Below are 112,337 nucleotides of genomic sequence, written 5' to 3'. Positions count from 1 at the left end.
CCCCCGCACACCCGGCCAGCGCAATTACTGCACCGCCGACCAAAAAACTGCGGCTCTTGAACATCAGCCTACTCCCTCTTGCTTTGTCGCGTCGCTGCCGGCACGGCTGCGATCAGATCAATCCCTGCGCGCGCCACTCCTCCAGCAACTCACGACTTACTTCAAAATGCATGCTGTCCTCGCGCGAGAACCCCGCGCCCCAGATCCAGCCTTCCTCGCGGAAAAAATCGGCCAAAATGGTCAGGCCCAGCTGCGTGCGGCCATCGGCAAAATTGTCGAGACGTCCATCAATGTTGAGATCGAGCGCCAGTCCAAACGCATGCGAGGAATACGTGCTTTGCGTTCCCCGGATACGCCGCACACACAAAGACCCTGAGGTATTGATGCGATCATACAGGTCCTGATCGGTTTCTCGCACGCGTTCGAATACACGGGTCAACGACTCCACCGCAGGCTGCAACATGCGCACCTTGATCGGTCCGACATCGCCCTGAAACACGCGGGCGGCAAAGGCGGGATTGGTCACGCTCTGGCACTCATCCGACAACTCGTCCCGGGGCCGTCCGAGGGTTTCTATGAGGTAGCTGCGGCTGGGCACGTTCAGACCGCGGTTGACGTTGCGCCTGTCCGCGATCAGCACGACCTGAGCGTAAGCGTCAATGATACTGTTGTCGCCATCATCATAAAGCGCGTTGTTGTCATCGAACACAGCATCGCCGGTTCCGGCGCCGCGCCCTTGCGCAACAACCGCCGCTATCTGGTCGGACAAGGCTGCGATATCCGCTCGCATCTGTTCGTTTTCCGCCCGCAGCGCAGCCAGCTCGCCGCGCATCAACTCGATATCGATACGCGCCCCGCTGTCCACCGCGCTCGTGCCCGGCGCGACGCTCGTATCAACCAGAAAAGAGCGGGAGAGATGCCACACAACCGGTGCGAGCAGGATCGCTACGGCAAGAATGATCGCGGGCAGCCAACGCATGAAATTCCTTTCAACGTGCGCTTCATCGACCCTCACGCCCGATCAGCACTTGGGCAGGACGATACTGCCTCGCGGCATCAAGGCAACCTATTTCGTACCGGATTGAAGCGTGAAACCATTTGCCAGAAATGCATTCAATACATTCGCCCAGACATCATCCCACGCCCCCAGCTTGGGCTTGTCGCCGAGTTTCGCCCCCTTGCGCTCGGCCTCCTGTTGCAAGTCATCCACCTCGGTCTGGGTGGCCCCGGCGATGTAGATGTGGCCATCCATCCGGCGGCATCCGAGGTCTTCCGCCCGTGAGCGGAATTGCAGATATGGCGCGATCAGAACCGTGCCCGGGCGCACCGAGCTTGCGATGCGCTGCTCCAGCTTGATCAACAACTCGGTGTCGCGCATCGGCTGAAAGAAATACACAACGTCGTAGTTCGCATAGCCTTCGAACTCCAACGCGTTGCCTTCGAGAATATCCCCGTTCTCCACCTCGGTCGCTTCCAACAGCCGTCGGGCCGATTGCGCGTAACCGGGGTCGAATTCCAGGCCATCGGCGTGTTGGAACACCTGACTGGCGATCAGAACCTTGCCTCCGCCCCCACATCCGACATCAAGGAACCGCGCGCGGCGGAACAGGCCTTGCGCCAGCGTTACCCGATAGGCCGCAAGCGCATGCGCGGAGAATTCGCTGGGTTTAAGCCGAATATCCGGAAAGCAGCCCAACGTTTGCGCGTCCTCGTGCTGGTCCAGAGGGTTGGCCGCATAGTCGAGGGCCACCTGCGCACGATCCATCAGGAAAAGAACCGTTTCGATCGGGTCATCCGGCTCGGGCTCCGGTCCGTAAAGAGGGACCGAATGTCCTTCTATCTGGTTTACGAAACACCTCGTCACCGGATCAATCCGCGCCCGCCAACTCATGGCGCGGCTGCTGATGTCCTGCGTGGCATGACCAATCTGGTTGATGCGAAGCCGTTCGGGGCCATCATCCGGTGCGTTCCGCATAGCGACTGCTCTCGCATGCGTGGCCCCGTGCACCAACATCGTCACTGTCTGTTTCAATGCCAGCGCGCGGCGTGTGAAGCTCTCGGCCACATCGGGGGCGCGTTCGGAAAACGGCTTCTCCAGTTCCGTGGCCATGTCATCGGCAAAGGACTGAACCTGCTGGCGGACCGCTTGGAAATCCCGGTCCACCTCTTCTATCGTTGCCAGCATACATGTGTCCTTGGTCTTGAAGATTTGCGTCGATCCGAAAGTCAGTTCCCCGCAACGGATTCGACAAAGAAATACACCCACTCTGCGCGGTCCGGCGCCACCGCCGCAACCTGACTCTTCAGAAACTCCAGATACTCGGCAGCGGGTTCCTCAAAAGGTCGCAACCCATCATAGAGCGGAGTGTCACTGGCAATCGCAACCGCAATGTCCTGCCCCAATGGCGGCTGGACGATCAGTTCCAAGCCACTTCCGGCCGCGCCAATGCTGAACGACTCCTCCGGCGCGAAACGGCGCAACCCGATCACATCGTTGGGTATCAGGTGCAGGACGTTGCCGTCTGCATCGTAGTAGTCGAGGTAGATATACGCGGGATAGTCTGCGCCTTCGAGGTCGATCACCATTCGGTCGCCATCGCGAAAGACATACTCCCGTGCGAAAAGGTTTGCGCCGACAAGATAGGGATCCGTGAACTGCTCTTCCGATTGCGGCAGTCCGAGCGCGTCCAGCTTGCCAAGCGTTCCGCATTGTGGCTCCGGCAGGAGTTGCAGGCTGTCCTCCACGGCAAGCGTGTCACCAATCTGGGCGCGCAAAGCCGCCGTCAACTCCGACCGCAACCCCGCATCGGGCAAGTGCCCCCGCAATTCCAACGCCCCGGTTTCTGCGTTGAACGCCGTTTGCAACCGTGCACAGGGAACCGACGACAACACCTCGAAAACACTGTCCCGCAGGTCTTCGCCTTTCTGCCCCGCCTGCTGTGGCGCGACGAAAGCGGTTAGTGCCAGCAATCCGGCGGAGTCCAGAGCAAGCTGCCCCGCCCCGCTCCAGGCCATCGCAGAGGCGACCCGGGCATCGGGCAGAGCACCTTGGCGCGCCCCCGGGGCCGACACGCCGGTTGCGCTGGCCGAACCGACGTCCGGTGCGAGTTGCGGCAGCACGGCAGCCGCCACTTCGATGCCCTTGGACGCGGGCGCTGATTGTCGGATCGCCAGCACTGACTTTTCTGGTGCTGATACACGCGCGACCGCAGGAGCCGACTGCGTTGCAACCTCTGCCGCCACATTGCCGGAGGGCGGGCGCGCCGCACTCAGGGACGCGCCATCTGGCGTTGCGGATCGGGCCTCGCGCTTCGGAATGAGATCGCCCACGGCCACCCCGGCCGCCGGCGTCGTTTCCGGTGCAGCATCACTTTCGGCGTCTCGCACGACTGCCTGCGTCTGCGGAACCTGCGCCGTCTGCAATATCATTTCCAGAGCGGGCATTTCCTGCTGTGGAATGGCTCGTGGCAAAACGGCCCAATAAAGTGCGATACCCGCTATCCCGTGCGCGATCAAAGACAGCACTAGACCAGTTGCAAGGCGCGGCGCGGTTCCCATGCCGTTACTGCGCCGCCGGGGTGACAACGATGACGGTATCTCCCAGTTGCGCGCGTTCCAGTGCGGTCATGATGGGCATCACAAAGCGCACCTGTGCGCCCGCATGGGCATTGATCCGTATCAGTCCGGTTCCTTCAGACCGGGCGATTTCGGCCACGTCTGCAAACCATTCCTCTGTCGAGACGGTGCGTCCGTCCACCGCCAAAGCGCCTGTTTCCGAAACCGATATGGTGATGCCGCCACCTGGCATGTCACGCCCCGAGGCCGCGACGGGCGGCGACACCTCGAACGGGGCCGTTGCATCCAGCCGACTGACCAACATGAAAAAGCACAAAAGGAAAAACACGACATCGACCAGAACGATCACCGGTTCGGTCATGCGGGCGTGGTGGCGGCGCGCGAGTTTCATTCCGACCTTGCTTCTAGTTGCAGGATCCGCGACTCCGTCACGCCTGCGCTTGCCACCGCATCGAGCGCTGAGGCCAGCGCCTGCACGGGCGCATAGGGGCTGGGCAGAATGGATACGGACAAGTCCGGATTTGCAGCACGCTGCGTTGCAAGCAGGGTGGCCAACTGGTCGGGCCCGATGATCCGACCGCGCAGACGGAGATCGCCACCGCGATCAATGCGCACCAACACGGTCGCGCCGGTTGTCCCCTGCGCAGAGGGCACGGCAGACTGCTCTGACTGGGCGCCAGTTTCGCTGACGGGGATCATGTCCAGATCAAGGTAGACAGACGTCACCATGAAATAGATCAGCAGAATGAACAGAATGTCGATCAGCGGGACCAGCGACACCGACCGCGCCTTGCGCCACCGCTGACTGAGCACGATCATTCGGCGGCACGACGGCTATCAGTGCGGCGCGCGGTGGCAACGCTTGCCCGCTGGATGACCCGTTCGATGCGCAGGGTACCCGCCTCGACACGACCGGACAGGTAGCTCGCACCAACCAGCGCCGGAATGGCCACGACCAGTCCGGCGGCCGTGGTCAGCAAGGCCTGCCAGATCCCGCCCGCCAGGATCGATGCATTGGCTGACCCTGCGGCGAGCTCCAGCGACCTGAACGACTGGATCATGCCCAGAACTGTTCCCAAAAGCCCCAAGAGCGGTGCGATCATCCCGATCAGGTCAAGCGGGCGAAGGCCACGGGCCATTCTGGCAACCTCTGCATTGCCCAGCCCCGTCAGGTCTGAGGTCACAAGGTCGGACGACGCCCTCAGGTCAAACAGCTCGGCAGCGCGAAGGGCGACGCGGTCGGCCGGGGTGGCAGCCTGAAACCCGGGCTGTGCAATGTCTCCGCGCTCCAGCGACGCCAAGAGCGCCTCGCGCGCCGCGTTTTCAGCGGCCACCCCGCGCAAAGCGATCGCTCTGGCGAAGATGATTGCGACGCTGGCGACGGACAGACCCAGCAACACCAGAAGGATCGGTGCGACAGTGCCCATATCCGAGATGTTCAGCCCGCCCACGTTATTGCACCAGGGCCGCAGAGGCCTTGCTTTGAAGTTCCATGAACTCGAAGCAGTCCAACTCCTCCCCGTTCTGGGGACGACAGGCACCGATCTCATGCAGCAGGAGCTCTGCGATATCACCGCAGGCGACATCGGGGAACTCAAACAGCTTGAGCGTCGTCCGTGCGACCGGCAAGGGCGCCGCATCCACTGTCAGCAATTGGTCGATCACGCCGCCCTGGTCCAGCAATGCAAAGGAAACCTCGAACCCTTCGAATGCGCGCCCGGTTCCATTTCGGAACAGAAAGAAGGCGCGGCACACGTCCCCCTCCCCCTGCTCGAGCTTGTTCAACTCGACAACCAGAGGCCCGTCGATCGCGCTCTCCTGACCCAGTGCCGGGGCCGCCAGGCATGCGGACACCGCAAAAACCATTCCAATTCGAAACATATCTCCCCCCGGCCCAGCCACACTGTTGACCCCGGCCCAATCAGACCTGCCTTGAAGAAACATCAAGGCCCATCCCGCGGTATGCTGCCCGCGCGGGTCGGCGCGATCAAGTTTTAAACCGCTCCACCCCGGTCAGGGTCTGGATTCAATGGTTCTGGCCGACATCCCGAGGATGAGATCCTCGCGCAGCGCCAGGCGGCTCGACAGGGCTTCGGCAACCGACACGATGTTTTCGTCCCGCGGACGCCTGAGTTGGAACAGCGGTTCGCGGGAGAGAATGGCAATCACTTCGCTCTTGCCATACTCGCCTTCGATCACCTCGACCGCGAGCCGGTTTGCATTTTCCCCAACCTCCTCGAGAGACCACAAAACCCGGATGCGCCGCATGTCGCCTTCGACCGCCCCCAGCAGAGACAGCTCTTGCTGGTTGTCGTAGGCATTGGGCAGGACGTGAAACACCTTTCCGGTGTTGTCGACCACCATGACCCACAGGTATCCCTCTTCGAGCGCGACCGGCAATTCGACATCGACAACGGGATTTTCGCCGGTCCGAAAGACGCCATCCTCTGAAACGACCCCGGTTTCCCCATTGATCAGGCTGATCTCGAAGTCCGTGGACATCGGCGGCAATACGGCGCGGATGGCGCAGACATCTTCGTTGAGAACCGTGGTGTCGAGGGTCAGATCCCGATCTCCGACAATGTCTGCGAGGGTCAGTCGCAAGACTTCGGCATCTCGTGCCTGAGCCAGATAGCCACGAACGGTCACGCGGTCGCCCAGTTGATACACCGCACCCGGACCGGCGTCCTGACGCAGAGCTCCGCAGGTTCCAAGCTGGTCCAAGTCCGCTTGCAGGGTTTCCGACGGCAACTCCCTCGGCCCGGCCAGCACGTCATAGGACATGCGCGCACCCGACGCGCTGGCCCAGTCTTCGACCCGGGCGATCACCTCGTCCCGCAGCAGTGCGTCGGGCGCAAGACCGGTCAGACGACCGCTAGTGTCCTGAAACTCCAGCGACCATGTCTCCAGCCTTGCGATCATCTGCGCGAGCATCGCGAGCCGGTCGGGCCATGCGTCCGAAGGGGCCCCACGGGCGATCGTCAGGTTGTCCGGCGGCACGGCTTCGCCTGTGGCCCGCGCAAAGGCCGAAGCCAGCGTCACGGAAGCCTCTTCGCTGGGGACATTTCCGGAAACCGACGCACCGGCGTCATCCAGACTGGCTGCAAACACATAGGGCGAGGCAAGCGGCGGCCCGGGCACAAGCACGCCCGACACCCAGAGACCGCCCCCAATTGCCGCGATCAGCGCCGCCCCACCGAGCACCGGGAGGAGCCTGCCGCCGCCACCTTTCCCGGCCTCGGTCGTGCCAGAGCCGACCTGCGCACCCTTGCCCGAATTAACCTTTGACGGGTTTACGATCACCGTCGCTGCGTCAGACGCCGAAACACTATCCGTTGACGTCGCACCGCTCAGCAGGGAAAGCGCCTCCTGCGCCGTTTGCGGTCGGTCCGCCGGATCCGGTGCCGTCAGGTGACTGAGCAGCCCGTACAGTTCGGGCGGAACATCCGACAGGTCCAGCGGCTCCTGCTTGGTGCGGTAAATCTCGCCCAGCGATGAGCCGACATTCGGGATGCTACGCCGCAACGCCGCCAACAAAGACGTGCCCAGCGCATAAAGGTCGGATCGGACCGTTGCGTCACCCTCAAGTTGCTCGGGTGCGGCATACTCGTATTTTCCGGCAAACTCGTTGCCAACGATTGTCCTGGCATCGGCGGCCGTGTCCTTCGCGATACCAAAGTCAATGATCGTGGCCTTCTCAGGACGCGCCTGCCGAAGGATGATGTTGTCCGGCGACAGATCACGGTGGACGATTCCCTGACCGTGGGTTGCCACCAGCCCTTCGAGCACATGACGTGCAACCACAAGCAGTTCGTCTGAAGACAGCGCGCGCTCCAGCATGACGTCATGCAGCGACGGGCCTTCGATATAGTCCATCACCAGATACACGTGCCCGTCATCGGTCCGAGAGCATTCATTGTACCGCACAACCGCGTCGTGCACAATCATGCGCATCTGCTCCTCGCGCTTCATCAGAGCGAGGTAATCCTCGTTGCCCGAGAACACCGAGTTGAGCACCTTGACCGCCATTTCACGGTCCACGATCTGGTGATGCGCCAGATAGACTTCGCCTGTGCCTCCGCGCCCCAGAAGCCCTTTGATTTCATAGGTGTTGTTGAGGATCGTTCCCACTTGGAAAACATCGTCGGGGCGCGGTTCTTTCAACGAGGTCATTTCAGGTTCTCCAATCGTGCAGGCCAGACGTGGCCCTCAGCCCCTGACGTTCGATGTGTCTTGCAAGACCGCACGCCCTGATTGCAGCGACTATTTCACCCCGTCCCCTCTCCGGCAATAGAAGATACCGCGCAACCGCTCGGATACTGAATAGACTTCAATGATTTGCAGAACGTTATGCTCCTGAAGCGCGACGCGCACATGAGGTCTCAGACGATCGTCATCAAACGTCAAAACCTGCGCAGCGGTTTCGGGCGCACGCCGGTTAAATCCGTTCTCCCGGCCCCATGCGCCTGTCAGACCCCAACAAGCAAACGGCATGGATGAGGCGTCAGAGCTTCGAGTGTCGGGTTTTCTCAAGGCTTTTGGACGCATGGCTCCCGGTCATTTCCTGAAGACTGAGCGCGCGATCTCATCTGCAAGTATGCTGATGCCGGGGGCAATCCGGTCTGCATCGATGGAGGAATAGGCCAGCCGATAGAAATGCCGAGGAGCGGTCGCCGGATCATAGAACGCCTCACCCGGCTCAATTACCACGCTACGCGCATAAAGCCGTTGCGCCAGATCGCGTGTGTCTATCCCTTCGGGCGCCCGCATCCAGAAACATGAACCGCCGGTCTCCGCAGGCCCTGCCGGGGTCAGCTCGTGCTCCTCTATGGCTGCGATCATTGCCTTGCGGCGGCGCTGATAGGCCTTCTGCATTCTGTTGATCTGCGCATCATAGTGACCAAGCGACAAGAAATACGCCGCGGTGCGCTGGATGTGGCCCGGCGGATGGCGCAAGACGGTCGTGCGCAGTTTGCGGGCTTCTTGCGCGAAGACGGTCGGCGCGACGAGGAACCCGAGCCGCAACCCGGGGAAGAGAGATTTTGAGAAGGATCCCACATAGATGACGTTGCCTGCGTCATCCATCGATTTCAGGGCGGGCGACGGCGCGGTTTGAAAGGCCAGTTCGAACTCGTAGTCGTCCTCGACAATGATGAACTCTCGTTCTTGTGCCAGACGCAGAAGCTCTTTGCGACGGGACATCGGCATCGTCGCGTTGGTCGGACATTGGTGGCTGACCGTGGTGAACAGCACATCAATGTCCTCCGGCAGGCGATCCGGCGGCAACCCCTGATCATCGACGTCAATCCTGACCGTCTTGCAGCGCGTCTGGTCAAGAATCTGGCGCAGCCCCGGATACCCCGGCGTTTCTATCGCGGCGCGCCTGCGCTGGGTCAGAAGAAGCTGCGCACAAAGCCAGATCGCATTCTGTGCACCCATCGTGATAAGGATGTTCTCGGGGGCTGCGGAAATGCCCCGGCGCGGCAGGATGTTGCGGCGGATATACTCGATCAGTTGAGGATCATCGCGCTCGTAGTGATCCATCGTCAGGGAGTCGAAGTCCCTTTGCCCAAGCGCCTGAAGCGCGCATTGCCGCCAATTCCGGTGATCGAAAAGCGTTGGGTCGGCCTGTCCGTACACAAAGGGGTACTTGTAGTTCTGCCAGTGTCTCGGCCTGTCAATTCCGGCGTGATCCTGCACGCGGCGCGCAAGATGGCGCGTCCAGTCTACGCGGTTGGCATCCGTAGGTGGCTTCAGGTCGAAACTCGGGGCGACGGGTGCGGTTTGCGAGATGAAATACCCTGATCGGCCCCGCGCCACGAGGTAGTCGTCCGCCACCAGATCAGTGTAGGCGAAGGTGACGGTTATCCGGCTGACACCGAGGTGCCGGGCCAACGCGCGGCTCGATGGCATCCTCTCCCCGCGTTGGAACTCACCAGACAGAATGCCATCGACCACGCGGCGTTTGATCCGGTGCTGAAGCGTTCCGCCGGGCGTGGTATCGAGATGAATGCTTTGGGCGTGTATGGTCATATCTGGACCTACCGTGCCCCAGAAATCATGGCGCATCTAGGTCCAGAACGATCGAGACGTGCGAAATGGCCGGCGCTGTGTCGGGTGTCTGGCCTTCGGAGTCGTCCGCGGCGGCGGGCCTCGCCCAATCTGGCCTTATCCGACGCGCCTGTCTGGCCCTATTGCGCCCTGCCCGGCTAAGGCACAGCTTGTTCGGGGATACTTGGTTCTTGACGGACCGGACACACACAGGAGCGCACCGATGAACACGCAGCTTACTTCGAATGATCTTTCGCGCGTAATCGAAGCGGATCGCGCGCATCTGTGGCATCATCTGCTTCAGCACAAACCGTTCGAGAAAAGCGACCCGCGCATTATTGTCGAGGGCAAGGGCATGCGTGTCTGGGACCAGAAAGGCAAGGAGCACCTCGATGCGGTCTCCGGCGGGGTCTGGACGGTCAATGTCGGCTATGGACGCGAGCGGATCGCCGATGCGGTTCGCGATCAACTGGTCAAGATGAACTACTTTGCCCAGACCGCCGGGTCCGTCCCCGGCGCGCGGTTTGCGGAGATGCTGATCGACAAGATGCCCGGAATGAGCCGCGTGTATTTCGTGAACTCGGGCACCGAAGCCAACGAAAAGGCCTTCAAGATGATCCGTCAGATCGCGCACAAGCGTTTTGGCGGCAAGAAGCACAAGATCCTCTACCGCGAGCGGGATTACCACGGCTCCAGCATCGCGGCGATGTCAGCCGGCGGTCAGCAAGAGCGCAACGCGCAATACGGCCCTTATACACCCGGTTTCGTCTCGGTCCCGCACTGCCTCGAGTACCGTGCGCAGGTCGAAACGGAGAATTACGGCGAATGGGCCGCAGACCAGATCGAGCAGGTGATCCTGCGCGAAGGGCCGGACACCGTGGGCGGGCTCTGCCTGGAGCCGGTGACCGCAGGCGGCGGCGTGATCCCGCCCCCGCGAGGCTACTGGGAGCGTGTCCAGCAGATCTGCGAAAAATACGATGTGCTGCTCCATATCGACGAGGTTGTCTGCGGCGTAGGAAGAACGGGCACATGGTTCGGGTATCAGAACTACGGGATCAAACCGGATTTCGTGACAATGGCCAAAGGGGTCGCCTCCGGCTATGCGGCCATCGCCTGTTTGGTGACGACCGAAGAGGTGTTCGAGGCCTTCAAGGAAGCGCCCGAAGACCCGATGGATTACTTCCGCGATATCTCGACTTTCGGGGGGTGTACCGCCGGTCCCGCAGCCGCGATCGAGAATATGAAGATCGTTGAGGAGGAGGATCTGTTGGCAAACACCGCCGAGATGGGGGCACGCCTGCGCGCCAACTTGGAGGCCCTGTCCGAAAAGCACGCTGCTATTGGCGACGTGCGCGGCGTGGGGCTGTTCTGCGGCGCTGAACTGGTTGCAGATCGCAACACGCGTGAGCCTGCCCCCGAGGCGCTCGTTCAGGCGGTCGTTGCAGATTGCATGGCGCAAGGCGTGATCATCGGCGCCACCAACCGCTCGATCCCCGGCTTCAACAATACCTTGTGTTTCAGTCCCGCGCTGATCGCTCGGGAAGCCGATATCGACGCGATCACGGACGCAGTAGATGACGCCTTGGCCCGTGTGTTCACCGCATGAGCGCGCTGCCGTCCACCGCGCGTGTCGTCATCATCGGCGGAGGTGCAGTTGGTGCCTCTTGCCTCTATCATCTGGCAAAGGCTGGCTGGACCGACTGCCTGCTTCTGGAGAAGAACGAACTGACCGCCGGGTCCACATGGCACGCGGCCGGCAATGTGCCCACCTTTTCGCCCTCCTGGGGCGTCATGAACATCCAGCGCTACTCGACCGAGCTATACCGCGGTCTCGCGCAGGAGGTGGACTATCCGCTGAACTATCATGTCTCGGGCTCCCTTCGATTGGCTCACACCAAGGAACGGATGCAGGAATTCAAACGCGCCTGCGGGATGGCGAAGGCGCAGGGCATGGCCTACGACCTGCTTTCCCCGGAGGAGTTGAAAGACCACTACCCGTTTCTGGAAACCCATGATCTGGCAGGCGGGCTTTACGATCAGTTCGACGGCGATATCGATCCGGCGCAACTTACACAGGCGCTGGCCAAAGGGGCGCGGAACCTTGGTGCGAAAGTCGCGCGGTTCTGTCCCGCCACCGGGATCACCCGTGACAAAGGCGAGTGGGTGATCGAGACGCCCAAGGGTACGGTGCGCGCCGAGTTTGTCGTGAATGCCGCCGGATACTATGCGCAACGTCTGGGTGAGATGTTCAAACCTTTCGGCGGGCGCACTGTTCCAATGATGGTGATGAGCCATCAGTACATGCTGTTCGAAGAGGTCCCAGAGGTCAAAGCCTGGACAGAGGAACATGGCGGCAAGCTGCCCATCGTGCGTGACGTCGACAGCTCGTATTACCTGCGACAGGAAATCAACGGCTTCAACCTCGGGCCCTATGAGCTGAACTGCAAAGGCCATTGGATGGACCCGTCCGACCCGATGCCGGACGATTTCAGCTTCCAGCTTTATCCAGACGATCTGGAGCGGCTGGAATGGTACATTGAGGATGCGATGGCGCGCGTTCCACTTCTCGGGGAGGCGGGGCTTTTCAAGGTGATCAACGGCCCGATCCCCTACACGCCTGATGGCCTGCCCCTGATCGGTCCCATGCCGGGCGTGCCCAACGCATTCGAGGCATGCGTTTTCACCTTCGGCATCGCGCAAGCGGGCGGGGCTGGGAAAGTGCTGGCCGAATGGATCACCCAAGGTGAAACCGAGTGGGATATGTGGTCCTGCGATCCGCGTCGGTTCACCGGGTATGCAGATCAGGCCTATTGCGATGCCAAGGGCATGGAAGTGTACGGCCACGAATACGCCATGGACTTCCCCCACCACGTCTGGCCTGCGGCGCGCGACAAGCGGCAATCGAGCCTCCATACGCGCCTGCAAGAGGCCGGCGCCGTGTTCGGCGTGTTCAACGGCTGGGAACGCGCAAACTGGTTTGCCAAAGCCGGTGACGACACGTCCGAAGCCGCCACCCTGACATGGGAGCGCAACGGCCCGTGGCATGCCCGCGTGGCTGAAGAGGTCGCCGCCGTCCGCGACGCCTGCGGGATGCTGCCAATCACCGGCTTCACACGGTTCAAACTGACCGGCAGCGGCGCACGCGCGTTTGTCGACGGGCTGACCGTGTCGCGGCTTCCCAAACCCGGACGCGTCGGGCTAGCCTATTTCGCCGACACGCGCGGACGCATCGTGACAGAGATGACCGTCGTCGTGCGCTCTGAAGAAGAGGTGGACCTGATCACAGCCGCCGCGGCGCAATGGCATGACGGTGCGCTTCTGGCAAACAACCTGCCCGACGGGATCACCATGACCGACCTGTCCGACCAGATGGACTGTTTGCTGGTCACGGGCCCCAAGGCGCGCGAAGTCCTTGCGCCCCTGACCGAGGGACATGACCTGTGCAGGTCGTGGTTGAGCGCCAGCTTCGACGGAACCGTCGCGGGGCAACCATGCAGCTTGTTGCGGGTCAGCTTTGCCGGGGAACTGGGATGGGAGGTGCACTGCCCAAGCGCTTCGGCCCCGGCTATCTGGGACGCGCTAAGCGAAGCGGGCGTCCGCCCCTTTGGCATGTTCGCGCTGGACAGCATGCGCATTGAGAAGGGCTATCGCGGGTGGAAACAGGACCTCTCCACCGACTACACCCTGTTCGAGGCCGGGTTGGAACAGTTCGTCGATCTGGACAAGAACACGGACTTTCCGGGGCGTGACGCGCTGCTGGAGGAACGTGCGACCGGTTCCACCAAGCACGCGGTTGGGCTCGTCATCGATGCGAACGGGCTGGACGCGCCTTATATGGCGTCTCTCTGGAAAGATGGCGAACTCGTTGGCGAAACAACGAGTGGCGGCTGGGGGCACCGGGTCGGCGCCTCGCTCGCGATCGGGATGCTGCGCGCGGATCTGACGACGCCCGGCACGGTTGTCGACATCGATATCTTTGGCGATCTGCATCAGGCCACCGTGCGGGAAATGCCCTTCTGGGATCCGAAAAACGAAAGGCTCCGTGCATGAAGGTTCCTCCGTCGCGGGCCCGCGCGGTCATCATCGGAGGCGGTGTCTCAGGCTGTTCCGTCGCCTACCATCTGGCGAAACTGGGTTGGACGGATGTGGTCCTGCTGGAACGCAAGCAGCTGACCTGCGGCACCACGTGGCACGCGGCCGGTCTGATCGGGCAACTGCGCCCGTCGCAGAACATGACACGCCTCGCGAAATACTCGACCGAACTTTACACCACGCTGGAGGCGGAGACCGGCGTCGCCACCGGCATGCGACAGAACGGCTCGATCACCGTCGCCCTGACCGACCACCGGTGGGAGGAAATTCGACGTCAGGCGACGCTCGCCAAGACCTTTGGGGTCGAGGCCGAAGTGGTCACACCCGATGAGGTCAAGGCACTCTACCCGCACCTCACAACGGATGATTTGCTGGGCGGGGTGTTCCTGCCCAAGGACGGGCAATGCGACCCGGCCAACATCGCCATGGCGCTGGCCAAGGGCGCGCGCATGAACGGCGCCAGCATCTGCGAGGGCATCAAGGTCACGGCGGTGGAGGACGACGGCAAACGCGTCACCGGGGTGCACTGGTCGTCCGACGAAGCGGAAGGTCACATCGCAACCGACATCATCGTAAACTGTGGCGGGATGTGGGGTCGAGACCTTGCCGCGGCCTCCGGCGTGACACTCCCCTTGCACGCCTGCGAACACTTCTATCTGCTGACTGAGCCTGTAGCCGGGTTGCGGTCTGTCCCGGTCCTGCGGGTGCCGGACGAGTGCGCCTATTACAAGGAAGACGCTGGCAAAATGCTGCTCGGCGCGTTCGAGCCGCGCGCAAAGCCCTGGGGCATGTCGGGCATTCCGGAGGATTTCGAGTTCGACAGCCTGCCCGAGGATTTCGAGCATTTCGAGCCGATCCTCGAAAAGGCGATGCACCGCATGCCGATGTTTGAAACGGCCGGAATCCACACGTTTTTCAACGGCCCCGAAAGCTTCACACCCGATGATCGCTATTACCTCGGGCAGGCCCCGGAAGTGGCGGGGTATTGGGTCGCGGCGGGGTATAATTCCATCGGGATCGTGTCCTCCGGCGGGGCGGGTATGGCGCTTGCGCAGTGGATGAACGATGGCGAGCCGCCGTTCGATCTGTGGGATGTGGACATCCGGCGTGCACAACCGTTCCAGCGCAACAGGCGCTACCTCAAGGAACGGGTCACCGAGTCCCTCGGGTTGCTCTTTGCCGATCACTACCCTTACCGCCAGCCGGAAACCGCGCGCGGCATCCGGCGCAGCCCGATCCACGAGCACCTCAAGGCAAACGGCGCGGTTTTTGGCGAGTTCGCCGGGTGGGAGCGCGCGAACTGGTTCGCTGCCCCGGATCAGGAACGCGATTACCGCTATGACTGGAAAGGCCAGAACTGGTTCGAAAACCAGCGCGCCGAACATATGGCCGTGCGCGAAAACGTCGGACTGTTCGACATGTCCTCCTTCGGGAAAATCCGTGTCGAAGGACCTGACGCCTGCGCGTTTCTGCAACGCATGTGCGGGAACAACGTCGATGTGGCCGCAGGCAGCCTGATCTACACGCAGATGCTCAACGCGCGCGGCGGGATCGAAAGCGATCTGACCGTGACGCGCCTGTCGGAGACCGCCTTCGTCATGGTGGTGCCTGCTGCGACAGTGGTGCGTGACCTGAGTTGGTTACGTCGCCACCTGCGCGACGAGCAGGTGGTGATTTACGACGCTACCGCACAAGAGGCCGTGTTCTGCGTCATGGGCCCTTCCTCGCGCGCCTTGCTGAACAAGGTGAGCCCGAACGACTTTTCGAACGACGCGCATCCCTTTGGTACCGCGCGGGAGATCGAGATCGGCATGAGCCTCGCCCGCGCGCACCGGGTCAGCTACGTGGGCGAGCTTGGCTGGGAAGTGTATGTCTCCGCCGATCAGGCCGCCCATGTCTTCGAAACCCTGCATGAGGCCGGGCAGGATGTGGGTCTGAAGCTCTGCGGGCTGCACGCGATGGACAGTTGCCGGATCGAGAAAGCCTTTCGGCATTTCGGCCACGACATCACCGACGAGGATCATGTGCTGGAAGCAGGCCTCGGGTTTGCCGTCAAACCCGACAAGGGAGAGTTCATCGGGCGTGACGCAGTGCTGCGCCGCAAGGAAAGCGGTCTGACCCGCCGCATGCTGCAGTTCCGTCTGACCGAGCCGGACGCAATGGTGTTCCATAACGAAGCGCTGGTGCGCGACGGCAAGATCGTTTCCATCGTGACCTCAGGCAATTACGGCCACGCGTTGGGTGGCGGGATCGCAATGGCCTATGTGCCCTCCGAGGGTGAGAGCATGGCCGATGTGATGGGGTCGACCTACGAGATCGATATCGGCGGGGAGCGCATTCCTGCCGAGCCTTCGAAATCACCACTCTATGATCCCAAGCACGCGCGCATGCGCGCCTGACCAGACCACCTTGGTCAATTGAGACCCAAGGTCTCCAGCCGGTCGGCGGCTTCGCGCAGTTGCGGGATCATCTTGCTGAGACTGGCAAGGTCATGGCGCTGCCGCGGGGCGTGCATCGACAAGGTGGTCAGCAACCGCCCCTCGCTGTCGCGCAGCGGCACGGCGACGGCGACCATGTCGTCCATGAATTCTTCATCGTCTGTGGCATATCCCCGTGCGCGTGTGCTCCCCAGTTCTTCGACCAACACATCCTTGTCGGAAATCGTCCGCTTCGTGACGGGCTTCAGGTCCATCCAAGACAGGAACCGGTTCAGCTTGTCCGTGCGCAGCGATGACAGATACATCTTGCCGCTTGCGGTGCAATGAAATGGCACCTGCGTGCCCACCGGCAACTGAATACGCAGTGGCCAGAGCGTCTCCACCCGGTCCAGATAGACCATTCCGAAGCGCCCGGGTGCTGCGAGATTGCAGGTTTCCCCGACCTCTCGCGCCAGTGCCTGCATGATCAGAAGCCGTTCTGTTCTCAGCCGCTGCGACGAGAGCGTGTTGCCCGCCAGACGCCGGAGCCTGCGGCCCGGCCCATAGGAGCGGCCATCAATGTCACGCTGCAGAAACTCTTGCTCTTCTGCGGTCGTCAGCAGCCGGTGGATCGTTGGTTTGGGCAGACCCAACGCCTCTGACAACGCAGCAGGAGAGACCGGCACACCCGCTCTGGACACCTCTTCGAGGATCAACAGCAGGCGCAGATTTGTCGGTATCTGCCCTTTGGTGTCAGAGGCGGAATCATCGGGCATGCATCGGTCTCACCTGTTTGGCAGCAGGAACAGCGCCAGTTCGGGGGTCAGAGAAACCAATACCCAAACGCTGATCAGTGCAACCAGATAGGGCACCGTGTACCTCAGCAGCCGGAAATACGGCACCCCCGTCACCCCTGAGGCCACATAGAGGTTCAACCCATATGGCGGCGTGATGAACCCGATGGAGGCGCCGACAAGGAAGATGACCGAGAAATGGATGGGATCAATCCCGACGCTTGCCGCGATGGGGGCAAGGATCGGCGCAAGAATGATTGTCACCGGCAGGGACTCGAGCACCATGCCCGAAAAGAACACGATCACCATCGCCGTGAACAGCACCGCATAGTACCCCCCCATGGACGTGACGAAATCCCCGATCACCTGCTGCGCGCCCAGTAGCGACAGGATCTGTTGCATGACCACGGAAATCGCGATCAGCGGCGCAAGGATGCCCGTGATCTCTGCTGACCGCATTGTAATGCCCGGCACCTGCCAGAGCGTGAAACCCTCGACCACAAGCATTTCGCCATAGCTCTTGTCTTCCCAGGTGCGGTTTGGATCGCGGTTCATGAACCGGCTGACCACCCAGGACAGAAGCCCTGCGATGATGCAGAAACCGACCGTGACGCCAGCCGCCTCGGTTGGCGAGAATTTCCCGGTGTAGATACCCCACAGCACCAGACCGATGGCGAAGAACCCAAGCCACGCGCCGAACGCGGTTTTGAGGACGCGATTGATCTGCAACGGGATCAGGTATCCCCAACCGTTGATCCGGCAGATGATCCAGCAGGCAAGCTGCATGCCGATCACCATCAAAGCACCGGGCAGAATTCCCGCCACAAACAGGTCGGAGATCGGCAGATTCATCAGGAACCCGTAGACAATGAAGATGATCGAGGGCGGGATGATGATGCCCACGGTACCACCGGCGGCCGCCGTGGCCGCAGAGAAACGCTCGTCATAGCCGCCTTTGACCATTTCGGGATGCAACATTGATCCGATCGTCGCCGTCGTGGCGGAATTTGACCCCGAGATGGCGGCAAAGAGCCCGCACGCGCCAAGCGAAGCCATGGCCAGACCGCCCCTCAACCATCCGAGACAGGCATAGGCAAAATCCGAAAGACGCCGCGCGATCCCGGACTTGTTGATCAGGTCACCGGTCAGGATGAACAGCGGCATCGCAAGCAGCGCAAAACCCTTGTTGAACACGTTCAGGATCTCGGCGCCCATGTTGTCAAGCGTAAGGCCCAGCACGAACGAACACCCGACCACCCAATAGGCAATGACCAGGAACACCGGCACACCCAGCATGAACAGGAACGTGACCCCGACGGAAATCAGCGTGACAAGTGTTCCATCGGTCATCACGTGTCCCCCCCGATCACGGCCTGCTTGATCAGCGGTTGTCCGGTGCGGAAATTCCTGATGTCGTCTTCGATGTTCTCGACCGCGCGCGCGGCCATAAGCGTGGCTGCCACGGGCGCAGATAGCAGGAACCACCACTGCATGGTGTTGTCAGTGCCCAGCACGATTTGAAAGTTCGATGCGGACAACGCAACCACGCGGAGGGTCGTAACGAGCAGGATCAGTGCAAAGCCGAACCACAATGCGAAATCGAGCCAGAGGCAGGCAAACTGCGCCTTGCGCGGCATGATCGTTCGGAACTCGGAAAAGCTCAGATGCGTGCGCATCCGGATGTTGTAGGCGCCTCCGAACAGCGCCATGATCATGAACAGAAACGGCGGGATCGTGGTTGACCAAGGCTGCTGGTTGGCAAAGACGAACCGGTCAATGACTCCCCAGAAAATGATCCCGGCCGTCAGAAGGTAACAGGCCACCATCACAGTGCGTTCGAAATACCGTTCGACGATCGGCACATGATGGTAGATCCACGCCAGCGCGAGTCCCGAAATCATCAGAAAGACTGCGCCGAAGATGTAGACCGTGTCAGGTGCAAGGGCCTGCCGGATCGTCCAGGAATCCTGACTGGCCAAGGCGCTCAGCAAAGCGCTCAGATCGGACCAGATCGCCATCTGCCCCTCCTCCCTTGAATTGAAAACGCCGGATTTGTCCGGTCTGTTTTTCGTGTGATGGACCAGCCCCGCGCAGGCGGGGCTGGTCAGGGTTTACGACTGTGCCGCCTCAGCCTTTCCACCAGCGGCGCGGCTCGACGTTTTCCGCGAGTGTGTGCGGGTTGTTGCGGACTTCGTTGTAGATGTCCTGATACGTATCGATGCCACCGGCCCAGCCGTTAATCCGCTCGCGCCACTGCTCCCACAGGGCCGGCTGATACTCGGGCGAGCACATTTCCTCGGCTTTCTTGATCTCTGCATCCGACAGTTTTGCGACCCGCACGTTGTTTTCGGCGAAGATCGTGCCCGGCATGGGCGGGTCAGTGAAGCCGACCGTGTTGACCAACGCAGCCTCGTTCGCCGCCTGGACGTGCACCTGCGTCAGGTAGGAGGCTTCCATGACCGCATCCTGCAGCTCGCCGCCAAGCCCGTCGAAGGTTTCGGTGCGCATGGCGGTGTGCTCGGTCCCGCAGAAGAAACGCAGATCCACGCACTGGCTGACCACGGGCGACATGTTGGCGTAGGCCACAGCAGACGCCCAGGTTTCCGCGCCGTCGATCAGACCTTGCTTGAGTCCATCCAGTGTTTCCTCCCATGCGACCGGGACGGGGTTGAGGTTCAGGGCGTTCATGGCAATGCGGCCAAGTTGGGTGCCTGTGACACGGTTCTTGGTCCCGGCAAGCTGCTCGATCGAGGTGACTGTCGGCTTGTCCTGCCAGCTCAGGCCAAGCTGGATGCCCCGCAGCTCCGCATGGGTGAACAGGAACTTCAACCCATGCCGCTTCTCGAACGGATCGCGCAGGATGCGCTGCGATTCCGGGCTGTACATGAAGTAGTATTGATCCGCGCGGCTGCGGAACATGTACGCGTAATCAAGCACGTTCAGGTACGGCGCACCGCCTGCGGAGTTCTGCGTGGAGGCAGCGTAGATGTCGATGATGCCTTGCTGGGCTTTTTCCACGCAGGAGAGCTGGCCACAGATCTGGTTGTTGCCGATGAACTCCACCCGGATCTCGCCATCCGTCCGCTCTTCGAGGTCGCGCGCGAACTCAAGGCACCCTGCCCTCTCGATCAGAAGGTTCTGCGGGTTGAAGCCCGCCGCGCCGAACTTGAGCGTGTGCTTCGCTTCCTTGGCAAAGCGCTTGTTGTAAGTCGATTCGGCGGCCTTCGCGAGGTTCGCCGCAGTCATGGCGCCGCCAAAAGCACCCGCCGCCATGAGCGTGGAACTCATCCCGTAAGTGCCAGCAATCCTGAAGAAATCTCTTCTCGAGACCCCCTTGATACGATCATAGACTCCCATTGCTTCCTCCCATATTAGCAATTTTTGAGACGTTTCTTTTCAAAAAAGGCTAGACTGGTATGGCCGTTTTGCATAGACGTTTTTTCAGAGTTGAGGGGAAAAGTGGCGTGGAAGCAGACTATGTCATCGTTGGCGCAGGTTCGGCGGGATGTGTTCTTGCGAACCGTCTGAGCGCTCAGCCCGATGTTACGGTCGTCCTGCTTGAGGCCGGTGGGCGCGACATCAACCCGTGGATTCACATCCCCGTCGGCTACTTCAAAACCATGCACAATCCGTCGGTCGACTGGTGCTACCGCACGGAACCTGACCCAGGCCTGAACGGGCGGCAGCTGGATTGGCCGCGCGGCAAGGTTCTGGGTGGCTCTTCCTCGCTGAACGGCCTTCTCTACGTGCGTGGACAGCCGCAGGATTATGATCGATGGGCACAAATGGGCAATCCCGGCTGGGGCTGGGATGATGTGCTGCCCCTGTTCAAAAGGTCCGAGAAGCAGGAACGCGGAGCAGATGATTTCCACGGCGACCAAGGTTCGCTGGCAGTGTCGAACATGCGCCTGCAGCGGCCCATCTGTGACGCGTGGGTCGCAGCCGCACAGGAGGCGGGTTATCCGTTCAATCCCGACTACAACGGCGCGAAACAAGAGGGGGTCGGCTACTTTCAGCTGACTGCGCAGAACGGTCGGCGCTGTTCCAGCGCCGTGGCCTTCCTAAAGCCGGTGCGGTCCCGCCCGAACCTCACGGTCGTGACGCGGGCCGCTGCGTCGAGGATTCTGTTCGACGGCAAACGGGCCACAGGCGTTGCTTACAGGGACGGCTCCGGCGCGGAGAAAACCGTAAGGGCAAGGGGCGAAGTGATCCTGTCTTCGGGGGCAATCGGGTCTCCGCAACTGCTGATGGTGTCCGGCATCGGAGAGGCGGCGCAGCTTCAAGATCAGGGCATCGAAGTGGTGACCGACCTCCACGGCGTGGGCAAGAACATGCAGGACCATCTGCAGGCGCGGTTGGTCTTCAAGTGCAACGAACCCACCCTGAATGACGAGGTGCGCAGCCTTTTCAACCAGGCCCGCATCGCCCTGAAATACGCGCTGTTTCGCGCAGGACCGATGACGATGGCAGCGAGCCTTGCCACGGGGTTCATGCGCACGGGCAATCATGTCGAGACTCCGGATGTCCAATTCCACGTACAACCGTGGTCCGCCGACAGTCCCGGCGACGGGGTACACCCGTTCTCGGCCTTCACGATGTCGGTCTGCCAACTGCGGCCCGAAAGCCGCGGAGAGATCCGCCTCGCATCCGCTGACGCGGCGGTTTACCCGAAAATCCACCCCAGATACCTGTCGACAGAAACCGATTGCCGAACCATCGTGGAAGGCATCAAGATAGCCCGGCGGATTGCACGCCACGCACCACTGAAGCACAAGATATCAGAGGAATTTCGGCCAGATGGCGCACTCGATCTGGAGGACTATGAAGGCACGCTGGACTGGGCTCGAAACAACTCCACCACGATCTATCATCCGACCGGAACCTGCAAAATGGGCTCCGGCAAAGATGCCGTTGTCGATGCGCGTTTGCGCGTCCACGGGATCGGCGGCTTACGGATCGCAGATTGCTCCATCATGCCCGAGATCGTCTCGGGAAATACCAACGCCCCGGCAATCATGATCGGAGAAAAAGCTTCCGACATGATTCTCGAGGACCGCAAGACGGGCGCTGTGAACAGCGTCGCCTGACACAGCTGATATTGCATTAGGGGAAGTACCATCATGAAAATGACGACCGAAGAGGCATTCGTCAAAACGCTGCAACGCCACGGCATCAAGCATGCGTTCGGGATTATCGGATCGGCCATGATGCCGATCTCGGACCTGTTTCCGACCGCGGGCATCACATTCTGGGATTGCGCCCACGAAGGCAGCGCCGGAATGATGGCGGATGGCTATACGCGCGCGACCGGCAAGATGTCGATGATGATCGCGCAGAATGGGCCCGGCATCACCAACTTCGTCACTGCGGTCAAAACCGCTTACTGGAACCACACGCCGCTGCTGCTGGTCACACCGCAGGCCGCGAACAAGACAATCGGTCAGGGTGGATTTCAGGAAGTCGAACAGATGGCCCTGTTCGAGGATATGGTGGGTTATCAGGAAGAGGTACGCGACCCGTCGCGCGTGGCTGAGGTTCTGGCCCGTGTGATCGCGAAAGCAAAGCACCTGTCCGCGCCGGCGCAGATCAACATACCCCGGGATTACTGGACCCAAGTCATCGACATCGACATTCCGACAGCCCTTGAATTCGAGCGCCCGGGTGGCGGCGAGAACTCTGTCTCCGAGGCAGCAAAACTTCTGTCGGAGGCACGCAATCCGGTGATCCTGAACGGCGCAGGCGTGGTCTTGTCGAAAGGCGGTATCGCTGCAAGCAAGGCGCTTGCAGAACGCCTCGATGCGCCGGTCTGTGTCGGTTACCAGCACAATGATGCGTTCCCGGGCTCGCACCGGTTGTTCGCCGGGCCGCTCGGTTACAATGGCTCGAAGGCCGGGATGCAGTTGATCAGCGAGGCTGACGTTGTTTTGTGCCTTGGCACGCGGCTGAACCCGTTCTCAACCCTGCCCGGCTATGGGCTCGAATACTGGCCTGCGGATGCCAAGATCATTCAGGTCGATATCAACCCGGACCGGATCGGCCTGACCAAGAAGGTCACCGTAGGCATTGTCGGGGACGCGGCGAAAGTGGCTGACGCCATACTCGGCAAGCTCTCGGATACCGCCGGGGACGAAGGGCGCGACGCACGGCTTGCAAAGATCGCCGAGACAAAGTCGCGTTGGGCGCAGCAGTTGTCCTCCATGGATCACGAGGATGACGACCCGGGCACAACCTGGAACGAGCGTGCCCGCGCCGCCAAACCGGACTGGATGAGCCCGCGGATGGCGTGGCGCGCCATCCAGGCAGCCTTGCCACAGGAGGCGATCATTTCCTCCGACATCGGGAACAACTGTGCGATCGGCAACGCCTACCCGAGCTTCGAAGAGGGCCGCAAGTACCTTGCCCCCGGTCTGTTCGGCCCCTGCGGCTACGGCCTGCCTGCCATTGTGGGTGCCAAGATCGGCTGCCCCGACGTCCCGGTGGTCGGGTTTGCCGGGGACGGTGCCTTTGGAATTGCGGTCAACGAACTCACAGCGATTGGACGCGGCGAATGGCCCGCCATCACCCAGATCGTGTTCCGCAACTACCAGTGGGGCGCAGAGAAACGGAATTCGACCCTCTGGTTCGATGACAATTTCGTCGGCACCGAACTGGACGAAGAGGTTTCCTATGCCGGGATCGCCAAGGCCTGCTCGCTCAAGGGCGTGGTTGCCCGCACGCAGGAGGAACTGACCGAAGCCCTCCGCCAGGCCATCACGGACCAGATGGAGAACGGCGTGACAACCCTGATCGAGGCCATGATCAATCAGGAGCTTGGCGAACCCTTCCGCCGCGACGCGATGAAAAAACCCGTGGCTGTGGCTGGGATAGACCCGGCTGATATGATGGACGAGGCCGTCTAGGCCGAAATGACATCCGATCTTCCTCGAGCGCCCGGCCAAAGACTGGCCGAGCGCGCCAAAGCCTTGTTTCCCGGCGTTCTGGTGGCCCTGATCGTGGCGCTGGCAGCGCAGTTCGTCGCCGAACACTACGGTGCCCCCGCAATGCTCATGGCGCTGCTGTTCGGGATTGCGTTGAATTTCCTGAGCGAGCCGGGCCCGACAGCAGCGGGCATCGGGTTCACGGCGCAAACCGTGCTCAGGGTCGGCGTCGCGATCCTTGGCGCGCGGGTGAGCGCCGAGATGCTGATGTCCCTCGGATGGGGAATGATCGCGTTGCTGGTGACCGGGGTCGTGGCAACGATCCTGTTCGGGGTGCTTTTGGCGCGCGTGATCGGACAGGGACCGCGCTTCGCGATTCTGACGGCAGGGGCAGTGGCCATTTGCGGAGCTTCAGCCGCGATGGCAATCGCGGCGGTGCTGCCCAAGGATGAGCGGTCGGAGCGCAACCTGCTGTTCACAGTGCTGGGCGTCACTGTCCTGTCGACCGCAGCAATGATCGTCTATCCTATCCTCACCACCGCACTGGGGTTCGATGACGTCACAGCCGGCGCGTTCATCGGTGCGACCGTGCACGATGTGGCACAGGTTGTCGGAGCGGGCTTTTCCATTTCGGAAACTGCGGGCGAAACCTCAACGCTGGTCAAGCTGATCCGGGTGTCTTTTCTCGCGCCGGTCGTGGTGCTGATTGCACTCTGGTGGCATGGTTCGGCAGAGCCGGTCGACGGCAAACGCCCGCCGATTGTGCCGACCTTCGTAGTCGGATTTCTGTGCCTTGCCATTCTCAATTCTCTGAACCTGATCCCGGCGGCTGTCGCAGGTGTCTTGGCGCAGATGTCGTCCTGGGCCTTGCTGGCGGCCATCGCAGCGGTGGGTATGAAGACCGATCTGCGCAACGTCCTGCAGGTTGGCGGTGGGGCCATTGCGCTCATCGTGGCCGAGACGCTGTTCCTGGCAGGTCTGGTTTTGCTTGGCATCTATTTTCTGGATCTTTCGCCGTGACCGACGCGCTGCTTGCCCTGAATGCCGGAAGCTCTTCGTTCAAGTTCGTGATTGCGCGGGCGGATGCCCTCGATCAGCCTGTATTGGGCGGCAGCGCGGAACGCCTCGGGTCCGAGCAGGGTGTGCTGAGCCTCAAGCCTGCTCAAGGACCCTCCTCTCGCCAGGCACTGCCTGACGCGACGCACCAGCAGGCATTGACGGTCCTCTTCGATGCGCTGGCAGAACATTGCCCCGGCCTGACTGTGCGCGGCATAGGTCATCGGATTGTGCATGGGGGCGCCATCTTCACCGATCCGGTGCGCATCACACCGGACGTGGTGGGCGATCTGACACGTCTGGTCCCGCTTGCCCCCCTGCACCAGCCACATGGCCTCGCTGCAATCGACGCTGCGCGCGCGCGGTATCCGGAGGCCATTCAGGTTGCATGTTTCGACACTGCGTTCCACGCAGGCAAGCCATGGATTCATCAGGCCATCGCCTTGCCAAAACGCTACTACACCGAGGGCGTGCGTCGCTACGGGTTCCACGGGATCGCCTGCGAGTCGATCACGTCGGCCCTGATCGCTGACGGATTTCCGCTTGAGGAGCGCGCAATCGCCATCGCACATCTCGGCAATGGATGCTCTGTTACGGCGGTCAAAAACGGACGGGCCTTAGCGACCAGCATGGGGTTCTCTGCGCTGGACGGGCTGACAATGGGCACCCGGTGCGGGCATATCGACCCCGGTGTCTTGCTGCACCTGCTCAGGAACGGGCATGATGCAGACAGCCTGGAACGACTTCTCTATCGCGAAGCGGGCTTGCTCGGCCTGTCCGGACTCTCGAACGACATGCGCGATCTGGCGGCGTCTGACTCAGACGATGCGCGGGATGCAATCGCGTTCTTCATTGCCCGCGCTGTTGAAGAGATCAGCCGGATGGCCGGTGTCATGGGCGGGCTGGATTGTGTGGTGTTCAGCGGCGGGATCGGTGAGAACGCCGCCGATATCCGGCACGCCGTCATGAAAGGGCTGTCCTTTCTGCCGGGGCGCGAAGGAACCGGAATTGAATGTAAGGTGCAGCCTGCGGATGAAGAAGATCAGTTGTTGCGTGCGGCCAAACGCTTTCTTTGACGAGGTCCAGAACACTGACACGGGGCTTTCTTCGCCGCCTTGGCTATCTGTCCGGTCACTTTGCGCGTCACAGGCGCGTGGCGTCGCGCCGGTGAACCTTGTAGAGTGCCCTTGGGCGGCGGTCGCCCCCGACCCGCGCTGACGCATCTCGCAAGGAAACATCAATTTCATGGCCGAGCCACCCGAGCCACGAAAAGTCATCGGGACCTTTCACAAAACAGGCAGCGTACTGTGGCAATTGATCTGCGAGAAGGCGGTGGCAGAGGGTGTCTTCGACTGCTGGAACCTGACCAAGGGGCCGGAGGCTCCAACCGCAGAAGTTATTCTGTCGTTGCACGCACATACCACAACCTCGTTACTTGCCGAACATGCAAGCCCATTGTCCCCGCAGGACCGTTGGGTGGTGTGCATCCGTGACCCGCGGGATCTTGTGATCAGTGCCGCGCATTATCACGCTGTTACGAAAGAGCGTTGGTGTCATGTCCCCCACAAGGAATTTGCAGGGCTGACCTACCAGGAGAAGCTCAACTCGTTCGGCACATTATCCGACAAACTACTGTTTGAAATGGACAATTCGGCAGGGCGCGCCATTCGGAACATGACCCGTATGCGCAAGGAGCTGCCGGATGACATCGCGCATTTCGTCAAGCTGGAGCACCTGCTCGAAGACACCGGTCTGCGCGCATTCGGAGATGCGTTCGCCTTTCTCGGGTTCGACCCCGGACGGATCGTGGATCTGCTTGCGATCGCGGTCGAATGCTCCTTCTTTGCCGACCCCAGCGCCCTGACCCGTAGCAAGCACGCACGTGCCGGGGCAGTGGCCGAGTTCACTGGGGTTTTTGACTATTCGACCACGCGCCGGTTCGAAGACCTTTTCCCCGACAGTCTCGCGGTGCTCGGATACCCGGAGGATGGCCTGTCCCCCCGCGTCTCATCCCAGCTGACCGGTCGAACCGATGCCAAGGGCAGGTTCTGGCCCGGTCGTCGCCCGCAGTCGGAGTATCAGGCGCGGATTGACGACCTCAACGACAGGATTGATGCGCTTTCGGATCGACTGAACAAGGAATTCAGAACCCGCCAGGATATAACCCGACAACGCAACGAAGCCCTCGAAACTCTGGATCGGCTGCAACACCGCACTGCCTCGCAATGGATCCAGACGTTGCGCGACAGGTTCCCGGGCCGCAGATGACGAAAGCGAGCGCGGGCCGGCCCGGATCAATACGGCGCGATCAGGCTGAAATCCAGAAGGCTGTTCTGCTTGAGCCATTGCTGTGCGCGCAGCTCGACGCTGTCACGCACGTCCTGAGATAGTCTCGGCTCCATCGTCTTGAGAAGTTCGGTTGCCTCCTCCATCAGCTTCACGCCTCCGGGGCGGCGCATGGCGCGGCCCGCCTCTGCAGCAACCCAGAGGTAGAACACGCCGTTCTCGATGTCAGGTTCGCCAAAATCGTTGCTGAGATAACTGCGCGCCAGTTGCCATAGCGACCAGCCGTGCCCGCGTTCGGCCGCCAGTTCCAGCAACGCACGCGCCCGCTCCGGGTCCGCAACCTCGTTGCCTTCCGGGCGCAGGAGCATCCGTGCGAGGTGGTATGGTGCAAACGCGTTTCCGACATCTATCGCCCGTTGGTAAAGGCCCGCCGCGCGTTCGCGATCCTTCGCAACGCCCAGCCCATCGCGATACATTCGCGCCACGTTGGCCAGACCATTGCCGTAATCGACGGCCGCAGCACGTTCGTAGTAGTCCAGCGCGACGGAATAATCCTGTTCGACATGAAGCCCGGTGCGGTACAGGTTGCCCAGATGATCAAGCGAATTCGGGTAGTTCTCTTCAGCCGACAATTCCAGCCAGCGCATCATCTCCGGATAGGATTGCTCGACCCCCCACCCCTGTTCGTAGAGCTTCGCCAGCGCCTTGCGCGCATCCACGACACCGTCAACACTTGCCGCAAAATAGTACTGGGCCGCCAGAGCGTCATTGGGCGCCACGCCGCGCGCGTTCCGGTAGGTAAACCCGAGGTTCCGGCTGGCGGGACCATACCCCAACTCGGCTGCCTGTGTGTAGAACAGGCGCGCATCATCGAACTGTTCGGCGATATCAAGCGCGCGCGCCAGCAGGAACATCAGCCGGGGGTTTTCCGGATCGCGGGCCAGCGCGATGGAGCAGTCGCGAATTGCATTGCGAGTGTTGACCAGCCCCCACGGAACGCCCGGCGCGATACGCTTGGGGTCAAGCGGGTCGGACACCCATTTATCGCAGGCGGTAACAACGAACGGCGCCCCGGGCGGCGTCTCTTCGGGCAGGAAGATCGGCTCAGCCTGCGTGGTCTGAAGTCGCCGCAGCGCTTCCTCTCGCTCCTGGGCCAATGACCGGGCCGGCGAATTTTCGTGCGTGACGACGAATTCGCGGAAGTCGAGTGGGTTGCGGCTTCGATAAATAGACCGCCAATGCACGGCTTCAATCGGCGCAAGGCTCGCCAGTATGGTGACCTCTGGCGTTTCTTCGAGGGCAACATCGGCATTGAGTACGATGTTGGATTCCAATGCCCCGGATACCCATGGCAATTGCAGACCATTGGTGGCCGATCGGACCTTGTAGCGCACGGTTCGGAACACATCGTAAAGCGCCAATCCCTTGATATCGAGTGCGGAAACGAGCGCGCCCGTGTAAGGGCTGTTTGGTCCATTCCCATCACTGGCAAGCTCGCCTGCCAAGGTCGCGTAGGCGATCAGTGTTTCGCCGCTACTGAAGATGCCTGACAATCCATTCCCAAGGGCCTCATCCGCTTCGCCCAATGGGTAATTGCGGCATGCGTCGAGGATGATGACCTTCTTGATGTCCTTCTTTTCATCGAGCGCTCCGATGATTTCATCGATGCCGACGGCAACGGAGTCAATCTGACCATCCGTCGGGATGCTGAAGTCTGTCGGAAGAAGCCAGTTCACGCCGTTTTTCTGCACCGCGTGCCCGGCGTAGAAAAATACGACCAACGCCCCGTCGGGTATGTCCTGCAGCGACCGATCGACGTGCTGTCGGATCTCGCTCAGGGTGCCATTCTCCATGGCGTTGACCTGAAACCCAAGCTCAAGCAACACATCCGCCATAGCGCGCACGTCATTGATGGGATTGGGCAAATCCAGAGGTTCAGGGTAATCGCCATTCCCGATCAGAATAGCATATCTTGGCGCTTCATCCCCCGAGGCCGACGCGGAATGCGGCGTTATCGCGGAAACAAGAACCAGAATGGAGTACAACAGCAACATCCGCAAAATCGGCATGCGCGAATGCTCCTCAATAGGGGTCGGATTCGTCCGAGCCACCATCGCTCCCCAGCGCAACGCCTGCCGCCGGGATGCCGCGACCAAGGCTCTGGCCATCATCAAGTTCGGACCCACGTGACTGGACAACGATCTGGGAAAAGGCATCGCTGGCCTCATCTGACAGCGGGTAGCTTTCGATGAACTCTTCAAGGGCCTCGATAGTACCGGCCTCCTGTGCGGCGCGATAGGCTTCTGCGGCACTCGCCTGCGCTTCGGAGCGATTTCCAGTTGCAGCCGTTATGGCAAGGGCCGACGCCAGCGTCGCGCTGATCAAGCTTAGGAAGCGGCTGACTTGGGGCATAATATCTTTCAAATTAACGAAACAATTTGTATGGTAAGCGAAACGTTACATTTTTTCAAAGAGAAATCAGTTTGGGGGGCGGAGTGGCTGAGCGGATTAGATTTTTTGGCCTCGCGGTCGCATCAACGGCGATCCTGTTGGCCGGTTGCGCGGATCAAACGGCAGGGCCGGATGACATTTCGAGCTCCAATTGGGATGCAATTGCAAGCTTGTCGCGCAGCGCTGGCGCGACTGCGACGCGGATCAATTCCTCGGTCGGAACCGTTCTATACAGCGGCGCACCACGCGACTACATCTCGTGTGCGTTGCGCGGCGATCCCGTCAACATCGCCGATCGATCGGCCGTTCTGGACATTCGAACGACAGTCGCGGGCGTGGAAGACGCAGTCCGGTTGAACACGCAATACGTCGTCACGGCGACAAGCAGCGATGGCGAGACCCGGTCCATCGCGTTCCGGGAAGGCTCCGCCGGGACATTTGATGACGGCGTGCGCTGTAGCTCCACGGGAGCGTTCGAAGAGACGATCACCGGGCAGCAATGAGCCTCGAAGGCCAGCCACCGCACGATGCAACTGAGGTGGACGCCGCCCCGTCGCATTGGGTGGCCGCATGGAAGACCATCAAAACTGCCTCCGGCAGGTGGAAGTCAGGTCGAAGGGTCACTGTTTCATCGCCGGACTACATCGACCCCCGCCCGTTTTGCGACGACTTGCTGGCACGGGCACTGGCAGATCGCCGGTTCCTGAACGCGGCGCATCGTGCGGAGTTCTTCGACTGGGCCGCGACCCATGGCACACGCGTAGCGCTGATGCCTCTTGTTGCCGGGCATGATCTGCTCAGCCGCGGTGACAGGGCGCGGGCGCTTGACCACCTGAGCACCGCGATGGCACTCGATCAGGACGATCTGTATGCGCAGGAGTTATGGTTTGAAGCACGCGGGGAGCCGATCAAGCCCATTGACGCGACCAAACACTTCTGCACCAACCCGTTCGAACGTATCGAAAGCGCCTCCCGCAACCGGGTGATGTTCTGTTGCCCTGCGTGGTTACCCGTTCCGGTCGGATCGCTTGGCGACGATACGGCCGAGGAGGTGTGGAACTCTCAAGCGGCGCAGGACATCCGCGCATCAATCCATGATGGCAGCTACAGATACTGCTCACGTATGCACTGCCCGTGGCTGAGCGAGAAAAAACTGCCGAAAGTGTCGGAGATACGCAATCCACAGACGCGCACCGCCATGCTTGAAAAGTCCACGGTGATCCCGCGCAAGATCAAACGCGTCGGGCTGGCGCATGACAGGTCGTGCAACCTGTCCTGCCCGTCCTGCCGCACCAAGCTTATCATCGCAGACCGGGAAGAGACCGCGCGCCTCGATGCGCTGACGAAAAAAGCGCTCCTGCCGCTGCTTCTGTCCTCGCGCCGGGTGACGATCACCGGGTCCGGCGACCCGTTCTCAAGCAAACATTACCGCAGCGTCATCCGAGAACTCACACGGCATGAAGATGCGCCGATTATCGATTTGCAAACCAACGGGCTGTTGCTTGCGCGTTCCTGGGAGCCATTGGGCCTCGAGGGTCACGTCGGAAAGGTCTTGCTGTCGATAGACGCGTCCCGCAAGGAAACCTATGAGGTCGTCCGGCGAGGCGGGATCTTCGAGGATCTCTTGGAAAACCTCGAATACCTCAGCAAGCTGCGCAAGCGCGGCGCAGTCGAGGACGTTCGCATCGATTTCGTCACGCAAGCGTTGAACTTCCGCGAAATGCCCGAGGCCGCCGACTTGATGCGGCAGTACGGGTTTGACGGGATCAAGTTTCAGATGCTGCGGTCATGGAACACCTGGAGCAGCGCAGAGTTTCGCCGCCAGCATGTCGGCCACCCCGATCACCCCGAGCATGCCGAGTTTCGCCGGATCATGAAGGATCCGCGCCTGTGGGGCGCCGATGTCCAGTATTCAGGGTTCTATTCGCTGACCTCGGGCTGATCCGGTTCAGCCACAAGGTCTGGCCCCAGCGCGGCTTGCTCGAACGGGGAGGCCCGCCACGCGGCAAGCCGGGATTTCGCAGCAGCGCCCAGGGGCACGATACGCCGGGGCTTCCACTTGAGCCGCAACAAATGCAGCCGCCTGGCAATCACAAACTCCGCGTTTCTGTCAGAAGGCAGATGCGCGCAATAGGTCTGTTCGGTTGGAACATACTCAAAGGCAATCCCGTGATGGCGCAGCAAAGGGACGTGGACGAGGTCGTCGATCACCGCGACAGGCGCGATATCACCCTTGGCTTTCTGCGTCGCGAGCAAGGCCGCGAAATCCTCCGCGCGCTGCTCGGTCTCGGGGCAAAAAAGAAAAAGCAGGCGCTCAGCGGCCCCGCGCGGCTTGGAATATGGCTGTAGCCCCCAAACCTCATCCCTTGTCGCCCTCTTGTTGGGCATCGGTTTGGTCTGAGGTTCGCTTTTGCGCTGATCCACGGGTCGCAGCACGGCTGGCCCGTACAGGCTCCAGTCCCAGCGATAGACATTTACCTCTTTCTTGGCCTCCCGGGCAAAGATCTTCGACATCCCGATCTCTGAGTCGCGCGCATCCTGAATGACAAGGTTGGGATAGATGGTGAAACACCGCTCCTTGTAGATGCGTTTGACCTCGGTCAGCGGCCCGATATCGAAGGGCAAATCCGGCTGTTTGGAGCGCGCGAGAATTGCGCGCATGGCGTCGAGGCGCAAAGCGACGGCATGGGCGGCCAGTGATGTCCCCTGGCATTTGTACAGGTGTTGCGAATGCCACTTGATCCAGCTGTCTTCCCAATGCAGCTGCATCGCCCCAAGCTGCAGGACTTGCCAATCAGCAGGCAACTCGGCCTTCACGCGGGGCCAGAGATCAATGGTGTCCCGGTGAAAAAGGATGTCATCTTCGAGAATAAGGAGGCTTTGTGCTTTCTCGGCGACCGCACGCTCGATGACCCGACGCATGGATTGAAAAAGCCCCCAGGCGCCACTGGTTGCCAGCGCCGGTTGACCGCGTTCCCGTTCGAAGAATGCCACACGCGCATCATGTGGTTTGTCGCCCAGATAGAAATCGCGCCAGTCTTCGACCTGTCTGGGGTCGGCTGAAACCGGGCGCTTCTGCCGTGCATAAGCGCGCCATTGCGCAGCAACCTCGGCGGACTGACCATCCGATGCGGGATGTCTTTCGTAGCGAATTCCGAGCTTTGCAAGCTGGCTCCGCACGGTTGACATCCGATCTGTTCTTCGGTCGAGGTTAATGACGACGACATGATCGAACATATCGCCAAAGACAGAAGAGGGCATTCGGGCGTCCGTTACAGAGTTTTCGACCCGAAGGCTCGCAGGAAAAAAGGTTTGGGTCCATGGCAGAATGTTCTTTCGATATCGTCACGGTTGTGGACCCGCGGTTCCAGGGCGGAACGAGTTCCGCAGTTTCTGCCGAAATCACTGCCGCTGTGCGCGAAGGGTACTCCGTGGCACTGGTCTGCTACGAGGCGGTCAACCTGCGCCAACCGATGCCTTTCAACCCAAGGCTTGAGAAACTGGTCAACCGCAACGAGGTTACAATCCTGTCACCCGGCGATCGCGCCACGTGTCGTCTCGCCATCCTGCACAACCCGTATACGGCGGGACTTGTCCCACTGGACCCTGTCGGTATCACGGCAGAACGTCGGCTGGTCGTCGCTCATCATCCACCCGTTGACGCCGATGGGGTGCCCGCGTTCGATTTGTCCGCGACCCGCCGCAACGCGGAAGAGATCTTGTCCGGGCCAGCGGATTGGGTGCCGGTCGGGCCGAATGCGCGTGCGGCCTTTCGGGGGCTGAGCGGCGCGCCTGACCTGATGCCGGAAGACTGGCACAACACGATCGACTTCGACGCCTGGTACAACAAACCCGAACAGCGCGCGTCCGGACCGCTCAGACTGGGCCGCCATTCTCGCGCGGACCTGCGCAAGTTCCCTGCCGACCGTGCGGCCTTTCTTGAGATCTATGGTGATGACCCGGACGTTCTCGTCGACTTGCTCGGATGTCCGGCGCAGCTGACCAACATGCTCAGTCCCGTTCCCTCCTCCTGGCAGTTGCGGCCATTCGGGTCGATGAACGTCAGGGATTATTTGGACGCTCTGGATGTCTTCGTCTACTACCACCGCAGCGACTGGGTCGAAGCATTCGGATATACGGTGATCGAGGCGATGGCCCGCGGCGTACCTTGTGTCCTGCCAGAAACGCTTGGCCCGAGCTTTTCCTCGGCAGCCCGCATCACGGCGCCGACAGACGCCTTGGCCGCGGCCCGCACTTTGGCCGAAGCGCCGGAGCAGGCCCGACAAGCCGGCTACGATCTGGTCAGGTCGCACCACAGTTTCGATGCGGCAACGCGACGACTTTCCAAACTGATCGGCCCTCCGGCAAAGACGCAGTACGCCGGTGCGATCGTGCGAAAGAGCGAGCCCGCAGTCCTGCTCCTGTCAACCAACGGGGTGGGGATGGGACATCTGACGCGGACGCTCGCAATCGCACGACGTATCCAGGAACCGCTGAAACCCGTGATCGTGACAATGTCGCATGCCGCCTCCGTTGCCCAGGATTTTGGTTTTCACGTCGAATTCATCCCGTTCCACAACTATCTCGGCGTCGAGCAGCGCGACTGGAACGCCTATCTGCGTGAGGAACTTGCCGCATTGATCGACGCCTTCGACGCGCGTGTCCTTCTGTTTGATGGCAACAGCCCATTTCAGGGGCTGATCGATGCCTGTGCGATGCGGCCTTCGGTCTGGTCGATCTGGTGTCGTCGCGGCATGTGGCAGCGCAACGCTGGAGCCCAGTTCATGGCGCGCGAAAGCCATTTCGACGCCGTGATCGCGCCCCGCGATCTGGCGGACGCTTTCGACCGCGGCCCAACCACCAAGAGCCGAAACATCATGCGCGAAGTGGATCCGATCAGGCTTTTGGACGCTTCAGAACAGTTGCCGAGGGACCTGGCGCGAACCGAACTGGGACTGGATCCGGACCGACCCGCTTTTCTGATACAACTGGGGGGCGGCAACAACTATGACATGACCGTCGTGCGTGAACTCACGGTCCGGCATCTGGCGCGGCGCGATGACATTCAAGTTGCGCATGTCGAATGGATGATCTCGTCCGGGGCGCCTCAATCGCAGATGCCCGCGCACTTTCACCGACTTTCCACCTATCCGGTTGCGCGATACCTCAAGGCCTTCGACGCCACCATTTCCGCGGTGGGCTACAATAGTTTTCACGAAAACTTCGCGGCAGCCCTGCCTGCCATCTATGTCCCAAACGAGAACCCTGCACAGGACGACCAACTCGCCCGCGCAAGTTTCGCAGCCCGGAACGGGGCTGCGCTGGTCGCCCGCAGAGACCAGCCCGAAAAGCTGATCGCAGCGATCGAAAACATCTTGGATCCTGATCGAAGGCAAGCCATGTCAGAAGCAGCTTGCCGTTTCGAACACCTGAATGGTGCGCTGGAAGCAGCAAGGATCGTGTCGCAACTTGGCATGACACGTCGCGGGGACCGCTCCGACCCTGCGGCCTAGCCGGCGGTGTGTCCAGCGCGCCAATCGAACGCCCCTGCCCGCCGGAAAACCCGCGCTCTACCGTATGATGGTCTCACGCCCGAGCTCTGCGGGACCGTGCAGTTCTGCGGCCAACTGCGACTAGAGCCAGCAAGCCGCTTACAGAAAGCAAGCCCGACGGACCAATTGGCACCAGCGACACACTCACATTGGAGAGCACGACATCGACGTAGATGTACTCAGGACTGAAATCCGACACCCAGGAGTACTGCCCCCCATCGGGTCCAATCTTGATTTCATGTCCCAGGATCGAGCCATCCGCGATCTGGCTTTTGGCCTCAAGGGAAGGCGCAAGCGAGTCGTACGCAATGCTCTTTTTCGCCCAGGACGGAAACCCGGATGCGATACCTTCGCAGTCCAGCGACCCGCCATCCCCAAGCGCAGAGCCGCTCGGATCGAGACCCAGGTCGCAGGCGAAAATGCTCTGGTTCAACGTGTCATATGTGAGAAAGCCCGACCCTGTCGTCCCTGCGGCAAGGATTGTCGGGTCCTGTCCGCACCAGTGAGGTACCGAACCTCCAAACGCGTAATCAGCGGGGTCGCAACTCCACGCGGAGTGAAAATCCCACGTCGCCTGATTGACCGTCGACGTGAACGTCCACGTGACATGCGACGCATGGGTCGCTTTGGGCGCAGCCATTGCGCCAAGGGCCAATAGCCCAATAATCCAGAAAAATTGCATGCCAAAACCTTTTACCCTCACTGTTAACGGAAGTTAATAAGCACGGCTGAAAGCGTCAATTTTGATTGGAAAAGGCCAAAAAGGCGACCTGTGCTGATTTCTCGTTAAACGAGTATTTTGCAATTCAAGATATCGCATTAGAAGAAAAACTGCCGTGCTTGCACTAGAAACTACAACCTGAACGCGTTAAGTATTTGAGAATTACCGCAAAAGACGAAATTCGTACGACCAATTGATAGGGGCCCGGTCTTTCTGCCCTTTCAGGGTTGGCAGTCTCGGCTTGAAGAAAAATCTTCGCGTAATCCTATTGTTTCCGCGAGCCGGGTTTCGCGCATGCCACGGCAATTCGGTGCACTGCGCGCCGTGGCAAGGCACGAGTTCTGATTGACCTCAAACGCCGTGTCGAAACCTTGTGGGATCAATGAACTGTCCTGTACCGGCTGCCCCTCGGAAGCAACCAAGCCGTACCCAGACACACCATGCAGCGTCTGGCCGACCGAGTGCGCATGCCATGCGGTCCGCGCGCCGGGCTTGAAGGTTACTGAAAGGATCTTTGCGGTCGATGGGTCTTCACTCGACACAACCCGATCGAAACAGTCCCTGCTTGGAGAGTCCTCACCTGACGGGAGTCGACAGGTGGTGCCAGGCTTTACTTCATTGCTTTGGCCATTAAGACGACTGCATGGCTACAATAACTTTGACTGCATTTGCGACGACGTCCTCGGTCGCCTTCGTCACAGCAGCTTCCGCGGCAACCGGTATTTCGCTCAACGGCTGGGAGATGGCAGTTGGCCTTTTCGCCGGACTGGCTTTCTTCCTGATGGGTATGGACTTGCTTGCCGATAGTCTGAAGAAGATCGCTGGCGATCAGATGCGGCAGGTTTTGGAGCGTTTTACCAGCAACCGGCTCACGGCCGCGGTGACCGGCACGGCAGTGACAGCCGTGGTACAGTCCTCTTCGGTCACGACAGTGCTCGCAGTCGGGTTTGGAGCGGCCGGCGTTATGACGCTGAGCCAAGCCGTCGGCGTAATTATGGGCGCCAATGTGGGAACGACGATGACTGCCCAGATCGTCGCCTTCAACGTCCAGGCGTGGGCGCCGGTGATGCTTGCGCTGGGATTTTTCACAAAAACGCTCGTGCGCGTCGAACGAGTGAAGCACGGCGGAAGCGCTCTGCTTGGACTGGGGCTGGTATTCCTGGGCATGGGTGTGATGAGCGACGCGATGGCGCCTCTGCGGAGCTATCAACCCTTTGTCGATCTGATGCGGCTTCTGGCAGACAAGACGCTGCTGGCAATCGCGATATCGGCGCTATTCACTGCACTTGTTCAGTCATCGTCAGCCACCACGGGGATCATCGTGGTGATGGCGAGCCAGGGCCTTGTCTCGCTCGAAGCAGGTATCGCCATGGCGCTTGGGGCCAACATCGGTACCTTTGCGACTGCGGTTCTTGCAGCTGCGGGGAAACCGGTTGAGGCACGGCGCGCGGCCGCCGTACATGTCATCTTCAACGTTGCGGGCGCCCTGATCTGGCTGCCGATCATCGACCAGCTGGCCGACATCGCGCGTGCGGTCTCGCCCAGTTTTCCCGAATTGACCGGCACCGCGCGTCTGGCTGCCGAAGCGCCGCGGCAGATCGCGAACGCCAACACCGCATTCAACCTTATCAACATGGCGCTTTTCCTGTTTATCCCTGGCCTGATTGCCCGGCTGGCAACTCGGCTGGTTCCCGAACGCGCGCCGGACCCCCGAGCGCCGGTTACACCAAAGTTCATCGACGAGGCACTTTTCGCGACACCAGCTCTTGCTCTCAACGCGGCGCGTCAGGAAATCGCCCGAATGGGCGAACACGCGCTCGAGATTCTGGATCTCATGCAAGACGGGGTGATGCAGTCTGATCCCGTCAAAATCCGGGCTGCACGAGGTTTGTATCAACGCACGCACGCGCTTTACCCGCAGGTTCTGGACTATCTCAGTCGATTGTCGACAGCCGAGATCTCGGAATCCGAAGCCAGCGAGCTTCAGGCGCTCATCCTTGCTTCCAATGAAATCAACATGCTGTCCGAGATCCTGTCAGACAGGTTGTTGTCCAAGCTTGAAGGCGATGCCCTGCCGAAACCGCAGAAAACCTACAGCGACGGGCTGCACCAGATTTACGATCTGCTGCGCGCGTCAGTGCAGGACGCAATCCTGGCGATCCGCGACAAAGATGCAGAGGCGGCGGCGCGGGTGATCAGTGCCAAACCCCTGGCAGAACGGGTCAGTTTTCAGATGGCGCAGGCCCATGCAACCAGCAACTCGCCAGAAGACCAAGAACGGCTGCGGCACGAGTTGAACCTGGGCCAGACCTTGCGCGTGCTCTTCATGACTGCGCGGCGTGCCGCCCAGGCTGCAAGGGTCGATTCATCAACGAGATGATCCGTCGCTGTTTTGGATCCACGCTTGGGTCCTTGGCCAGTGCTGCGGCAGGTTCATGATTGATGTTGCAAACTGCGTGTAATTCGAAGACCTCAAGCGCCAATCCGCCGATGATCTGGACGCGCACGGTCCCTTATGCACCGTGTCGAGTTAGCCCGTTCAACGGACAATGACCAACTGGCTCTCATCGCGGCACGGGCGCATGACCTCGGCTTTCATACCAATCTCAAGACTGTCCCGAAGGTCTTTTCCGAGCTTACTCCGCTGCCGCTTGTGGCATGTCGTTCAGGAATGCGGTGATCTTGACCCACGCCTCGCGCGTGTCCGGGGCCATTTCCTCGGTATCGCCCAGAACGAAGGTCAGAATGTCGAGCGCCGTGTCCTTGTCGGCTTTGGACTTGAGCAGCTTGGGCAGGCTTTCCAGCGCCTCATCACGGGCAAAACGCACGATCATCTGCTGTTCGTGGATGAGCTCAGCGCGCTCGATGGGCTGCATCGCATCGAACGGCGCGCGCGTAGAAAGCGCTGCGGAGGACCGCGCGAGACGGTCGAGCCGGACGGATTTTCGCGTTCCGGCAAGCAGAATGAGCAGCCGTACGATCCCGGCCGCCGCCCCGCCCTCTTCCATCTGCGCGAGCGCCGCGTCGATCACCGGCGCAAGCTCCTGCTGCGGCGTCGGGCGGCGCGTGTGATCGAGCGGTTTGCCATAGGCAATCGCCCAGGGCGCGGCCCAGATCGAAAAGAACGACAACTCGGTGGCGGCCTCTTTCCAGTCCCGCATCACATTGAAGCCGGTCTCGACCAAATCGGCCCACATCCGCTCTGCAAGCAGGAAGGGATTGTCCAGCGCGGCGGCATGGAGGTCCCCAGTTACATGTGCAGCGGCAGCAGATACCGTTTGCATGAGCGGAGTGCGGCTTGCAAAGGCCCGCCGCCCCACCCGAGCCGGGTGAAGATCGCGCATCACGCGCGCTTGCTCGGGCGTTATCATGCGAGACACCATGGGCGCGACGGTTGCATCATAGACCTCCGCCATCGCTTCTGACGCCCGTGCGGCCCCGGCAAAGGCGGCCTCATCGCGACGCAGGCCCGTCACGGCAATCACATCCTCGAAAGTGCGCTTGGCAAAACTAACCTCAATCCCGTCGCCGCTCTCGTCGATCAGCATTTCGTAAAGGCCCGGCGGGAAGGCCTCGATGGTCTTCAACGTCGAGACGAACTCGTGATGTTCCCGTTTCGCGACCGAGGACGAGACGAAAATCCCCAGATGACCGATATTCTCATGCACGGTATAAATGATCCGCTGCCCCGAGATCTCGATCTCTTCGGGGTTCGCATAGGTGTCGAGGATCCAATTAAGTGCCTGCGCGGGTGGCGTGATGTTGTCGCCGTGCGAGGCAAAACAGATAATCGGTGCTCGAATAGCCTTGAGGTCAATCGGCACGCCCGGCTCAAGCTGGGCTTCGTTCTTGGCCAGTCTGTTGCCGACGAAAAGATTCTCGACAATCCAGCGGATCTCCTCACCCGACATCAGGTAAAACGACGTCCACCAACGCTCAAACTCAAGGAAGCGCTCCGGCACGGCGTCTACATCGCGGAAGAGATCATAGTACTTGCGGAACCATGTTCGCCCCAGGTTCTGAGCCTCAAAGTTCACAACGAGGTTTGCACCGTCAAAGATACCTCCGCCAAGATCGGACGCGAGCACGGCTGGTGTTACCCCGCCCATCAGCCCACCTGCATAGCGCATCGGGTATTGCCCAAGCTTGCCAGCCCAGTACGACATGGGCGCACCGTTCAGGATGATCGGTCCGGTAAGCTCGGGATGGGTCGCCGCGAGGATTGCCGTGGCCCATCCGCCCTGACAATTACCGACAATGACGGGCGGCGGGGAGGCAGGGTGCCGCCGCTTGACCTCTCGCACGAAGGCCGCTTCAGAATGGATGACGTCCGCGATGGTCTGCATGGGCTGCGGCTCTTGCAGAAACGCAACGAAGTAAACAGGGTGACCATCCTCGAGTGCGATACCGACCTGACTTTCGGTTTTGAACCCGCCGATGCCGGGGCCGTGTCCAGCTCTGGGGTCGATGATGACATAGGGACGTTTGGTGTCGATGATGTTCTGACCTTCAAGGGGCAGAATACGTAGCAAGATGTAATTGCTGGGCCGCGGCAAAGCCGCGCCTTCCATCACGACCTCATAATCGTAGATCAATACCGGCGGCGCGCCTGCGTCCTGATGCGCGATCTGCATATCGCTCCACTGGCGCAGGGTATCCGTTGTCAACACGGCCCGTTCGGCTGCATCGCGCAGATACGCGTTCCACGCCTCAAACAGTGCCACGGGAGAGGTGAGCGTTTCGTTCGCCCGCGCGATCGCTGCCGTCTTGTCGGCGATGGAGGCCCATCTGTCTGTCGCGGAATGCATGGCATCCTCGGCCCGTTTCAGGGCTGATTTTGTCATCAACTCGGATTGCAATTCGAAGTCTCGTGTCAGGTCTTCGAGCGAGTAGTCTGCTGTGCGACGCATCAGTTGCTATCCCTAGCCTATGGTTTGATATCCGCCACCATCAGCATGCACGGCAACAGTAACGTTTTTTGTAGCGCGGTTCGCAAGAGACGCGACACGTGCGCCAGCACCCTCATTTGTCTCTGACGTGCGAGTGGGCGCTTTGGCTTCGGTGCAAAAAGTCGAGCATGGCAACGCTCGATGCACAAAGACGTGCAGCCAGAGGCTTCATGTCCGGCTCAGCCTCATCGTCTGGACAGGCAACGGAAAGCCTACAAATCATGGCGCGCAAGGCCTTTTCACCCCCAACGCGCCGAACCGGTCGTTTTCAACACCAACAACAAGGGCGCGCTGTCTTGCCATATCAAACATGGTGCAAACCGTATGAAACAAGCTTCGCTCAACTATATTGCACTCGCAGCATTTCGTCCACTGCGACGCAGCATGGCGGTCCGCTCTTTCTGCGTGACGCCTTGATCCTCCTCCCGCTTGGCTAGGCCGCCGGCATGCTTCGGAGTACGGAGGCTTCATGATCGGAGACAAGCCACACAAACCTGATCTGCGGAAAACTCCGTTCGCGGCTCAAAGTCATAACCATTGCTGTGAGATGATCGCTCAGAACGGAAAGCCGTCGAAGTGCTCATGGTCTTCGTTGTTGATACCGGGCACGGTGCCGAAATCACATTGTCGTTCAACGCAGAATGGGGCTGACGAAGCCTTCAGGCTTCACGGCAAGAACAGAACACTCGATGCTGTTGATTATGTTTTCAGCAGTGTTGCCGATGAAAACACCGCTGAGGCCGGTCCGCGCGACCGTGCCCATGACGATTGTATCTACGCCAAGCTTTCGGGCGTTCTCGCTTATGACCGCTTCCGGGGTGCCGCGGACCAGAAGCGGCACCAAGGCGGGTTCAGGACCGATGTCGTTGCGAACATCGGCGAGAAACCCATTCATGGCCTTCTTTCTGGCAAACAGGATTTCATTCACGTAGTTCTCCGCTGGCAAACGCGCCGCTTTGTCGTTCGAGAAAGCCCAGATCATTCCCTCCCCGATTGCGTCCCAAGCGTGAAGGACGATGATCTCGGCATCATGTTCACCGGCAATTGTCACTGCTGCGTCAAGCACGCGCCGGTTCAGGGCTGTCAGCGTCTCTGGTTCGGGCGCGTCCTGAACGTCGAGATCAACGGTAGCGAGAATACGTTTTGGATGCTTTGGTGCAGCTTTTCTCTGCAACCATACGGGACAGGGACACTTGCGCAGTAGGTGCTGATCGGTACTGGCAAACAGAAAACGGTTTATCCCCTGCAAGGGTTCAGCGGCCTTGAGCACAAGATCGCAGTCCTTGAGCGCCACGTGCCGGATGACTTCCAGATAGCCTTTCCCGACAGTTACTTGCAGCGTGATTTCCTGACCACTTGCAAGTTCATCCAACCTGGCGCGAAGCGCTTCACGGGTCTGCTCCACCGCATTTTCGATCAGCCGATCGGGCGGCGCACCCGCTAGACGCGAGAGTATCGACAATTCATGCGGTGGCTCGACACAGGCAATTACATCGAGTGCCGCACGATGTGCCTTGGCAAGGGTGATCGCACTTTCGAGCGCAATCCGGTCGTCGTTGTGATCGGCGACGGCGAGGATCCTTGCGGGCTTCAAGAGACCTATACTCATGCTGGAAGCTCCTTTTGACCTTCTGGGTCCTCGACTGCCTTGTCAGGGGCACGTACGCCACTCGTAATCATCCGGGCCGCTGCAAAGGCCGCGTCGCGATATGGCATTAGCACCAGGTCCGCGCGATCGGCCCGCAGCGCTTCGGCTGTCGCATCACGATGGGCCGCCACAGCGATCTTTCCGTCAAAACCAGAGTCACGTACCGCCCTTAGCAAGGCATGGCGGGGGTCGTCATGGGTCAGACCGGTGTCGTGTTCCGGTACCGCCATGACCAGCCACTCGGCTTTCTGAAGCGGGAGGTGAGCCAGGAACTCGGGATCGGTTGCATCTCCGAAGACGACGTCGAAGCCTTGAGCGCGCGCATGTCGTACCGCCTGCGGGCTGAAATCTACGCCAAGGATGCGCTTACCGCTGTCCTGAAGCGCCGATGCAATACCAAGCCCGTATCGGCCAAGTCCGAAAAGCACCACGTCATGGTGGCGCACGGCATCTGATCCGTCCTCATCTTCCGCGTGCGGATGCCGACGTTCGAAGACGCCAAGCAATGGTTCAAATACGCGGTATAGCTGGTGCGAGTACGTGATCATGTAAGTCGAGGCCGCGATCGTGACGAGACCGACCAGCGTAACCAGGCCAAGTGCCTCGTCTGCGACATGCCCGATGGTGACACCCATTGCCATGAATATCAGTGAAAATTCACTGATTTGCGCAACCGTCAGCCCCGCAAGGAAGCCAGTGCGCTTGCGGTATCCCATGGCCCCCATGATCGCGAGGACGATCAACGGATTGCCGACCAGCACGAAAAGCGAGAGCACAAGGGCTGGTCCGACACTGGCGCCGAGCACCGACAGATCCAGTGAGGCCCCCAAAGCAATGAAGAAAAACAGCAGCAAGAAGTCACGAAGGCTCGACAGCCGGGCGGCGATGGCCTCACGAAACGGGGTCGAGGCAAGCGAGACACCGGCCAGAAGACCGCCGAGTTCCTTGCCAAACCCGAGATAGTGACCCACCGCAGCCAGAAGGGCGGCCCATCCGATGGCAAAGGAAACCAACAACTCGGGCGCGCGCGACAGCCGTTCGACGAGCGGGTTGGCGACATACCGGATAAATACCACCACGAAGGCCAGCATCGCGAGCCCGTAGCCCAGCACTCGCAAGACATCCACAAGCGCCCCATCCCCGCCAGCCGCGCCGCCCACACCTATCGCCGACAATGCGATCATGGCGACCACGACAACGACGTCCTGCACGATCAGAAAGCCAAGCGCGATCCGTCCGTGAAGCGCATCGATCTCACGCTTGTCCGACAAAAGCTTCACAATGATGATCGTCGAGGAAAAGGTCAGCGCAATCGCAACGTAGATCGCTGTCAGGGCATCAAGGCCAAGGGCCAGCGCTATCATGAATCCGAATACGGTGGTGAAGATTACCTGACCGAGCCCTGTGACAAGTGCGACCGGACCCAGCGTCCTGACCAGGTTGAAGTCCAACTTGAGACCCACGAGAAAAAGAAGAACCGCGATGCCCAGTTCGGCAAGCAGGTCTATTTCTTCGTCAGACCGCGCGACATCGAGCAACGACGGGCCCGCGAGTATCCCGACTGCGATGAAACTGACGATCAATGGTTGACGTAGAATGAGGCCGAGAAAGCCAACACCGGCCGCGAGAACAAGCAGCGCAGCGATTTCGTAAAATATGTACCCTTCAATAGCTGCGGTCACAACTGGCCCTCAAGCTTGAGGCTCACCCATCCTGCAGAGCAAACTTCAGTGCTCGCGCGCACCGGCACGACACCAAGTTTTGAGGAAGCAGTGAACCACTCCAACAGACACGCTCAATAAGTTGACTGAATTACTCTGGATTGCAATCAAATCTTGATTTGTTAGCAGGATCGCACCGCTCTGATGGCTACATCCTCCGCGTGCATGTCACTCGTTCCCGTCCAGTTCAGAACCAAAACTTCAGATTTTTCTCCGCCGTGTGACCAAGTCACCGTCGGGTGGTTGAGCCCAGTGGTAGGCCCTCCACGTGGCCCGAGTTGGAACGCGATCGCGGGCGCACGGACGGAGATACAGACATGCGCCGGTCGTCGTTCGGGAACGACATCTCGGGGACCGTACTCTGGTGGAAGGCGGCCTGAATGAGGAGGATACAATGGACAGAAGACAATTCCTTGCGACGACCATAGCCGGTGGTGCGGCGGCAAGGATGCTGGCTGCCGGGAGCTCGGCGCAGGCGCAAGTCATCGGGACAAACGCGCGGATCATCATTGTTGGCGCAGGTGCTGCAGGGATGGCTTTGGCCAACCGACTGGTGCGCCGTCTCGATGGTGCCCAGATCACCTTGATCGACCCGCGCCCCAACCACCTCTATCAGCCGGGACTGACGCTGGTCGCAGCGGGGCTCAAACCGGCTGACTACGTCGTGTCCGAAAACTCCGACTGGTTGCCCACTGGCGTGGCTTTTGTGGCCGACAGAGTGGCCGCGGTCGACCCTGAGGCCAAGACCGTATCGACCGAAACCGGCGAGACACTTGGCTATGACTGGTTGGTTGTTGCACCGGGTCTGATGCTTGATCACGACGCGATTGAGGGGTTCAACCTCGACATGGTCGGCGAAAACGGGATTGGCGCGCTCTATGCTGGTCCGGACTACGCCGCCCGCACGTGGGCAGCCGCAAGCCGGTTCACCGAAGAGGGCGGCATGGGCCTGTTCACGCGGCCGACGACCGAGATGAAATGCGCCGGCGCGCCGCTTAAGCACACGTTTCTGATCGACGACATCGCGCGCCGGGCCGGAAAGGCCGGCGCCATGAACATGATCTATGCGGCACCGCAAAGCTCGCTCTTCGGAGTGCCCATCGTGGCCGAAAAGGTCAGGATGCTGTTCGGGCAGCGAGGCATCGACACCATGATGAACCGGACGCTGACCGCCATCGACGCGGGCGCGAAGCGGGCGACCTTTCAGACCGAAACCGGCACGGAACAGGTCGAATACGACTACATCCATATCGTTCCGCCACAGCGCGCTCCGAACTTCGTGGTCCAGTCGGGCTTGGCCTGGGCAGACCGCTGGAGAGATCAGGGCTGGGTGGAATGCGACATGCAGACTCTTCGGCACCTGCGGTATCCCGACATCTTTGCACTCGGCGACGTCGCCGGTGTGCCCAAGGGCAAGACTGCGGCTTCCGTCAAATGGCAGGTCCCGGTGGTTGAGGACCATCTGGTAGCCGCGCTCGAGGGCCGGGAGGGAACGGAAACCTACGACGGCTACACGTCCTGCCCGCTCATCACACGCATCGGCCGCGCCATGTTGGTGGAGTTCGACTACCACAACAACCTCGTGCCGTCCTTCCCGGGCATGATCGCACCGCTGGAGGAACTTTGGATCAGCTGGCTGATGAAGGAAGTGGCGCTCAAGGCCACCTACAACGCCATGTTGCGCGGCCGCGCCTGAGGGGAAAGACAATGGAAGAGTTAACCTTTGAAACATTGATCGCCGTTTTCAAGGAGATCTTCGGACGCGGTCTGTTCTGGATCATGGTCGGCGTCGCAGCCATCGTGACGACCGGCTATCTTTACGTCCTCGTCCGTGATCGCACCGTGAGTTGGAGAAAGTTCCTTTTTGCCCAGCTCTCCATGCCCGTAGGCGCAGTCCTCGCCGTCTGGTTCGTGATGGTAACGACCGAGTCCCACGTTTCCGATCTCGGCGGCCCGGTCGATCTCATCGTCTTTCTCGGCATCGCTGCCGCGGGCGCCATTGGCATGGCGATCCTCGTCTACACGCTCGAAGCGCTGCTCGGCACGAAGCGGACGACGGGCCAAGAGGACCTCTGAGGGGGCGTCGAACTACGTGGGGCAGAAACGATGATATTCGCGATCTATGACGCTACAACGCCTGTAGCCGTATCTCGACCGGCCGACAGTCCACTGCGTTCGTCGGCAAGAGGATGGGTATCTTCGGGTTCGGGCGAACGCCACAGGCGGCTGTATCAGATTTTATGTGGCTGCAAATCGCTAGGTGCTTCGGCCCCCCTCGTGTCCCCGCGCTGCACTAACCTCCGCCGTCTTTCAACACGGTGCCCTGACCGGGGCCGATCTTCATCGCGTTGCATGCCTCGGACGATTTGGACTGCTCGCGCTCATCCTTCTCGCGCTCGGAGCCCGCACGATTTGCGCGGTGCGGGCCGGAAATATCTGCCAACCGAAACCAAACCCAAAGGATACCCTATGAAGAACCTTCTTTTTTCCGCGATTCTCACCTTGGCTGCTGCAACCGCAGGGCAAGCACAGGAGCCAACCAAACTTGTCACCGTAGTGACATCGCCGGATCCACAAACGCAGCTGATGTCGATGGTCCTGACCATGCAAGCGGCGCAGCAGGGCGCCGAGGCGCACATCCTGCTCTGCGGCCCGGCCGGGGATCTGGCGCTTCGTGACGCCCCCGAAAGCGCTACGGCTGGTCAGCCGCCCCGTGACATGAGCCCGCAAGGTCTGATGCAGATGATCCGTGAAAACACCGGCGCCACTGTCGAGGTCTGTGCGATCTACCTTCCGGGACTGGGGGAGGATGCGTCCGTCCTGCTCGAGGGGATCGGCGTCGCCAACCCCGGCGAAATGGCCGCAAGACTCATGGCATCCGACGCACGCGTTCTGAGTTTCTAACGGGTTCAAGTCGCACCAGTGACCGCAGCTCAAGATAGGACACGATGGCGACGCGCTGGAACCGTCCTTCGCCCGGCGCCTTCTGGACAGCACAACACCTACGGGAGCGGCGTGGTCCCTAAACGAGACGCGCCTGCCCAGTGGAAGGGCATGTTCAAAGGGAAGCAATGGATGGCAAACACAGAAAAAACGGGCGTTGCGGCCCAGTAGCCACATGACGAGATCGCGCATTTCTTCCCTTCATGCGCGATGACTGGCGGACGCGGCGTGCGCGCTTCGTCCGCCCCTTTCTGGACAACACTCATGATCCATCACCTTCGACGTTTCATGCCCGTCTTCGATTGGGGCCGCAGCTATGATCGCAGGGCGTTCTCCAACGACATGATCGCGGCGATGATCGTGACCATTATGCTCATCCCGCAGTCTCTTGCGTATGCGCTCTTGGCCGGATTGCCGCCGGAGGCAGGGATCTATGCCTCGATCGCGCCGATAATCCTGTATGCGATCTTCGGGTCGAGCCGGGCGCTCGCCGTCGGCCCGGTTGCGGTCGTGTCCCTGCTCACGGCGTCCGCCTTGGGCCAAGTCGCTGAACAGGGCACAGCCGGATACGCGGTCGCGGCCCTGACGCTCGCCTTTCTCTCCGGCGGCTTCCTGCTGCTCATGGGTGTCTTCAGGCTGGGTTTCTTGGCCAACTTCCTCAGCCATCCCGTTATCGCTGGATTCATTACTGCGAGCGGGTTCCTGATCGCCGCCAGCCAGCTGAAGCATATTCTCGGTGTCAGCGCGCATGGGCACACGCTTCCCGAATTGCTCATCTCGATCTTCTCCCATCTGGGCGACATCCACTGGATCACCGTCGCACTGGGGGCTTCTGCCACCGGGTTCCTCATCTGGGTTCGCAAGAGCCTGAACCCGACGCTGCGCAAGCTGGGCGTCCCTCCTCTGTTTTCCGACATGCTGACCAAGGCCGGACCGGTCGCAGCTGTCGTCGCGACCACGGTCGCGGTCTGGGCCTTCGACCTTGCAGCGCGCGGCGTGAAAATCGTCGGCGAGGTGCCGCAAAGCCTGCCACCCCTGACGTTGCCGGGTTTCGCGCCTGACCTTCTAAATGCCCTGCTTGTGCCAGCCATCCTCATCTCGGTTATCGGCTTCGTGGAGTCGGTCTCCGTCGCCCAGACCCTTGCGGCCAAGAAGCGCCAGAGGATCGACCCGGACCAGGAATTGATCGGTCTCGGCGCGGCCAATCTCGGGGCGGCCTTTACAGGTGGCTACCCTGTGACGGGCGGATTCTCTCGTTCGGTCGTGAACTTCGACGCGGGGGCACAAACACCTGCGGCCGGAGCCTTTGCCGCGCTCGGGCTGGCCTTCGCGGCTGTTGCACTGACACCGCTGGTCTATTTCCTTTCGAAGGCGACGCTCGCTGCCACGATCATCGTGGCGGTCCTGAGCCTCGTTGACCTGTCGATCCTGAAAAAGACCTGGGGCTACAGCCGCGCCGACTTCGTGGCGGTCGCCACCACAATGCTGTTGACCCTGGGTCTTGGTGTAGAGATAGGTGTCGCCTCCGGGATCGCGATCTCGGTGCTATTGCATCTCTTCAAGACCTCGCGCCCGCACGTGGCTGAGGTTGGCCTCGTTCCCGGAACGCAGCACTTCCGCAACATTTATCGTCACAAGGTCGAAACCGATCCGACCGTGGTGTCCCTTCGCGTTGACGAAAGCCTCTACTTCGTGAACGCGCGGTTTCTAGAAGATCTCGTCCAGAAACGCGTCACAAACGGGTGCGAAATCCACCACGTAATCTTGATGTTCTCCGCGGTAAACGAGGTCGATTACTCGGCTCTTGAAAGCTTGGAGACGATCAACGTCCGCCTGAAGGACATGGGCGTGGGTTTGCACCTGTCGGAAGTAAAAGGCCCGGTCATGGATCGGTTGCAGCGGTCGCACTTCATCGAGGACCTGAATGGCGAGGTGTTCCTGTCTCAATTCGACGCGTGGAGGAAACTGGCGAACTCACCCGTTCCGACGGCTGCACAGTAGAAAGAACTGTTCCTACATCGCACAGTATTTCTGGAGGATAGGATGGCTGCTTCAGCGCCCTGAGCATGCTGGGCGTCCGGCAGAGCGCTGCGTGTGCATCAGCTCTCAAAGTGCGCAGGTCGAGCTAACGTAGATACCGGGCTGCCGCGATGCAACGACCGTAAAGTCCGCAGAGCCGCCGTTGAGGCGATATCTCTTGGGGTCAGCTTAGTCGGCTTACGGCCACTCAAAAAGTAGCGACGGAGCCGAAGTCAAATGCGGAGCGGTCAGTCGTGACAAATGACTGGCACCGAGACCTGTTTGAAAAAGTTGACGTTCTTGGCGACCGTCTGAGCTGAAAAACCCGGCGCGTACAGATGATTATGGACGGTGCGGAGGTATACTTCTCGGAAGCTCTGCGCCAACTCCGGCGTCACATCTTCTAGACATGCAGTCTTGGGATCATCGCGAAGAAAGGTGCGTAGACGTGTCATCGCTGTGTCAGAGTTGGCGACAGTGGCTGGCTCGAGGGAGAGCCACCATGCGGGATATCCAGCTCCTGCCGGGGCCGCGAGGCTGAAAGACGTTGCGCATGTCGTCTTTAACGGCTTTTCGGTGGTCCAGTCTGGACAACAAGCCGTTGGATGTCGCCCACAAGAAAATCGCCGTGAGGAAGCTTGATGTTTGATGGCGGAGACGAAGTCCGCCTGTTTAATTTTATAAAGTTTTGTTTCTATGTTTAATTAAATAAATCAGTAAAAAACATACCACATAAAATACCACATGATGTCTCACTTTATGGCGCTCGACGGTGATGGAGGTATCGAGCTCCAAACCAACATAGCAGACTTCCATGCTGACGGCGGCGAAGATCAGTTCGGAGCCCATACCCACCACGGTATTGCAGTGCAGCGAATGTCAGGCCTGTGGTTGTGACCTCATTATTCTTGCGAAGGCAATTTCATCTTTGAAGCAAAGGCTGACCCGATAGTGCATTTTCGATAACGGTGTTTTTGTGAAAAGAGACCTACAAATCGCGTAGCTTCTCTCGGAACCATCTATGCGCCGGGTCATGGTGAAACCGCTCGTGCCAAAATGCTGCAAGCGTGAAACCCTCTAGCTCGATAGGCGGTTGCAGCGCACAGATTCTTTTGCGATCGCGCACCATCCTCTCAGGTAAAACGGATATGCAATCGCTCTGTTCCAGCAAATCTGGCACAATTGCAAAACTGTTCGCTGAGTAGGCGACAAACCGCGTCTGTCCTATTGCTTGCAACGCTGTGTCGACGGCCCCCTGGAATCCCCCACCCGATGGCGAGACGACGATGTGACGCGCGTCTAGAAATGACTGTAAGGATAGAGCATTGCCAGCTTCCGGATGGCCATGGCGCACTGCGCAGACATAACTTTCAGAGTAGAGTTTTCGCATCTTGAGTGCGGGTCCCGCAGACTCTGGCAGCGATATCCAGAGGTCCAGATCCCCGCTCTCCAGGTCACTTCGAATACGATCTGGATCCGTGGGTATGATTGCAATCCGCATTTTAGGTGCTTTTGCGGCAAGTTCTTTCAGCAGTGGGGCGAAAAGTGTGTGTTCTGCATAGTCGGTCGCGGCGATCCTGAAGGTGCGCTCCGACCTCTTGGGATCGAAGACTACCGGCGCGATGGCGGCCTCAATCTCTGCAAGAGCGCGACTGATCTGAGGGGCCAGCGTCTCGGCACGGGGCGTTGGGATCATGCCGCGCTGCTGTCTTATGAACAAAGGGTCATCCAAAGACTCACGCAGTCGGCCAAGCATCCCGCTCACAGTGGGCTGTGTGAGGTGCAGCTTTTCCGCCGCGCGCGAGACGTTCTTTTCGCGCATCAAGGTGTCGAAGACACGCAGAAGGTTCAGGTCAAAACTTGAGATATCGGCCATTCAAATATCAGATAGAGAGATATACGATTGGCGCAATACCTAAAGCTCCTCCATCTTTTTAGCAACGCCGCAGGTTTTGGCGGTTACGCAACTGAAAACTCAACGATGGAGACAAGATATGAAAACCACGGCGATTATGATGCATGAGACCGGCGGCACGGATGTTCTGAAATATGAACAGGTGGACTTGCCGGAGCCAAAGGCCGACGAGCTACGAATAAAGGTCGATGCTGTGGGTTTGAGCTTTGGCGAAGTGCTCTACCGGATGGGCATCTATGTCCAGAAGACCGTCCTTCCCAGCAGCCTTGGCAACTATGCCGTCGGCGTTGTTGAGACGGCGGGGTCGAATGCTTCTGGCTGGAAGGCCGGAGACAAAGTGACGATTTTGCCGTCCTTTGAGATGAACACGCATTCTGTCTATGGGCAGCACGCGATTGTCCCGGCCTCCGCCGCAGCGCCTTACTTCGAGCAGTGGACACCAGAAGAGAACGCGGCCATCTGGATGCAGGTCATCACGGCCTATGGCGCTCTCGTGCACAACGCCAATATCCAACCGGGCGAGTTTGTCCTGATAACACCTGCCACGGGCGGAGTCGGCCAAGCGGCCGTTCAAACAGTCAAGAAATCAGGGGCGATCTCGATCACGACGACGCGCTCACGGGCAAAAGCCGCACTTCTCAAAGAGCTCGGAGCCGACCATATGATCGTCACAGACGAGGAAGACCTGGATCAACGGGTGCAGGAGATCACCAAAGGCGCGGGCGTCCGCGTGGCGTTCAATGCGATGACCGGCGATCTGACCACGACGTTGGCGGGTAGTATTGTTGCACCAGGTGGAACGATCATCATGTATGGCGGTATCGGCGGGCAGGAAACTATCTTGCCTTATCCAAGCCTGATTGGACGTGGGATCTCGATTCAGGGCTACACGCTTTATGAACTGACCTACCATGAAGAGAACCTTCCGGCGCTCATTGATTTTGTGACATCGGGAGTCGCCGACGGAACCTACACTCCGAACGTGGACAAGGTGTTCGAGTTTGAGCAGATCGCGGCAGCGCATGACTACATGACCGCTGGCAGCACCACCGGCGCTGTTATCCTGAAGACTGCAGCCTAAAACGCCTGCGTGCACCACGCTTCACCTATCTATCGAAGGCCGCTGCAAAGCGCGGCGGCCTTGAGTGCCCAACGCGGGATGGGATCGGAACAGACCTTTTAACGAACTGACCTGCCACCCCAACAAACGATTGCGGAGAGCAACATGACAACGACGTATGAACCTAGTGCTGAATCTCCAAAAACGGCGCTCTACAGCCTCGCCGCTGCCAATTTCGCGGTTGGTACAGGCGGCCTTGTGATCGCAGGCATCGTTCCGGATTTGGCCATAGGCCTTGATGTGTCTGCCCCTGCTGCGGGGCAACTGATCACAGTTTACGCGCTTGTCTACGCGCTCTCGGCACCGCTCATCAGCGTCTGGACCTCGGGGCTGGATAAGAAGTGTGTGCTTCTCTTTGGAATCGTTGGCCTTGTGCTGTCCAATCTGGCCGCAATGTGGGCACCGAGTTACGAGGTGGTCATCGCGGCGCGCATCGCCTCAGCCTTGAGCGCGGCCGCGATTACACCGGTTGCGGCGGCCATTGCGACGATGATCGTTCCGCCTGAACGGACCGGGTCGGCGCTTGGCCTTGTTTTTGGTGGGATTGCGATATCCACTGTACTGGGTGTACCTGCCGGTGCCTTCATTGGCGGGGTTTTCGACTGGCGGGCCACCTTTGGTCTTGTGTCTGTCTTGAGTGTCGCTTCACTCATGTCAGTGCTCGTGTTTGTGCCATCGCGCATCCTCAGTGCCCGTCGTGATTTCTCGTCGCTGGTGTCCGTCCTCAAGGATCGTCCAGCCATGGCCGCTGTCTCGGTTACGGCCCTCGTGATGACGGCACAGTTCATCCCCTTCAGCTATGCCGCGGTGCTCTTTGCAAATGCACTCTCGGCCACTTCTGCGCAGGTATTCTGGCTTCTGTTCGCATTTGGCGCGGCGAGCGCGGTGGGTAACTATTTTGGCGGCGTGTTGTCCGACCGCTTAACACCAAATCGCGTATTGTCGACTGTGCTGATCCTGCTGCCAGCGGCGCTTTTCGGCGTCTGGTTTCTGTCGCTCGGCTTCTGGACTGCACTCGTGATCATGGCGATATGGGGCGCAATCGGATTTAGCTTCAATGCACCCCAACAGGCGCGTCTGACAAGGATGCGTCCACCACAGGCCACAATGCTACTCGCGTTGAATGCATCGGCAATTTATGTCGGTACCATGCTCGGCAGCGCCATAGGTGGCTTAGCCTTAGCCTTCTCGACCTCTTCCAGCCTTCCGGTTATGGGCGCTCTAGCGGCTTTCGGCGCATTATTGACGTTTTGCGCCACTTTGGAGCAAGGCACCGAACCAAAAGCAGACTTTCAAAGGTGCTAGACGATTGTCCGTTATGTCCGCAGAGCGGAACGTCGAACTCGGTGTGTAGTAGGTTCACTTCGGCCCAAAGCCGCCGTCCAAATCGTTCAGACTCGCTGCGGTGCAGCTTCCATAAAGCCGACGTTGAAAGTAAGTGCAGCATCCAAGAAGGTAGATGACGGCTCAGTGGACACTGCGGACGTAGGCTGCTTGGCCACGTGAAGTGGAGTGGCCTTGATGCCATCGCGTAGAAAGAGCTAATGCAAACCAAGTTCGGCAGTTATCGGAACTGCGATTTCTCGAAAGCTGGGGGGATAGGCATATCGATGCCACGACTGTTAACTGAGTTTGGAATGGGCACCTCGTTGCGGCGCGGCGACTACACAGAAGCCGCCTTGCGCGCCACCAAGGACGCGCTTTGGCACAACTCCATCAATTTGGCGGAGCTCTTCGGCTTCGAAAAAACGGATATGAAAATCCGGGTTGACGTCGGCGTGCAGAATCCAAACGCCGTGGATGTAGCCGAGATTGAGAAGGTCTTTCCCTACGGCCAGACTGAGTTTCACGTTTACAAGGGCGGGCTGGATATTCCTCGGCCCGAGGGCACAGGCAACCCGACGATCATCGCCAATGTGGCGCTATCTGTCAGCTTTGACATGGAGCGCGCCGAATGAGCGAACAGCGTATGATTGTGGAAATGGGCATGGGCAACGACCAGTATGGTCAGAACTATACCAAAGCCGCAGCCCGAGCGATTGAAGATGCCATCCGCCATTCTGCCCTGCCCATCTTCGAGGCCACGGGCCTGACGCATGAGCAAATGCGCGTGGAGGTTACGATCGGAGTGCAGGAGCCTGATGCCGTTGATTGTGAGGCCTTGGTGCCTAACCTGCCGAGAGGCAGGGTCGCGGTGAAAGCTGTCAAAGGCGGTCTGAATGTCCCAAACCCTGAAACAGGCGGCCTGATCGTGATTGCGAGCGCCGCTGTCGAAGCTTTCCTGCCAAAGCAGAATGGATGGGTCGTGCAAAATAAATCCGTCTGAGCGGATGGGGCATAGCATTCGCAGCTCGCGATAAAGACACTTAAGTCAATCACGGCCCATACCGGACCTTGAGCAGAGTTGTCTTATGCTGCGGTCGCAGCCCGCTTTCCAGACATTCCCGGCGATAGCGAACTCTCGAGATCTGTGAACGGGCAATTTGCGGACATAGGGTGAATTCGCTGCGTTTGCGTAGGAGGCTACTTTCGCCCGCTTTCCGGACCTTCGCTTTGAGTTGCACATAAGTAGCACGCCACTGGTGGGTACGACCCTGATCCAGCGAGAATGTCTGTCCACTCCTCCAACACACACGGAACCTGCAGACGCACCAGAGAAACCGCGCGCCACATCTCGTGTCGTCGCTTAGTTGGCAGACTGATACGCAACAAATATCCAGGTGTTACGTCGCGCCCGGTGTCGGCACACTCAACCCTTTTGCACAAAAGAAACGCTAGCCTCAAAGGGCCCTGCAAAAGAATCAAGCGTTGGGTGCGGGATCGAGCAGCCAGATTGCCGCAGCAATTGGGTCCTGTAATCGTCGAATCTGCCGTCGCTTCGCACATCAAGCGTGAGCGACGGCAACAGAGGATTGATGGTCCTTCACTTGTTTGGAGCGTCGGCGGCAAGGGTCGATTTTGGCGCGTCATCATTCTCCATACGCTTTTCCGTGCGGTGCTTTGACCACATGGCAAAAACAAGAACCGCCAGAATAGTGCCCATGCTGAGGGTCACAACGAGAAACGATACGTCCATAGTGGAAACCTTTCGTTGGTTAATGAGGCTGTCGACACAACGAGCGAGGGGGCTTTTGGTTTCCCCTGGCTTTGCAGTGTTGTGCGGGTTCGTAAGCTAGGCACCGAGTAATCGCGGCGGGATTGGCGTTTCGAGCGCTTCCGCGAGGCATTTAGCGACACGGCAGTCTAAGAGTATTGGTGCATCGCCACTGGCCATTATTCCCATCTGCCAATCATGGCATTACGCTTGGGAAATGCTTCGACACGTTTTACCGGTCTCCGCGCTTCTTTTCGGGTCTGGCCTCCTTCTTTTCGCGGGCGGTATGCACGGGCTTATTCTGCCTGTGCGCGGCTCGCTTGAGGGGTTTTCCGCAAGCGCGCTCGGGCTTCTCGGCACTGGTTGGGCCATCGGCTATGTCGCGGGATGCCTTCTTGCACCGAGGCTGGTTGGAAGCGTCGGCCACATCCGAACCTTTGGCGTCATGTGCGCGATGGCGGCGGTTGCGGTTCTGGCCCAGGCGCTCATCGTCGAGACCTGGGCATGGATCCCGGTGCGTGCTGTATCGGGCTTCTGCTTTGCCGGTGCCGCCATGATCGTTGAGTCCTGGCTGAACGACCGAGCGCAGCCAAGCACGCGGGGCAGGATTTTCGGAATTTACACGATGGTGAACCTGGCCGCCGTCACGGCGGGGCAACTGGCGATCTCGTTGGGCGATGTCGGGGGCTTTGTGTTCTTCGCAATCGCGGCAATGGTGTATTGCCTCGCCCTTGTCCCGACGGCTCTGTCGACGTCGCCCTCCCCCGCGCCGCTGACTTCCGTCCGACTGGACGTTCGTGCACTGTGGCGTAACTCTCCGGTGGCGGTCGCGGCTGTGTTCCTCGTCGGCATTTCCAATGCGTCGTTTGGCACACTTGCAGCGGTTTACGCCGGCGATATCGGACTCGCTCTTACGGCCATTGCGCTTTTTACCAGCATTCCGGTGCTTGCTGGGGCCTTCACGCAAATTCCGATCGGGATCGCCAGCGACCGTATGGACCGCCGGAAGGTGTTGATCGCCGTGGCTGTGGTCGCGTTGCTTGCCGATCTGGCCTTCGTGCTGCTTATGCCCGAAGGACGCTTGTTGAACCTCGTCCTCGCCGGGGTGTTTGGCGCCGCGATCTTCGCGATGTACCCGATCATCGTCGCTCACGCGAATGACCATGCACCGGAGAGAACGTCCATTCAGGTATCGGGCGGATTGTTGATGATCTACGGTTTAGGATCGATCATCGGCCCCCTCGCGGCTGGGATCGCCATGACAGAGATCGGGCCGCGCGGGCTGTTTCTGACCACTGTCGTCGCGCATGTTCTGATGATCGGTTTTGCTCTTTGGCGACTATCCGTTCGGAACGCCGTGCCACAAGCGGAGAAAGGTGCGTTCCAGGTCACGCTGCCAGCAAGGGTTGCGACGCCGGAAACGGTTGCTCTGGCGAAGGGTGAGAGCGAAGCTCGTGATTTGGACATGGAGGACGTTGGCCCACCAAGCGAGGCTACCGCGACCGCCCCAAAGCACTCACGGGAAGACAGTGCGGCAGAGCCTAGTCGCGATGCATGAAACGCCACCCGGAGCAGTTGACACAAACCGGATGGCATTTCATTCTGAGCCCATTTTCGGTGCCTCGATCTGTTGCGCGGCGCGATCTTCCTGAATCATGGTGTTTTCAATCCGCTGCCGTGCTTCGGGTGCAAGACCCATGGCATCCGCCAAACGGTCGAGATAGGCCCGTTCTTCGGCATTGGCCGGCGTGGCCACAAGTAGGGCGGCCGCGTAGATGTGCATCACCGCGTGCTCCGGCGCATCGTCTGCCACCGATTGCGCGTCAACGGGCTCCGACAAGGCGTCGCGCAGAATGTCCCGCTCGGCGTCTTCAGCGTCTTCCAGCAAGTCGAGGAGCGCTTCGCGTTCGTCATCGTCGATCTGACCGTCAGCGCGCGCCGTCTGAACCATCGCGCGAATGATTGCCCGTGCGGTTTTTTTGTCGAGTGGCGCATCGGCACCTTGGTCGACGCGCGTAAGGCTCTCGACCTCGGTCGGCCGATCCGTATTGCCGAGCGCGGAGGCAAGCTGCCCGAGGATCGCGCCCAGCGACCCGCCCATGCCAGCCATTTGCCCGGTCACCCCGGCTTCACGACCGTTGGTGGCACCAGCAACACCGAGCGACTCGAGGAGATTGCCCAAGCCACCGGTCGCGCTAGCCCGCGTGCCGCCAATCCGACCTTGCATGCCGCCGCGCTGCGTACCAACATTCTGTTGAGACCCGGCCAGAAGGTCGCGCATTCCCTTGACGCCACCGACGTCTCGAAACATCTCGGCGCCTTTTTTGGCCGCGAAGGCGAGGGCGACTTTCGTGATCATTCTCTTGAGTGACATGAGCGGGCTCCACGTATGTTTGAGAGTACTCATGAACAACGCTCAACACATCATCGCGTTCCACCGCAGCGACGCGCGCGCCGCTACTATTCTTGAGTGACCACAGTCACGGTGGGAACCTTTGGCGGGTCAGCACGTTGGGGTGGTATCCGAAAAGGAGTGAACACAATGGAATATGGTATTCTCGGCCTGATCGTCCTGATCGCCAATGTTTATGCGATCTACCAAATCATCACCAGCGGTGCGACGACCGGCATGAAGGTTCTCTGGACGCTCGTTATCCTGATCCTTCCCGTCCTCGGCTTCATCGTCTGGTTGATTGCTGGCCCCAAGGGCGGCTCGGTAACCACCTGACGCATCTCAGTCTGTAACGAGTTAACTCTTCGAAGCACCGGTCGTCTTGGCGACCGGTGCTTTTTTCGTTCCTGCGGGATCAGAAAAACCCGCGACCGATGAACGGTCGCGGGTTTTCTGTTGAGAAGCGCGAGAGACGTCAGGCCGCTGCGTCGTTGACCTGGTTCTCGGCAATCTGCGTCATCGTCCGGTCGCCGTCATAGGACGCATCAAGACACTTCTTGAGCGCCTCGGTGTCGCCCGGCAGACCCAGTTGCGTCGCAAACGCCGCGCAGCAGCCGTAGCCGGCAATCGCGTAATGCGCCATGCGATGATACTGGGTGATGATCATGGCGTCCTGTGCATCGCTGTCGCCGAAGTCCTCTTCAAGACCGTGCGCGCGCGCTTCGTTGACCAGGCCTTCCATGCCTTTGCAGTGCTCGCCTTCGGGATCGGCATCGTGGCCCTTGATCAGCTTTTCCAACGTCTCCATGCCGTCTTCGATGCCCTTCACGCCTGCGTCCAGCGCCTCTTTCAAGCGCGCGTTCGATGCGGCGTCTTTCAGCTCTGCGGTGACGATTTTCGATTGCTCGCAGGCCGAATAGAGGTCTTGAAGCTGGTCGATATAGACGTCTTTGAGGGTGTTGATGGTCATGACAATCCTCCTCTTGGTTATGTCTGACAGATCAACTTTTCGGAGCGGGAGCGGTTCCTATGCTCACCGCCAAAGTTCGCGATTTTTCCGGGGGCTTCTCGGCCGCCTGTTGCCTGATCGGTTCATCCGCGATCGACACGACGTCATCCGAAAACTCGGCAAAGCTGCGGCCACAGAAGACGGACACGCCGATCTCACGCAGGAGCCGAATGGCGCGCTCATCGTCCGCTTCGATCCCGGGTCCGGGCGTGCGCAAGACCACCGCTGCGATGCGACCGCCATGACGCAGGATGGCTTCGCGGTAGATCACGGCGTCCTTTTTCCCCGTATCCCCCATCAGGATGGCCTGCCGGTCGGGGATGGACGCGAGGATCGTGTCAATCGCGTCTCCCTTGTGATTGCCATGGCCCTCTGTAATCAGCTTGGTTTCACTCAGGCCGAGGTCGCGCAGGAACATCGGCCCTCGCACCACGCTGGCATGCGCGAACACGTCTTGCAAAAACCCGTGAATGTTCCAGGGGGAGGAACTGAGAAAGACGACGGGCCGGTTCCCACCGTCATGCAGGCGATGCATCAAGACGGCGGCGTCCGAAAAAATCTGGCGCGTCAGCACGTTGCCGGTGAAGGACGTCCAAAGGTTTTTGACCAACGTGTAAGCGCCGGTTCGCATGACGGTATCGTCGATATCCGAAATCACCATCGTGCCCGGCCCGGATCGGGCAGAAAGCACCGGACAGATGGCGGTCGTTCCGTTTGCGGAAAGAACCACCTCGCGTTCAACCCATCCGGTCTCACTGTCGCGAGGGAGGCGCAGCTCGAAATATCCCTCCTCATCGGTCACGGCGCTGTGATCTCCACAAGTGACCTCTGCGCCGCCGACTTCCGAGGTCATGAACCGTCTGATCATTTGCCGGGTGTTCTGCAGCCGACCCTGACGTGGGTTCACCTGAATATCCGTCAGATCGCTATGCACCCTGCCCTTCAAAACCAGTTCGGATGGCGTGGCGAGGCCTACATAGGGCTCAATAACCCGAGGCTGCCGTTTCCCGCCCGAGAGATTGGAAAACGCGCGTTCGCCGGCCATGGCGACCTTGATGATTGTGCGTTCCAGCGTGCTCTTCATTTTGCTGTATCCCCTTGAGCATTGGCTTGACGGTAAGGGCACGCGGAAACCGGAGCCGGTGCCACTCCAGTGAAAAAGCCTCAGCCACAGTGGAGGTTCCGCGCATTGCGGCGCCAACCCTTCATCGCGAACGGAACCGGTATGCAAACCCGTCGTTGATGTCCCAGATCAGCCAATCCGGCTGCACCAATCGAAGGGAGACACGAGATGTCCAACGCACACCGCACCAGCCCAATCGAAGGGCTTAAGGGATCTGAACAGCACCACGATCTGAAAGACCAACCAGGCGAAAACGGCGATCCGACCCATGCCGACACAGACGGCGAGTTGCCCGAAGACATTGCAGCGGCCATTCGCGATGGCGAAGCCGACACCGAGATCGCGGCGGCCATGAAGGATGCCGTCGAAAAAGACTAATGTCGCCAGATGTCAGGACGGGGGCGAGGCATCGTCCTCGTCTCCGACAATCCAGTCATAGAGATTTAGGACGACGACATACCCCACTGACAGCGTAAGCGCCTCCAGCACAAAGCCCATACCGCAGGCGACACCAATCGCGCCGACACCCCAAATCGCCGCACCGCTGGCAACACCACGCAAACGGCCTGTCTCTGTGGTGCTGATGATGGCCCCGGCTCCTAAAAATCCGATTGCGCCGACAAGACCCTGGATCAAGCGGGTGGGGTCGACATTAAGGTCATCTTCCAAGCCATTCACCTGAAGTGAGAAATTCAGAGTGATGATGATCCACATCGCAGACGCGGCGGAGGTCAGAATGTAGGCGCGTGCACCCAGCGGCTTGCTTTTGGCTTCCCGGTCGATCCCAACCAGCAAGCCGCAGAACGCTGCCGCCCCGACGCGAACCAGAAACTCGGAATAGTCGATCATCGCCCTTTGACCCTCGCTCTCTCGTAACGACCCCCACCACACCAATAGCCAAGGTGCCTGCCCAGTTCCGTGCTCCGTCCGGGGCCGCAACGCGTGACTTGCAGCAGGCGGCTCGGAACCCACACACGTTCCAGTCGTTGAACCTGTGACGATTTCGAAACGTGAAAGAAACGACAGGAAGGTGTCGCCATGTCGGACGCAACTGACCCTCTCTCACCACCGGCGTATCGTCGCGCCAGGGACGCCAGCCCCCCGAGTGGCGAGAAATCGCGGTTGCAAAGGCTGGATGCCATGTCCCAAGCCTTGGACAGCCAATTCCGGATACCCGGTCTTGGTCTTCGCGTTGGATGGGACGCCATTCTCGGCCTCATTCCTGGCGTCGGCGCGTTGGTGACACTGGGACCTGGCGTTGCGATGATCGCAGAGGGTCGTCGATTGGGTGCACGAAAGGGTGTCTTGGCGCGGATGGCCGGAAACACCCTGCTCGACATGGGTCTGGGCACTGTGCCCGTGGTCGGTGATATCTTCGATCTGTTTTTCAAATCGCACAGAAGAAACATTGCGCTTCTGAAAGCGGAAGCGGCGCGTTTGACTGCACGTCACCAATTTGCCGATGAGATCCACGATGGCGTATGACGGCGCACCGCGCCGGGAGGCGACGTTGGTAGAGCGCCCCGAATTGCTCGTCGTGTGCGGCATCGCAGGGCTGGTCGGGTCCATCGCACCGACAATCATGAACGTGATCGCAAGCACCGTCGCGCAGCATGATTTCATTGCCGATACAATCAGCGATCTTGGCCGCGGTCCGCACAAATGGATCATGGACACCGGCTTCTACATCAGCGCTGCGGGACTTCTTGGGTTATCCATCGGCGCGGCTCATGCGCATTTGGGACGTGCGGGGTGGTCATTGGGCATCTTCGTCCTGGCTCTGACGGCGTTGTTCACGGTTCTGCTGGGGGTGTGGGACAAGTTCGGAAATGGCGACGACCTGTCAGTGCATACGAGGCTGACCTTCGCGCTCGGGCCACTGTATCTGCTCGGGCCCATCGTGATGGCAAAAGGGATCGCGACCGTTAGCAAAAGAATGGTGCCGGTCTTCTACGCCTCGGCCGTCCTATGGCTCGTCTTTGCGACAGCGTTCAAACTCGCCCCGACCGCCTATGACGGCATCCTCGAAAAAATCGCCGTTCTTGCGACAATGCTATGGACCGTCCCTTTGAGTTGGATCCTGATAGAACGTGGCTTGCAACGGGTGGATGCGCTGTCAAGGGAACTCTGGTCCGGCGACAGGTAGGCAAGGTCACTCGCTCGCGCGCGACGCATCAAGCAAATTGTTCTCGTCACCTTCTGTCGCACGCTCACGCAATGCTGCGTCCTCTGTGGCATGATCTTGCCGGGACGGGTCGGCCGCGTCAGGTAGCCCACTCGGCTGGGAAACGGTGAGCGAGCCGGTCGTGTCTTCACGTGGAAGATCGTTCAAACGCTTTGTCCCCCCGTCATCGATCCTAAGCCGGTAGATGGGTTCCGGCAATCCGAAGCCTGCCCCCTCAAGGGCGGTTTTAGCAGTCCGAATCGCCTCCCCTCTTGCCTTCAGATAATCCACGCTCCGCTGATCAACCCATGCCACAAAGGTCAAAACAACGTTGCTGTCTCCCACCTCCTTGATCCATGCGCCGACTTCGGGATCGCGCAAGATGAAGTTGAGGCCGTTCATCGCCTCCACCGCAGTTGCAAGGGCGCGGTTCAGGTCGGACTCCGCATCTACGCCCAGGTCGAACTCGAACCGCCGCTGCGGGTCGCGCGAATAGTTGACGATGCGCCCCTTGTAGACGGTCGCGTTGGGAATGCGGATGTGGTTGCCCTGCGGTGAAATCAGGATCGTCGCGCGGGAGGTTAATCGCGCCACAGTGCCCATGTCACCCTGAATGTCGACGAAGTCATTGGGACGGAAGGGCTGCCGCAAGCTCAACAAGATGGATGCGATAAAGTTCTCAACGGTATCTCTGACGGCAAAACCCACGGCCAAACCCGCAACGCCGGCGGCACCCAGCACTGCGCCGATCAAGGCAATGGCATTGAGAATGTCCAACGCCAGAACAGCGCCAAGGACGATGAAAATGATGCGGGCGATCGCGCGATAGACATCAGCGATGAACGCATTCGGGGCCAGCCAGGTCCAGATGGGAAGTCGGGTCGTCAAGAGCCAGCCGCCCAGCGCCACGATCAGAAATGCGGCAAGCGCGACCAGGAAAATTGGTGCGTTTGCCAGGATATTGCCCGCCCGCTCGACGATCCGATCGGCCGCCGGTGCAAGTCGTTCTTCGAGCGATCCGCTGACCTGCACTTCGTTGTCGATGCGTATGACGCCCTCGATGCGACCGACGAGATCTGCCAATTCGTCGCGCGCGGCGTTGTCGATCACGTCGCCGGTCAGGGTGACAACGCCTTGGCTTACGCGAAGTGATACGCCGTCAAAGCCGTCGATTTCCGACAGCAGGTTTTCCAGGCGCTGGCGGATCTCATCGTCGCTCGGTGCGCTGTCGCCTACGGCGATCGGTGCGGTATCCGAAGTGTCCGCGGCAGGTTCTTGCCCCCACGCGGCGGCCGAAAGTGCAAGGACTACTGTCAACAAAATCGGCAGCCGGAGATCACCCCCCAGCTGCCGCACGGCCAATTGGCTTATGCGCATTTTTGACGCGACTTTCGATGCCCGTCTTAGCATGAAGAAAGGACCACGCTCTGTCGTCACTCTGCGGGGGCCATACGCTCCAACACTTCGTCATTGACGCCTGGACCTGGCTCCAGTTCTTCAATCGAAGACGCCTGGGGCACAGTGTGGGTCTCGACATCGAGAAGCGGATTGGGCGATGGGTCAGAGGCGGGACGCCCCTCGATGACGTCGCCTGCTTTGGTCTCGTTTGCGAGACCTTCCTGGAGTTCGTCGGCCGTGCCATCGGGAAGCGTTCCGGCGCCAACGGGGCGCAGGTCGTTGGCTGGGTCAGTTACCCCGACGTTTCCATCTTCATTCCCTGAAAGGGAAACTGAAAAAATGAAGGCCAAAACCGCAAGAACGCCAACCGCGCCGGCGACAACGGCGACCGTTCCAGTTGAAAGCACACTGGCGGCTTCCGAGTTGGGGTAGTTTGAGTTTGAGTGGTTTGTTTGGGCCATTTGCAACTCTCACGTTCTTTGGTTTCCGAATCGAACGCATTCGGTCGGCCGCAGGTTCCCCACTTGACGCACTTTGCATAAAGCGAATGCACCAAGTTCCAGGCACAACGACGGGTCGCGACTTTAAATGACGCAAGGTCACCTTGGTGGTTTTGCTCGGGGGATCGGCTAGGCCATATGTCTTACGACAATTGTCGCGCGACCGGTTCGCCGTAAGATGATTGCATCATGATAGAATCAACGGCAGCACGAGGGACCTTGCGTATGCATCTGCGACGCGCGTTGCGCGCGCCGCATGATGTTCTAGACGACCTGTTGTCAAAGTTCGATTTGACGTCTCAGGACGGTTTGGCTTGCTTTTTGCGCGTGCATCAAGGTGGGCTCTCGACGATCGCGAGATCTGCACCATCGGAAGATCTTTGCAGAGTGGTCAATGACCTCGAAGCGCGGGCGAAGAAAGATCTGATTACACTTGGTTGCTGCCCGACAAACGACATCGTGGGCGAAGATGAAATCCTCGACGCCTTAGATCCGGTCGCACTCGACTACATTCTAGGGGGCTCCCAGATGGGAAATTCCGTGCTGAAGAAACGGTGGGAAGCAGCTACCGATCCCACGGTGCGATCTGCAAGCGCCTTTTTCTCGGCCACGTCCGCCCGTGATCTTTGGCCGAGATATCTGTCCGTTGCGGACACAATGCCAGGCACGTCAACACGCGCGGAAGGTATTACGCGGGACGCCTCGCGGATTTTCCAGATCTACGCCGACCTCGCCAAAGCAGAGCTAACGCAAAGGAGCCTGTCCCATGCCGAGTAACCCGGATGCGGCTCAAGACCTCAACGTCGACCTCACAAACTGCGACCGTGAACCGATCCAGTTTCTGGGACAGGTTCAGGATTTCGGATGCCTGATTTGTGTCTCCTCCGACTGGATGATAGCGCACGCCTCGACCAACTGCGACGTGGTACTTGGCTTGGACGCCGAAGAACTCATCGGGCAAAAATTCGTCGACTATTTTCCTGACGAGGTCGTGCATAAACTTCGCGCCCGCATGCAGATCCTCATGCAGGGCGATAGTGTCGCACGGATTTACGAGATCGATCTTTTCAACGACGGGCGGCGGTTCGACGTGGCCGTGCATCAGGCGGGCCGTTTGCTTACGCTCGAGTTTGAACCCCGCCCCACAGACGCCAAACCATCCAGCGCCGATGCAGCCACCGTTCAAGCACTGATCGCGCGATTGAAGCGACGCCAGGGCGATCTCATGGGTTTCGCCCAAGATGGCGCGCGGAGCATGGCAGCTCTGTGCGGCATGGACCGGGTCATGGTTTACAGGTTCGAAGACGACGATTCCGGCACCGTCATTGGAGAGGTCTGCGCACCCGGGCAAGAGCCCTATCTCGGGTTACGCTATCCTGCGAGTGACATTCCGAAACAGGCGCGCGCCCTTTATGAGCGCAATCGCATTCGGATCATTCAGAATGTGGATGGTAAAACACATCCAATCGTGCCCGCGAAGGGCCCCGAGGGCGACCCACCGGATCTGTCCATGGCCGCCACCCGTGCGGTCTCCCCGATCCATCTTGAGTATCTGCGGAACATGGGCGTGACATCATCTATGTCGGTGTCCATCCTCCGGCGTGGAAAGCTCTGGGGCCTCTTTGCCTGTCACCATACGCAACCACTTGAGTTGAACCACTCAACCCGAGCGGCGGTGGAGTTGTTCGGGCAACTCTTCAGCTATGAGCTCGCGCAGATGGAGACCGACCGGGAGTTCGCCGAGGCCGAGCGCGCGCGGGGCCTTCACGACCGCCTGATGACGCAGATGTCGGGCGGACAAACGCTCAACGCGGTCTTCAGCAGTTGCGAGGACGAGTTGAAGGAGGTGATCCCGTTCGACGGAATGGTCATCTATTCCAACGGCGTTTTCGAGGCGCGTGGATCAACGCCGACCGAGGAGGAGTTCCTCGGTTTGGTTCGGTTCCTGAATACCGCGCAAACGTCGGAAATACTCACGATTGACCGGCTTGAGGAACGGTATCCGGGCGCTGACAGTTTCGCCGATCGGGCGGCGGGGTTGATGGCAATCCCGATATCGCGCACGCCACGGGACTATCTGGTGTTGTTCCGGCGCGAGATCGCGCAGGCCGTGACCTGGGCCGGCAATCCCGAGAAACCGGTCGAACTGGGCCCGAACGGCATCCGGTTGACACCGCGCAAGAGTTTCGACGCTTGGAAGCAAATCGTCCGAGGAAAATCCGCACCATGGACGAGCGCGGAGCGGCGTGCGGCGGATGCGCTCCGTGTCACTCTGCTTGAGGTGGTCGTCAAACTCACTGATGAGGCGAACAGCACCCGCAAACGGGCGCAGGAACAGCAAGAGCTTCTTATTGCCGAGTTGAACCACCGCGTTCGCAACATCCTGAACCTGATCCAAGGCCTTCTGTCTCAGGGTCGTGGGTCCGCGCAGACACTGGAAGAATACAGCGAGGTCCTTGATCGGCGTGTGCATTCGTTGGCCCGCGCCCATGACCAGCTGACGCGAAAGGACTGGTCGTGGGTCCCTCTAACTGGCCTCATCAGGACGGAAATTGATGCATTCCTAGGTCAGAACGCAAAACGAGTCGCGATCTCAGGCGATACAGTTGATCTATCTCCGACCGCCTTCACCACCATGGCACTTGTCGTGCATGAGCTGGTTACCAATTCGGCCAAATACGGTGCACTAAGCGATAGCACGGGTCGGGTCGATATTGGGATCGACCTTGGGGCTGACGGGTCTGCCAGCGTGACGTGGCGCGAAAGCGGTGGTCCGCCGGTCCAGGCGCCGACGCGGAAAGGGTTCGGCACGACGATCATCGAACGGTCGGTACCCTATGAGCTGAAGGGTGACGCGAACGTGACCTACAAGGTGGGCGGGGTTGAGGCTACTTTTGTCCTGCCATCGTCTCATGTCGCACGCGCGACGGAGCAAGACGCAGAAAGCACTGCGCGCGCCCCCGACCAAATCGATGATGTTCGACTGGCCGGATCAGTTTTGCTGGTCGAAGACAACATGATCATCGCCATGGACGCGCAAGACATGCTGATGGAGATGGGTGCGGATCACGTCACGGTGTGCAGTCAGGTGAGGGATGCCTTAGCCGCCATCGAGCGTGCCGACTACAAGCTTGCCGTTCTCGACGTCAATCTTGGAGAAGAGCTTTCGCTGCCGGTCGCCCTACGGTGTGCAGAGAACGGAGTCCCCGTACTCCTCGCGACTGGCTACGGCGCAAGTCCTGAGGTCCTCGATCAGTTCCCGGCAGCCCCGGTATGCGCTAAGCCCTATACCGCGGAGCAACTCAAGTTGGCGATCGCGAAAGCACTTAGCATTTAACGTTCTAATCAACTCGCCAGTTCAGCGGCGACGATATCCTCTATCTCGGTCACGGGATGGTTCGTCAGCGTTTTGTCGATCTCTCCGACGACGCAGGCCTCAACCTCCTGGTGCAGGTTTTTGCGCAGTTCACCCAAGATTTTCGGTGCAGCAACCAGCACGATCCGTTCCATCTTGCCTGCATGGACACGCTCGTAAAGCTTGTCGGCCAGATCAGCGGCAAAACGTTCTTTCGCCAGCTCGTGCCAGTCGGTGTCATCCATCGCCGAAAACTGACCCGGGCCCGGATCTGGCATGCGCCCGGGCCTGTTGGCGGACTGATCGATGTCTTTTGGGTTGTCCTGTTCATCCTTGTCGCGAACGTCGAAATACGGGTCTTCGTCATCCGTCTTGTTGCGCAGGAACAGCGCCTTTTCGCCATCCGCGACGACGATCCACGTTCCTTGTGACAGCTCGGTCACGCGCCGTCCTCCTTTTCGTCTGATTTTTCGACGCGCGTCGCCCCGGCGGGCCGTTCGGTCGCCCGTTTGAGTTCATCGCGGGAGCCAATGTCGCGCGGCAGGCGGCCGTCGCTCCGGCCCTGTTGCGATATCGTGCCTTCGGCACCGAGCACCTGCTCGGTCTCGCGCACGCCGTCTTTCGAACGCTTTCGGTCAGCCACGTTGTCCTCCTGCTTTTTCGGATGTTCGGGCCGCAAGCGCGGTCGCAATGTAGGCAGCGCCGGAGAACAGCAACTCAGCGGCGAGGTAGAGGCCCAGAACGGCAAAGGCTGCTTCAGGCAAGGTCGCGAAGATGTAGACGCCGAGACCGACCGACAGGACGCCTGCGAGGATCATCCACCCGGTCCCCTTACGGTTTTGCATCCTGAACCCAATCCAGATACGCGCGACCCCGATGACGATCAGCAAAGATGCCACTGTCAGAGTGAGGGAAATCAGCCCTGCAAGTGGATTGGCCCAGAGCGCGACGGCGAGCGCGATCGTCAGCAATCCAGCGAACCCGCCCAACAGGCGCCCGCCGGTCGTGCCGTCTTCGTTGCGGAACGCCATCCACATGACGATCCCGCCCGAGATCAGAAACGCGGCCGCGATCAGGCTCTGTGCAATCAACGACGCGAGGAACGGATTGATAAGCGCAGCCATCGCTCCGAGAACGTAGATGATGCCGGCAGCGAGCATCCACTTCCAGTTCAGCCGCGGCGCGTCTTTTTCAACATCTTCCACATAGTCTGTCGATTGGTCTTCAAGCGCGACCGGTTCAGGCGCGCCGCTTCGGGGATCGGATGACAGATCGGTCATGATGAAACCTTTTTGCTGCACGGTGTGCGGTACCTACGCGCGAGAGGTGGCTCAGGTTCCGCGTTATCGGCCGATCAGTTCCTCCCCGAAACTGGGATGAATGCCGGTCGGGCGTTCGACGTCACACGACCCGGCGCCTGCCCCAATCAGCGCTGCGAACGGCGCGATCATTTCTGGCGCAGAATTGTCGGCGATCACGGCACCGACCAGTTTTCCCTCCGAGAAGGACAGGCGATGATAGCTTTCGGGTTCGACATCCGGGGCAAGAACGGGGTTTTTCAGTGCACTGGTTTGCTCTCCACGCGCCTTACGCGACAGATCGCCGATCTGCGCAACCGGCGGCAAGGTGAAGGCTGCGGTTGCAACCAGATCGAGGGGGATTTGTTCTGCCCCTTCCCCGAAGTGTTGGTCGGCGAAGGTCTCCCCATCGCGGGTGGCAACCGGGGTCAAGGGGAGGCGGTCGGCGACGTCCCCGATCGCGAAAATTCCGGGACGGGAGGTTTCGAACTCCCCGTCGATCCGCAGCGCGCCACTATCTGCGACGTCCAGATCCTCTGCGCCGGGCCCCAGCGTACCGATGTTCGGCGCGCGCCCGATTGCGCAGACTACGCGATCGGCGCCTTCGTCCTCGCGGTCATCGAAGCCAAGAAGGATGCGGTCACCCTGTGCGTCCACGCGATGGGGTTTTGCATCGAGAATGATCCGCACACCGCGTTTCGTCAGTGTTTCGGTCACGCAAGCGACGGCCGCCTCGTCGAAACCCGGTAGCAACCTGGACCCGGATTGCACGATCGTCACGCGCGTGCCGAGCGCGGAAAAGATCGACGCGAACTCCGCCCCGATATAGCCGCCGCCGACGATCACGAGCGTGTCCGGACAGGTGGTCCACCTAAACACATCGTCTGAGGTGCACATCAGGTCAGCGCCCGGAATATCGGGCAGCTTGGGTTTCGCGCCCGTGGCGATCAGCGTTTTTGTCGCGCGGTAGGTCTCGCCATCCGCAGAAATCGTGCGGTCGGCGTCAATGGTCGCGGCGTGTCGGACCACAGCCACCCCATTTTCTTCGAGGTCCTCCGCAAAACTGTCGCGGATGCCGCCGATATGATCGTGGATGCGTGCCATCAGCGCCTCTGGATCGAGTGAGGTCTCGGCTGCGTCAGCCACCGGTTTCAGACCCGCGCGCTCCGTCCAATGGCGCGCGACTTGCCAAAGCAGTTTCTTAGGCACGCAGCCGCGATTTACGCAGGTCCCACCAAGTTCACCTGGTTCGAACAGGACGACGAGGGCGCCGTGAGCCGCCGCGCGCTTGGCTGCCGCGAGGCCGCCTGATCCGCCGCCGATCACGGCCAAGTCATAGTGATTGTGCATCTTTGGTCTCCTTCGAGACGCAACACCGAAGCGAGATCACAGGTTCCCGCTTTATCCGGGGAACTCAGAACGTCGGCATACGTTACTTGGGCAGAGCGACACTGCGACTTCGAAAGAAAGGAGCCCCTGAAATGGACCTCGTACGCATCATTTTTTCGATCCTCCTGCCGCCGCTTGGCGTGTTTCTGCAGGTCGGACTGGGCAAGCATTTCTGGTTGAACATCCTGCTGACGATCCTCGGTTACATCCCAGGCATCGTTCACGCCGTCTGGATCATCGCCCGCACCGGTGGTGAAGTGCGCAGCTAAGCTGTGAGACACTCGATGTATTCCAAAAAGCCGGGCCCGCGCGTCATACGCGGGCCCGCTTTTGTTTACGCGGCCTTATCGACCGAGCCACCCATGACCGCGTCAATGGTGAGGTGTTCCACCGCCGCTTCAGCGCCTTCAAACGCTGTCGCATCCGCATAGGCACCCGGAAAGGCGATCGCGGGCAGGCCGGCAGCGGTCGCCGCAGAAAGGCTCGTCGGGGTATCCTCGATCGCAACGCAGTCCTGTGCCGAAAGCGCCAAGCGTGCCAGGACAAGCTTAAACACATCGGGCGACGGTTTCGCTTCGCCAACTTGGCTGCGGTCGGTGATCAGGTCGAACGACGACGCATCGAGCGTACCGTTCAGGGCCGCGAAGATGGCGTCGATATTGTCGCGGGACGTGGTGGTCGCAAACACCAGTTTTGCCCCGTTGGAGCGCGCATGCTTCACAACGTCGGAAACACCAGGGCGCAGCGTGAGTCCTTCATCCTGGATCGCGTCCGCGTAGAACTGTGTCTTGCGTCGATGCAGCTTCTCAGCATTCACGGCCTCGCCACGGGCGGTGGCGTAGTCTGCGATCCGCTGCTGTCCGCCGGATTTCTTCAGAAGCTCCGCATATTCGTCGCGCCCCCAAAACCAGTTCAACCGCGCCTCTACGCGGCGTTGAAAGCGCGCCTTTGGAGATCGGAGGTTTCAACAATCGTCCCAATGGACCCGAATACGATAGCTTTGCGCATGCTTCATCCTTTGCTGAGGACCATCTCATGTGCGCGCATGGCATGCAGTCGAGATGGACGGGGGTGCTGCGCCAAACCTGTGCGCATGCCCAACAACGCAGCTACGGAACCAAAGTTCCGGACCATCGTTAACGAAATGACGTCACGCGCAAAACGCACCATCCCGCGCGCGGCGCTTTTGCAAATCCAGCATCCGGAGTTCGACCCATGTCCACCCTGTCTTCCCAGACAATCAAACAGATCCCCACCACCAGCGACACCGTCTATGCGTTCGACATCACGGGCCACGTCTCTGACGATGACGCCGAGGCCATGGCGGAGTTCATGAACGACGTTTTTGATCGCCACGAGAAGGTCAACATGCTTCTGCGGCTCGATGGATACACCGGCAGCGACAAAGACGCGCTGTTCGACGGCGACGTGATCGAGTCGCGGTGGCGCTCGCTTTTCAAGGTGGGCAAATACGCCGTCGTCGGAGCGCCCGAAGGTGCATCGAAGATGATTGGCTTCATGGACAAGATCCTGCCGGTCGAGGCAAAGGCGTTCGAGACCGCGCAAGAAATTGCCGCGTGGGAATTTGTCGGCGCTCGACCGACAGATGCCAACCCGACGTCGCGCGCCTCCTAAATCAGCGCGACCGCAATCGACGTGTACCGACCATCTCGGTCGGTGCACGTCGCGTCCACCTCCAAGCCTTCGCCAGCATAGCGAGTCCCGATGGTTGCGAGCATGCCCCGCGCGCGCAATGATGAAGCGGCGTTATTTCAACTTCGGGGGGATCGAACCTGTCCCACTATAAAGCTCGGCTTTTAAAGCTGCTCTCCGATCTCAGGGCAGGTTACTGGTTCATTCCAGGTTGTTTGATGCTGCTGGCTGTCGGTTTGGCGCGCCTGATGATCTGGATCGACGCGACGCAGGACCCATCTAGCGTTCTGCCCCCAGACATGACCAACACCAACATCGATGGGGCGCGCACGATCCTGTCAGTAATCGCGCAATCCATGATCGGGGTCGCAGGGGTGACGTTTTCGATCACGATGGTCGCAGTGGCGCACGCTTCGGCGAATTTCGGACCTCGCCTGATTGGCAATTTCATGCGGGATCGCGGCACGCAGTGGAGCCTTGGGATCCTGATCTCCACCTTTGTCTATGCTTTGCTCGTGTTGCGCAGCGTCCAGGCGCCGATTGACGGCGAAGTGTCCCAGTTCGTTCCGCAGCTTTCCATTGTAGTGGCGATGGGTCTTGCCCTGCTCTGCGTCGCGACGGTCATCTACTACGTCCACCATGTCCCTGAGACGATCAACGTGTCGAATATCGCCGAAGCACTTGGTCGCAAACTGATACATCGGCTGGAGCGAACCGCGCATGATGAAGAGTTGGATCAAACGGTCACCGAGGAGACTGCCACATCCGAATTGACCCTTAACTACGACGGCTATGTCCAACAACTCAACGTCGAGGACCTCGCAGAAATCGCGAAAGAGGATGGGTTAAGCGTACACATCGTCGCTGCACCCGGTGTTTTCGTTATCGCCGGTACACCAATCGCGCTCATGTCAGCTGAACCGTCCGACGCGTGCGGCACGGCCCTACGCCGGTGTTTTGCTTTGGGAAAGGAACGGACCGAGGATCAGGACGTACTGTTCCTGATCGCCCAACAGGTTGAGATGCTGGCGCGCGCGTTGTCCCCTGGTGTCAACGATCCGTACACGGCGATAAATTGCCTCAACTGGCTTGCTGCGGGGCTGGCCGCAGCTGACCGCTCGGGACAGTATTTCGGCCTAGAGGGTCGCGAAACGACCTCCGTTCCGCCGTTGACATGGCAGCGCCTTCTCGATGCTTCGTTTCATGAAAGCTGGGCCTACGTGCAGGCCGATGCCTTAGCTAGGGAGCATTGGTTTGCTTTGCTCGACCGAATGTCGGTATCGGACGCCAACCGAGACGCTATCCGGAGAATGCTCGCGCAGTGTCGCGAGACAGCCGAGTAGTGACCCCCTCAGGCGGCGTTTCGGTCCTCCAGCCAGACCAGTCGATCCCTGCCCCACATAGCCAGATGCGCGGTTCCCGATGCTGTCATTCCGGTGGCAAGCGCGACCAACGGCGCCCAGTCTATCGCGGCAAACGCGGTGAGCAAAAGGACTGCCGAAAGGAGCGACACGGTACCGGCGATAACCAGGGCGAAACATCCGTCATCTGCCCTGTGCGTTATGCCACATATAATCCTGAGCCCGCCGGACGTGATCAGATACGCGGCGATGACGAAGCCAAACGATTGGATCATAGAGATGACCGGAAGCAGTAGAAGCGTCGTACCAGCGGCTAAAGCAGCCGCGTAAGCCAACGTCTCGGTTCCGACGCGATGCGATTGCCAATGAAACAGGGCAATAGACAGGCTCATCGCGCCGTATGCGAGAAGAGTGACGCCAACAACGCGCTCCGGCGGAATTGCTGCCAGCAAGGGTGTCGCAAGCGTCAATCCTGCCGCGGCAAATGCAACGGCACCCAAGAGCAGAAAGGGCCAGCTGGGGCGCCACGTATGGCTGGGTTCATCGGTGAAGTGCATGATTTATGACTCCCGTGTGTGGTCACGCTTTGATCGGGAAACGCTTGGCGGCCGCGGAGGTTCCTACATTCGATTTTGGTCCGGGAACCAGTGCGCTATCAGCGCGTTGGCATGACATGGACGAAAACGCCGACCTTCTGAACGATGCGACAAGTATCTGGCAGGACGTGGTCTTGACCTGGGGTGAGGCAGCGCTCGCGGCACTCCCACGGTTTGGATTTGCAATTGTTGTCCTTGCCGTCGCAGCGCTGCTGATTTGGGGTGTAAAAGCCACTACGCGGCGCGTTGCGCGGCGGATGAACCTCCGCCGCAACCTGACGGACGTAATCCTTCTCCTCGTTAGCGTCATCGGGTGGTTTCTTGCGCTTTTGATGGCCGTTACCATCGTCTTCCCGACCGTGACGCCGTCTAATGCTTTGACGACGCTGGGGCTCGGGTCTGTTGCGATTGGCTTTGCCTTCAAGGACACATTCGAGAACTTCCTCGCCGGCATCCTGATCCTCATGCGGGAGCCGTTCGAGATTGGCGATCACATCCATTGCGAAGAGGTCGAGGGCCAAGTCGAGCAGATCACGATCCGCGACACCCATATCCGCCAGACGGACGGCCAGCTTGTGGTCGTGCCAAACGCCCATCTCTTTCACAACCCGGTTCAGGTTCGCACGAACCGTGAATTCCGCCGCACGAGCATTATTTGTGGCGTTGCCTATGGCGAAGACGTGGACGAAGCACGCGGCGTGATTGCCGAAGCAGTGCGCCATGTAGACTCTGTGCGCGACGACGTGCGCGACATTCAGGTTTTTGCAAAGGCCTTCGGCGCATCTTCCATCGATTTCGAGATCACGTGGTGGACTGGTTCCGCGCCCGTCGACATACGCTCGAGCCGCGATCAGGTGGTCGCGGCCATTAAGCGTGCGCTTGATGATGCGGGCATTGAAATCCCGTTTCCCTATCGCACGTTGACGGTCAACGACCCGATCGAGGTGAAATCCGTGAAAGCCGAAAGTGACGCCGCGTGAATCGTCGCTCGGCCTTGCGCGATGGCGCTGACACGCTGCGTGTTCGGGCCCGCCCCCAGGTCGTGGCGGTGACACTTGCCAAGCATGCGCCCGTGTTCACCATCCTCTACGCGCCTCCAGCAATCTGGGCCGGAGTAACTGGGGCGTTTGAGCTGACGATAGCGCTTGCCGTTCCTGCGATCGCCGCCTTGTTCGCCTACATGGTGGTGCGTGCACGGTCGCTGCCAGCCGATCTTCGTGGGCTTGAGGCGATGGTTGCGGTCGCACTCGTATTCTTTCTTGGCGCGCTCGGTGCCGTACCAGCCTTTATGACCGTGGGCATGCCGTTCTTTGACGCGGTGTTCGAAGCCATGAGTGGCCTGACGACGACCGGCCTCTCCGTCGCATCCGACCCCGACAGCTGGCCATTTGCCGTGCATATCTTGCGCGCATGGCTGCAATGGGTTGGCGGTCTTGTAATGGCCACGGCGGTCTTAGCCTTGATCCTTCCCTCCGGCGTGCCAACGCGGCGGTTGGGACAGGTGGGCATCACCGATGGGGATCGCATCGCCTCGACCCGGCTAAAGGCGCGCCAGCTTCTTGGGGTCTACCTCGGGCTGACGGCCGTTGCTGTCGCGATAACCGCGCTTGTAATCCCCGATTGGCGCGAGGCGCTCGCGCTGACGCTGTCCGCGATTTCAACCGGTGGTTTTGCACCGCGCTCGGATTCCTTGGCGTCCTATAGCGACCTTGGTCAAACCGTCGTCATGGCGACCTGTGTTATCGGAGCGCTGTCGCTTGTGACATTCGTGTTCGTTCTTCGCGGCGACTGGGGTGCAGTACGAACGCTCGGCTCGCTCCGACGTTTGGCCGTCGCGGTTGCCGCGGTGCTCGCTGCGATGGTGGTGCTTTGGGCGCTTGGGGGATTGGAGAACCGCGACCTCAGTCTCGGCCTCGCGTTGGACCTGATTTCAGCCCTGACAACAGCCGGATTCTCCACCGGCGCCATGCCCATCACGGGCGCCATCTTCGCCCTGTTCATCTTGGTCATGGTTCTTGGCGGCGACACCGGATCCACCGCTGGTGGGCTGAAATTGGCGCGGCTTGGCCTTCTCGCCCGCGCCGCCCGTCACGCCATCCGGGCACCCGCCATGCCGGACAGCGCCGTCGCGCCACTCCGCCATGACGGAGAGCAGGTTGAAGATGCGGTGATCATCGGCGTTCTGGCCCTCGCCTTCATTTATGCCATTTCGGCATTGCTCTTGGTCATGCAGTTTAGCCTTCATGGCTTCTCCCTTCCCCAATCGCTGTTCGAAAGCATCTCGGCACTCTCAACCGTCGGCCTTTCGACCGGCCTTATCGGGGCCGACCTGCCAACAGACCTGAAGATCTCGCTGACCTTTGCGATGTGGCTGGGACGGTTGGAGTTCATCGCCGTGCTCGTTCTCTTCCTGCCTCGCACCTGGATGAAAGGATCCTGACATGCGTGTCACCATTCTTGGCGCCTCGCGCTTTGGGGCGGCCATCGCAGAACGTTTGATCGAGGACGGTCATGAGGTGGTGCTGATAGACAAGGACCGGGAGCGGCTGGACAAGCTTTCCGCCCGGCTCGACTGCGGTATGATCGAAGGCGACGGCACGATGCCGACAACCCTTCGGGACGCGTTTCGGGACGAAGAGGATGTCTTTATCGCCGTGACCAACGCGTCGGACGACAACATCCTTGCCTCTCTTGTGGCCCGGTCCGTCGGCTTCTCGCGCGTGATCCCACAAATCACGGCGGCAGAACTGATGGACGTCTGCCATGAGCTTGAATTGGACGACGTGATCAACCCCCACGCCACCGTCGCGGAAAGCATCTGCGCAGGGCTTGAGGATCAAACGGTGATCAACCAGGATGTTGCGCTACACAACCAGCTTGCCCTTCAGCGGGTGTCGGTCCCGCAATCGATGGACAATCAGCGTATCGGCGATCTGGATCTACCCGGCGAGGCAAAGCCTGTGGCCCTCGTCCGAGACGAGAACGAAAGCTTCGCCGATTCCGATACGATCCTCCAAGCAGGTGACTGCCTGATCTTTGCAGTAAAACGGGATGGGAGCGCGCGCCTTGGCAAAAAGTTCGACGGGTGACTATGCCATGACCATCTGGCGCACCTGCTGCGCCGGGGGCAGCAACTCCGCCCTGCGGCACAGATAGATCGCACCGACGACACCGAAGATATTTGCGATCACCGCGGCGCCCAAGATGCCCCAATACCCCACTGTCAGAACGCCGATCCACGCCAACGGCAGGTAGATCGCGAAGATCCGGGCGATGCTGAGTGACATGGAATAGACGGCCTTGGACCGCGCGTTCATGGCTGCGTTCGCGGTGACGAGGATGCCGTAGCCGAACAGGCTCACGCCCACGATGCGAAGATAGTCCGCTGTGTATCCCGCGGCCGCCTCGTTCGATGCGATGAAGAATGCGATGGGGTCGGCAAACATCATCAGACCGAGCGCCAAGAGCGCGCCATACGCAAGGCAGAATGCCCATGCTTGCACCACTGCGGCCTGCGCCCGCTCGTGTCGTTCCGCCCCCCAGTTCTGTCCGACCACCGGCCCGATCCCGGCCGATAGGGCAAGAAGCACGACAATCGCAACCGACTGAACCCGCGTTGCAGCACCGAACCCGGCGACGGCTGCGTCGCCCAAAGTGGCGACTGCGGCTGTGACAAAGGCCATGCCCGCCGGGTTGATCGCGTTCGAGAAGGCAGCAGGGGCACCAATCGGGATGATGGCACTTAGGCTTTTCTGGACACCATCCAGCATACGTCCGCATTTGCGCAAATAGCCAAAGCGGATTGCAAAATAGAGCGCGGCAGCTACCGCCAGCACGCGTCCCACCAGCGTCGCCGCCGCCGCGCCAGCCGTGCCCAACCCCTCAAAGCCAAAGGCACCAAAAATGAGCAAAGGATTCAGTGCGATGTTGATCAGCGCGGCGAGGATCATAAAGACAGACGCATTCGCCGCATCTCCGTTTGCCCGGAAAATCGCATTCGTGATCATCAGGAGCACGAGAAAAGGAAAAGAGACCGCCCAAAGCGGAACATACGCAGAAATCTCTGTCATTACGCCATTTCCTGCGCCCATCACGCCAAAAAGAGGCTGATTCATTATCCAAACGACAACTGCGATCACTGCGCTCAGCCCCAGACCAAGGCGGAGCGCATGAAACCCCATCCGGTAGATGTCGCGCGCCTCATCCTCACGACCGAGCGCCTGCGAGATCGCCGCGTTCGCTCCGGCGGATAGTCCGATCGCCAGTGAACTCAATGCCGTGGTGACGGGATAGATGAACCCTACCGCCGCCAAGGGTGTCTCACCAAGCTGTCCAAGGAAATAGGCGTCGGCGATCCCGACGGAGAGGACAGCCAAAATACCCAAAGACATGGGGGCAGACATCTGTGCGAGTGCCCGCCAAACGGGTCCTTCCGTTAGGTTTTTCTTTGCCATTCTGCCGCGCGAACCCCTCTGGTGTGTCAGTCAAAAAGAAAGCCGCGCCCACATTTCTGCAGGCGCGGCGTCGGATTGTGTGCCGAATTAGACTTCGGCCAGGATGCGATCGACGGTGTCGCGGACCTCTTCCTTGGACTTGCCCAGCTTTTGCTGAAGCTTGCCCTCAAGCTGTTCGCGGTCGCCTTTCGCTTCCTCGATTTCATCGTCGGACAGCTCGCCATAGGTTTCGCGAAGCTTGCCTTTGATCTCCGTCCACTTGCCTTCGATTTGGTCGCGGTTCATGACAGTCTCCTTTCGAGAGATTGCGGTTGGAATTCGGGTTAGCTGTCGTCAGCGGGCGGGGTCACTTCGAGGCTCGGTACCGTGACCGTTTCCTCGACAACCTCGATGTCGCCCACATCGGCGTCGAACTCAGGAAGCTGGCCGCCTTCGACAGTGACGTCGGGCAGGCGCGTTTCTTGGGTCTGATCGATGTCGATCATGTAGATGCCCGCCGCGAGGACGAGAACACCTGCGATGGCTGCGATGATTGTTCCGGTTTTCATGTCAGAACTCCTTTCGTCTGACCAATCAACGCGCCGGCCTTGGTGGAGTTCCGAGATTTCTCAGCGCTAGGCGTACAGGCCCTCATATCGCACCGGCACTGTGACGAGATGCAGTCCGCGAGACATGGCGGTGTCCTTCAACGTGTCTCGCAGCTCAGCCGCCGTGGTGCATGCCCGATGCGCCCAACCGAATGTGCGTGCCAGGCTCGCCCAATCGAGATCATGAAAAGAAAGATTAGGCCGGTCGCCCGTATCGGCCTCCTGCTTGTCCTCAATGAGGCCAAGACCACCGTCCACCCAAACAACCACCGTCAGATCAACGCCCAGACGCTTAGCTGTCTCCATTTCCTGCACATTCATCAACACGTCACCATCCCCGCATACGGCGATGACACGTCCGGATTGCCGCAACCGCGCAGCAGCAATCGCACCGGGCAGCGCGAGGCCCATCCCGGCGAGCCCGTTCGGGACAATCAGCTGCCTGGGGAACCGGCACATGAACTCGCGCGCCAAAGCCAGTTTGTGGGTCCCAACGCCGGAAAGGATCAGGTCATCTTCACCGACCGAGAGGTTCAACGCGGCGACGAGCGCGCTTGCCGATGGCGGCTGAACTTCGATAGCGTTTAACGCAGCATTTTGCTCATCCAGCATGCGCAATTGGGCTGTCTGCGCCTCATCCCATAACGCTTGACCCTCAGGCGCCAAGTTTTTCCCCAGCTCACTCAGGCTTGCTCCGATGTGCCCCACAACGTCGACCGCAACAGGTGCGCCGAGATTGCGTGGCATCGCGACGTCACTGACGTTTACGACCGGAGTGTTTCCGCCGGACAGTTTTGTGAATGGATACTCTACGGGATCAACGCCAATGGCCACCAACACGTCAGCAGATGCGATTGCCTGATCAACATGGTCTTTTCCCGGCAACCCAAATGCGCCGAGATGCAGCTCATGTTCGATTGGCACAGTGCCCTTGCCCATGAAGCTGGTGGCGACAGGGATCTGAGCGCAGGTAAGGAATTGCGTCAAATCCCCGGTCGCCCCGGCTCGGATGACACCAGCACCAACCAGAGCCAGCGCGCGATCTGCGCGTTGAATGCAGTCAACGGCAGCAGACACTGCGCCAGGATTGCAAGAAGGCGTAAAGGATCTATCGTGAATGATCGGTTCGCCCGTAGCCTCGAGTTCCGCCAGATCCTCTGGCAACGATAGATGAACCGCGCCGGGTGTTGGCGCCTGCGCGATCCGCAGCGCCTCAGCGACGACGCCCGGAATAACGTGGCAGGTATATAGAGTCTCGGAGCGTTTTGTGACTGGCTCGAAGAGTGCCGTGAGATCGATGATCTGATGGCTGTCACGGCCCCGGGCGACCCGTTCGCGCGCGCCCTGCCCTGTGATCGCAATCAGCGGAACACCGTCAAGCTGGGCGTCGGCCACTCCGGTGATAAGGTTCGTTGCGCCCGGTCCTAGCGTGGCGAGACACGCCGCAGGTCGTCCGGTCAGGCGACCATGGACCGACGCCATAAAGGCTGCGCCTTGCTCATGTCGGCACAAAATCACGTCGATCGGCGACTTTTCCAACGCGTTCATTAACGCGATCGTTTCCTCGCCCGGCATGGCGTAGACCGTGTCGATACCACCCGCTGCGAGGCTTCGCGCGAAAAGCTGGGCTACCGTTTCCATGAGGGTCATATTGCTCCCATGGAGGAGATCGCGTCTGCCACCTTGCGGAAGCCCGCGATGTTAGCGCCGCGCACGTAGTCAACGTGATTGCCCTGACGGCCATCGTCGATCACTCGCGCGTGGATATCGCGCATGATGTCCTTAAGCGCCGCATCGACTTCATCTGCCGTCGCGAACCGCCGGTGGCTGTTTTGGCTCATCTCAAGGCCCGACACGGCAACGCCCCCTGCGTTCGAGGCCTTGCCGGGCGCGTGAAGCATGCCGGCCTCTGACACGACGTCATGCGCATCGTCGGTTAGGGGCATGTTGGCCCCTTCCGCGATCAGGCGAACACCGCCGTCTATCAAAGCTCTGGCCATATCTCCGTCGAGCTCGTTCTGCGTCGCGCAGGGCAACGCAACATCGAGATCTTCATTCCACGGCATGTCGCCTTCCTTGAAGGTCGCACCGCATCCGGAAGGTGGGTCGGCAATTTCCTTGCCAGCCGCTTTCTGGGCGCGGACCCAGGCGACGGTGTCTGCGTCGAGACCGTCCTCGGCGACAAGCACGCCGCTTGTGTCGGATAAGGTGACAACCTTTGCACCGCGCGCGATGGCTTTGTCCGCGGCATAAGTCGCTACATTGCCCTTGCCGGAAATGCCGACGCGCTTGTCGGAGAGGTCATCGCCCTGTTCCCCCAGCATCGCCTCGACGAAATAGATGAGACCGTATCCAGTGGCCTCCGTGCGGATCTGGGACCCACCGAACGACAGTCCTTTACCGGTAAGCGCTCCGGTAAACTCAAGCGCATGAGCCTTGTAGACTGCGAACATCCAGCCGATCTCCCGCGAACCTACATTGATGTCGCCCGCAGGCACATCTCGGTTTGGCCCAATGAATGGAGCAAGCTCGCGCATGAAGGCCTGGCAAAAGCGCATGATCTCTGCGTCGGACCGACCCGTAGGATCGAAGTCCGAGCCGCCCTTTCCGCCACCAAGCGGAAGACTGGTCAACGCATTCTTGAACGTTTGCTCGAACCCCAGGAACTTCAGCACCGACAAAGACACTGCAGGGTGAAACCGCAAACCCCCTTTGTAAGGTCCGATCGCGTTCGAATACTGAACCCGCCAGCCTTGGTTGACCTGCGTTTCGCCCCGGTCGTCCTGCCATACAACTCGGAAGGCAATGACGCGGTCGGGGATGGACAACCGTTCCATCACCTTCGCGGCAGCGTAATCGGAATTCGCCTTCTCGATCGTGATCGTGTCATGTGCGACGTGGCGCACCGCTTGATGGAAGGCGTCCTCTCCGACTGACCGTTCCACCACACGATCCATGTAGTCGGATAGCAAGCTTTCTCTCGACATTAGTTTTCCTGAATGATGGACAAAAAAAGGTGGCGAGCCCGAGCGAAGCCCGCCACCTGGCGTTCCTAAGCGAACGCTTTAGGGTGTTCGTCCGCGTACAGCCCGTGCAACGAGTGCGATCACGAAGAGTGCGATGAACACGAAGAACAGGATTTGCGCGATCCCAGCAGAAGCGCTGGCGATACCGCCGAAGCCGAACAGCGCGGCCACGAGTGCGATAACGAGAAATGTAATTGCCCATCCAAGCATGGCGTTTCTCCTTTACGGTTACGAAGAGATAACAACCGAGTTGTGATCTGGTTCCATCAGCTCCAGGCCAAAGCCAACTGATCGAGAATGGCCTGAACGTGTTCTTCTTTGAACGGCTGTTCAATCACATGAACGCCCATACCGATTTCAGATGCACCCCTTATGCCATTTAGGACGATCACAGGCGTCCCCATGGCGATCCAGTGCCGAACGGCTGGGTCGTCCAACACCTGTTCGACCTCCCCCGCAACAATCGCCAACTCAGCGGTATGGCCGCACACCACGTCAAGCTTCCGGGCCGTACGGACGTCGGATGCGCCCCGTGCGCGCAGCAGCTCCTCCAGATCGGCTGCCACGATAGGGTTGGAATGCACAATGATGCACGGCCCCACCGGGCTGTGCCGCTCGGTATCCATAACGGACCCTCAGATTGTTTCAGGAACAAATGCTGGTCGCTCGCGTTGTGCAATATGTCACGCGACACACGCGTGTGCATTAAACTGCGACATAGCTTACGAAGGGTAACATGACGACGAACTGCAAAGACTGCCCGCTCCGAAAGCTCGAAGTCTTTGAGGACCTTAGCGGGGACGAACTGAAATATATGCAGCGGTTCAAATCCGGTGAGCTGAAGATTGACGCCAAAACGCCTGTGCTCATGGAGGGCTCGAACAGCCCACAGCTCTTTACCGCTTTGAAAGGGATGGGCGTGCGCTACAAACTGCTGCCGAACGGAAATCGCCAGGTGGTGAATTTTGTCCTGCCGGGTGATTTTATCGGTCTGCAGGCCGGTGTCATGGGAGAGATGCAGCACTCGGTCGAAGCAACCACGCCGATGGTGTTGTGCGTCTTTGACCGGACAGAGTTCTGGAGTCTGTATAAAAATCAACCTGAGCGTGCATTCGATCTGACTTGGGCTGCGGCCATCGAGGAGCACTTTCTTGGTGAGGCGCTGGCGTCAATCGGACAGATGAGTGCGATGGAACGACTGACCTGGGGTCTGCTTCGCTTCTTTGACCGTTGCGAGAACCTGGATCTGATCCATCACCAAAGATGCCCGTTTCCGTTTCGGCAGCAAGATCTTGCAGACGCTTTGGGGCTGTCTTTGGTTCATACAAACAAAACACTCAAGAAGCTGCGCGAGCGTCGGATTCTGTCACTCGAAAACGGTATGCTGCACGTTAGCGATCATGAGGCAGCCGAAGAACTCTCGGGCATGGAACCGAAAACGCCAGCAGCGCGCCCACTCATCTAGTATTTGTCAGGTGACAAAAGACGCCCGGTGGTTCACCGGGCGTCTTGTCTGCGGAAAGCTGTTTCACGCCCGTGCGCGCAGTCCAAACAGCAGCCAGATAATGAATCCGAACAAAGGGAGAATGAGGACCAGCACGATCCACAAAACCGTTGCGCCGGTGGAAGCTCCCGATGTGACGATCGAAATGAACGCCCAGACGTTCAGCACGAGGAGGATCAATCCACCTATTCCAGCAATTTCGATCATGGAGGCGCCCCCATGCTACGCGGCTTCGACCTCTGTGCAGGATTTCAACACTTGGTCACCATCGTCCTGTTCAATGAGGAACGCGGGTTCATCCGAAGATGCATTCCGCGTGACCTCGGACCCCTTGATCGTGCGGCTGACGTTCTGGGTGAACCGTTCGGTCACTTCGCCTTCGGCTTCCCCGTTACCCCATGACCATTTCACCCGGTCTCCGACCGAGATGCTCATTGCGAATCCTCCACCATGGTGGGCGCGGCCTGCCGGTCGGACGGATAGCCGTACCACACAGCGGTGCCCAGGGCCGCGAGGAGCGCTATCATCAACGCAATGGTGATGCCCCAGATCGACGGCGCGTGGCGCTTTGCTTGCTTTTCGATGTTCGTGTTTGGTGCAGACATGGTGCCCTCCTTTCCCTCACGACGCTGCACGGGTCGCGAAGTTCCGTATTACTGGCGCCCGGGAGCTGCTTCTGCCTCGACCTCCGCCTTCACTTGACCCCAGGCCAGAAGTGCAAAGACCAACGTCCCACCAACGATGTTTCCGGCGAGGACGGGCACAAAGAAACGGAAGAGGGCTGGGCCCGCACGCAAGTCTCCCTGAAGCATCAAGAACCACATTTCCACGGACCCCGCGATGATGTGGGTGAAGTCGCCCGCTGCGATCAGCCAGGTGAACAGCACGATCAGAAGAACATCGTTGCCGTTCTGGCCTGGAAGCATCCAGACTATGGACGCCACAAGGATACCAGCAGGGATTGCCCGGAAGAACGCTTCGCCGGCGGGAAACCCGGTCGCGTGTCGCGACAAGTCACCAATCACCTCCAAGAGATCGGCGGAAAATGCACCGCTGAACGCCACAAAGGCCGCGGCGACGGCGGCTCCGACGATATTTGCCAGCAAGACGATAGACCACAGGCGCGCAACAGATCTCAGACAGGTCATCGACCTTTCGGCAGCGAGAGGCAGGATCGTCGTGATGGTGTTTTCGGTGAAGAGCTGCATCCGTCCGAGGATCACCAACAGAAACCCGAAGCTGTAGCCAAGATTTTCGATCAGATAGCGGGGGCCGGTATCGGGCAGGTTTAGCCGAAGCACGGCCTCCCCAAGTACCGAAAACGAAATGAGGATGCCCGCCGCCACCCCGGACCAGATCAGCGAGTTGGTCGGGCGTTCGAGCTCTTCGTCGCCATCGCGCCGAATGATCTCGTAGATGGATTTCGAATTCAGCCGCTCAGCTTGAGCGATATTCGCGTCGGGCATCGATTTCTCCTGATTAACCCCTCCACAACGCGCGCGATCAGCATGAGTTCCGGCAAACTGGCGGTCAGGGAATGTGGAACTTCGGACCGGGCAGATCGTTGTTCTTTCGGTGCATCGGACACGACGGCGGAGCAATCGACGTCTCGTCCCGCCGCGCGTGAGATATGCAGGCGGGCTGATGCACACAAAAGTATTGGTCGGTGATCACCTTCACCATCACCGGCGGAACGCTAGAGGAGAAGAACAATGACGCTTCGCATAGGTCTTTTCATTTCGGTACTCGCGCTCGCTGCCTGCGAGACGGTGGACGGTCTGGGTCAAGACGTGGAAGCCGGCGGACAGGCGATTTCGAACGCGGCGAACGAGGTTCAGGACGAACTGTAATCGGGTCTGGCCGACGCAAACACAGACCCGACCAAATCGTTTATCCAATCATTCAAGGAGATTTTGGCACATGTCAGAAGCACTGAAAGTCATACCCACCACCGACGAAGTCCATACGGGCGTTGCAGATGTCGAGGACGTTGCCGACGCGCTTGCCGACGTTCTGGCCGATACCTACCGCCTCATTTTCAAGACCCACGCCTATCACTGGAACGTCACGGGTCCCGCCTTTTACTCGATCCATAAGCTGACCGAGGATCAGTACGAGAACATGTTTACGGCCGCCGACGAACTTGCCGAACGGATCCGTGCCCTCGGTCAACTGGCGCCGATGAGGATGGCCGATATCATGGGCCGCTCGCAGGTTGAAGATCTCGACCAGACACCGTCCGCCTTGGAAATGCTGGAAGACCTTGCAGCGGATCACGAGAGGCTCGCCAAGCGATTGCACGCTTTGATTGAGAGTGCGGGCGACAGCAAAGACCCTGTGACCGAGGACCTCGCGACGGAACGGTCTGCTTTCCACGAGGAAGCCGTGTGGATGTTGCGCGCGATCGCGGCGACCTGATGCCCACAAAAAAGGCCCGGCAGCGATGCCGGGCCTTTGATTTATGGGAGACCTTTTACGCGTTTTCGGTCATGCGCTCGGTCGTTGCGAAGAACATGGCCTGGCTGACGGCGGCGCGAACCTGCTCTTCTGCATAGGGCTTGGTGATCATGAACGCAGGCTCCGGCCGCTCGCCGGTCAGCAGCCGCTCGGGAAACGCTGTGATAAAGATCACCGGTCGTTCGCCGAGCGCTTCCAGCAGAGCATTCACTGCGTCGATGCCCGACGATTTGTCCGCCAGTTGGATATCCGCCAAGATCAGGTCGGGATTGCCAGCTTTCCCTTTGGCGATGGCGTCGTCCCGTGTCCGCGCGATCTCGATCACGTTATGGCCCATGTCGCTCACGATCGACGACAGGTCCATCGAGATAATTGCTTCGTCCTCAATGATCAGGACATCGCCGGTTACCATCTCGCCCATGTCGCTGACAGCGCGTTGATACAACTCTTGCGCCTCAGTTTCGGACACATCCATAATCGTGGCGATCTCGGAGAAGCCAAATCCTTCGATGCTCCGGAGCAGGAGAGCTTCACGCGAGTTGGGAGAGAGATGTTTTAGACGCCACTGAGCGCGCGCCTCCAAAAGGTCTGATATCTCGCCGAAGTCTTCGGTCTGCGCACCAGAGCTTGCCCATATCCCATGGAACGTCCGGAAAAGCGCGGCCTTGACGTCCATATCATCGGGGATCAGCGTCGGCTCTGCCACGATCGCTTCCAGCGTTGCGACAGCGTAGCGATCCCCACTGTCTTGGGCCCCGGTCAAGGCGCGTGCGTAGCGGCGAAGGAATGGCAGTTCCTGCAAAAGTTCTGCGCTAAGGTCCCTGCTGTCTGAGGTGGTTGTCATCCACTGTTCTCCTGTCATTTCTTTTTATGGAACCAAATTCGAGCTAGTTGGTTCCCTGTTAGGGCAGAAATATTCGAGATACGCGGAAACATGGCTTCAGACACCGAAAAATCCAGAGCGACCAGACGCAACATGAACAAGCAGATCGACGAAAACCTGAAGCGCGCTTACGACGCGACGGTCAGTGAAGAGCTGCCTGATCGGTTCAAGGATCTCATCGCCAAGCTCAAGGCAAAGGACGAGGCACCAAAAGATGACTCCTGATCCCAGGGACGAAATCATCGAACACCTGCCTGCGTTGCGCGCTTTTGCGCGGTCTCTCACGCGGAACGCAGCTACTGCCGATGACCTGGTGCAGGACACCGTCGAAAAGGCGTGGTCCAAGATCGACAAGTTCGAGGCCGGCACCAACATGCGCGCCTGGCTCTTCACGATCCTGCGCAACACGTTCTATTCCCTTCGTCGCAAACGCGCACGCGAGGTGGAAGACGGCGACGGCGTCCATGCAGGCCGCATGTCGGAAAAGCCGCTGCATGACGGCCGACTGGTCATGAAAGAGTTCGCAGAGGCCTTCGCCATGTTGCCGGACGAACAGCGTGAAGCCCTCCTCTTGGTCGGCGCGTCGGGCTTCTCCTACGAGGACGCAGCTGAGATGTGCGGCTGCGCTGTGGGAACCATCAAAAGCCGTGCGAACCGCGGTCGCAAGCGTCTTGCCGAGTTGATGCAGCTCGACGAAGGCGAGCCGCTCGAAATCACGGACCGCGTCACAATGGGGGTCGTAACCGGACGTCCAGCCGCATGACGCTCTGGCGACGCCTCCAGACAGTCTCGCGCTCACTCCGGACCAGACTGGCCGTGATGCTGAGCCTTGCCGTGCTGCCGCTCGGTTTCATCGCCGTGTTCCAAACGACCACTGTGATCTCTGACGCGCGGGCCTTGGAGGAGCGAGACCTACTGGCTGAAACGGTGCGCGCCGTGGATGCACAGCGCGCCTTGCTGAGGCGGTCTTACGGCGCCGCAGACGCGTTAGGGAAGGCGGTGCGTCGAGTTGGTCCCACATCGGATGAATGCTCGGAGATGCTCCGCGAGTTTGTCGACAGTGATAATCCATTCTCATTTGCAGGTTTCATCTCAGCCGATGGCCTTTTGACCTGCGCATCAAGCGGCGTGGGAACGGATTTCAGCGGGCGCGACGACTGGGTGGACCTGGTGGCCAACCCGCGCTCAACGCTCGTGATAAATGAACAGGGTGCCGTGACCGGTCAATCGGTGGTCATTGCGACAGAGCCGATCTTCAACGCGGACGGTACGTTTTTCGGCGCACTCTCCCTGTCCATGCCGCACGTCGTCACGGACAGGCTGATGGCGCGCGACTTGCCCGGAACGATTGTTGCTTTGTTGGATGAGCAGGGCAACGTCCTCACTGCCAGTACCGGCATCGACGACGCGGAACGCTTCAGCGCAGCGGGAGTCGTTCCGGCCGAGATGTCGATTCCGCGTGAAGGCGCGACATTGCGCTATACGCGCGAGGACGGAGAGACGAAGCTGGCAGCGCTCGTTCCACTCCGGGACTACGGCGTCTATGTGCTCGGGCTGTGGGACGAAACTGAGGTCCTCATGACACCGGCAAGCTGGGCCAATGCCGCCGCCGCCTTTCCCATCCTGATGTGGATTGCATCGCTTGCCGTGGCCGTGTTTGCTGTCGATCGCCTCGCTCTGCGGCACCTTGATCGGCTCCGGAGCGGAATGGCGAGTTTTGAACCGCAACACGGTAGTGCAGTCTTTGTCGATCTTGCCGATGCGCCGATCGAGTTCGAGAGCATTGCTGAGACATACAACGCTCTCATCGACAAGATCCTTGCGGATCGGCTTGAGCTCCAAGACACGGTACAGGAAAAGGACCTGCTGCTGCGTGAAGTGCACCACCGGGTCAAGAACAACCTACAACTCATCGCGTCCATCCTGAACATACAGCTTCGGACGGTCTCAGACCCGGGCGCGAAGCACGTCCTGCGACGCGTGCAGGATCGGGTGCTCAGCCTTTCATCAATCCACAAAGCGCTCTACTCGGGCACAACTGTCGCAACGGTGCGGGTCGATAAACTCCTGCACGAAGTTGTGCAGGCCACTTTGTCGGTCGCTGTGGCTGGCGGCAAGGCCATTCGCTCAGAAACGCTTCTCGATCCGCTAAATATGGATCCTGATCGCGCGGTGCCGCTGGCACTTCTAGCCAACGAACTGGTCACAAATGCGGTGAAGTATGTCGGTCGACCAAACGACGGTGTTCCGTTCATCGACGTCTCACTAGCGGTGGAGGGTGCCCACATTCTCTTCGAGGTCCGAAACACGATCGGCGCGCCGCTGACAGACCCTGTTGCCGAAGAAGGAACAGGGCTCGGCGCTCGCCTCATTGACGCGTTTGTGTCGCAACTCGACGGTAGCATGAAAGCTGGCGAAACCGCCAATGGTCGACACTACGCCGTGACGGTGTCGTTCACGCAACATGATGACCTGGCCGACGAGGACACTGACGAAGACGCCGCCGTCGAAATGGAACCCGCCTAAGAACAAACTTCGGAAGAAGGCTGACATGCCATGGACCCGGAAGAACGCTCAGAGATCGCGAGTACTGTAACGTCTTTCAAGCCGTTGTTTACTGCAGGGGAAGCGTATCCGGCGTTCGAACGACTGGTGCTCAACGCCAGGCAAAGCGTGGTTGGCTGCTTCCGTGTCTTCGATCCGCTTACAACGCTGCGAAGTCCGGAAGCGAAGGAACACGGCGACACCTGGTTTGACCTTATCCTTACGAAGTTGAATGACGGCGTGTCGTTCGATATCACGATCACGGATTTCGACCCTGTTGTCGCAACGGACCATCATCGCGCGAGCTGGCGGAGCGCGCGAGTCCTGGCCGCGCTAGATGTCCTATCGGAACGCGGGCTAATGTCGTTTGACATCGCGATGCATCCTGCGCGCGTGGGTCTTCTGCCCCAACTGGCGCTGCAGCCGAAGATTCAGGCCGAACTCCAGGAAAAAGAATCCGATGAACTCACACCTGGCCTCGAAGAGGCCAAGGCCTCTATTCCCGTCCCGCTCGTACCCGCCACCCATCACCAAAAACTCGCCATGGTCGATGATGAATGGCTCTATATCGGCGGTCTAGATCTTAATGACCGACGTTATGACACATCCAACCACGAGCAGCCCGCCGAGGAAACCTGGCAGGACATCAATTGCATCGTGAGTGGGCCGGTCGTCCAGTCCGCCAGTCGTCACTTGCGCAGCTTCAAAGGGATCTGCGCCGGCGATGAGGAGCCGAGCCCGCGCGAGCCAGGGTTCCTGCGCACAGTGTCCAAAGCGCGATTGCTTCCTGTTGCGCGCATTTCGCCAAAACCCGTGATCACCGAGATTGAAGCCGCACATCTCGATGCCATCGCACGGTGCGATGGGCTGATCTATCTAGAGACACAGTTTTTTCGTCACGCACCTTTGGCCGAAGCGCTCGCGAAACGCGCTGTCCAGTGCGATTCACTTGGCGGCGTCCTCGTGCTACCCGCAGCGCCGGAGGATGTAGCGTTCGAAGGCAATGATCGGGAAGATGCGCAGCTTGGTGCTCAAAAGCAACTGGAAGCGCTTGAGATCCTTCGGGAGGGTCTTGGCCCGCGTTTAGCCATTGTGGCGCCTGCACGTCCCGTCGAGACAACCGTCCCAGGACCAGGCGCACTGTTCGACGCCCCCATTATTTACGTTCATTCGAAACTCAGCCTCTTTGGCTCCGACGAAGCAATCCTGTCATCAGCCAATCTGAACGGGCGCAGCATGCGCTGGGACACGGAGGCCGGCCTTCTCCTTACCGACCGCGAGATCGTGTCGGATCTCCGCCAAAGAGCCTTCAAGCACTGGTTTGGCACGTTTGCGCCCGACTTGTCGGGTCCCGCGCCGCAGATCGTCGAGTGGGTCGCGGGCGCAGCAGCGGAGAACATGGTCACGGCCCCAGCGGAACGGAAACACTTCCTCTTACCTTACCCGTTCGGGCGGGATGCGGCACTTGCCTCCCCACTTCCGGGTGTGCCCGACGAAATGGTTTGACCAATAGAAAAGGAGGGGCCGCTCTACGCGAACCCCTCCCACCGAAGTACAATCGGTTTTGTCGCGCTAGTCAGCGCAAACGAAGATCAGCTCTCCCAGGTCGGCAGACCTTCGAGCTCTTCTTCCGTCATCGGCACCGACACGCGGAGTTCGTCACCGTCGTGTCGAGTGATGTTCAGCTGGTCCATCGGCAGCTGCACCGGCTTTTCGCCGAGGCCGAGGAAACCGCCGACATCGACGATTGCATGGGTGATCGTTCCATCCGTGTTCACGTTCAGCTGGTCGATCTCACCGATCCACTCGCCGCTTGCGTCATAGACGCGCGCGCCGGTGAGGTCTTCGGTGGTCAGCATGGCAAGCTCTTCGGCGGCCAGCATCTCGCCCATCATGTCGTCGTTTTCGGCGACCATCTCGGCGTCGTCGTCTGCGGGGTTGATCTCGCTGTCGACATCGCCGCGCATGGCGAAACCTTCGTACTCCGGTGCCTCTTCCAGTTCGGCTTGCGATGCGGGGATGACGAGGAAGAAATCACCTTCGTCTTCGGTTTCGCTGTCGGAGACGAAGCGGATCTCGTCCATGTTCATCGCGACCTGACGCTCGCCCATGCCGAGGAAACCGCCGATATCGACGAGAACGGCGCTGATTTCGCCGTCACGGGTAATGATCAGGTCATTGATCTCACCGACGTTATCCCAATCGGCCTGCATGCCGGCGACTTCGTCGATATCCCACTCGGTCTCCTGAACGGTGCCGGTGGCATAGACGGTCATGCCGATGAAATCGGATGCGTGCAGATCAGACTCGGACGCCATGTTGGGGAACATCGGCTCGTCCATGTTGGATTGCGCGGCCGCAGCACCGGCGATGGCGACGCCTGCGGTCAGTGCGGTGGTCATCAAAAGGGACTTCATAATAGCCTCCATGTTAGTTGAGTCAGAAGACATCTGGTCTTCGATCAATCAACGCGCGCGACGTGTCGTGGTTCCGCGCAATTTACTGAAACGAATAAGAAAAAGCCCGCCAGTCAGACTGGCGGGCGAGAGTGATGAAATGGCCCGGAGAACAATGGGACAGAATGGCATCCGGGCCGGGGGCAGAGACGCAAGGGGGACACCTGCGTCTCAGAACGTAAACGCTGACCGCGCCTTTAGGTTCCCAAAATCGGGCCCCTTTTTTCGATTTCGAGATCGACCGCACCGATCTGCTCACGGCTGTCTCGCGCAGCACGCGCAGCGACGACAAGCGCGGCAAAGAGTGCGCGGTGGCGCGGCTCATAGAAAATATGCTCGGGATGCCACTGCACCCCAACCGCAAATGGGTCGCTGGTACGTTCGATTGCCTGAACCATGCCCTTTTCGTCGGTTGCCGAAACGCGAAGGTTTCGACCCAGCTTAGCGACCGATTGCTTGTGGAGCGCGTTTACGCACATCGGTTCTTCGCCGATAATTTGGGAAAGTCGCGTGCCGGGTGTCACGTCGACCTCTCGCTTGGGGAGGATCGTATGAAACCGGCGGGAGCCATAGCGCGTGTACGCATCCTGGTGCAGTGTCCCGCCCAAAACCACGTTGAGCATCTGCGCACCGCGACAGATGCCGAGGATCGGCAGGTCGCTCTCGAACGCTTTCTCCAAAATCCATTTCTCCATCGCGTCCCGCACATGGTCAAGACGCACTGATAGGGAGATATCGCCACCATACAGCCGCGGTCCAATATCGTCGCCGCCGCCGATGATGATCCCGTCCACCGCATCGATATTCACGTCTGTTGCGGTCTGCCATTTCACGGCACGGCCGCCCGCCAGCCAAACGTTCAGGGCCATCAGCGGGAAGATGCGCCAGCCGCTGCGGCGCGAGACTGTCACACCAATTTTTGGTCGCCTACTCATTTAGTCGCTCCTGGGTACACTAGGAAAGAACGTCGAAAACGGTCTTGAACCAGGGCGCCCGCTGCCATGCGTTTGCAGCGATCCAGTCACGGCGTGCTTGGCAAAGATCAGCGAGAAGATCGGGGTCATCGGCAACTGCCTCGACGAGGCTCCAATCGTCCCATGCATCCAGCACCGACCATCCCTCTTCGTCCACGCGGCAATCGGGCAAGCGGAAATGAAACGCGGGTCGCGCTTTGACCTTGGTCATCCCCTCGGCATCGGAACGCACCCGTTCGGCGTCATACAGCGCCAGGATCGGTAGCAGGTCGAGACCGTGATCGCGCGATGGCGCATGGTGAAGATACAGGTCCAGCAGCTGCTCTTTCGTGCGTGGCTGATGTTCCGCCAACGCGTTTACCAGGCTGTCTGGATAGGGCGACACGAAGGGCAACACACGACGAGAGATGTCGATCGGGTGTTCCTGGCGCAAAAACTCCTCGATGAGCGCATACGCGCATAACCGCGACACAACCAGATCTACATCGTCTGTATCAACTTCGATGTTTACATGTGTGCCGAAGCCAAAAAACAATCCGTCTCGGGACCCCGAAGCCCCCTCCAACCGCAGCGCGTCGGTCACCAGGTCGAACTCAGGCAGATGCCGTATCGGAAACGGTTCAGTGACCACTTCAACCGGCACGATTTGGCGCGCGAGCGCGAGACCGTTTTCGCCTGCCACCTGGGAGATCGTATCGGCAAACTGCGTGTCGAGATACACCTCGCAGGTGCCAAATGCCTCGGTCTCGACCGCCCAGCGATGTGGCGCAGTTTCTCTTGCTACTCCGGCTGTGCTCAGCGCAACGGCTTCCGCTGCAGCCCGCTCGCTTAGGCCCGCAAACTCAAGCTCTAGTCCAACGCGCCCCTCGCGCGTGGGACCAGGCTTTCGATCATGGTCTGCAATTTTCTGTTCCATGCCGCATCAACGTTGTTGCGTGCTTCAGGTTCCCGCACGGGCGTCGAGCTCAGGAAATCAGTTCCGCGAGTTCTCGTTCGCCGGTACGGAGGTGGCTCAACGCCCGGTCGGAAGAAATTGACAACGCGCGACCCGTCTTCACAGCCTCAATGACGGCAGGGTGGATGTAACTGCTTCGCGCAATCGCCGGCGTGTTGTGAAGCCGTTCTGCGGCCGCTTCGGAAACCGCCTTTAGCGACAGCGCAGGGAGGCGGGTCGCGGTCACAAAGGCCGCGTGCGTGCCATTCCATGTCCTGATGTCCTTGGGTGAAACCGCGGCGTCGATCAACTCCTGCAACCGCTCGGTCACAACGTCACCTGACAGCCGGCGCCACCGTCCATAGTCATCCGAGAAACCGATGAGCGTGGCACCAGGGCCGTCCGACGCCTGTTGCAGCCGCGCCGCGAGGTGGCCCGGGGTCAGGCGCTTTTCAACAGCATCTCCGCCTTTGGCAATATACCGCAGAAAAAGACCATCGTCCTCTTCAACGACGTGGCGGCGTCGCAGCGTAATGGCACCGAAACTCCCGTTCTCTGCCGTGTACTTCGGATTGCCGATCCGAAGTGACAAACGATCCATCAACGCGAGTGCCGTTGCGATGGCCGTGTCTCGGTCCTGTGCCTCGCGGCTCAACTGGCGAGCAGTCCAACGTCGCATGCGCGCGAGGCCTTTGAAAAGGTCGGGCAAGCGTTCGAATTTTTGAGCTGCGTGAAACTCTACCCAATCAGGATGGTACCGATACTGCTTGCGATCCGCCCCGTCGCGACCTGTAGCTTGCAGATGCCCCGTGCGGTGCGGCGATAGCCAAACGTCGGTGTAGGCGGGTGGTACAGCCATCGCGTGTAACCGTTTTCGCATCTCAGGACAGGCCACGCGTGTTCCATCCGGCGCGGTGTAGCTGAAGCCCCTGCCCCTCCGCTCACGACGAAAGCCCGGGCGGCTATCGGGATAAAATTTCAGCCCAATCGATTTGCAGATGTCTGTGCTCATGGAATGAGAACGACAAGGCGTGCTGGCAGTTCCATGGAACCAGCAGCCTCCGAGGTTGGTTGTTCCCCCAATCCAATTGCAGAGGCAGGACATGACACATCGCGTGGCACTTCAATCGACGTTGAAAATCACACCCGACACGACCTACTACACGTTTGACCGGCCGGAGGGGTACAGCTTTGTGCCTGGTGAGGCCACAGAACTCGCGATCGACCATCCGGACTGGCGCGACGAGAAACGGCCCTTTACTTTCGTCAGCGACCCGGACGCTAACATCTTGGCTTTCGTCATCAAAAGCTATCCCGAGCGGGACGGCGTGACAGCGCACCTTCCGTCGCTTAACCCCGGCGACCATGTCCTTCTCGACGATCCGTGGGGTGCCATCCGGGACAGTGGGCCCGGTGTTTTCATCGCCGCAGGTGCGGGCATCACGCCCTTCATCGGAATTCTGAAAGCACGTGCGCGCCGCCGTGACCTCAACGGCTGTCGCCTGATTTTCGGCGCGAAGACCCGAGACGACATCATTCTGAAGCACTTCTGGTGCGGGTTGCAGAGCCTCGAGACCAATTTCGTGCTCTCCGACCCGAGAGGCGCCGAAGAGAAGGCCGAGCGGATCGACGGGGATTTCCTAGACACCTATATCGAGGATTGGGATCAACGGTTCTATGTCTGCGGCCCGCCGGAGTTCGAAGAAGACATCGTCAGCCGTCTCAAGTCTCGCGGCGTCCCAGACGAGCGCATTGTCAGGGAAGAATGATTTTCATCCGTTGTCTTCCCGCAGTGCCGAAATCAGCTCGTCTTTCGACATCTTTGACCGGCCATCGATGTCGAGCTGTTTCGCACGGTCCATAAGGTCGTCTTTGGTCCAGTCCTCATAAGGCGGCTGTTTCCCCCCTTTCGAGGACGGATCGCTGTCCGGGTCGGCCTGTGCATTCGCGATACGTGCGGCCTTGCCCTTGGACATGCCCTCGTCGCGAAGCGCGTCATATGTGTCTTCGTCTTTGATGCTTGGTCTGCCGGCCACGGCCGCTCCTCCCTGAAGCAAGTGTCGCCTGGGGCAACGCGCAACGCGTCCTGGGGTTCCAAAAAAAGATCCGGGAACATCACCGACGATCCTGCGTTCTTCCGATGTCACTGAATGGAGAAATACCATGCCGGACACGTATAGAGTAAACACCGCTGATGCGCCTATGGCGGCCATCAACAAGGTCGCAACAGACCTGGCCGATGTCATCAAAGGCTATCAGGTCATGGTGGAGCGCGCCGACGAGGATCTTCATCCATTTGTCGAACGCCTTCTTGCGCTGCACGAAACGCACGCGGCGTCCGTCTATGAAATGATCAACCGGATGGGCGGTAAGCCCGAGAATGCCGGATCGTTCATGGGCCTCGTCCATGAGGCCGTCGCCACCGCGCGCGACTGGTTTGATGGGCTGGATTCGTCCGTCCTCGGCGCAATCATCGAGGGCGAGGAGCGCATCGTGCAAACCTACAATGACGCCATCGCATGCATGGACGGGCAGAACGATTGCCGCGCCATGCTCGAGGATCAGCGCAAGACCCTGAAATCGCACGTCGAGGCGCTCAAGGGCTGACAGCGTCTTTTGCGTCCCCCAACTCTCACGACCCACCTGACACAGGAGGAAAGCACCATGTCGAATACACAAGCATCGAACACGCCCAAAGCCAAGGAAGCCACCGCGGATGTCGTGGACACCGCCATGGCGGAGCTGAACGAAAGCTCGAAAAAGGCAAAACATCATGTCGCCGATCACGCCGAGGCGCAGGCTGACAGCTTTGCCGAGGCAAGCCAGGCATTCTCCGACAATCCCTATGCCCGCCAGGCGGCGGAGCACGTGTCGGAAACCCTGACGCAGTTTGCCTATGCCGTACGCACCGCGGATCTCGGCACTCTGCAGCATGACGTGACCGATTTTGCCCGGCGCAACCCGGCGCTCTTCTTCGGCGGCGCTGCCGTGCTGGGCTTCATCGCTGCACGCGCCATGAAGGCATCCGAGCGCGCTGAGACGCCCGACTGGGAGACCCCCAGCGCGCCCGCCACGCCACGCGCCACCCACGGCAATCCGATGCATGGCGACTATGGCAGCAACCAGTGGGGCCGGGTGTAATGTCACAGCCGAACCAAACCCTGCCGGGCAGCAATGATGTTCTGGGCATTGCCCGGAACGTCCTGCGGCTTATTTCAAACGAATGGGCCCTCGCGAAGGAGGAGATGTCCGAAAATCTCCGTCGCGCGGGCGTTGCCATCGCGTTTCTGCTTGCCGGCGTTGCCCTGTCCATCCTGGCGATGGCCACCCTTCTCTGGGCCGGTGTCGCCGCCCTTGCTGCCGCTGGAATGCCGCCCTGGCTGACCGCGCTCATCCTGGCTGCTGCCCTTGGCGTCCTCGCCATCGGTCTGATTGCTTGGGCCATGCGCAACCTAAAGGCCAAAGCGATCGCGCCGAAGTGCAGTCTCAACAACGTGCAAAAGGACCTGCAGGTCCTGAAGGAGGTTTTCGATGGGTGATCTATCCCGTATCGAACACGCGTTGGAGGCTGATCGCGCCGCCCTTCGCGCTAGCCTGACCGGTGTCGGCCAGAAGCTTACGGCAAGTCACCTGGTCGACGCAGCCACGTCCGTCGCCGCCGAAAATGGCCCGGAGCTCGCTGCGCGCGCCGGTCGTGTTGCGCGCCACAACAAAGGCCCTCTGGCGCTCGCCGGGGCCGGCCTTGGCTGGATGGTGCTGAAGTCGCTTCTGAGCGGATCGGCACACCAGCCTCACGCAACGCCTGCTGGCTATGACCGGCGACAGGCCCCCACCGCAACCGGCTTTAACAATGAGCCGCACCTGACAGCCGAATTCGACACCCGTCTCGCCGCTGCAGATAGCGCGGCACCGGGTCGGTTCGGCACCGAAACCTATGAAGGAGGATCTGACATGTCTTACGACTCCAGTTATAACGCATCAAACGGCGCCACCCTGAAGGATCGCGCCTACGCAACCGCAGAGGACCAGCGTGCGCGAGTCGAACAGGGTCTCGACAATCTGCCCGAAGACGCGAAGGCACGCGTCCGCGCCGCCCGTGAAGCAGCCATCAAGGCGCAGGAAGAGGTCCAATACCGCGCGAAAGCAGCTGCGGCCTCTGCGCGTCAGACGGCGCACGAGAACCCGCTGCTGATTGGCGCACTTGCCTTTGCCGCCGGTGCCGCGATTGCTGCCGCCCTGCCGCGGACTCAGATCGAGAACCGTACGATCGGCGGCCATCGTGATCGCCTTTTCGATGAAGCTGACCGAGTGCTTCGCGAGGAAACCACAAAGCTGAAAGCGCAGGCCGAAACGGCCGTGGCTAAGGGCCAGGAGAAGGCGAAGGACGCCGTGGCGGATGCAGCTGACAAAGCCATGGAAGCTGTCGAAGCTATGAAGCCCGATGGTTCCGTTCCCGCCAAGTCGAACGCCGCCAAGGCCAGCTGACGCTTTGCGCGTCACTTTCTTCAGCGGCCCCGCCCCCACCCGGGGGTGGGGCCGTTTTCATTCGAGCAACAAGGATTTCGACATGACTGACACAAATAGCCTCTCGTCGAGCAACTCTGTTGGCCTTCGTGCGAGCCGCCCCTCAGAGATCCCTCCACGCGGATTAGGTCAGGTTGCTGGACGGATCGTCCAACGCCTTGGCGAAACGAGGCTGTCGCTGATCGCTGCCGGTATCGCGTTTTTCGGCCTTCTCGCGATCTTCCCGGCCCTCACCGCACTTGTGGCCGTTGCCGGTCTGATCCTCACGCCGGATGCGGTCGCGACCCAGCTTGGACCAATGATCGACGCCTTGCCTCCTGCCGCAGCAGAGATCGTTAGCGGTCAGATCACCGAAGTTGCCGCCGCCAATAACAGCGGCCTGAACTGGACGCTCGTGATTGGTGTGGGGCTTGCCCTGTTTTCTGCCAGCCGCGGCACGCTGCATCTGATCAACGGTCTAAACGTTGCTTATGAAGAGGACGAGGATCGCGGGTTCTTCAAGTTGCAGCTCTTGGGCATCCTGATCACACTCTGCACGGTCGTCGGAATGACATTGGCGTTGACCGTCGCGGCGGCACTGCCAATCGTGGCCGACATGTTTTTTCGCACCAGCCTGCTTGCCGATATCATGGTGCTGCTGCGCTGGCCTTTCCTGCTGCTCGTCGCGATTGCCGCATTCGCGGCGCTCTACCGCTTCGCCCCATCGCGTCGCGCCGCAAGATGGCGCTGGATTACACCTGGTGCCTTGAGTGCGGTTGCGATCTGGATCGCGGCCACCATCGGGTTCTCTTGGTATGCGCAGACATTCGGCAGCTATAGCGAGACGTTTGGTGCGCTTGCCGGCGTGGTCATCCTGATGATGTGGCTCTTCCTCACGAGCTTCGCCGTCTTGATCGGGGCGCTGATCGACGCCGAGCTGGAAGCGCAGACTGGGCGTGACAACACTGTTGGCGGCGATCAGCCGATCGGACAACGCGGTGCGGTCAAAGCGGATCAGGCGAAAGGTCTCCGATGACCTTACGCCGCGATCGAACTGCCCGGGCCGTTGCGGGCCCGGGCTCTTGTAATGGCTTTACGCGTTCCCGCAATTTGCATGCCCCATACCAGCAGTGGGATAGCGACCAGGCCGCCAATCGGTCCCCACAACCAAAGCCAGAACACCAGCGACAAAAATACCGTAAGCGGATTGAGTGACATGTTCCGCCCCACCAGCGACGGCGTGGCAAAGTTCGCCTCAATCATATTGATGAGCAAGAACGCACCCATTGGGACGAACACCATGGCGCCGTTGAATGTCACGAGACCAGCGAGTAGGAGCGCCGCTGCAAAAAGAGCCGGACCGAGATAAAGAATGTAGTTGAGAAGAAATGCTCCGAGACCCCATAGGACCGGTTGTGGTAGCCCTATGACCATCATGACGGTCGCGACAAGGACGCCCAATCCAGCGTTAATCATCGTTATGGTCACAAAATATTTGGATACCGCCCGCTCAGCACGGCACAGACGCCGTTGGCTTAGCCAGCCCGTTGTACGTTCGATCTGGGCGTAAAGATGACCGCGACCGCCGAGGAAAAAGAACAGAGTGCCGACGAAGACAAGAGTGCTTGCCAGCAGCATCGGTCCGTAAGACAGAGCATCCATCAGACTTGGGATCTCAACGGGCGTTTCCGAGCCGTTGTCCTCGGATGGGGTGTCGTCGGAGAGGGCATCTGCCACGGTCTCCTGAAGCTCCTGCACGCCCGCAACAGCATCTCGGGCAAGGCGCAGCAGGCTCTCGAGCTCGATCCAGATGAGCGGGGCCCGAGCGACCGCGAGCGACAACGATGGTTCAATGGCCAAAAAAAGCAGGCCAAAACCGCAGAGTAAGGCAATCATCGTAGCAATGGCGGCGGCCATTTCGGGAATACCGAAGCGAACCAATGCGTCGACGGCCGGTCCGGCGACAACACCAACAACCAGCGCCGCGATCACCGGTGCGAACAGCCCCTGCGCAAACTCCAGTGTTGCGAAAACAGCGATAAGTGCCAGCAACATCACTGCCAGTTGCGCGCCGCGCGAGGAAAAGGGTGTTTGCACCATAGCTGACGAACGCATGACCAGCCACGCGGTTCCCGAACACGCATAAAAGAAGGGATGCCCCGTTGGGACGGATGCTCGGTTGTGAGACGCGTCGACAGAGCGATAGGCTGCGCATTTAGTGCCGGGTGGGGTGGCACTTGCGCCTGATACCTAGGAAACATCGCTCAATCGTGCGATCTGTCATTCTCCCGAACCAATCATCGAAATGGCACCGCTCGGAGCCGCTCTGCCACCGAACACTTCTCGATTTGGCCGCCGATCGAGCAAGATCCAACAAGGCGCGGTTTACCTTTTCAGTATATTCGAACGCTTCATCGACACTCACCCGAGTGTGGCTTCCCAGTCTTCTGCCCGCGCATTTCGGCGGAAACCTTTCGAAGGTTCTCGACCGTGATAGCAAACCTTCAGTGATCTTGTTAAATGCGGCGGACCTCACAGCCAGTCTCCGGGTGTCCAGCCGAACGGTCGTGCGCTATCTGGTTGATACTTCCTCGCTCACCTTCGACGAGGTCAATGCGGACCAAGCGATCGCGTCGATCTATTCCGCCTAAATCCATGTGAAGATTTCACTGGAGCGACGCTGGATCTGATAGTTCGCTATGTCTTGGGCCTGCGTTGTTTATCGACGCCGGGGTTGGGGTAGGCAGCTTTTTTTAGTTGCCTTCAAATCAGCGAGCAAAACCCCCGGTCGGATTATTGCCTGCTGAAACCCGGCAATAATCTGGCGTTCAACTAGCCAGGCACCCCGGTGAATGTTCCCGCACCACGTCAGGGTCGGGAAAAGTCAGATGACTGAATGAAACAACCTTTCATGGTGACCCAGTTGCCCACGATACAACGCGAACTTCTACGAAGGTAAAATGAACATCTGCTGCACACGAACCTGCACAAAATACTGAATTCGCAAATAAATCGCCACCATCCATCACGGGACAAACTCACCTGTCGCTTTGAATGGCAGCTTTGCTCAGCTTCGCAGCCGTCGATGGACACTGCAGCATTCGGCAGTTTGGGCTCACAGCCGACCTCGGATGCGGCGCAGCATCTGAAGCGGTAAAGTCGTAAGCTAGGGTCCCCTCGGCCCTTAGCGGCCATGCATCATGGGCTTAGGATGCTGCATCTGCAGCTGGCATTGCTGACATTCGCACAGGTGCGAAAACTGGAAAGGTCGAACTCAAAGCCTGTGTGTCCATCGGTCACTCGTTCTTCTAGCACCGAACTGCTCTCAGAATACCCCCGCCACCTCATACATCACCGGCTCGAAGCGTGTGGCAAGCCCTGCAATCTCGCGGTTCCGTGCTCGCATTTCTTCACTACGTAGCATCGCCTGAAAGTCCTCACGTTTCGCCCATTGCGAATAGTTTGCTATCCGCGTCTGCGCGTCGTTTACGTGCAAACCCGCGGAGATGAAGCCGGGCTGTTTTGAGATGAAATCGCGATAGGCTCCCTGCAACTTGTCCAATAAATCAGCGCAGGTGCCTGGCGAGCATTCGAACGTGGTGATGACAGTCTGGCATGCGGTGGTTGTATCAATCTTGAGCATCGTGTCCTCCTCCCTTGCAATATAGCAGCTATCGCACCGTCTTGCGCTTGCATGTTTGCTTGGGGTCGATCCAACGGCTTCGAACCAACGAGTAGTTACGGATTCTTCATCAAACCGGGTTTCTTGCGGACCTAGAAGACAGCGAACCTGTCTTGATTTCGGGTTCCCGGTGTCAAAGGCAATCGCGGCCCAATCCGGACGTTTGACAGAGAAGCAAACGCTGCATTGCAGGTTCCCGATAGCGGACCTTCAAGGATTTGTTCGCGGTGGGCGTTTTCAAGCAGTCCGCAAATGCAAATTCTTAGATCGACGGATATGCTCCCTTCTTGCGAGCTCGCTCTACGAGATCTGCATAGCGTTGGCCAATTCCTACTTCGGTAAAATGCCTGCACCAAGCGGCTAGGAAAGCCTTTTCGCGTTCAACTTCTTTCTGCTTCGAAAGGATCACTGCAATTCGGTAGGAGTAGTATGGCGCAGGTGTCATGCCAGAGCGTTCCCATCCATCGAGGCCTTCGCTTACGATCGCCACCTGCTTGGCGAGATCGTTGTCGTATTGTTTGATACCGCCAGGGTCCTCTAGAACTGAAGGTGAACTGTCGGCTTCCAGTTCGGCCAACTTGCGCTGAATCGTAGCCTCGTCGTCCTCAATGAAATCGATCCGGTTCGTTTTCTGCCTCGCGGCCGCCTGCTTTATTGTGAGGGCAGGCATCGCGTTCATCCGGTCGACTAGTGCGTCGAGCTTCTCGAGCGCGTCCTCGTTCACTCTGGTGACAGGCTTCGATGGCGCTTTCTCAAATCCCTGCTCCCGTCGCTGCTTGGCCGGTGGCCATAGACCTGCGCAGTTCAATATTACGTCGACCTCCCCGATCCGGGACTTCTTCATTTCCACGGCAATTGGCATCCCCTCCGGAAAGCTCGCGACCTCGGCCGCCACATCGGCAGGCACATAGCCCAAGAAGACCCGTGACGTCGGCGCTTCGTGCGGACCAAGGATGCCGACCACCTGCATTGCGTTCGTGTCATGCTTGTTGTCCGGCTCGGGGCTAAGCAATGCCCCGAAAGGCTCGCCCCGCACGTCTGCCTGGGCTGCCAGCCGAAGAAATTCTCTTGCTGCCTCCTTGCGATTGAAGAGACCTTGGACGTCGAACCATCCGCTTCCAATCTTCCACTGTATCCAGTCGCCCGGGGGCGCATTGTCGCCAAACTTGTGGACTTCCCAACCCTTCGAGGCCGGAGCCCGCAATCCGCGTTGCTTGGCGCGGGAAGGCCCCATGGGTGTTGCGGCTTTGATTGAGGGCCGGGTCTCATCAGGATGCTGGAGTTGCCGAGCCGCCTTACTCGGTTTCCGTGCCCAGACTCCAAGAATGACAAGGACAACAACGCCAACGATAAACCAAAACGAAAAACTCACTTTTTACTCCCGTCTGGGAGGCGTCTTGCCCCACAACGATCGGTTGCCGGTGGGCTTTGAATTGAAGCCTTGAAACAGAGCATCATATGTATTTCCGGTAGTCCGAACTCACTGTTTGTCCCTCTTCCAGATACTTCAAGACCTCGCCAACCTTCCTCGCAGCCCTGATCGGGATGGGGAGCTTCTGGTTCATTTGGGTCGAGTTCCAATTGATCTTCGTAAGCGAAAATACCTCATCTGCGATTTGGGTTACGGTGCTTTCGCTGGCCTCGTGCGGACACAGCAATAGCGGGTTTGGGACGTACTGCCCTGGGTATGTCCCATAATATGGAATGCTTCCGTTGGTGTAGAGCAGCCCTTTTCCGTCGAGGTCAATAAACGTCCCTCGCAGCACGGGATAGTCACCGTCTCGAAGTACCTTTGCGGAATAGTGCTCTTGAACCCAAACAAGGTCGCGTAATTCGGCGCCGCACTCGTCTAGTGCTTCCAAGAACCCATCTGCCTCCTCGTCACGAAAGCGGGATGTCTTCATGATTATCACCCTAGCCGGATAGTGCTTATGGTGAGCGCGATACGCGCTAAGCACGTTCTTGACGAGATCATAGGCATCATCCCGGTCCATGTAGGGGTGTCTGCCACGGCTCTCGGTTTGGGCTCGGCTGCCCTTCAAAATGAACCCTTTGCCGCGCTCATCGAACATTTGCGCAGCACTTGTCCAAAGCTGCTGGCCGTCAATGTCGCGATAGAAGCTGATGCCAATGTAACAGGCTTTATATTCACCTTCATGCGGCTGTCGGCGCCATGGAACGCGGCCGCTGCCCTTGTAGTAAAGCGTTGTCAGCAAGTTCCAACTGCGACCGGCTTCATCCTGAATTTTTCGTTCAGAAGATTCTTTTATTGTTCTTGGTATCTTGGCGCTGTCATCTAGAACGTCCTCCCAGACAATCTGAATTGGGAAGCTCAGGCTCATGGCCTTAGCCTTCAGGAGGCCGCGAAAGTTGGGGGCGTCTGATCCGCCGCTGTCTTCTTTCTCGGTGGTGGATTTTGCTTCAACCTTAGCGCCCCACACCCTTCGATCAGCCGGACTGGAAGCGCCACCATGGCAACGTCAGGTCGCTCGCTACTGTCTTCCAAGACCTGCAGCCGCTCACAAATCATGTCCACGGCCAATTCAACGGCCTTCTTGTGATCAGGCTCCTTGAAGACCTGGTCCAATTGAGACTTGGATAGCGCCTCTGTGGAGTGCTCACCGATCTCAAACCCACATCTGAAAGGGTTTTGGTTCTTCAGTCCTGGAAAGTCGGGATGTAGATTTGGATGCTTCTCAGTGTTGCCTTCAAACCCGTCAGACGCAGCTTCCATGAATGCTCTGGCGTCTTCGATGGTTTTCGAACTTCCGACGACCCCAATCTTGATGACCTCGCCGACATAGGTCTGGTGTGGGCCAGCATCACTGAGACCCAGTTTCGGATCCGGGTGACTGTGTTTGTCACCGAATTCGAGTAGCGGTTCATTGAAGATCTTTCCCACAAACTTAGTCAAGCTCAAGACCCTCCAATAGATCGTTGCTGTCCTCGCCAGTCTTCTTAGCTTTGACCGAGCCCCAGGCTTTTTCAGGGACGGTTGTCGGCAAACTTACGACCGGCGGCGGATCGAATTCGAGGTACCTTTCGTCTGTTTGATGTGGCCCAAAGAGATCGTCGTCAGGGACCTCGCTACCAGAAAGGAACCGATGCCACATGATTACTTGACCGCGGAGAGAGGCATTGTTGTCGAGGCGTTTCTTACCTGCCAACAGCGCCGCTGGATACGAGTGCGGTATGAACCCGTTGGTGGTAAAATGATATGTCGGGCTCAGTATTAGGAACCATTGGTCGAGCATCAACTCAAAGCGTGCCGCAAAAGCATGATGGCGCACAAACGCGATCCGGTCCTTGTCCTTCTTGTCTTTCACCGCGTTGACGACGTCTGCTTCCGCCCGGTTCACTGCAGACTGATACTTGAAGACACGCGTCTGGTTTTCCGCTTCGGCCAGGAAATAGAAGACTTTGCGTTCTTTATCCCACCCAAGATCCCGCCCGAACTGGTGACGTAAGAGTTGCCGCAGGAGAAATGAGAAATTGTGTTGTTCGTCGATGTCCTCATGGTGTGCGATCATTGATGTGTCGATCACGTCGACCTGGTCTTCATCTACAATCTGTGCCGTGCACTCATTTCGTGGGTCGTGGAAGGACCAAAACGTTCTACCCTTTATTGCCCATTCAAAACGGGAAGGCTCATCTGCATCAAACAAGATCGCCATGGCTTGTTTTGCGGTGTAGGGCGTGGAGGCCACAAAGATTTCAGCAGGAAGCTTGATCGGAAGCATGTTTACCAGTGCCTCTTCTCCCCCACCCAAGGGGGGCACGTAGTAGCCGTGGCCTGCTTTGGGAACCGTGAGTTGTGCAATGCTGTCAGCAGCCTGGTGATTCAGAAAATCGGCCGCCTTGTCAAAGACCAGCTTTCGCTCATCGACACTGAAGGCGTTTGGAATCTCCTTCCAATAGAAGGTTTCATCTGATCGGCGATACAACACGATGATGACTGGCAAGTTCGAATTGCGCCAGTATTGAAGGTCTTCCGTTCGAAGCAGGTATGTGAAACCTTCATCCGTCTCGTTGGAATATTTTGCCTTGTCTGTGGCTTTGACTTGGACGGCGATCATCTTTGCCAATGGTGTCCCGTCGTCCATCACCTCGGCAATGCCATCTATGCCTGCCTCCAAGCGCGATCGTCCATCGAATTGAAATCCGATGTTTAGGAACCGGGTTTTGGCTGCAGACTCCCCGATTTCTCCTATTAGCTGGCTGTCTGTAATCCTCTTTGACATATCGACTTAAAAGACCTTCCATAAACAAAGCGTATTGCATTGAGTGGCAGACTACGGCGCGCGAGGCGGACAGTGACCAAGGGCTTGAGCTTTTCTGCGCTGCGCCGGCGACAAAGCCCGCCAGAAACGATGAACGCGCGGTGTTGGTAACGCCCTCAGGTCTGCAATATGCTTTTCGCGCCGCAGCTCTACTTTGAAGAACGAGGGATGGTGATCGATCTCGAAGTCTTGCAGTTTCCAAAAGACAACCGCTGCGTATTTCGGCGTGAGTTTCTTTTTTCTGCGGTAGTATTCTAAAGCACCGGACAGTATCGGGTTGTTTTCGGATGCAGCGAGCCTCTCTAAGGCGCGAAGACACGAATCCAATTGCATTTGCTGGGTCAGTTTTGCCAAATGTCGTTTGGCTTGGTCTGAAGTCAATCGGCGGCCATCTTCAACAACCGCTACATCAAACTGCAATATGCAATGGGACCCGACCCAAAGCCGTGCATTGGTGTATTGGTTCGCAATCTCAAAGTGGTATCGTAGATCTTGTTGCCCGCAGAGTTCACAAGTTTCGATTGGTTTCTCATGGTCAATAGTCTGATCAGTGAAAGCCCATTCGGAGAACGCACTAGGCAGCGTGTCCCCTATAGAATTTGGAAGTATACTGTCGCGAACCCGCTGCGTGTATCCACTCATGCCGGTCGCAGCCGACCTACACGTGCAAAGAGTTTCCGCTCCCATTCCCCGATATCCGCTGGCACATCGAGTTCATCAAACTCGACACCATTGGATGGGGAGAACGTATGCCCGCCGCTGACATCGTCGGCGGCGGCTATCCGCGAGGCATAACTGCCGAGGTTCTCACCATCATAGATGACGGCGCATCTTCCTTCCGGCTGGGGCACGATCTTTATTGTACCGCACCGTGTGTTGAACGTGTAGTAGTAGATGTTTCGATCCATCGTTGGCCTCTCACTTCGACAGGTTGTTTCTCAGACTGGTGAGGAGCTTTTCAGCTTCTTCGATCTTCGCCAGCATGTCCGGGTCGCCCTTGAGCTTCTCAAGCTCAGTCCACGGCAAGGATTGCATGGACTTGATCGCAACATCGAGATCGCTCGAGAAACCGGACTTTTTGACGGGATTTGGTTCAGCAAGCTCAAGCATGGCTGAATCAATGCTTCCCTCTTCCTGAAGAAAATGGGCTGAGGCGACCGGGTCCCGCAGAATCGTTCGAAGCTTTCTCAGCTCCTTGGAATTGGTGATCTGTTTGCGATTAACTTTTGCAACAATGGCATCAACTACGGATGGCGTAACGAGCTTCTTGCTTAAACCCATCACCTCGCGTGACCATGTGATCGCTGCACTTGGATCTCGAAGGTTTTCAAATCGTTCGGACAACTCAAACACATCAGCGAGCTTATCAAGTTCGCGCACAGTGATGCCAAGGATGTTGGCGGCACTGGCCCTACCCATGAGTTCGATAAGCCGATAGGCAACCATTTCCTTTTCACGCGTGTCCCATTCTTTGCGCTGGCGGTGGATGTATATCCACACCCGCAACCGCTCATCATCTGTGAGTGTTCGATCGGTCACCTCAATCGGGATCGTCCGGAACTGCTCTCGCCCGGCTTCGACTAGGGCTTGACTGTTGGTCCATCGTCTGTCGCCGTCTATGATCCGAAATTTTTCGGCGATGTCAGGGTGCGGTTCGACAAGCAATGGCTCGAACAATCCTTCATTGGCTTCGATCTGAAGCTGAAGTTCGTCGTCAATTTTTGGTCCAAGCCGCGGCTGCCTGTCGTTCGGTACAACGTTGTCTATGTCAGTTTGTGACCGATAGGTCCTGATCACCGTTCGCCCCAGGCGTCTTTCTTGAAGGCCAATAACCTTTGCACGCTCCGCGCTCTGTCTCTTGGCGTCAGCCATCACTCATTACCATCGATGGTTGCGCAGACGATACGGTCGATCTCCGAACTGAATTCGCTGTTGACCCGCTGAACCGATTTGATCAGTTCGCCGCGCTTTTTCCACGTTGCCGTGTGAGCTTTTTGCTCCTGGACATCGACCTCCTCCAGAGATTCGGTCAGTGATTGCACCCGTTCGAAGTGTTGTGTTCCCCGCTCAGAAGTTATGAGATCGTAGAGTTGCGCAGTTTTCTCGCTCCGGGCCTGGCCGGATAGTCGGAGACCGTGGACAGTGACCATATGCTTGCGCAGCATCTCAGCGACGACAACGGCCCGCAACGGATTGACGATCACTACGGCATCTTGGACATGAAGTTGTTTTGTGCCTGATGGGAATGCAGCACTTGAAAGAACGGCGTGGTCCGCTTTGGCAGCTAGTTGGTCCGACCGGAGTTTCGTCACATAGTCGTTGCGCCATGCGTTTCGATTTTTGGAGTCGTAAACGATCTTGCCACATACGCTTCCGTCGTTACGGACTTCGTGGATTATGTCCACACCAGCCGCACCTTTCTGGACTCGCGTAATGAGATCGCCAGGAAATGCGGCCTTAAGTTCTTCGAACAGATCAACTTCGGCACCTTCTCCAAGTTCCTCTGCTGTCTTTTGCTCTAACTGGCGTTTGAGCGAGTCGACGGTGTTCTGCAGCTTTGTCTTATCTTCGAAGTTACGGTTTCGCTCTGCGTTGACAGCGTTCTGCTTGTCTTTGTCGAGTATCTCGCGCTGTTGCGTGAGGCGTTCGCGGACATTCTCCTCGTGGCGCTCAGCCATTGTTGTGAGCTTTAGCTCTACCTCTGTTTTTGCCTTTTCAGCCTGCTCGATCTTCTCCTGCAGTGCTTCAGTCGCAGCCTTGCGGCCTGTTTCCTGAGCGTCCGCGATTTTGGCATCGGTTTCTGCGTTCAACTTTGCAATTGACTGCTTGAGCTCGTCATTGGATGACGCCGCAGCCTCAAGCTTTTCAGCAAAACTTGCCGCGACTTCCTGTCGTGCTGTCTCTACTGCCGTTTTCTGCTGCTCAGTAGATTGTACCTTGGCTTGTTCGAGTTTCTCGGTTGCCGCCCGATTGGCCTCTTTGAGATCAGCCTCAGCTTTTGCAATAAGCTGAGCCTTTTCGGCCTCTGAGCGTGCTTTGAGGGTCTGTTCGAACTCCGCGAACCTTTCGCGTTGTTTTCGCTCAATATTCTGTTTGATTTCCTCAAATTTTTCATGGGGGATGTCTTGCTCGCACCAAGGGCAAACTTCGCCTTCGATGTGAGGATGCGGTGCATGGTCAGCAGACACGATATTGGATTGGGAGTATGCCACGAATCGGCTCCTTTACTTTCCTATTTTGTCCCAATTATTCCTACTTAGCTGATTTCGTCAAGCGACGTTCGATATTCTTGCGTACAAGCCCAACTATTACCTAGTCTGCCATCATGTGCCTGTACGGCAAATTCCCGTACGCTTGACATGTACGCCTATTTACCGTACATAGCTGTAAAGCTCATGTTCCTGAGAGGTCAGGTTGGCCCTAACGCCGAAAGGAGACGATCATGTTGGCATTTGAAGATGCGACTGCTTCAGTCGACGAGCCGAAAAGTGCTCGCCTTGAGGCACGCACCCAGCCTTCCGTCAAAGACACGATTAACCGTGCCGCAACATTGAACGGAGTGGATGTTAGTTCTTTTGTCGTGAGCGCTGCCTATAACGCTGCGCAATCGACGATTGAAGCACATAAGGTGACGGTACTCGAAAGCGAGGCGGACAGAGAGGCGTTCTTTAATGCACTCGATAATCCTCCGAAGCCTACCAAGCGACTGCAGGAGGCGTTTGCACATCGCAAGAAGCTAATTGCGAATGCCGACTGACGCGGAAGAGCAAGCACCTTTCACAATTCAGCCGTTCGATCCCAAGGCACATGATCGGGCGGCTTTTTCTTGTGGCGTTCAGCAAATCGACAATTACCTCAAGTTGACGGCGAAAAAAGGCTCCAAGGCAGACGTCGTTCGAATCTGGGTTGTTATTGACAAAGAGAACAACATTGTCGGCTTCTACGGCATCAATATGCATGCAATCGACGCTAAGGAGATGCCTGCCTCTTACAAAAAGAAAGCCATGAAACATGGCCTACTACCGGCGTCATTCATCGCCATGATAGGTGTAGATGAAAAGCATCAGGGCAACGGTCTGGGAAGTGCACTGGTAGCTGACGCACTAGATAGAATTGCTCGGGCCTCCGAGGAGATCGGGACCTGCGTGATTATGTTAGACGTTTTTGACGATGGAGATGTCGACGCTGTCACCCGTCGCAAAAGCTACTACGAGAGCTTTGGCTTCGGACCCTTGCCCGATCAGCCACTTCGACTCTTCATGCCCGTCGCGACGGCGCGCGAAGCAGCAGGATGAGGCATGGCAAGCGACGAAGAATACTGTGATGGCTATCCATCGGATCAGGAGCCCTCTTTCCGATCGCACACCGACATCACACCGGACGAATTGACGTCAGCGCTCCATTCGTTGGTTCTTCTTCGCAGTGACATGTATCTCGGCCTGCAGGTGACAAACCTCACAGCGGTCGATCAGTTCATCATGAACCTCGAGCATAACACGCTTCAAGAATTCATCCGGACGGATAAAACCCCATCCACGACGATGTTCCTAAACGCTCAGTCGCAAATGTGGATTTTCGCAGCCTATGAGCTCCTAAGGACCTGGCGGGCACGAGCAAAGGACGCCGTCAAGCTGGCGAGCAATGGTGGTCTTGAGCTCAAGGCCGCAAGTCTGGAAGAGGATCAGGGCTACCTACACGCAGGTCGTGCGATGCGCGCAAGGCAGTTGCGGGAGATAGCTGCCGACCCATCGATCGTCGAGACAATCAACACGGACCTTCGACGCGCGCACATTCCTTTTTCGCGGCTCGAGCACCTCAGAGTATCCTTCGCCAAGCATGAGGTTCGAGGGCGAAACAACTCGATTGCATATGCTCCTGGCTACGGCCGGATCAGCATGATGAATGGCTCGCTTCAGTACCAACTAGAGAACGGTCCGGTAATTCTCGACACCATCAGCCGCCGAGATATCGCTGACGAGTTACGTGCACTGAACGATCAAAGCAGCGTTCCAACTGACGAGGATCTTGAGAGCTTCGATGAGTTCATGCGCGCATCAATGTCGAAAGAGGAGCTTCAAGCCATGCGCGCAGATGAAGGGGGTTTTTGATCGAAGACACGCCAATAGTCAGTCTTTAACTTCCATCGCAAAACTGAAAATTGTTCGGCTTCCCCAGTTGCTAAAGTGATCGGCTACATCGCCCGAGAAGACTAATTTTGGATCTCTATTCCACGCCAGTGACCTTCCCCCGTCGTTAGGGCCGGTTTGATCTGGAATCTTCCGGTTGGGTTTCAGTGTTGAGCGGCAGCGTGGAGACCGCAAGAGTCTCAAGCGCTGGCGCGGTGGTTTTCATCAGGAACTCCGTTGGTGATAGATATCCGAGCGCCGAATGAGGGCGCTTGGTGTTGTAGTGATTTCGCCATCTTCCAATTTCTTCGCGCGCATGACGGAGGGATCGGAACCAGTGGAGGTTCAGACATTCGTCTCTGAACTTGCCATTGAAACTTTCGACGAAGGCGTTCTGCACTGGTTTTCCTGGCTCGATGAACCGCAGACGCACGCCGGTCCGCTCTGACCAGTCAAACATGGCCTTGCTGGTCCCTTCTGGGCCGTTGTCGAGGACGATTTCTGCCGGCAGCCCGACACGCAGTGCCAAGTCGTCCAGAAAGCGCGCCATGCGCGCCCCAGGGATCGACACATCGACGATTTGGCCGGGACAGAACCGGTTGTGGTCGTCGACAATGTTAAGCACCCGAAACCGGCGGCAGTCAGCCAACTGGTCGCCGACGAAGTCCAAGGACCATCGTTGCATCGGTCTTTCTGGCACCGTGGGTGCGACACGATCCCGCCTAGGCAGCTTGCGCCGCTTCTTCGTCCGAACCTGCAAGCCAAGCTCGGTGTAAAGCCTGTACGTGCGCTTGTGGTTCACCACCAAGCCTTCGCGTCGCATCATCGCGTGCAGGCGCAGATAGCCATAGCGCCGGTTCTCAGACGCCAGTTCTTTCATGCGCTTGATCGCAGCCTCATCGTTCTTCGGCAGTGGTCGATATTGCTGCACCGACCGGGACAGCCCGACGATCCGACAGGCCCTACGTTCGCTCAGACCCAGCTCGCTGATCAGAAACCCCACGGCTTTGCGCTTAGCCATGGGCGTTACCAATTTTTTGCCAGAAGTTCCTTCATCGAGGTCATGTCCAGCATCTGGTCCGCCACGATCCGCTTAAGCTTGGCGTTCTCCACTTCCAACTCACGCAGCCGTTTGGCCTCAGATGCATCCATCCCGCCATACTTCTTACGCCAGCTGTAGAATGTCGCCGAGCTGATGCCGTGACGCCGACAGATGTCATCCGTCTTCGCACCAGCCTCGCTCTCTTTCAGCACGCCGATGATCTGTTCTTCAGAAAAGCGCTTCCGCTTCATGGGTCTTCCTCCTTCATCCATTCAAAGGTGGAAAATTCCAGTTCGCAATGGCCCGGATATCGGGGGGAAGGTCA

114 protein-coding genes (1 of these 114 running past the window's edge) are annotated in these 112,337 nt (G+C 59.3%); 50 read left to right on the top strand and 64 right to left on the bottom strand.

Going from position 1 to position 112,337, the window contains the following annotated elements; translation table 11 throughout:
- From ACP15N_RS17120 to ACP15N_RS17070, 11 genes are all read right to left on the bottom strand, one after another.
- Positions 1–64, bottom strand: the 5' end (the start) of a protein-coding gene (locus ACP15N_RS17120; protein ID WP_425093560.1) for a hypothetical protein. It extends 491 nt beyond the left edge of the window; only the first 64 of its 555 coding nucleotides appear in the window; the start codon lies at positions 62–64; the stop codon falls past the left edge of the window.
- A gap of 48 nt (positions 65–112) precedes the next feature.
- Positions 113–979, bottom strand: a complete 867-nt coding sequence (locus ACP15N_RS17115; RefSeq protein ID WP_425093559.1) for a M15 family metallopeptidase — start codon at positions 977–979, stop codon at positions 113–115.
- Positions 980–1,066: 87 nt separating this feature from the next.
- The gene (locus tag ACP15N_RS17110; RefSeq protein ID WP_425093558.1) at positions 1,067–2,185 is read right to left on the bottom strand and encodes a class I SAM-dependent methyltransferase; all 1,119 of its coding nucleotides are present in this window, start codon (positions 2,183–2,185) and stop codon (positions 1,067–1,069) included.
- A gap of 41 nt (positions 2,186–2,226) precedes the next feature.
- Positions 2,227–3,429: a DUF4384 domain-containing protein gene (locus tag ACP15N_RS17105; protein WP_425093557.1), complete on the bottom strand. Its 1,203-nt coding sequence runs from the start codon at positions 3,427–3,429 to the stop codon at positions 2,227–2,229.
- A 133-nt stretch (positions 3,430–3,562) separates the two neighbouring features.
- Complete coding sequence (locus tag ACP15N_RS17100; RefSeq protein WP_425093556.1) at positions 3,563–3,967, bottom strand: ExbD/TolR family protein; 405 nt, start codon at positions 3,965–3,967, stop codon at positions 3,563–3,565.
- Positions 3,964–4,395: an ExbD/TolR family protein gene (locus tag ACP15N_RS17095; RefSeq protein ID WP_425093555.1), complete on the bottom strand. Its 432-nt coding sequence runs from the start codon at positions 4,393–4,395 to the stop codon at positions 3,964–3,966. Before ACP15N_RS17095 ends, ACP15N_RS17100 begins: the two co-directional genes overlap by 4 nt.
- Positions 4,392–5,027 (bottom strand): MotA/TolQ/ExbB proton channel family protein, encoded by a 636-nt coding sequence (locus ACP15N_RS17090; protein ID WP_425093554.1) that lies wholly within the window; start codon positions 5,025–5,027, stop codon positions 4,392–4,394. The genes ACP15N_RS17095 and ACP15N_RS17090 overlap by 4 nt, the downstream gene beginning before the upstream one ends.
- Before the next feature lies 1 nt (position 5,028).
- On the bottom strand, positions 5,029–5,457 hold the full coding sequence (locus ACP15N_RS17085) for a hypothetical protein (RefSeq protein ID WP_425093553.1): 429 nt from the start codon (positions 5,455–5,457) through the stop codon (positions 5,029–5,031).
- 132 nt (positions 5,458–5,589) lie between these two features.
- Positions 5,590–7,749 carry a protein kinase domain-containing protein gene (locus ACP15N_RS17080; protein ID WP_425093552.1) on the bottom strand — a complete coding sequence of 720 codons (2,160 nt, stop codon included), beginning with the start codon at positions 7,747–7,749 and terminating at the stop codon, positions 5,590–5,592.
- 90 nt (positions 7,750–7,839) lie between these two features.
- On the bottom strand, positions 7,840–8,070 hold the full coding sequence (locus ACP15N_RS17075) for a hypothetical protein (RefSeq protein ID WP_425093551.1): 231 nt from the start codon (positions 8,068–8,070) through the stop codon (positions 7,840–7,842).
- Between the two features lie 63 nt (positions 8,071–8,133).
- On the bottom strand, positions 8,134–9,609 hold the full coding sequence (locus tag ACP15N_RS17070) for a PLP-dependent aminotransferase family protein (RefSeq protein ID WP_425093550.1): 1,476 nt from the start codon (positions 9,607–9,609) through the stop codon (positions 8,134–8,136).
- A gap of 241 nt (positions 9,610–9,850) precedes the next feature.
- On the opposite strand from ACP15N_RS17070, the gene ACP15N_RS17065 reads away from it, so the two are divergent.
- From ACP15N_RS17065 to ACP15N_RS17055, 3 genes are read left to right on the top strand one after another with little or no spacing between them, the layout of a single operon-like run.
- Positions 9,851–11,233, top strand: coding sequence for an aspartate aminotransferase family protein (locus tag ACP15N_RS17065; RefSeq protein WP_425093549.1), 1,383 nt, complete (start codon positions 9,851–9,853; stop codon positions 11,231–11,233).
- A complete protein-coding gene (locus ACP15N_RS17060) occupies positions 11,230–13,677 on the top strand; it encodes a GcvT family protein (RefSeq protein WP_425093548.1) in 2,448 nt (815 codons plus the stop codon). Before ACP15N_RS17065 ends, ACP15N_RS17060 begins: the two co-directional genes overlap by 4 nt.
- A complete protein-coding gene (locus ACP15N_RS17055; protein WP_425093547.1) occupies positions 13,674–16,118 on the top strand; it encodes a GcvT family protein in 2,445 nt (814 codons plus the stop codon). The genes ACP15N_RS17060 and ACP15N_RS17055 overlap by 4 nt, the downstream gene beginning before the upstream one ends.
- A 14-nt stretch (positions 16,119–16,132) precedes the next feature.
- Here ACP15N_RS17055 and ACP15N_RS17050 read toward each other — a convergent pair whose 3' ends face one another.
- The 4 genes from ACP15N_RS17050 to ACP15N_RS17035 form a co-directional block, all read right to left on the bottom strand.
- A complete protein-coding gene (locus ACP15N_RS17050) occupies positions 16,133–16,912 on the bottom strand; it encodes an IclR family transcriptional regulator (protein WP_425093546.1) in 780 nt (259 codons plus the stop codon).
- A gap of 9 nt (positions 16,913–16,921) precedes the next feature.
- Positions 16,922–18,280, bottom strand: coding sequence for a TRAP transporter large permease (locus ACP15N_RS17045; protein WP_425093545.1), 1,359 nt, complete (start codon positions 18,278–18,280; stop codon positions 16,922–16,924).
- Complete coding sequence (locus ACP15N_RS17040) at positions 18,280–18,948, bottom strand: TRAP transporter small permease (RefSeq protein ID WP_425093544.1); 669 nt, start codon at positions 18,946–18,948, stop codon at positions 18,280–18,282. Before ACP15N_RS17040 ends, ACP15N_RS17045 begins: the two co-directional genes overlap by 1 nt.
- 109 nt (positions 18,949–19,057) lie before the next feature.
- Positions 19,058–20,287 carry a TRAP transporter substrate-binding protein gene (locus ACP15N_RS17035; RefSeq protein WP_425093543.1) on the bottom strand — a complete coding sequence of 410 codons (1,230 nt, stop codon included), beginning with the start codon at positions 20,285–20,287 and terminating at the stop codon, positions 19,058–19,060.
- A 59-nt stretch (positions 20,288–20,346) separates the two neighbouring features.
- On the opposite strand from ACP15N_RS17035, the gene ACP15N_RS17030 reads away from it, so the two are divergent.
- The 5 genes from ACP15N_RS17030 to ACP15N_RS17010 all read left to right on the top strand — a co-directional run bounded on the left by ACP15N_RS17030 (position 20,347) and on the right by ACP15N_RS17010 (position 27,171).
- Positions 20,347–22,017, top strand: coding sequence for a GMC family oxidoreductase (locus ACP15N_RS17030; RefSeq protein WP_425093542.1), 1,671 nt, complete (start codon positions 20,347–20,349; stop codon positions 22,015–22,017).
- 33 nt (positions 22,018–22,050) lie between these two features.
- Positions 22,051–23,829 (top strand): sulfoacetaldehyde acetyltransferase, encoded by a 1,779-nt coding sequence (xsc, locus tag ACP15N_RS17025; RefSeq protein ID WP_425093541.1) that lies wholly within the window; start codon positions 22,051–22,053, stop codon positions 23,827–23,829.
- Positions 23,830–23,835: 6 nt separating this feature from the next.
- Positions 23,836–24,867, top strand: a complete 1,032-nt coding sequence (locus tag ACP15N_RS17020; protein ID WP_425093540.1) for a YeiH family protein — start codon at positions 23,836–23,838, stop codon at positions 24,865–24,867.
- A complete protein-coding gene (locus ACP15N_RS17015; protein ID WP_425093539.1) occupies positions 24,864–25,979 on the top strand; it encodes an acetate/propionate family kinase in 1,116 nt (371 codons plus the stop codon). The genes ACP15N_RS17020 and ACP15N_RS17015 overlap by 4 nt, the downstream gene beginning before the upstream one ends.
- A 169-nt stretch (positions 25,980–26,148) precedes the next feature.
- Complete coding sequence (locus ACP15N_RS17010; protein ID WP_425093538.1) at positions 26,149–27,171, top strand: hypothetical protein; 1,023 nt, start codon at positions 26,149–26,151, stop codon at positions 27,169–27,171.
- A gap of 26 nt (positions 27,172–27,197) precedes the next feature.
- On the opposite strand, the gene ACP15N_RS17005 is transcribed toward ACP15N_RS17010, so the two are convergent.
- Both ACP15N_RS17005 and ACP15N_RS17000 read right to left on the bottom strand, forming a co-directional pair.
- Entirely contained in the window at positions 27,198–29,258 is a 2,061-nt protein-coding gene (locus ACP15N_RS17005) for a caspase family protein (RefSeq protein WP_425093537.1), read from the bottom strand.
- A gap of 13 nt (positions 29,259–29,271) precedes the next feature.
- On the bottom strand, positions 29,272–29,601 hold the full coding sequence (locus tag ACP15N_RS17000) for a hypothetical protein (RefSeq protein WP_425093536.1): 330 nt from the start codon (positions 29,599–29,601) through the stop codon (positions 29,272–29,274).
- 209 nt (positions 29,602–29,810) lie between these two features.
- On the opposite strand from ACP15N_RS17000, the gene ACP15N_RS16995 reads away from it, so the two are divergent.
- Both ACP15N_RS16995 and ACP15N_RS16990 read left to right on the top strand, forming a co-directional pair.
- Positions 29,811–30,143 carry a hypothetical protein gene (locus tag ACP15N_RS16995; RefSeq protein ID WP_425093535.1) on the top strand — a complete coding sequence of 111 codons (333 nt, stop codon included), beginning with the start codon at positions 29,811–29,813 and terminating at the stop codon, positions 30,141–30,143.
- Positions 30,140–31,582 (top strand): radical SAM protein, encoded by a 1,443-nt coding sequence (locus tag ACP15N_RS16990; protein WP_425093534.1) that lies wholly within the window; start codon positions 30,140–30,142, stop codon positions 31,580–31,582. Before ACP15N_RS16995 ends, ACP15N_RS16990 begins: the two co-directional genes overlap by 4 nt.
- Here ACP15N_RS16990 and ACP15N_RS16985 read toward each other — a convergent pair.
- Positions 31,561–32,901, bottom strand: coding sequence for a glycosyltransferase family 25 protein (locus ACP15N_RS16985; RefSeq protein ID WP_425093533.1), 1,341 nt, complete (start codon positions 32,899–32,901; stop codon positions 31,561–31,563). The genes ACP15N_RS16990 and ACP15N_RS16985 overlap by 22 nt on opposite strands.
- A gap of 59 nt (positions 32,902–32,960) precedes the next feature.
- Here ACP15N_RS16985 and ACP15N_RS16980 point away from each other — a divergent pair, with 59 nt between their 5' ends.
- Positions 32,961–35,153 carry a glycosyltransferase gene (locus ACP15N_RS16980; protein WP_425093532.1) on the top strand — a complete coding sequence of 731 codons (2,193 nt, stop codon included), beginning with the start codon at positions 32,961–32,963 and terminating at the stop codon, positions 35,151–35,153.
- Between the two features lie 73 nt (positions 35,154–35,226).
- Here the strand turns inward: ACP15N_RS16980 and ACP15N_RS16975 are convergent, their stop codons facing one another.
- Positions 35,227–35,874, bottom strand: coding sequence for a hypothetical protein (locus tag ACP15N_RS16975; protein ID WP_425093531.1), 648 nt, complete (start codon positions 35,872–35,874; stop codon positions 35,227–35,229).
- Between the two features lie 682 nt (positions 35,875–36,556).
- Here ACP15N_RS16975 and ACP15N_RS16970 point away from each other — a divergent pair.
- Positions 36,557–38,293 carry a Na/Pi cotransporter family protein gene (locus ACP15N_RS16970; RefSeq protein WP_425093530.1) on the top strand — a complete coding sequence of 579 codons (1,737 nt, stop codon included), beginning with the start codon at positions 36,557–36,559 and terminating at the stop codon, positions 38,291–38,293.
- A 256-nt stretch (positions 38,294–38,549) separates the two neighbouring features.
- Here the strand turns inward: ACP15N_RS16970 and ACP15N_RS16965 are convergent, their stop codons facing one another.
- The 3 genes from ACP15N_RS16965 to ACP15N_RS16955 all read right to left on the bottom strand — a co-directional run bounded on the left by ACP15N_RS16965 (position 38,550) and on the right by ACP15N_RS16955 (position 44,192).
- Entirely contained in the window at positions 38,550–40,823 is a 2,274-nt protein-coding gene (locus ACP15N_RS16965; RefSeq protein ID WP_425093529.1) for a DUF3141 domain-containing protein, read from the bottom strand.
- A 670-nt stretch (positions 40,824–41,493) separates the two neighbouring features.
- Positions 41,494–42,471, bottom strand: coding sequence for a universal stress protein (locus tag ACP15N_RS16960; protein ID WP_425093528.1), 978 nt, complete (start codon positions 42,469–42,471; stop codon positions 41,494–41,496).
- On the bottom strand, positions 42,468–44,192 hold the full coding sequence (locus ACP15N_RS16955) for a cation:proton antiporter (RefSeq protein ID WP_425093527.1): 1,725 nt from the start codon (positions 44,190–44,192) through the stop codon (positions 42,468–42,470). Before ACP15N_RS16955 ends, ACP15N_RS16960 begins: the two co-directional genes overlap by 4 nt.
- 433 nt (positions 44,193–44,625) lie before the next feature.
- Here ACP15N_RS16955 and ACP15N_RS16950 point away from each other — a divergent pair, with 433 nt between their 5' ends.
- The 4 genes from ACP15N_RS16950 to ACP15N_RS16935 all read left to right on the top strand — a co-directional run bounded on the left by ACP15N_RS16950 (position 44,626) and on the right by ACP15N_RS16935 (position 49,175).
- Positions 44,626–45,927 (top strand): NAD(P)/FAD-dependent oxidoreductase, encoded by a 1,302-nt coding sequence (locus ACP15N_RS16950; RefSeq protein ID WP_425093526.1) that lies wholly within the window; start codon positions 44,626–44,628, stop codon positions 45,925–45,927.
- Between the two features lie 11 nt (positions 45,928–45,938).
- On the top strand, positions 45,939–46,307 hold the full coding sequence (locus ACP15N_RS16945; RefSeq protein WP_425093525.1) for a DUF5368 domain-containing protein: 369 nt from the start codon (positions 45,939–45,941) through the stop codon (positions 46,305–46,307).
- A 393-nt stretch (positions 46,308–46,700) separates the two neighbouring features.
- Positions 46,701–47,135 (top strand): hypothetical protein, encoded by a 435-nt coding sequence (locus ACP15N_RS16940; RefSeq protein ID WP_425093524.1) that lies wholly within the window; start codon positions 46,701–46,703, stop codon positions 47,133–47,135.
- A 303-nt stretch (positions 47,136–47,438) separates the two neighbouring features.
- Positions 47,439–49,175, top strand: coding sequence for a SulP family inorganic anion transporter (locus ACP15N_RS16935; protein ID WP_425093523.1), 1,737 nt, complete (start codon positions 47,439–47,441; stop codon positions 49,173–49,175).
- Positions 49,176–50,181: 1,006 nt separating this feature from the next.
- Here ACP15N_RS16935 and ACP15N_RS16930 read toward each other — a convergent pair.
- Positions 50,182–51,069 (bottom strand): LysR family transcriptional regulator, encoded by an 888-nt coding sequence (locus ACP15N_RS16930; protein WP_425093522.1) that lies wholly within the window; start codon positions 51,067–51,069, stop codon positions 50,182–50,184.
- A 118-nt stretch (positions 51,070–51,187) separates the two neighbouring features.
- On the opposite strand from ACP15N_RS16930, the gene ACP15N_RS16925 reads away from it, so the two are divergent.
- The 4 genes from ACP15N_RS16925 (at position 51,188) to ACP15N_RS16910 (ending at position 54,554) form a co-directional block, all read left to right on the top strand.
- On the top strand, positions 51,188–52,189 hold the full coding sequence (locus ACP15N_RS16925) for a zinc-dependent alcohol dehydrogenase family protein (RefSeq protein WP_425093521.1): 1,002 nt from the start codon (positions 51,188–51,190) through the stop codon (positions 52,187–52,189).
- A gap of 144 nt (positions 52,190–52,333) precedes the next feature.
- On the top strand, positions 52,334–53,533 hold the full coding sequence (locus tag ACP15N_RS16920) for an MFS transporter (protein ID WP_425093520.1): 1,200 nt from the start codon (positions 52,334–52,336) through the stop codon (positions 53,531–53,533).
- Between the two features lie 305 nt (positions 53,534–53,838).
- Complete coding sequence (locus tag ACP15N_RS16915; RefSeq protein ID WP_425093519.1) at positions 53,839–54,186, top strand: Lin0512 family protein; 348 nt, start codon at positions 53,839–53,841, stop codon at positions 54,184–54,186.
- On the top strand, positions 54,183–54,554 hold the full coding sequence (locus ACP15N_RS16910) for a Lin0512 family protein (RefSeq protein ID WP_425093518.1): 372 nt from the start codon (positions 54,183–54,185) through the stop codon (positions 54,552–54,554). Before ACP15N_RS16915 ends, ACP15N_RS16910 begins: the two co-directional genes overlap by 4 nt.
- 597 nt (positions 54,555–55,151) lie before the next feature.
- Here the strand turns inward: ACP15N_RS16910 and ACP15N_RS16905 are convergent.
- Positions 55,152–55,304, bottom strand: a complete 153-nt coding sequence (locus ACP15N_RS16905) for a hypothetical protein (protein WP_425093517.1) — start codon at positions 55,302–55,304, stop codon at positions 55,152–55,154.
- A gap of 235 nt (positions 55,305–55,539) precedes the next feature.
- Here ACP15N_RS16905 and ACP15N_RS16900 point away from each other — a divergent pair, with 235 nt between their 5' ends.
- Positions 55,540–56,880 (top strand): MFS transporter, encoded by a 1,341-nt coding sequence (locus ACP15N_RS16900; RefSeq protein ID WP_425093516.1) that lies wholly within the window; start codon positions 55,540–55,542, stop codon positions 56,878–56,880.
- A 39-nt stretch (positions 56,881–56,919) separates the two neighbouring features.
- Here ACP15N_RS16900 and ACP15N_RS16895 read toward each other — a convergent pair whose 3' ends face one another.
- Entirely contained in the window at positions 56,920–57,696 is a 777-nt protein-coding gene (locus ACP15N_RS16895) for a DUF533 domain-containing protein (protein ID WP_425093515.1), read from the bottom strand.
- 168 nt (positions 57,697–57,864) lie between these two features.
- Here ACP15N_RS16895 and ACP15N_RS16890 point away from each other — a divergent pair, with 168 nt between their 5' ends.
- The gene (locus ACP15N_RS16890) at positions 57,865–58,050 is read left to right on the top strand and encodes a PLD nuclease N-terminal domain-containing protein (protein WP_425093514.1); all 186 of its coding nucleotides are present in this window, start codon (positions 57,865–57,867) and stop codon (positions 58,048–58,050) included.
- A 139-nt stretch (positions 58,051–58,189) separates the two neighbouring features.
- Here ACP15N_RS16890 and ACP15N_RS16885 read toward each other — a convergent pair whose 3' ends face one another.
- A complete protein-coding gene (locus ACP15N_RS16885) occupies positions 58,190–58,684 on the bottom strand; it encodes a DUF892 family protein (RefSeq protein ID WP_425093513.1) in 495 nt (164 codons plus the stop codon).
- 31 nt (positions 58,685–58,715) lie between these two features.
- On the bottom strand, positions 58,716–59,807 hold the full coding sequence (locus tag ACP15N_RS16880) for a phosphatase domain-containing protein (RefSeq protein WP_425093512.1): 1,092 nt from the start codon (positions 59,805–59,807) through the stop codon (positions 58,716–58,718).
- A 207-nt stretch (positions 59,808–60,014) separates the two neighbouring features.
- Between ACP15N_RS16880 and ACP15N_RS16875 the strand changes: the two genes are divergently transcribed.
- Positions 60,015–60,224: a hypothetical protein gene (locus tag ACP15N_RS16875; protein ID WP_425093511.1), complete on the top strand. Its 210-nt coding sequence runs from the start codon at positions 60,015–60,017 to the stop codon at positions 60,222–60,224.
- Positions 60,225–60,236: 12 nt separating this feature from the next.
- Here ACP15N_RS16875 and ACP15N_RS16870 read toward each other — a convergent pair whose 3' ends face one another.
- A complete protein-coding gene (locus tag ACP15N_RS16870; RefSeq protein WP_425093510.1) occupies positions 60,237–60,695 on the bottom strand; it encodes an MgtC/SapB family protein in 459 nt (152 codons plus the stop codon).
- A gap of 189 nt (positions 60,696–60,884) precedes the next feature.
- On the opposite strand from ACP15N_RS16870, the gene ACP15N_RS16865 reads away from it, so the two are divergent.
- Both ACP15N_RS16865 and ACP15N_RS16860 read left to right on the top strand, forming a co-directional pair.
- On the top strand, positions 60,885–61,331 hold the full coding sequence (locus ACP15N_RS16865; protein WP_425093508.1) for a DUF4112 domain-containing protein: 447 nt from the start codon (positions 60,885–60,887) through the stop codon (positions 61,329–61,331).
- On the top strand, positions 61,321–61,992 hold the full coding sequence (locus ACP15N_RS16860; RefSeq protein ID WP_425093507.1) for a DUF998 domain-containing protein: 672 nt from the start codon (positions 61,321–61,323) through the stop codon (positions 61,990–61,992). The genes ACP15N_RS16865 and ACP15N_RS16860 overlap by 11 nt, the downstream gene beginning before the upstream one ends.
- Positions 61,993–61,998: 6 nt before the next feature.
- Here the strand turns inward: ACP15N_RS16860 and ACP15N_RS16855 are convergent, their stop codons facing one another.
- Together ACP15N_RS16855 and ACP15N_RS16850 are read right to left on the bottom strand one after the other, a co-directional pair.
- Positions 61,999–63,447, bottom strand: a complete 1,449-nt coding sequence (locus tag ACP15N_RS16855; RefSeq protein ID WP_425093506.1) for a mechanosensitive ion channel domain-containing protein — start codon at positions 63,445–63,447, stop codon at positions 61,999–62,001.
- Positions 63,444–63,869, bottom strand: coding sequence for a hypothetical protein (locus tag ACP15N_RS16850; RefSeq protein ID WP_425093505.1), 426 nt, complete (start codon positions 63,867–63,869; stop codon positions 63,444–63,446). The genes ACP15N_RS16855 and ACP15N_RS16850 overlap by 4 nt, the downstream gene beginning before the upstream one ends.
- A gap of 264 nt (positions 63,870–64,133) precedes the next feature.
- On the opposite strand from ACP15N_RS16850, the gene ACP15N_RS16845 reads away from it, so the two are divergent.
- On the top strand, positions 64,134–64,685 hold the full coding sequence (locus ACP15N_RS16845; RefSeq protein ID WP_425093504.1) for a hypothetical protein: 552 nt from the start codon (positions 64,134–64,136) through the stop codon (positions 64,683–64,685).
- The gene (locus ACP15N_RS16840; protein ID WP_425093503.1) at positions 64,675–67,245 is read left to right on the top strand and encodes an HWE histidine kinase domain-containing protein; all 2,571 of its coding nucleotides are present in this window, start codon (positions 64,675–64,677) and stop codon (positions 67,243–67,245) included. Before ACP15N_RS16845 ends, ACP15N_RS16840 begins: the two co-directional genes overlap by 11 nt.
- An 8-nt stretch (positions 67,246–67,253) precedes the next feature.
- Here ACP15N_RS16840 and ACP15N_RS16835 read toward each other — a convergent pair whose 3' ends face one another.
- From ACP15N_RS16835 to ACP15N_RS16820, 4 genes are all read right to left on the bottom strand, one after another.
- Positions 67,254–67,706 carry a host attachment family protein gene (locus tag ACP15N_RS16835; RefSeq protein ID WP_425093502.1) on the bottom strand — a complete coding sequence of 151 codons (453 nt, stop codon included), beginning with the start codon at positions 67,704–67,706 and terminating at the stop codon, positions 67,254–67,256.
- Positions 67,703–67,906, bottom strand: coding sequence for a hypothetical protein (locus tag ACP15N_RS16830; protein ID WP_425093501.1), 204 nt, complete (start codon positions 67,904–67,906; stop codon positions 67,703–67,705). The genes ACP15N_RS16835 and ACP15N_RS16830 overlap by 4 nt, the downstream gene beginning before the upstream one ends.
- On the bottom strand, positions 67,899–68,543 hold the full coding sequence (locus tag ACP15N_RS16825; protein ID WP_425093500.1) for an HdeD family acid-resistance protein: 645 nt from the start codon (positions 68,541–68,543) through the stop codon (positions 67,899–67,901). Before ACP15N_RS16825 ends, ACP15N_RS16830 begins: the two co-directional genes overlap by 8 nt.
- 63 nt (positions 68,544–68,606) lie before the next feature.
- Positions 68,607–69,911, bottom strand: coding sequence for a dihydrolipoyl dehydrogenase family protein (locus ACP15N_RS16820; RefSeq protein WP_425093499.1), 1,305 nt, complete (start codon positions 69,909–69,911; stop codon positions 68,607–68,609).
- Between the two features lie 131 nt (positions 69,912–70,042).
- On the opposite strand from ACP15N_RS16820, the gene ACP15N_RS16815 reads away from it, so the two are divergent.
- On the top strand, positions 70,043–70,219 hold the full coding sequence (locus tag ACP15N_RS16815; protein ID WP_425093498.1) for a YqaE/Pmp3 family membrane protein: 177 nt from the start codon (positions 70,043–70,045) through the stop codon (positions 70,217–70,219).
- Between the two features lie 65 nt (positions 70,220–70,284).
- Here ACP15N_RS16815 and ACP15N_RS16810 read toward each other — a convergent pair whose 3' ends face one another.
- The gene (locus tag ACP15N_RS16810) at positions 70,285–70,866 is read right to left on the bottom strand and encodes an HAD-IA family hydrolase (RefSeq protein ID WP_425093497.1); all 582 of its coding nucleotides are present in this window, start codon (positions 70,864–70,866) and stop codon (positions 70,285–70,287) included.
- A 299-nt stretch (positions 70,867–71,165) separates the two neighbouring features.
- On the opposite strand from ACP15N_RS16810, the gene ACP15N_RS16805 reads away from it, so the two are divergent.
- Both ACP15N_RS16805 and ACP15N_RS16800 read left to right on the top strand, forming a co-directional pair.
- On the top strand, positions 71,166–71,585 hold the full coding sequence (locus tag ACP15N_RS16805) for an STAS/SEC14 domain-containing protein (protein WP_425093496.1): 420 nt from the start codon (positions 71,166–71,168) through the stop codon (positions 71,583–71,585).
- 134 nt (positions 71,586–71,719) lie between these two features.
- On the top strand, positions 71,720–72,946 hold the full coding sequence (locus ACP15N_RS16800; RefSeq protein ID WP_425093640.1) for a DUF2254 domain-containing protein: 1,227 nt from the start codon (positions 71,720–71,722) through the stop codon (positions 72,944–72,946).
- An 8-nt stretch (positions 72,947–72,954) separates the two neighbouring features.
- Here ACP15N_RS16800 and ACP15N_RS16795 read toward each other — a convergent pair whose 3' ends face one another.
- Positions 72,955–73,521 (bottom strand): hypothetical protein, encoded by a 567-nt coding sequence (locus ACP15N_RS16795; RefSeq protein WP_425093495.1) that lies wholly within the window; start codon positions 73,519–73,521, stop codon positions 72,955–72,957.
- Between the two features lie 116 nt (positions 73,522–73,637).
- Here ACP15N_RS16795 and ACP15N_RS16790 point away from each other — a divergent pair, with 116 nt between their 5' ends.
- The 3 genes from ACP15N_RS16790 to ACP15N_RS16780 are packed head-to-tail and all read left to right on the top strand — an operon-like array spanning position 73,638 to position 76,649.
- The gene (locus ACP15N_RS16790; RefSeq protein ID WP_425093494.1) at positions 73,638–74,540 is read left to right on the top strand and encodes a mechanosensitive ion channel family protein; all 903 of its coding nucleotides are present in this window, start codon (positions 73,638–73,640) and stop codon (positions 74,538–74,540) included.
- Positions 74,537–76,000, top strand: coding sequence for a TrkH family potassium uptake protein (locus ACP15N_RS16785; RefSeq protein ID WP_425093493.1), 1,464 nt, complete (start codon positions 74,537–74,539; stop codon positions 75,998–76,000). Before ACP15N_RS16790 ends, ACP15N_RS16785 begins: the two co-directional genes overlap by 4 nt.
- Before the next feature lies 1 nt (position 76,001).
- Complete coding sequence (locus ACP15N_RS16780; protein WP_425093492.1) at positions 76,002–76,649, top strand: potassium channel family protein; 648 nt, start codon at positions 76,002–76,004, stop codon at positions 76,647–76,649.
- On the opposite strand, the gene ACP15N_RS16775 is transcribed toward ACP15N_RS16780, so the two are convergent.
- The 7 genes from ACP15N_RS16775 to ACP15N_RS16745 all read right to left on the bottom strand — a co-directional run bounded on the left by ACP15N_RS16775 (position 76,650) and on the right by ACP15N_RS16745 (position 82,253).
- Positions 76,650–77,951, bottom strand: a complete 1,302-nt coding sequence (locus ACP15N_RS16775) for an MATE family efflux transporter (RefSeq protein WP_425093491.1) — start codon at positions 77,949–77,951, stop codon at positions 76,650–76,652.
- 150 nt (positions 77,952–78,101) lie between these two features.
- Positions 78,102–78,299 carry a CsbD family protein gene (locus ACP15N_RS16770; protein ID WP_425093490.1) on the bottom strand — a complete coding sequence of 66 codons (198 nt, stop codon included), beginning with the start codon at positions 78,297–78,299 and terminating at the stop codon, positions 78,102–78,104.
- 38 nt (positions 78,300–78,337) lie between these two features.
- A complete protein-coding gene (locus ACP15N_RS16765) occupies positions 78,338–78,562 on the bottom strand; it encodes a hypothetical protein (RefSeq protein WP_425093489.1) in 225 nt (74 codons plus the stop codon).
- A 66-nt stretch (positions 78,563–78,628) separates the two neighbouring features.
- Entirely contained in the window at positions 78,629–80,251 is a 1,623-nt protein-coding gene (locus ACP15N_RS16760) for a thiamine pyrophosphate-binding protein (protein ID WP_425093488.1), read from the bottom strand.
- Positions 80,248–81,588 (bottom strand): NADP-specific glutamate dehydrogenase, encoded by a 1,341-nt coding sequence (gene gdhA, locus ACP15N_RS16755; protein ID WP_425093487.1) that lies wholly within the window; start codon positions 81,586–81,588, stop codon positions 80,248–80,250. The genes ACP15N_RS16760 and gdhA overlap by 4 nt, the downstream gene beginning before the upstream one ends.
- Before the next feature lie 78 nt (positions 81,589–81,666).
- Positions 81,667–81,837 (bottom strand): DUF1328 domain-containing protein, encoded by a 171-nt coding sequence (locus ACP15N_RS16750; RefSeq protein ID WP_425093486.1) that lies wholly within the window; start codon positions 81,835–81,837, stop codon positions 81,667–81,669.
- Positions 81,838–81,893: 56 nt separating this feature from the next.
- Positions 81,894–82,253 carry a hypothetical protein gene (locus ACP15N_RS16745; RefSeq protein ID WP_425093485.1) on the bottom strand — a complete coding sequence of 120 codons (360 nt, stop codon included), beginning with the start codon at positions 82,251–82,253 and terminating at the stop codon, positions 81,894–81,896.
- Between the two features lie 110 nt (positions 82,254–82,363).
- On the opposite strand from ACP15N_RS16745, the gene ACP15N_RS16740 reads away from it, so the two are divergent.
- Positions 82,364–83,092: a Crp/Fnr family transcriptional regulator gene (locus ACP15N_RS16740; protein ID WP_425093484.1), complete on the top strand. Its 729-nt coding sequence runs from the start codon at positions 82,364–82,366 to the stop codon at positions 83,090–83,092.
- Between the two features lie 63 nt (positions 83,093–83,155).
- Here ACP15N_RS16740 and ACP15N_RS16735 read toward each other — a convergent pair whose 3' ends face one another.
- From ACP15N_RS16735 to ACP15N_RS16720, 4 genes are read right to left on the bottom strand one after another with little or no spacing between them, the layout of a single operon-like run.
- Positions 83,156–83,338, bottom strand: coding sequence for a PLDc N-terminal domain-containing protein (locus tag ACP15N_RS16735; protein WP_425093483.1), 183 nt, complete (start codon positions 83,336–83,338; stop codon positions 83,156–83,158).
- A 15-nt stretch (positions 83,339–83,353) separates the two neighbouring features.
- On the bottom strand, positions 83,354–83,566 hold the full coding sequence (locus ACP15N_RS16730; protein ID WP_425093482.1) for a DUF2945 domain-containing protein: 213 nt from the start codon (positions 83,564–83,566) through the stop codon (positions 83,354–83,356).
- Positions 83,563–83,736: a hypothetical protein gene (locus tag ACP15N_RS16725; RefSeq protein WP_425093481.1), complete on the bottom strand. Its 174-nt coding sequence runs from the start codon at positions 83,734–83,736 to the stop codon at positions 83,563–83,565. The genes ACP15N_RS16730 and ACP15N_RS16725 overlap by 4 nt, the downstream gene beginning before the upstream one ends.
- A 48-nt stretch (positions 83,737–83,784) precedes the next feature.
- Positions 83,785–84,597, bottom strand: coding sequence for a formate/nitrite transporter family protein (locus ACP15N_RS16720; protein WP_425093480.1), 813 nt, complete (start codon positions 84,595–84,597; stop codon positions 83,785–83,787).
- A gap of 246 nt (positions 84,598–84,843) precedes the next feature.
- Here ACP15N_RS16720 and ACP15N_RS16715 point away from each other — a divergent pair, with 246 nt between their 5' ends.
- Positions 84,844–84,981, top strand: coding sequence for an entericidin A/B family lipoprotein (locus ACP15N_RS16715; RefSeq protein WP_425093479.1), 138 nt, complete (start codon positions 84,844–84,846; stop codon positions 84,979–84,981).
- Positions 84,982–85,051: 70 nt separating this feature from the next.
- Complete coding sequence (locus ACP15N_RS16710) at positions 85,052–85,549, top strand: Dps family protein (protein WP_425093478.1); 498 nt, start codon at positions 85,052–85,054, stop codon at positions 85,547–85,549.
- A 55-nt stretch (positions 85,550–85,604) separates the two neighbouring features.
- Here ACP15N_RS16710 and ACP15N_RS16705 read toward each other — a convergent pair whose 3' ends face one another.
- Positions 85,605–86,432, bottom strand: a complete 828-nt coding sequence (locus ACP15N_RS16705; protein ID WP_425093477.1) for a response regulator — start codon at positions 86,430–86,432, stop codon at positions 85,605–85,607.
- Between the two features lie 132 nt (positions 86,433–86,564).
- On the opposite strand from ACP15N_RS16705, the gene ACP15N_RS16700 reads away from it, so the two are divergent.
- From ACP15N_RS16700 to ACP15N_RS16685, 4 genes are read left to right on the top strand one after another with little or no spacing between them, the layout of a single operon-like run.
- Positions 86,565–86,696, top strand: a complete 132-nt coding sequence (locus ACP15N_RS16700) for a NepR family anti-sigma factor (protein WP_425093476.1) — start codon at positions 86,565–86,567, stop codon at positions 86,694–86,696.
- Positions 86,686–87,234, top strand: a complete 549-nt coding sequence (locus tag ACP15N_RS16695; protein WP_425093475.1) for an RNA polymerase sigma factor — start codon at positions 86,686–86,688, stop codon at positions 87,232–87,234. The genes ACP15N_RS16700 and ACP15N_RS16695 overlap by 11 nt, the downstream gene beginning before the upstream one ends.
- Entirely contained in the window at positions 87,231–88,997 is a 1,767-nt protein-coding gene (locus ACP15N_RS16690) for a sensor histidine kinase (protein WP_425093474.1), read from the top strand. Before ACP15N_RS16695 ends, ACP15N_RS16690 begins: the two co-directional genes overlap by 4 nt.
- A 30-nt stretch (positions 88,998–89,027) precedes the next feature.
- A complete protein-coding gene (locus ACP15N_RS16685) occupies positions 89,028–90,521 on the top strand; it encodes a hypothetical protein (RefSeq protein WP_425093473.1) in 1,494 nt (497 codons plus the stop codon).
- 86 nt (positions 90,522–90,607) lie between these two features.
- Here ACP15N_RS16685 and ACP15N_RS16680 read toward each other — a convergent pair whose 3' ends face one another.
- The 4 genes from ACP15N_RS16680 to ACP15N_RS16665 form a co-directional block, all read right to left on the bottom strand.
- The gene (locus tag ACP15N_RS16680) at positions 90,608–91,432 is read right to left on the bottom strand and encodes a PRC-barrel domain-containing protein (RefSeq protein WP_425093472.1); all 825 of its coding nucleotides are present in this window, start codon (positions 91,430–91,432) and stop codon (positions 90,608–90,610) included.
- A 236-nt stretch (positions 91,433–91,668) separates the two neighbouring features.
- Positions 91,669–92,406, bottom strand: a complete 738-nt coding sequence (locus tag ACP15N_RS16675; RefSeq protein ID WP_425093471.1) for a gamma-glutamyl-gamma-aminobutyrate hydrolase family protein — start codon at positions 92,404–92,406, stop codon at positions 91,669–91,671.
- A 19-nt stretch (positions 92,407–92,425) separates the two neighbouring features.
- The gene (locus tag ACP15N_RS16670; protein WP_425093470.1) at positions 92,426–93,361 is read right to left on the bottom strand and encodes an amidoligase family protein; all 936 of its coding nucleotides are present in this window, start codon (positions 93,359–93,361) and stop codon (positions 92,426–92,428) included.
- Positions 93,362–93,410: 49 nt separating this feature from the next.
- On the bottom strand, positions 93,411–94,391 hold the full coding sequence (locus ACP15N_RS16665; protein WP_425093469.1) for a DNA topoisomerase IB: 981 nt from the start codon (positions 94,389–94,391) through the stop codon (positions 93,411–93,413).
- A 91-nt stretch (positions 94,392–94,482) separates the two neighbouring features.
- Here ACP15N_RS16665 and ACP15N_RS16660 point away from each other — a divergent pair, with 91 nt between their 5' ends.
- Positions 94,483–95,148, top strand: a complete 666-nt coding sequence (locus ACP15N_RS16660; protein ID WP_425093468.1) for an FAD-binding oxidoreductase — start codon at positions 94,483–94,485, stop codon at positions 95,146–95,148.
- A 3-nt stretch (positions 95,149–95,151) separates the two neighbouring features.
- Here ACP15N_RS16660 and ACP15N_RS16655 read toward each other — a convergent pair whose 3' ends face one another.
- On the bottom strand, positions 95,152–95,415 hold the full coding sequence (locus tag ACP15N_RS16655) for a DUF7218 family protein (RefSeq protein WP_425093467.1): 264 nt from the start codon (positions 95,413–95,415) through the stop codon (positions 95,152–95,154).
- Positions 95,416–95,542: 127 nt separating this feature from the next.
- On the opposite strand from ACP15N_RS16655, the gene ACP15N_RS16650 reads away from it, so the two are divergent.
- The 5 genes from ACP15N_RS16650 to ACP15N_RS16630 all read left to right on the top strand — a co-directional run bounded on the left by ACP15N_RS16650 (position 95,543) and on the right by ACP15N_RS16630 (position 98,918).
- A complete protein-coding gene (locus ACP15N_RS16650) occupies positions 95,543–95,986 on the top strand; it encodes a DUF2383 domain-containing protein (protein WP_425093466.1) in 444 nt (147 codons plus the stop codon).
- 57 nt (positions 95,987–96,043) lie between these two features.
- Entirely contained in the window at positions 96,044–96,520 is a 477-nt protein-coding gene (locus ACP15N_RS16645) for a hypothetical protein (RefSeq protein WP_425093465.1), read from the top strand.
- Positions 96,520–96,918 (top strand): phage holin family protein, encoded by a 399-nt coding sequence (locus ACP15N_RS16640; RefSeq protein ID WP_425093464.1) that lies wholly within the window; start codon positions 96,520–96,522, stop codon positions 96,916–96,918. The genes ACP15N_RS16645 and ACP15N_RS16640 overlap by 1 nt, the downstream gene beginning before the upstream one ends.
- A complete protein-coding gene (locus ACP15N_RS16635; RefSeq protein WP_425093463.1) occupies positions 96,911–97,864 on the top strand; it encodes a hypothetical protein in 954 nt (317 codons plus the stop codon). Before ACP15N_RS16640 ends, ACP15N_RS16635 begins: the two co-directional genes overlap by 8 nt.
- 82 nt (positions 97,865–97,946) lie before the next feature.
- Positions 97,947–98,918 (top strand): YihY/virulence factor BrkB family protein, encoded by a 972-nt coding sequence (locus tag ACP15N_RS16630; RefSeq protein ID WP_425093462.1) that lies wholly within the window; start codon positions 97,947–97,949, stop codon positions 98,916–98,918.
- A gap of 2 nt (positions 98,919–98,920) precedes the next feature.
- On the opposite strand, the gene ACP15N_RS16625 is transcribed toward ACP15N_RS16630, so the two are convergent.
- Complete coding sequence (locus ACP15N_RS16625) at positions 98,921–99,997, bottom strand: AI-2E family transporter (RefSeq protein ID WP_425093461.1); 1,077 nt, start codon at positions 99,995–99,997, stop codon at positions 98,921–98,923.
- A 392-nt stretch (positions 99,998–100,389) separates the two neighbouring features.
- Between ACP15N_RS16625 and ACP15N_RS16620 the strand changes: the two genes are divergently transcribed.
- A complete protein-coding gene (locus ACP15N_RS16620) occupies positions 100,390–100,533 on the top strand; it encodes a hypothetical protein (protein WP_425093460.1) in 144 nt (47 codons plus the stop codon).
- Between the two features lie 674 nt (positions 100,534–101,207).
- Here ACP15N_RS16620 and ACP15N_RS16615 read toward each other — a convergent pair.
- From ACP15N_RS16615 to ACP15N_RS16575, 9 genes are all read right to left on the bottom strand, one after another.
- Complete coding sequence (locus tag ACP15N_RS16615; RefSeq protein ID WP_425093459.1) at positions 101,208–101,525, bottom strand: antibiotic biosynthesis monooxygenase family protein; 318 nt, start codon at positions 101,523–101,525, stop codon at positions 101,208–101,210.
- A gap of 301 nt (positions 101,526–101,826) precedes the next feature.
- Positions 101,827–102,936 (bottom strand): hypothetical protein, encoded by a 1,110-nt coding sequence (locus tag ACP15N_RS16610; RefSeq protein ID WP_425093458.1) that lies wholly within the window; start codon positions 102,934–102,936, stop codon positions 101,827–101,829.
- Between the two features lie 82 nt (positions 102,937–103,018).
- Complete coding sequence (locus ACP15N_RS16605; protein WP_425093457.1) at positions 103,019–103,906, bottom strand: argonaute/piwi family protein; 888 nt, start codon at positions 103,904–103,906, stop codon at positions 103,019–103,021.
- A gap of 11 nt (positions 103,907–103,917) precedes the next feature.
- Positions 103,918–104,478, bottom strand: coding sequence for a hypothetical protein (locus ACP15N_RS16600; RefSeq protein ID WP_425093456.1), 561 nt, complete (start codon positions 104,476–104,478; stop codon positions 103,918–103,920).
- The gene (locus ACP15N_RS16595) at positions 104,471–105,805 is read right to left on the bottom strand and encodes a DUF4365 domain-containing protein (protein ID WP_425093455.1); all 1,335 of its coding nucleotides are present in this window, start codon (positions 105,803–105,805) and stop codon (positions 104,471–104,473) included. Before ACP15N_RS16595 ends, ACP15N_RS16600 begins: the two co-directional genes overlap by 8 nt.
- Before the next feature lie 51 nt (positions 105,806–105,856).
- A complete protein-coding gene (locus tag ACP15N_RS16590; RefSeq protein ID WP_425093454.1) occupies positions 105,857–106,198 on the bottom strand; it encodes a hypothetical protein in 342 nt (113 codons plus the stop codon).
- A gap of 284 nt (positions 106,199–106,482) precedes the next feature.
- Positions 106,483–106,752 (bottom strand): hypothetical protein, encoded by a 270-nt coding sequence (locus ACP15N_RS16585; RefSeq protein WP_425093453.1) that lies wholly within the window; start codon positions 106,750–106,752, stop codon positions 106,483–106,485.
- A gap of 10 nt (positions 106,753–106,762) precedes the next feature.
- Complete coding sequence (locus tag ACP15N_RS16580) at positions 106,763–107,716, bottom strand: ParB/RepB/Spo0J family partition protein (RefSeq protein ID WP_425093452.1); 954 nt, start codon at positions 107,714–107,716, stop codon at positions 106,763–106,765.
- Positions 107,716–109,056, bottom strand: a complete 1,341-nt coding sequence (locus tag ACP15N_RS16575) for a DUF2130 domain-containing protein (protein ID WP_425093451.1) — start codon at positions 109,054–109,056, stop codon at positions 107,716–107,718. Before ACP15N_RS16575 ends, ACP15N_RS16580 begins: the two co-directional genes overlap by 1 nt.
- Positions 109,057–109,286: 230 nt before the next feature.
- Between ACP15N_RS16575 and ACP15N_RS16570 the strand changes: the two genes are divergently transcribed.
- Genes ACP15N_RS16570 through ACP15N_RS16560 form a run of 3 tightly spaced genes read left to right on the top strand, consistent with a single transcriptional unit; the run spans position 109,287 to position 110,952 of the window.
- Positions 109,287–109,601, top strand: coding sequence for a DUF1778 domain-containing protein (locus ACP15N_RS16570; protein WP_425093450.1), 315 nt, complete (start codon positions 109,287–109,289; stop codon positions 109,599–109,601).
- Positions 109,591–110,139, top strand: coding sequence for a GNAT family N-acetyltransferase (locus ACP15N_RS16565; protein ID WP_425093449.1), 549 nt, complete (start codon positions 109,591–109,593; stop codon positions 110,137–110,139). The genes ACP15N_RS16570 and ACP15N_RS16565 overlap by 11 nt, the downstream gene beginning before the upstream one ends.
- A 3-nt stretch (positions 110,140–110,142) precedes the next feature.
- The gene (locus ACP15N_RS16560) at positions 110,143–110,952 is read left to right on the top strand and encodes a hypothetical protein (RefSeq protein ID WP_425093448.1); all 810 of its coding nucleotides are present in this window, start codon (positions 110,143–110,145) and stop codon (positions 110,950–110,952) included.
- A 145-nt stretch (positions 110,953–111,097) separates the two neighbouring features.
- Here the strand turns inward: ACP15N_RS16560 and ACP15N_RS16555 are convergent.
- A protein-coding gene (locus tag ACP15N_RS16555) for an IS3 family transposase (RefSeq protein ID WP_425092124.1) occupies positions 111,098–112,263 on the bottom strand; the annotation gives its coding sequence in 2 pieces (ribosomal slippage) (positions 111,098–112,011 and positions 112,011–112,263; 1,167 coding nt in all).
- Between the last annotated feature and the right edge of the window lie 74 nt (positions 112,264–112,337).

The organism is Tropicimonas sp. S265A, assembly GCF_049800835.1.
Taxonomy (GTDB): Bacteria; Pseudomonadota; Alphaproteobacteria; order Rhodobacterales; family Rhodobacteraceae; genus Dinoroseobacter.
Note: the sequence above shows the minus strand (reverse complement) of the source record. Positions and strands in the feature narration are given on the sequence as shown.

Excerpts from the sequence above, each read along its gene's own strand:
- ACP15N_RS17115 (WP_425093559.1), bottom strand. The coding sequence starts at position 979 with ATGCGTTGGCTGCCCGCGATCATTCTTGCCGTAGCGATCCTGCTCGCA.
- ACP15N_RS17110 (WP_425093558.1), bottom strand. The coding sequence starts at position 2,185 with ATGCTGGCAACGATAGAAGAGGTGGACCGGGATTTCCAAGCGGTCCGC.
- ACP15N_RS17105 (WP_425093557.1), bottom strand. The coding sequence starts at position 3,429 with ATGATATTGCAGACGGCGCAGGTTCCGCAGACGCAGGCAGTCGTGCGA.
- ACP15N_RS17100 (WP_425093556.1), bottom strand. The coding sequence starts at position 3,967 with ATGAAACTCGCGCGCCGCCACCACGCCCGCATGACCGAACCGGTGATC.
- ACP15N_RS17095 (WP_425093555.1), bottom strand. The coding sequence starts at position 4,395 with ATGATCGTGCTCAGTCAGCGGTGGCGCAAGGCGCGGTCGGTGTCGCTG.
- ACP15N_RS17085 (WP_425093553.1), bottom strand. The coding sequence starts at position 5,457 with ATGTTTCGAATTGGAATGGTTTTTGCGGTGTCCGCATGCCTGGCGGCC.
- ACP15N_RS17080 (WP_425093552.1), bottom strand. The coding sequence starts at position 7,749 with ATGACCTCGTTGAAAGAACCGCGCCCCGACGATGTTTTCCAAGTGGGA.
- ACP15N_RS17075 (WP_425093551.1), bottom strand. The coding sequence starts at position 8,070 with ATGCCGTTTGCTTGTTGGGGTCTGACAGGCGCATGGGGCCGGGAGAAC.
- ACP15N_RS17070 (WP_425093550.1), bottom strand. The coding sequence starts at position 9,609 with ATGACCATACACGCCCAAAGCATTCATCTCGATACCACGCCCGGCGGA.
- ACP15N_RS17065 (WP_425093549.1), top strand. The coding sequence starts at position 9,851 with ATGAACACGCAGCTTACTTCGAATGATCTTTCGCGCGTAATCGAAGCG.
- ACP15N_RS17060 (WP_425093548.1), top strand. The coding sequence starts at position 11,230 with ATGAGCGCGCTGCCGTCCACCGCGCGTGTCGTCATCATCGGCGGAGGT.
- ACP15N_RS17055 (WP_425093547.1), top strand. The coding sequence starts at position 13,674 with ATGAAGGTTCCTCCGTCGCGGGCCCGCGCGGTCATCATCGGAGGCGGT.
- ACP15N_RS17050 (WP_425093546.1), bottom strand. The coding sequence starts at position 16,912 with ATGCCCGATGATTCCGCCTCTGACACCAAAGGGCAGATACCGACAAAT.
- ACP15N_RS17045 (WP_425093545.1), bottom strand. The coding sequence starts at position 18,280 with ATGACCGATGGAACACTTGTCACGCTGATTTCCGTCGGGGTCACGTTC.
- ACP15N_RS17040 (WP_425093544.1), bottom strand. The coding sequence starts at position 18,948 with ATGGCGATCTGGTCCGATCTGAGCGCTTTGCTGAGCGCCTTGGCCAGT.
- ACP15N_RS17035 (WP_425093543.1), bottom strand. The coding sequence starts at position 20,287 with ATGGGAGTCTATGATCGTATCAAGGGGGTCTCGAGAAGAGATTTCTTC.
- ACP15N_RS17030 (WP_425093542.1), top strand. The coding sequence starts at position 20,347 with ATGGCCGTTTTGCATAGACGTTTTTTCAGAGTTGAGGGGAAAAGTGGC.
- xsc (WP_425093541.1), top strand. The coding sequence starts at position 22,051 with ATGAAAATGACGACCGAAGAGGCATTCGTCAAAACGCTGCAACGCCAC.
- ACP15N_RS17020 (WP_425093540.1), top strand. The coding sequence starts at position 23,836 with ATGACATCCGATCTTCCTCGAGCGCCCGGCCAAAGACTGGCCGAGCGC.
- ACP15N_RS17010 (WP_425093538.1), top strand. The coding sequence starts at position 26,149 with ATGGCCGAGCCACCCGAGCCACGAAAAGTCATCGGGACCTTTCACAAA.
- ACP15N_RS17005 (WP_425093537.1), bottom strand. The coding sequence starts at position 29,258 with ATGCCGATTTTGCGGATGTTGCTGTTGTACTCCATTCTGGTTCTTGTT.
- ACP15N_RS17000 (WP_425093536.1), bottom strand. The coding sequence starts at position 29,601 with ATGCCCCAAGTCAGCCGCTTCCTAAGCTTGATCAGCGCGACGCTGGCG.
- ACP15N_RS16990 (WP_425093534.1), top strand. The coding sequence starts at position 30,140 with ATGAGCCTCGAAGGCCAGCCACCGCACGATGCAACTGAGGTGGACGCC.
- ACP15N_RS16985 (WP_425093533.1), bottom strand. The coding sequence starts at position 32,901 with ATGCCCTCTTCTGTCTTTGGCGATATGTTCGATCATGTCGTCGTCATT.
- ACP15N_RS16980 (WP_425093532.1), top strand. The coding sequence starts at position 32,961 with ATGGCAGAATGTTCTTTCGATATCGTCACGGTTGTGGACCCGCGGTTC.
- ACP15N_RS16975 (WP_425093531.1), bottom strand. The coding sequence starts at position 35,874 with ATGCAATTTTTCTGGATTATTGGGCTATTGGCCCTTGGCGCAATGGCT.
- ACP15N_RS16970 (WP_425093530.1), top strand. The coding sequence starts at position 36,557 with ATGGCTACAATAACTTTGACTGCATTTGCGACGACGTCCTCGGTCGCC.
- ACP15N_RS16965 (WP_425093529.1), bottom strand. The coding sequence starts at position 40,823 with ATGCGTCGCACAGCAGACTACTCGCTCGAAGACCTGACACGAGACTTC.
- ACP15N_RS16960 (WP_425093528.1), bottom strand. The coding sequence starts at position 42,471 with ATGAGTATAGGTCTCTTGAAGCCCGCAAGGATCCTCGCCGTCGCCGAT.
- ACP15N_RS16950 (WP_425093526.1), top strand. The coding sequence starts at position 44,626 with ATGGACAGAAGACAATTCCTTGCGACGACCATAGCCGGTGGTGCGGCG.
- ACP15N_RS16945 (WP_425093525.1), top strand. The coding sequence starts at position 45,939 with ATGGAAGAGTTAACCTTTGAAACATTGATCGCCGTTTTCAAGGAGATC.
- ACP15N_RS16940 (WP_425093524.1), top strand. The coding sequence starts at position 46,701 with ATGAAGAACCTTCTTTTTTCCGCGATTCTCACCTTGGCTGCTGCAACC.
- ACP15N_RS16935 (WP_425093523.1), top strand. The coding sequence starts at position 47,439 with ATGATCCATCACCTTCGACGTTTCATGCCCGTCTTCGATTGGGGCCGC.
- ACP15N_RS16930 (WP_425093522.1), bottom strand. The coding sequence starts at position 51,069 with ATGGCCGATATCTCAAGTTTTGACCTGAACCTTCTGCGTGTCTTCGAC.
- ACP15N_RS16925 (WP_425093521.1), top strand. The coding sequence starts at position 51,188 with ATGAAAACCACGGCGATTATGATGCATGAGACCGGCGGCACGGATGTT.
- ACP15N_RS16920 (WP_425093520.1), top strand. The coding sequence starts at position 52,334 with ATGACAACGACGTATGAACCTAGTGCTGAATCTCCAAAAACGGCGCTC.
- ACP15N_RS16915 (WP_425093519.1), top strand. The coding sequence starts at position 53,839 with ATGCCACGACTGTTAACTGAGTTTGGAATGGGCACCTCGTTGCGGCGC.
- ACP15N_RS16910 (WP_425093518.1), top strand. The coding sequence starts at position 54,183 with ATGAGCGAACAGCGTATGATTGTGGAAATGGGCATGGGCAACGACCAG.
- ACP15N_RS16905 (WP_425093517.1), bottom strand. The coding sequence starts at position 55,304 with ATGGACGTATCGTTTCTCGTTGTGACCCTCAGCATGGGCACTATTCTG.
- ACP15N_RS16900 (WP_425093516.1), top strand. The coding sequence starts at position 55,540 with ATGCTTCGACACGTTTTACCGGTCTCCGCGCTTCTTTTCGGGTCTGGC.
- ACP15N_RS16895 (WP_425093515.1), bottom strand. The coding sequence starts at position 57,696 with ATGTCACTCAAGAGAATGATCACGAAAGTCGCCCTCGCCTTCGCGGCC.
- ACP15N_RS16890 (WP_425093514.1), top strand. The coding sequence starts at position 57,865 with ATGGAATATGGTATTCTCGGCCTGATCGTCCTGATCGCCAATGTTTAT.
- ACP15N_RS16885 (WP_425093513.1), bottom strand. The coding sequence starts at position 58,684 with ATGACCATCAACACCCTCAAAGACGTCTATATCGACCAGCTTCAAGAC.
- ACP15N_RS16880 (WP_425093512.1), bottom strand. The coding sequence starts at position 59,807 with ATGAAGAGCACGCTGGAACGCACAATCATCAAGGTCGCCATGGCCGGC.
- ACP15N_RS16875 (WP_425093511.1), top strand. The coding sequence starts at position 60,015 with ATGTCCAACGCACACCGCACCAGCCCAATCGAAGGGCTTAAGGGATCT.
- ACP15N_RS16870 (WP_425093510.1), bottom strand. The coding sequence starts at position 60,695 with ATGATCGACTATTCCGAGTTTCTGGTTCGCGTCGGGGCGGCAGCGTTC.
- ACP15N_RS16865 (WP_425093508.1), top strand. The coding sequence starts at position 60,885 with ATGTCGGACGCAACTGACCCTCTCTCACCACCGGCGTATCGTCGCGCC.
- ACP15N_RS16860 (WP_425093507.1), top strand. The coding sequence starts at position 61,321 with ATGGCGTATGACGGCGCACCGCGCCGGGAGGCGACGTTGGTAGAGCGC.
- ACP15N_RS16850 (WP_425093505.1), bottom strand. The coding sequence starts at position 63,869 with ATGGCCCAAACAAACCACTCAAACTCAAACTACCCCAACTCGGAAGCC.
- ACP15N_RS16845 (WP_425093504.1), top strand. The coding sequence starts at position 64,134 with ATGCATCTGCGACGCGCGTTGCGCGCGCCGCATGATGTTCTAGACGAC.
- ACP15N_RS16840 (WP_425093503.1), top strand. The coding sequence starts at position 64,675 with ATGCCGAGTAACCCGGATGCGGCTCAAGACCTCAACGTCGACCTCACA.
- ACP15N_RS16825 (WP_425093500.1), bottom strand. The coding sequence starts at position 68,543 with ATGACCGATCTGTCATCCGATCCCCGAAGCGGCGCGCCTGAACCGGTC.
- ACP15N_RS16820 (WP_425093499.1), bottom strand. The coding sequence starts at position 69,911 with ATGCACAATCACTATGACTTGGCCGTGATCGGCGGCGGATCAGGCGGC.
- ACP15N_RS16815 (WP_425093498.1), top strand. The coding sequence starts at position 70,043 with ATGGACCTCGTACGCATCATTTTTTCGATCCTCCTGCCGCCGCTTGGC.
- ACP15N_RS16805 (WP_425093496.1), top strand. The coding sequence starts at position 71,166 with ATGTCCACCCTGTCTTCCCAGACAATCAAACAGATCCCCACCACCAGC.
- ACP15N_RS16795 (WP_425093495.1), bottom strand. The coding sequence starts at position 73,521 with ATGCACTTCACCGATGAACCCAGCCATACGTGGCGCCCCAGCTGGCCC.
- ACP15N_RS16790 (WP_425093494.1), top strand. The coding sequence starts at position 73,638 with ATGGACGAAAACGCCGACCTTCTGAACGATGCGACAAGTATCTGGCAG.
- ACP15N_RS16780 (WP_425093492.1), top strand. The coding sequence starts at position 76,002 with ATGCGTGTCACCATTCTTGGCGCCTCGCGCTTTGGGGCGGCCATCGCA.
- ACP15N_RS16775 (WP_425093491.1), bottom strand. The coding sequence starts at position 77,951 with ATGTCTTTGGGTATTTTGGCTGTCCTCTCCGTCGGGATCGCCGACGCC.
- ACP15N_RS16770 (WP_425093490.1), bottom strand. The coding sequence starts at position 78,299 with ATGAACCGCGACCAAATCGAAGGCAAGTGGACGGAGATCAAAGGCAAG.
- ACP15N_RS16765 (WP_425093489.1), bottom strand. The coding sequence starts at position 78,562 with ATGAAAACCGGAACAATCATCGCAGCCATCGCAGGTGTTCTCGTCCTC.
- ACP15N_RS16760 (WP_425093488.1), bottom strand. The coding sequence starts at position 80,251 with ATGACCCTCATGGAAACGGTAGCCCAGCTTTTCGCGCGAAGCCTCGCA.
- gdhA (WP_425093487.1), bottom strand. The coding sequence starts at position 81,588 with ATGTCGAGAGAAAGCTTGCTATCCGACTACATGGATCGTGTGGTGGAA.
- ACP15N_RS16750 (WP_425093486.1), bottom strand. The coding sequence starts at position 81,837 with ATGCTTGGATGGGCAATTACATTTCTCGTTATCGCACTCGTGGCCGCG.
- ACP15N_RS16745 (WP_425093485.1), bottom strand. The coding sequence starts at position 82,253 with ATGGATACCGAGCGGCACAGCCCGGTGGGGCCGTGCATCATTGTGCAT.
- ACP15N_RS16740 (WP_425093484.1), top strand. The coding sequence starts at position 82,364 with ATGACGACGAACTGCAAAGACTGCCCGCTCCGAAAGCTCGAAGTCTTT.
- ACP15N_RS16735 (WP_425093483.1), bottom strand. The coding sequence starts at position 83,338 with ATGATCGAAATTGCTGGAATAGGTGGATTGATCCTCCTCGTGCTGAAC.
- ACP15N_RS16730 (WP_425093482.1), bottom strand. The coding sequence starts at position 83,566 with ATGAGCATCTCGGTCGGAGACCGGGTGAAATGGTCATGGGGTAACGGG.
- ACP15N_RS16725 (WP_425093481.1), bottom strand. The coding sequence starts at position 83,736 with ATGTCTGCACCAAACACGAACATCGAAAAGCAAGCAAAGCGCCACGCG.
- ACP15N_RS16720 (WP_425093480.1), bottom strand. The coding sequence starts at position 84,597 with ATGCCCGACGCGAATATCGCTCAAGCTGAGCGGCTGAATTCGAAATCC.
- ACP15N_RS16715 (WP_425093479.1), top strand. The coding sequence starts at position 84,844 with ATGACGCTTCGCATAGGTCTTTTCATTTCGGTACTCGCGCTCGCTGCC.
- ACP15N_RS16710 (WP_425093478.1), top strand. The coding sequence starts at position 85,052 with ATGTCAGAAGCACTGAAAGTCATACCCACCACCGACGAAGTCCATACG.
- ACP15N_RS16705 (WP_425093477.1), bottom strand. The coding sequence starts at position 86,432 with ATGACAACCACCTCAGACAGCAGGGACCTTAGCGCAGAACTTTTGCAG.
- ACP15N_RS16700 (WP_425093476.1), top strand. The coding sequence starts at position 86,565 with ATGAACAAGCAGATCGACGAAAACCTGAAGCGCGCTTACGACGCGACG.
- ACP15N_RS16695 (WP_425093475.1), top strand. The coding sequence starts at position 86,686 with ATGACTCCTGATCCCAGGGACGAAATCATCGAACACCTGCCTGCGTTG.
- ACP15N_RS16690 (WP_425093474.1), top strand. The coding sequence starts at position 87,231 with ATGACGCTCTGGCGACGCCTCCAGACAGTCTCGCGCTCACTCCGGACC.
- ACP15N_RS16685 (WP_425093473.1), top strand. The coding sequence starts at position 89,028 with ATGGACCCGGAAGAACGCTCAGAGATCGCGAGTACTGTAACGTCTTTC.
- ACP15N_RS16680 (WP_425093472.1), bottom strand. The coding sequence starts at position 91,432 with ATGAAGTCCCTTTTGATGACCACCGCACTGACCGCAGGCGTCGCCATC.
- ACP15N_RS16675 (WP_425093471.1), bottom strand. The coding sequence starts at position 92,406 with ATGAGTAGGCGACCAAAAATTGGTGTGACAGTCTCGCGCCGCAGCGGC.
- ACP15N_RS16670 (WP_425093470.1), bottom strand. The coding sequence starts at position 93,361 with ATGGAACAGAAAATTGCAGACCATGATCGAAAGCCTGGTCCCACGCGC.
- ACP15N_RS16665 (WP_425093469.1), bottom strand. The coding sequence starts at position 94,391 with ATGAGCACAGACATCTGCAAATCGATTGGGCTGAAATTTTATCCCGAT.
- ACP15N_RS16660 (WP_425093468.1), top strand. The coding sequence starts at position 94,483 with ATGACACATCGCGTGGCACTTCAATCGACGTTGAAAATCACACCCGAC.
- ACP15N_RS16650 (WP_425093466.1), top strand. The coding sequence starts at position 95,543 with ATGCCGGACACGTATAGAGTAAACACCGCTGATGCGCCTATGGCGGCC.
- ACP15N_RS16645 (WP_425093465.1), top strand. The coding sequence starts at position 96,044 with ATGTCGAATACACAAGCATCGAACACGCCCAAAGCCAAGGAAGCCACC.
- ACP15N_RS16640 (WP_425093464.1), top strand. The coding sequence starts at position 96,520 with ATGTCACAGCCGAACCAAACCCTGCCGGGCAGCAATGATGTTCTGGGC.
- ACP15N_RS16635 (WP_425093463.1), top strand. The coding sequence starts at position 96,911 with ATGGGTGATCTATCCCGTATCGAACACGCGTTGGAGGCTGATCGCGCC.
- ACP15N_RS16630 (WP_425093462.1), top strand. The coding sequence starts at position 97,947 with ATGACTGACACAAATAGCCTCTCGTCGAGCAACTCTGTTGGCCTTCGT.
- ACP15N_RS16625 (WP_425093461.1), bottom strand. The coding sequence starts at position 99,997 with ATGCGTTCGTCAGCTATGGTGCAAACACCCTTTTCCTCGCGCGGCGCG.
- ACP15N_RS16615 (WP_425093459.1), bottom strand. The coding sequence starts at position 101,525 with ATGCTCAAGATTGATACAACCACCGCATGCCAGACTGTCATCACCACG.
- ACP15N_RS16605 (WP_425093457.1), bottom strand. The coding sequence starts at position 103,906 with ATGAGCCTGAGCTTCCCAATTCAGATTGTCTGGGAGGACGTTCTAGAT.
- ACP15N_RS16595 (WP_425093455.1), bottom strand. The coding sequence starts at position 105,805 with ATGTCAAAGAGGATTACAGACAGCCAGCTAATAGGAGAAATCGGGGAG.
- ACP15N_RS16585 (WP_425093453.1), bottom strand. The coding sequence starts at position 106,752 with ATGGATCGAAACATCTACTACTACACGTTCAACACACGGTGCGGTACA.
- ACP15N_RS16580 (WP_425093452.1), bottom strand. The coding sequence starts at position 107,716 with ATGGCTGACGCCAAGAGACAGAGCGCGGAGCGTGCAAAGGTTATTGGC.
- ACP15N_RS16570 (WP_425093450.1), top strand. The coding sequence starts at position 109,287 with ATGTTGGCATTTGAAGATGCGACTGCTTCAGTCGACGAGCCGAAAAGT.
- ACP15N_RS16565 (WP_425093449.1), top strand. The coding sequence starts at position 109,591 with ATGCCGACTGACGCGGAAGAGCAAGCACCTTTCACAATTCAGCCGTTC.
- ACP15N_RS16560 (WP_425093448.1), top strand. The coding sequence starts at position 110,143 with ATGGCAAGCGACGAAGAATACTGTGATGGCTATCCATCGGATCAGGAG.